We start from the raw sequence: 115,343 nt of genomic DNA, 5'->3' as shown, positions 1-115,343 counted from the left end.
GATCGACGCCGGGCCGCTCCAGGACACCGTACGGGGCTTCCTGTACGAGGCGGTGCAGTCGTTCACCACCACCGATGCCTTCCGTACCGCTTGGGACGCCGCCAACCGCACCGCCCACCAGGCGATCACCGCCGCGCTGAACGGAAACACCGGCGAGGCAGTGACCATCGATCTGGCGCCGGTGTCGGAGCAGGTCAAACACAATCTGCTGGACAGCGGGGTGCCGCTCGCCGACCGGATCCCGGTCCAGCACACCGAGATCACGCTGATCTCCGCCGACCGCGCCGACCAGCTGCGCCACACCTTCCGCCTGCTCCGCGCCGGCAGCATCTGGCCCGCCGTCGGGACCGTGTTGTTCGCTCTCGCGGCCGTGGCCGTCGCGGCGGTACGCGGCCTGCCGGGACGGCGGGGCGCCGCCCATTCCGCACTGACGGCCATGGCGCTCGTCGGGCTCGGATTCGCCCTCGGTGCGCTGGTGCTGCGCGCACTGATCGCCATCGCCCGGAACCGGGTGCTGGCCGGGGTGCCGGGCAGCGACCACGACGCGGCGGCGGCGGTCTACGACGCGCTGACGGCTTCGCTCCGCACGACGGTGTGGATCGTCCTCGGTGCGGGGCTGGCAGTGGCGCTGTGTGCGATGGTCGCGCGGGTGTGGGCGGGGCGGGGGTCCTCCGCACGGGCTTGATCCGGCCCACCCCGCCCGGGAGAGGATGCGGGCAGCCCTCTGCCCGGTCCTTGCGAAAGGCCCCCCTGTGAACAGCACCGAGCCCGCCGGTACGGGTACGCGCAGGCGACCCGCGCTCCTCGTCGGGCTCGACCTGCACGCCGACAGGCTCTGAGCGCCGGACGCCGCGCCCGGTTCGACGTGCGGCGGCGAGCGGGCCGGGCAAGAGTGGAGTCCAGGACTGCGTGACCGTCGAGGTCGACTGAGAGGTCTTCCGTATGCGAGCCATAGCCGTCAGCGCGTTCCGGGCCGATCCTTCACTGATCGAGCTTCCCAAGCCGGATCCCCGGGCCGGCGAGGTGCGGGTGAAGATCGTGTACGCCGCGCTCAACCCGTGCGACTGGCAGATCGCGGACAACGCCCCGGAAGGGGCTGCGGAGCCGGTGTTCCCGCTGGTCGTCGGCGTGGACTACGCGGGTCGGGTGGACATGATCGGCAGCGGCGAGAACCGCTTCCGGGTCGGCGACGAGGTCTTCGGCCGGGTGAGCGGATCGCCGGCCGGCGCGGGCACGTACTGCGACTACGTGTCCGTCCCGCAGGACTCCACGATCACCCTGGTCCCGGACGGTCTCCCGCTCCGGACCGCTGCGGCGCTGCCGTCCGCCGGGATGGCCGCGGCGCAGCTCCTGGAGACCGCGGTGCTCCGCGGCCACGAGAGTCTGCTCGTCATCGGGGCGGCGGGCGGCGTCGGCAGCTATCTGACCCAGCTCGCGTCCGCCCGGGACCTGCGCGTCCTCGCCGCCGTGCGCGGCGACGAGCGCGGGCGGATGAGGGCGCTCGGCGCCACGGTCACGATCGACACGACGGCCCTTCCGCTCGAAGCGGCGGTACGGGAGGCGTGCCCGGAAGGCGTCGATGCGCTCGTCGACCTGGTGTCCACCACCCCGGACGGCTTCGTGGCACATGCGGCACTGGTACGGGCCGGGGGTGTGGCCGTCTCCACGCGGGGCGTCGCCTGGCGGGCCGCCCTTCCCGCCGGTGTCAGCGGTATCGACTTCCGCCTGGAGCCGACACCCGTGCTGCTCGACGTCCTGGCGACGGGGGCCCTGGAGGGCGTACTCAAGGTGCCCATCGACATCGAACTCCCGCTGGAGAAGGCCCCGCAGGCGCTCGACCGCAACCGCACGGGCGGCGCCCGCGGCAAGACCCTGTTCGCACTCTGACCCGCGTTCAGAAATTCCGGGGGAGACGACAGGGACGAGCCTCCGGGCCGACGAGACGTCGCACCTGCGTACGGTGGAGGTCCAACTCGATCAGTGCTGGGACCTGCTGCGGCAGCGTCGCGCCCTCAGCGAGTTCGGCGACGACCCGAACGCGGTGAGGGTCCGTCCCGCCGACGAAGCAGAGGGCTACCGGAGCTGACCGCACGTCGTCGTAGGGGGAGCCCGTTGGCAGAGGCCGAGGCGGAACGGAAGCGTGCCGCACCACCGAGCTGGCTGCTGAGCGGGCTCCGTCCGCTCTCCGCTCCCATCCCGTGGGCCGCCGCCGTCCGTGCCTCCATCGCCATGGCCGGACCGCTGGCCGTCGGCTTCGCGCTCGACCGGCCGGCCTACGGCGCGCTCGTCTCCATGGGCGCGCTCTCCGGCGTCATCGGCGACACCGCCGACGCGTACCGGATGCGGGTCCTGAACATCGCCGTGCCACAGCTGTTCGGCGCGGTCGGCATCATGCTCGGCACGCTGGTGTACGGGACCGGCTGGGCGGCCGTCGCCGTGCTGACCGCCGTCGGGCTGCTCTCCGGGATGATGTCGACGATCGGCGCGGTCGCCTCCGTGTCCGGGCTGCTGCTCCTGCTCAACTCGGTCGTCGGAGCCGGACTGCCCCTGCCGGCCCCCTGGTGGGTGGCGCCGCTGCTGCTGACGCTCGGTGGACTGTTCGTGCTCGCCCTGACGCTGCTGGCCTGGCCGATGCGGCGGAAACTGCCGGAGCGGGTCGCGGTCGCGGACACGTACCTCGCCGTCGCCGATCTGCTGGCCGCCGCGGGCACCGACGGGTACGAGAAGCGGCGGCAGGCGGTCACCCAGTCGCTGAACACCTCGTACGACCTGATCCTCGCCCGCCGGGCCCGCTACCACGGGCGCAGCGCCGCGATGGTGCGGCTGCTCGCCCAGCTCAATGTGGTCATCCCGCTCGTCGAGGCGGCGCCCGCGGTGCATGTGCGGCGGTCCCGGCTGCCCGACGCGATCCCGGCGGCGGTGAGGGAACTGGCGGCGGCCGTCGAAGAGAGCCGCACCGGGGGCGCCGAACCGGAGCTGCCCGCGCCCGACTCGCCCGCCACCCGGGCCGTGGACAGCGCGCTGCGTCACGCGGCCGCCGTCGTGCACAACGCCGACGTCGATCCGTACAACGTCGACGACCGGCTCGGACGCCCCGCCGCGCTGGGGGTACGGATGCGGCGGGCGACCCGGGCCGTGCTGTTCTCCGGGACGTCCTGGCGGTACGGACTGCGACTGGCCCTCTGCATCGGCCTGGCCCAGGCGCTGACCTCGCTGGTCGCCGTGGACCGCTCCTACTGGGTGGCGCTGACCGTCACGTTCGTGCTGAAGCCGGACTTCGGCTCGGTCTTCTCGCGTGCGGTGCTGCGCGCCCTGGGCACGGCGGCCGGTCTCGTCATCGCCACGCCGATCCTCACCGCGGTGCCGATCGGGTGGTGGGACGTACTCGTGATGGTGGTGCTGGCCGCGCTGATCCCGGCGTTCACGGCCAAGGGGTACGCATTCCAGACCGCGGCCATCACGCCGGTCATCCTGCTGCTGTCCGACGTGCTGAACCACCAGGGCGTCGCCCTGGTCGAGCCGCGCCTGGTGGACAGTCTCCTCGGCTGCGCGATCGTGCTCGTGGCGGGCTATCTGCTGTGGCCGGAGAGCTGGCACACCCGGATCGGACACCGGCTCGCGAACGCGGTCGCGGACATCGCCGACTATGTGGCGTACGCCTTCGACCCGGGCAGTGACGGTCGCGGGGGCGAGCGGATCTCCCCCGTCGACCAGGCGGAACGGGTACGGGCGCGGCGCCGCATCTACCGCGATCTGTCCTCCGTACGGTCCGAGTTCCAGCGCGCCCTGACGGAACCGCCCCCGGTCGGCACCCGGGCCGCCGCCTGGTGGCCCCTGGTCGTCGCGGTCGAGCGGATCGTGGACGCGGCGACGGCGGCACGGGTCCGGGTCGATCACGGTGCACCGGAACCGGCGCCGGAGGAAGTGGCCGAGATCCAGCAGCAGCTCCGGGAATTGGCGGAGGGGCTGCGGGCGAGCGAGGACCTGGTGAGCGTACGGACCGAGCTGCCGGGCGACGAGGTGGGGGTACTTGCGCCGCTGCGCCAGGAGGTCGCGGCGGCGCGGGCGATCGCCTCACCGCAGCCGTAGACGCAGGCGGACGCGGGCTCGGACGAACGCGTCACGCCCGCCGTCCAGGGGGACGGCTCAGGCCGGCCGGTCCCCGTGGCCGCGGCTCTGCAGGCGTTCCATCTCGCGGCGGTCGCGCTTGGTCGGGCGGCCCGTGCCGCGGTCGCGGACCGGCACCTGGATGACCGCTTCGCGCGGCGGCGGGGGCGGGCTGTTGTCGACGAAGCACTCCGCCGCCACCGGCGGGCCGACCCGCTTCTTCACGATCCTGGACACGACGACGATCCGGTCGCGGCCGGCGTGCCGGAGCCGTACCTCGTCCCCCACATGCAGGGTCTGCGCCGGCTTGGCACGGTCCCCGTTGACCTTGACGTGCCCCGCGCGACAGGCGGCAGCGGCCTGCGAGCGGGTCTTGGTCAGCCGTACCGACCAGATCCAGCTGTCGACGCGGACGCTTCCCTCCGCCTGCGGTGCCTCACCCGAAACCATGTCTCCGACTGTAGGCCTTCCGCCCGAACTGTGAACCTCGTACGGGAGTCACGTAACACTCGTACCGCCCAAGCCGACACAGCTGTAACCACGGGACTACGATGCGGACGATCTTCCTGAACGGACTGACCACATCCGTTCGGAGTTTCGGAGATCTGTTTCTGACATGCCGCCATATGTCGTGCCGCTGAAGGATGTACGGGGACTCCGCCGGGCACGCCGTACCTCCGGAAGCAGTTGAGAACAGCGATGCGCAGCACGCCCGCCCGGCCCGGCCGTGGGCTCCAGCCCAATGTCCTCGGTACGTTCAACACGATCGTGATGGCGGTCGCGGGCAGCGCCCCCGCCTATTCGCTGGCCGCCACCAGTGCCGTGCTCGTCGGTACGGTCGGTCTCGGCGCGCCCGCCGCCCTGCTGTACTGCGCGATACCGATGCTCGGCATCGCCCTCGCCTACCGGCAGCTCGGCCGGATCGACGTCAACGCGGGCGCCGGCTACTCCTGGGTCGGCAGGACCCTGCACCCGTTCCTCGGCTTCCTCAGCGGCTGGGCGCTGGTCGTCGCGGCGACCCTGTTCATGGTCGCCGGATCGCTGCCCGCGGGGACGATGACGCTGACCGTCATCGACTCGCGCTTCGCCGACAACACGACACTCGCCACCCTCATCGGGGCGGGCTGGTTCCTGCTGATGCTGCTCGTCGTGCTCGGCGGTGCCCGGCTCAGTGCCCGAACGCAGCTGCTCATCTCCGGGGTCGAGCTGGTGATCCTGCTGCTCTTCGCGGTCGTCGCGCTGGTCCGAGGCTCCTCGGGCACCGGGGCCGGTGCCGCACATGCCTTCGAATGGTCCTGGCTCGGCTTCGGGCACTTCGACGGGGTCTCCGGCTTCGCCTCCGGCGCGCTGATCGCCGCGTTCTACTACTGGGGCTGGGACGTCACCGGCAACCTCAGCGAGGAGACCCGCGACAGCCGCCGCACCGCGGGGCTGGCCGGGATCATCGGCGTGCTCACCGTCTTCGCGCTCGTCGAAGTGTTCGCGATCGCGGTGAACGTGATTCTCTCCCCCGACGACATCCAGCAGCACAGCGCCAACGTACTGACCGTGCTCGGGGAGAAGGTGTGGCCCGGCGTCGGCGGAAAACTTCTGGTGGTGGCGGTGATGCTGTCCACCGTTGCGACCCTGCAGACCACGCTCATCCAGGTCACGCGCTCCCTGTTCGCGATGGGCCGCGACCGCACGATGCCCGCCGCGTTCGGCCGGGTGCACCGCAGCTGGAACACGCCGTGGGTGGCTGTCGCGGCCGTGGGCGGGGTCGCCCTCGTCCTGATCCTCGCCTCGCTCGCCCTCGGCCACGTGCAACGGATCCTGGGGGTGGCCGTGCAGGCCATCGGGCTGCAGATCGCCGTGTACTACGGGCTCGCGGGGCTGGCCGCCGTCGTCGCGTACCGCAAACTGCTCCTCCGCTCGGTCCCGGACTTCGTCCTCGGCGGGCTCTGGCCGCTGACCGGCTCGCTCTTCATGTTCTGGATCTTCTTCGAGGCGCTCGGCGACTTCAGCAGAACGGCGCTCGCGCTCGGCCTCGGCGGTCTCGCCATGGGTGTCGTCCCGATGCTCTGGTACCGGCGGCGCGGCAGCTCGTACTACCGTCCGGCGAAACTCGATGCCTCGCGGACCGTGCAGGCCGAGGATTCGTCCGGTTACACCGATTCCGCCACGATCGTCACCGACTTCTGATCCCCGGCCCCTCCCCCCCCCCACCGGCCCCGAGAGGAGACGACCCTCCGAGCATGGCTGTACGCCGACGCCGCACCCCCCCACCCGTGCGCTTCGACCCGGATTTCGGCGACCGGTCGCTCACCGCGGCCCGCCAGGACATCGTCATCGGCCGCTGGCAGGGCGTACGCGATCTGCTGCAGGCCACCGGCAACGCGTGGGCCCTGCGCACCCACCGGACCCGGCTGCTCGCCCACGCCGCCGCGGGCAGCTCCACCGTGGAGACCTGGCTCGCCGCCGAACCGAAGAACGCCGACGCGCATGTGCTGAAGGCGGCGACCGACGTCGTACGGCTCTTCGGGCGGGCCGTCATGGCGGGCCGCGGCATCGCCGTCGACCAGGACCGGGTGGACCGGGTCGTCCGGTGCTGCCTGCGGGCCGCCGAGGCCTGCCCGTCCGACCCGATGCCGTGGGCGTCACTGCTGACCGTGGCGCGGCTGTACGAGGACGGGGCCCGGTGCCGGATCACGCAGTGGTGGGACGAACTGCTGCGCCGCGACCCCCACCACATGGAGGGGCACACACAGCTGCTGCGCTACTACTCGGCGCGCTGGCACGGCACCCACGGCACCATGTACGACTTCGCGCGCGACGCGGCGGGCGCGGCGCCGCCCGGTTCGTCGCTTCCGGTGCTGGTGCAGATCGCCAGGGTCGAGGAGTACCGGTACGTCTCGGATGCCACGCACGGGCGGCCTGTCGTGGCGCCGCGCACCGGGCAGCAGCACTGGGACCACGAGCTTGCGGTGACCGAGGTGTGCCGCACCTGGGAGCGGTGGCTCGGGATGCGTGCGGCGGGGCCGGTGCCCCCGGAGGAAGTCGGCGAGCTGAACTACTTCGCGCACGCAGCCTGTTACGCGGGGCGGCCCGCGGAGGCCGCGGACGCGTTCCGGCTGCTGGACGGCCGGGCAGTGCGGGTGCCGTGGTCCTACACGGGGGACGCGGAGGCGCAGTTCACGCGGTGGCGCCGCCAGGTCGCCACCGCGTGAACGCTTGCGCGGGTGGGGCTCAGACGCCGATGTCGCGGCCGTCCTTGCGCCAGACGGCGACGACCGACGGGCGCACGATCCTGCCCGGACCGTCCGGCCAGCTGCTCGCCGGCTTCTCGACGGACGCGCCATCGATCTCGCCCGGGTGCTGGACCGCGACGAGCACCCGGCGGTCCTGGACCAGCGGACCGCAGGTCTCTGCGCCGCTCGGCACGGTCAGGAACTGCTTGAGCTCACCGCGCCGCTCGCCCTGGGTGGCGACCCCGAACAGGCCGTCGTGCGAGCCGAGCTGGTTGCCGTCCGTGGCGATCCACAGGTTGCCGTGCGGGTCGAACGCCACGTTGTCCGGGCAGGAGATGGGGCTGACCTTCTCCTTGGGGAAGCCGGAGAAGTACGTCGCCGGGTCGTTCGGGTCGCCCGCGACGAGGAACAGCCGCCAGGCGAACCCGTCGCCCGCCGGGTCGTCCCCGTACTCCGCGAGCTCCAGGATCTGGCCGTGCTTGTTCAGGTTGCGCGGGTTCGCCTCGTCGACGCCCGCCTTGCCCGGCTTGCCGCGGTCGGTGTTGTTCGTCAGCACGACATAGACCCGGCCGGTGCGCGGCGACGGCTCGACGTCCTCGGGGCGGTCCATCTTCGTGGCGCCGACCTTGTCACCGGCCAGCCGCGTGAAGACGTACACCTCCTCGGCGGTCATCCCGGGCACGTGGGAGGTGTTGCCCGTCGCCAGTGGGATCCAGACGCCACTGCCGTCGAACTCACCGTCGGAGGGAAGCTTCCCGGTGCCGTCGATCTCGGCGGCCGGGGAGTCGCCGGTCAACCTGGCGACGTACAGAGTCCCCTCGTCCAGGAGGGTGAGGTTGTGCTCGCGGGCGGCCCGCGAGTTCCCCTTCTTCATCTTCTTCGACGATACGAACTTGTAGAAGTAGTCGAAGCGTTCGTCGTCGCCCATGTAGACGACCGGCCGGCCGTCGGCGGTCAGGCGGGGCTGTGCGGCCTCGTGCTTGAAGCGGCCGAGCGCGGTGCGCTTGCGCGGCGTCGCGTCCGGGTCGTACGGGTCGAGCTCGACCACCCAGCCGAAGCGGTGCGCCTCGTTCGGCTCCTGCGCCAGGTCGAACCGCTTGTCGAAACGCTCCCACTTGCGCTCGGTGGCACCGGCCGCGATGCCGTACCGCTTGTCGGTGTCGCTGGAGCCGTTGGCGAAGTACTGGTTGAAGTTCTCCTCGCCGTGCAGCGTGGTGCCCCACGGGGTCGTGCCACCCGCGCAGTTGTTGAGCGTGCCGAGCACCTTGCGGCCGGTGCTGTCGACGGACGTACGGAGCAGGGGACTGCCCGCGGCCGGGCCGGTGACCTTGAACTCACTGGTCGCGGTGAGGCGGCGGTTCAGCGGGTGGCGGCTGACCGGCGACAGCTTGCCGGTGCGGCTCTCGTCCTGGACGACGACTACGGACAGTCCGTGCGCGGCCCAGGCGATCTCGACCTGCTCGCGGGTCGGGTTGGCCGGATCGTAGCCACGGAACATGAGGTTCTCGTCCGTGTACTCATGGTTGGCGACCAGAACCTGGCGGCCGTGCTCACCGCCGAGCGGGAGCAGGGAGAGGAAGTCGTTGTTGTAACCGAACTGGCCCGCCTGCGCCTTCGCGGACTGCTTGTCCGGGTCGAAGGCGGGCGCACCGCGCAGAATCGGCTCGCCCCAGCGGATCACGACGTTCTGGCCGTAGCCGTCCGGGACGGTGACCTTGTCGTCCTTGTTCGGCGCGACGGGTGCGAAGCGCAGGCCACGGGCGCCTGAGGCGGCGGGAGTCGTCGGCCTGTCCGGCGTGTGCCCGTGGCCCGCGAGCGCGGCGGCCTCGGCCTGCGGCGCGGCCGGGCCGGCCAGAACGGTCGTCCCGGCGGCCGCGGCAACGGTCACCACGGCTGCGGCACGCATCATCGAACGGCGCGAAAGGGCACCGGCAATGACATCGCCGACGTATTCGTTGTCGCTGGTGTTCGGAATCTCCTGGAAGCAGGCGTCGCCACAGCGGTAGCGGCAGGTCAGCGCAGAGCGCCCGCCCGGGTGCGAGCTGATGAGCGGCAGCAGGTTGCGCACGTGATTTCCCTCCATATGTGTGTCTCGCGTGACGGTAGGTGCGCTGTCACGCGGTACGAGGGACTCCGCATGAACGGGGAGTGAAGTCAGGGCCACCGCTGCCCGTTTGACACGGGCGCGGGCCGCACCAACGAACGGCCGGATCCGGCCGCTAACCTTACGTATCCGCCCTGGCCAGGGATAAATTCCCGCAGTACGGACATTCATCGCACCCAACTCATGCGAAAGGCCTCGCCCATGGGCATTCGGAGCTTGCTGCGCAAGGTGTTCGGCCGCGACCGCGCGGAGCAGGACGAACCGACGACGGCCACGGTCCCGCCCCAGACGGAGCGCACCGGGCCGACAAAGTCGGAGCCCGTCGCGGTAACGGTGACGGCGGACGAGACGGTGGCGGCATCCACCCCGCCCGCCAAGGCCTCGGTGCCCGCTCCCGCCTCGCGCCGGTCCACCTCACCCGAGAGCGGACTGGCGGCGGACCTGGTGGCGGAGGCCTTCGACAAGGCGTCGGCCCCCACCCCGAAGTCCACCCCCACAGTCCCGGCCCAGGGCTCGGCCCCGGAGCCGGCCGTGGCCTCGGTGGAGCCGGTCGCGGAGGCGAGCGCTGCGGAGCCGGAAGCGGAGCCGGTTGCTGCCGAGGCCGAAGCCGAGCCGGTCGCCGCCGAGGCCAAGCCGGAGGACGCCGCCGAGAGCGAGCCGGTCGCCGCCGAAGTCGAGCCGGAGGCTGCTGCCGAGGCTGCGGTGGAGCCGGAAGCGGAGGCGGTCACTGCGGTGCCCGAGGCCGAGCCGGTCGCTGCCAAGGCTGAGCCGGTTGTTGCCGAGGCCCAGGTTGAAGCGGAGCCTGCCGCAGTGGAGGTTGAGGCCGAGCCGGTCGCCGCCGAGATCCAGCGGGAGGCCACCGCCGAGGCCGAGGCCGAGGCCGAGCCCGAGGCTGAGCCGGTCGCGGCCAAGGGCGAGGACGAGGCCGCACAGGTCGCCGCCGAGGCCCAGCCGGAGGCCGTCGCCGAGACCGAACCGGTCGCCGCCGAAGCCCAGGTTGAGCCCGAGGCCGAGCCGGTCGCCGTGGTCGCCGTGGTCGCCGTGCCGGAGACCCCGGCCGAGCCCGAGCCGACCGCACCGGAGACCCCGGCCGAGCCGGAGACGGTCGTCGTGGCGGCCGTGGCCGAGCCCGTGGCCGAGCCGGAGACGCCGGCCGAGAGCGAGCCGACCGCCCCCGCCTCCGCACCCGAGCCCGCACCGGTTGCCGCCGCGGTCGACCCCGAGCCCGCACCGGAACCGGCCGCAGAGGCCCCCGTCACCGACGCGCCCGTCGAGGCCCCCGCACCCGCCTCCGACGGGACCACCCCTGCCCTCCCCCTCGCCCGGGTCACGTCCAGTGCGCCTGCGCTCGCCGAGCCGTACAAGGCTGCCCAGGCCGCGCTGGAGGCGCACGGGCTGACCGGCCTCCGCGCCACCGTCTATCTGGTGCTCGACCGTTCCGGCTCCATGCGGCCGTTCTACAAGGACGGCAGCGCCCAGCACCTGGGCGACCGCACGCTCGCACTCGCCGCGCACCTGGACGAGAGCGCGACCGTGCCCGTCGTCTTCTTCTCGACCGACATCGACGGCACCGGCACGGTCGATCTCACCGCTCACGAGGGCCGGATCGACGAGCTGCACGCGGGGCTCGGCCGCCTGGGCCGTACCAGCTACCACCGCGCCGTCGAGGAGGTCGTCGCGCACTACGAGAAGTCGGAGGCCACCGGCCCCGCCCTGGTGATCTTCCAGACGGACGGCCCGCCGGACACCAAGCAGCCCGCCAAGCAGGCGCTCGTCGACGCCGCGCGGCTGCCGCTGTTCTTCCAGTTCGTCGCGTTCGGCGAGGAGGACGCGAAGGGCTTCGACTTCCTGCGGAAGCTGGACGCCCCGAACGCCGCGTTCTTCCACGCGGGCCCCGCCCCGCGCGAGGTGCCGGACGCCACGCTCTACCAGGAGCTGCTTGCCGCGCTCCCCGCCTGGCTCGCCTCCCGCGAGACCGCCGCCGACAAGGGCTGACCAGGCAGTTCGACCGGCAGACGTACGGTCACGGCGAGCCCGCCCCCGGGGCGCGGCACCGCCGTGACCGTACCGTCGTGCGCCACCGCTATGGAACGCACGATCGAAAGACCGAGGCCGGAGCCCGGACCCATCCGGTCGCGGCCCTCGCCCCGCCGGAACGGCTCGAAGAACCCCGGGATGTCCGCCTCCGCCACCACCGGCCCGGTGTTGCACACCTCCAGGACCCCCTCACCGGCCCCGCCCCGCACGAGGGACACCTCCACCGTCCCGTCGGGCACGTTGTACGTCACCGCGTTGGCCAGCAGGTTGGCCACCAACTGGGCCAGCAGCAGCCGGTTCCCCCTTACCCCGCACGGCTGCGCGGAGACCCGCACACTCGGATACCGGGCCGCCTCCTCCGCCACCACCTGCGCGAGATCGACCGCGTCCCGCTCGCCCGCCGCGAGCCCCCGCTCGCTGCGCGCCAGCACCAGCAGCCCCTCGATGAGCCGCTCGCTGCGCCGGTTGTTGTCGAGGAGCGTCTCCCGCGTCCGTACAAGATCCTCAGGGGTCGGGTCGTCCAGTCCGATCTGGATCGCGGCCCGCTGGGTGGCCAGCGGTGTCCGCAGCTCGTGCGAGGCGTTGGCGATGAACCGCCGCTGGCTGTCGAAAGCCTTCTGCAGCCGGGCCAGCAGCGCGTCCAGCGTGTCGCCGAGCTCCTTCAGCTCGTCGTCGGGTCCGCTCGACGCGATCCGTTGGTGCAGCGTGTGCTCGGAGAGGCGGCGCGCCTTCGCGGTCATCGCGTGGACGGGCCGCAGCACCCGCCCCGCGGTCCACCAGCCCACCCCGACCGCGCACGCCGTCATCACGAGCAGCGCGGCCACGGACCAGATCAGCAACTGGTGGCCGGCCGCGTCGCTGACATGGTCGGTGAGGTCGTAGACGGTGGGCGGGCCGAGGCTCCGCCGGGTGATGAGCGGACCGTTCACCGCGTAACCCGGCTGGATGACGGCGGCGGTGGCGGCAATCGCGCGGGCCTGAGAGTCCGTACCGGCGCGGGAGGCAAGGTTGACGGTGGCGAGCAGCGCGGTCCCGAGAACCAGGAACACCCCGCCGTACACGAGCGCGATCCGCGTCCGGATCGTGGCGTGCCGCACGACCCACGGTCGCTTCACAGGGCGTACCCCACGCCCTGCACCGTACGGATCAGGGCGGGCTCCCCGAGCTTCCCGCGCAGCTTGCTCATGCAGACGCGGACGGCGCCGGTGAACGGGTCGGCATTGGCGTCCCAGGCGCGCTCCAGGAGCTCCTCCGCGCTGACCGTCCCGCCGTCCGCCTCCAGCAGCAGCTGCAGCACGGTGAACTCCTTCGGCGAGAGGTCCAGCTCCCGGCCGTCACGGGACGCGGTGCGCCGTACGGAGTCGAGCCGCACGCCGTGCCGCTGCAGCTGCGGCGGCACGGACCGGGCACTGCGCCGCCGCAGCGCCCGTACCCGCGACACCAGCTCCGGGAACTCGAAGGGCTTGCCCAGATAGTCGTCCGCGCCGAGGTCGAGACCCGAGACGCGGTCCTCCATGGAACCGGCAGCGGTGAGCATCAGGATCCGGGTGCGCGAGCCGGAGGCGACGAGTCCGCGCGCCACGTCGTCACCGTGCACCCGGGGCAGATCACGGTCGAGTACGACGACGTCGTAGTCGTGGAGCCCCAAGTAGGCGACGGCCGCGTCCCCGCTGTAGACGGTGTCGACGGCGAACCCCGCCCGCCGCAGACCGGTGGCGACGAGCTCCGCAAGGATCTCCTCGTCCTCGGCGACCAGTACCCGCATCGTGATGTCCCCTGCCTCGTACATGCGTGTCCACTCCCTCCCAGGATGGGACATTGCTACCGGAAGGCATGTTTCGCAAAGGTCTCCACCGACCGTGCGCCCGTTATCGGTGTGAGTGGATCACCCTCGGGCCGTTAGGATTTCGACCATGGCGGCCACTGGATCCGAGAAGCAGGGGGCGACGGCGTACTACGTCTCGACCCCCATTTACTACGTCAACGACGCTCCTCACCTGGGCCACGCCTACACGACCGTCGCAGGCGACGTGCTCTCCCGCTGGCACCGCCAGCGCGGCGAGAAGGTGTGGTACCTCACCGGCACGGACGAGCACGGTCAGAAGATCATGCGCACTGCCGAGGCGAACAACGTCACCCCGCAGGAATGGTGCGACAAGCTCGTCGAGGAGGCCTGGAAGCCCCTCTGGGAGCACCTGAACATCGCGAACGACGACTTCATCCGGACGACGGAGAAGCGGCACACCGACCGGGTGCAGGAGTTCGTGCAGGACCTGTACGACAAGAACGAGATCTACAAGGGCGGGTACGAAGGCCCGTACTGCGTGGGCTGCGAGGAGTACAAGCTCCCCGGCGACCTCATCGAGGCGGAGGACGGCACGAAACTGTGCGCGGTCCACAAGAAGCCGGTGGAGATCCTCAAGGAGGAGAACTACTTCTTCAAGCTGAGCGAGTACGGTCCGAGGCTGCTGGAGTTCTACGCGAACAACCCCGGCTTCATCCAGCCCGAGTCGGCCCGCAACGAGGTCGTGAACTTCGTCAGGCAGGGCCTGCAGGACCTGTCGATCTCGCGCTCGACCTTCGACTGGGGCGTCCCGGTGCCGTGGGACGAGAAGCACGTCATCTACGTGTGGGTCGACGCGCTGCTCAACTACGCGACGGCGGTCGGCTACGGCGCCAACCAGGAGAAGTTCGACGAGACGTTCCCGGCCGATGTGCACCTGGTCGGCAAGGACATCCTCCGCTTCCACGCCGTCATCTGGCCCGCGATGCTGATGGCGCAGGGCCTGCCGCTGCCCGGCAGGGTCGCGGCCAACGGCTGGCTGATGGTCGGCGGCGAGAAGATGTCGAAGTCGAACCTGACCGGCATCAAGCCGCAGGACCTGACCTCGCACTTCGGTGTGGACGCGTACCGCTGGTACTTCCTGCGCGCGATCGCGTTCGGCAGCGACGGCTCGTTCTCCTGGGAGGACTTCACCGCCCGCTACACCTCCGAGCTCGCCAACGACTACGGCAACCTCGCCTCGCGCGTCGCCGCCATGGTCGGCAAGTACTTCGGCGGGGCGCTGCCGGACGCCACGGCCGCCGGTGAGGCCGAGACGGCCGTCCAGGAGGGTCTCGCGAAGGCCGCCGCCACGGCCGACCGGAAGATCGGCGAAGAGCTGGACTTCCAGGCCGGCATCCTGGCGATCTTCGACTTCGTGAAGCAGGTCAACGGCTACATCACGGAGCAGGAGCCTTGGAAGGTCGCCAAGGACGAGTCCCCCGAGGGCCGGGCCCGCCTCGCGACGATCCTGTACACGGCCGCAGAAGCGCTGCGCGGTGTCGCGGTGCTGCTGAACGCGGTGATGCCGGAGACCTCGCAGAAGCTGTGGGAGTCCCTCGGCGCCGAGGCGTCTCTGGGCGCTCTGCCCGACCAGCTCGTGCAGGACGCGGGCAACTGGGGTCAGCTGCCGGCGGGCGCGACGGTGACGAAGGGTGCGGTGCTGTTCCCGCGCCTGGAGGAGAAGCCCGCGTAGGTCTCGCGACGCAGCAGAGGGGCCCGGACCGGTGACGGTGCGGGCCCCTCGCGCATGCGGGCCCCTCGGGTGCCTGAGGTCATCAGCGGGCCAGGGCCGCAGCGTCGCCCATCACGACCACCGGCACCTTGGCCGGGTCGAGGGCGCGCAGCAGTTCTCTTATCCGGTCCGCGGGGAGCGAGATGCAGCCCTGGGTCGGTCCGCCGTGGTCGACATGGAGCCAGATGCCGCCGCCCCGCTCCTCGCCGAGCGGACGGGTCGGGTCCAGCGGGGAGGCGCCGGGAATGCGGTTGTAGTCGATGGCGATGACGTAGTCGAAGGACCCCTCCAGGGAGTCCCCCTGGAACCCTTCTCCGCTGACGTTGAAGAGCGGGTTCTGCTCGTACGGGAACGCGGTGCCCGGGGCGGCGAGCAGACCGCCCGCGGCCGTCAGCCCGTAGACCCCGATGGGGGTCCGGAGGTCACCCGCCCGGTGCTCGTCGGTCCAGCCCTTCAGGGCGTTGTGGGCGGGCCACGGGCCCATGGCCGGCTGCCAGCCCGCCATGGAGTCCTCACGGGTGTAGAGGACGGCGGTGGCCCGGCTGGAGTCGGGTGAGTCCCCGGTGACGACCAGCGCCTGCAGGGAATCGGCCGGGATCGCCGCCCTGATCCCCGCCCCCAGCAACCGGATCTCGCGAGGACGCGTGGGGGCTGCCGGTCCACGGGCGGCGGCGACCGGGCCCGCCGCACCGGAGGTACCGGGGGGTGCGGGGGCGCGGGAGCCGTCGCTGGGGACGGCGGCGGGTGCGGTGCCTGAGGCACCGCACCCGGTCAACACGAGGAACAGTGCGGCGCAGACGGCGTACGGCGGACGTCTGGACCTGCGTGGATGTGACACACGTTCGGGCACGGGGGCTCTCCTAGGGGTCGGTGTCGAAGGCGGCGGAGGCGAGTCCCCGCGCCAAGTCCCCGAGCCAGTCTTTGCCGACTCCACTCCCGACTAATCAGATAAAGCGGCCATCCGGCCGCACCCGATCAGGTTCTCTCTGTTCGCCGCGGGCGTGTCCCGCTGTTCAGATGCCGCCGCACAGGCACGGAAAGGACCGGAACCGTGCCCTGTTGAGCCGGTTCCGGGCCCTTCCACTCCGCGGAGGAACGGAGAGTCAGAGGTCTGTGCCGTCGTGCGTCTCGTCCGGGTCCACACCCATCGTGATCGAGCCGACGACGCCACGCGCCATGTGGTTCTTGCGGTACGAGAGCTTCATCAGCCCGCCCGTGACACCGCTCTGGTCGTAGATCGTGTCCTCGGTGAGGGTCGTACGCGTGGTCGTGCTGGTCGAATACGGCGCGACCTTCGCCGAGTCGAGCACCGCGGACTCCGCGAAGAAGAACTGACCGGTGTGACAGGTGCGCCCGCCCTCGTACCCGGCGTCGGTCATCTTGCCGCCGACGTGGACCTTGGTGTGGATGTGCACACAGCGGCCCTGGTACCAGCCCGGGAAGATCGTCTTGAATTCCACGTACCCGTGCTTGTCGGTGAGCTGGGTGCCCCGCAGGTAGCGCTTGTCGTCGGTGGGCTCCGAGTGCCCGCCGCCACCGCCACCGGGACCTCCGGACGGGGGCGTGCCGGTCGGGGCGTCGGTGGGAACGCCGGTCGGGGCATCCGTCGGAGCACCGCTCGGCGGGGTACCGCCCCCGCCGGGGCCGCCCGAGCTCATGGACTCGTAACCGGAGTAGATGCCCAGCGCGTCACAGTGCCAGATGTCGACGGCCGCGTGCTTCAGCGGCTTGCAGGTGTCCGAGTCGATCACCTTGAGCCGGAGGGTCATCGGGATGCCCTCCTTGTCCTCGGTGATGTCCTTCCTGATCTTGTCGGCGTCGATGTAGTACGGCCCCTCGGTGGTCTCCGAGGTCAGGCGGTAGCACTCCTCGCCCTGCCCGCCGACGGACTTCTTCCCGGTGCCGCTGCTCGTGGTCTCGTCGGCCGAGGCGCTGGCGACGACGCCCGCCCCGACACCGGCGGCGATGATGGCCGCACCACCGGCGAGGACCGCCCGGCGACGCGTCATGTCCTTCTTGTGTGCAGGTCCCTGAGTCTCTGTCATGGAGAGTGAGGCTAGACAGGGGAGCTGGCAGGGGCGTGTGTGTGAGCTGTGCGTTGCCGTGCAGGACGGTCAACCAGGGGCAGAACGCGGCACAGCCCCCGGCCGACGGCCGGGGGCTGTTTCACGTGGAACGGAAGCGGACCTCGGTGGTCCGGGACCGGTCTACTTCTCGGTCTTGTCCTTCGCCGCCGCGACCGGCTTGCGCAGCTGGATGTTCAGTTCACGCAGACGACCCTCGTCCAGCTCGGTGGGCGCGCCCATCATCAGGTCCTGCGCGTTGCCGTTGAGCGGGAAGGCGATCGTCTCGCGGATGTTCGGCTCGTCGGCCAGCAACATCACGATGCGGTCGACGCCGGGTGCGATGCCACCGTGCGGCGGGGCGCCGAGACGGAACGCGCGGAGCATGCCCGCGAACTCGTGCTCGACGGTCTCGCGGTCGTAACCGGCGATCTCGAACGCCTTGAGCATCAGCTCGGGCTCGTGGTTACGGATGGCGCCGGAGGACAGCTCGATGCCGTTGCAGACGATGTCGTACTGCCAGGCGAGGATGTCCAGCGGGTCCTTCGTCTCCAGGTCCTCCAGGCCGCCCTGGGGCATGGAGAACGGGTTGTGCGAGAAGTCGATCTTGCCGGTCTCCTCGTCCTTCTCGTACATCGGGAAGTCGACGATCCAGCAGAACCGGAAGACGCCCTCCTCGAAGTGGCCGGCGCGCTTGGCGGCCTCGACACGGACGGCCGACATGATCTTGGAAACCTCGTCGAACTCACCGGCGCCGAAGAAGACGGCGTGGCCCGGAACGAGCGACAGGCGCTCGGTGAGGGTCTTGATGTCCGCCTCGGTGAGGAACTTGGCGATCGGACCGGCGAGGGTGCCGTCCTCGCCGACGCGGACCCAGGCGAGACCCTTGGCACCGTGCTCGACGGCGTACTCACCCAGACCGTCGAAGAACTTGCGGGACTGGCCCGCGGTGTCCGGCACCGGAAGGGCGCGGACGTGCTTGCCGGCGAACGCCTTGAACTCCGAGTCCGCGAAGACGTCGGAGATGTCGACGAGCTCCAGCTTGGCGCGCAGGTCCGGCTTGTCGTTGCCGTACTTCAGCATCGACTCGCGGAACGGGATCCGCGGGAACGGCGACGTGACGTGGCGGCCGTTGCCGAACTCCTCGAAGAGCTCGGTCATCAGCTTCTCGATCGGCTGGAAGACGTCCTCCTGCTCGACGAACGACATCTCGACGTCGAGCTGGTAGAACTCGCCGGGGGAGCGGTCGGCGCGGGCGTCCTCGTCTCGGAAGCACGGCGCGATCTGGAAGTAGCGGTCGAAGCCGGAGATCATCAGCAGCTGCTTGAACTGCTGCGGGGCCTGCGGCAGCGCGTAGAACTTGCCGGGGTTCAGCCGGGACGGGACGACGAAGTCACGGGCGCCCTCGGGGGAGGTCGCGGTGAGGATCGGGGTCGCCATCTCGTTGAAGCCGAGGGCCACCATCTTCGAGCGGATCGAGGCGATGACGGCGGAGCGCAGCATGATGTTGCGGTGCATGCGCTCGCGGCGCAGGTCGAGGAAGCGGTACTCCAGGCGCCGCTCCTCGTTGACCCCGTCCTCGGTGTTGATCGTGAAGGGCAGCGGGGCAGCCTCGCCGAGCACCTCGACCTCGGCGACCTCGATCTCGATGTCGCCGGTCGGGAGCTCCGGGTTGACGTTGTCGGCGCCGCGCGCGGAGACCTTGCCGTCGATCCGGACGACGGTCTCCTTGGTGAGCTTCGACAGGGCTTCGTTGCCGGGCGTGCCGGGGCGGGCGACGAGCTGCACCAGACCGTAGTGGTCGCGCAGATCGATGAAGAGGATGCCGCCCAGGTCTCGGCGATTGTGCAGCCAGCCGCTCAGCCGGACGTCGGTGCCGACGTCAGAGGCGCGGAGCTCGCCGCAGGTGTGGGACCTGTACCGATGCATCGTCGTTCATCCAGTCTTCGCGGTTGGGGTGGATTCAGCCTCCCCAGGCTACCGCCCAAGCCCGCACCACTTCATTGCCATAACCCCAGGCAAGATCATCCGGCGTGGTCGGGCGCTGCGCGGAAGCCCGCCGGCGGCCGTCCTCGGTGGCGTCAGCCGAGCACATCTTCCTAAAGTAGGGCAATGCGCACCGAGGACGTCCTGGCCGCGACGGCGACCGGCCTGTGGCGCTGGGACAGCGGAGCCGGGACCGTCACGCTCGATGCGGAGGCGGCCCGGCTGCTGGAGCTGCCCGCCGAAGCCGGTGTCTTCAGGGAGGCGGCGGTGCGCGCGCGTTTCCATCCGGTCGACTGGAACGAGATCCACGGGGTGGTGAATCTCGCGGTCCTCGAGGGCACCCTGGCCGAGGCTCGGCTGCGGATCGTGGACGACCGCGGGCGGGTGCTCCGTACCGTACGCAGCCGTTCCAAACCACTGCCGGCGGGCAGCGAGGACTACCTGCTGGTCGGCACGCTCCAGGAGGTCGCCGAGCCGCAGCCGGGCACCACCGGCGCGCACACCCCCATCACCGGGGACTGGCGCCGCTCCCGGGAGGCATTCCTCCTGGACGCGGGGCGGGCGCTGGCCGAGGCCCGGTCGACCGCCGAGGTGCTGCGGGTCGCCGCGTCGCTCTCCATGCCCGGGTTCTCGCCGGACGGGCTCGCCGTCTTCGGTGTCGCGGGCGACCGTCTGACGATCATCGGGCACCACGGGCACACCATGGGCGACGAGGACCCGTTCACCGACATGACGCTGGAGACGGACTATCCGGCCGCGGAGGTCGTACGGACGGGGCGGGCGATCTATCTCCCCTCACCGGAGGAGTACCACCGCCGCTTCCCGGCCACCTGGCCGCTCGCCAGCCGCTTCGGACGCCGCTCCTGGGCCTTTCTCCCGCTGATCGTGTCGGGCCGCACGATGGGCGCCTGGATGGCGGGGTTCCGGCACCCGGTGTCGTTCTCCCCGGACGAGCGGTCGGTGCTGACGACCGTCGCCAGGATGCTCGCCCAGGCCCTGGCGCGGGCCGGGGTGGCCGAGACCGAGCGGGAGCTCTCGCAGGGGCTCCAGCGGTCGATGATGCCGTCTCTGGGCCCCGACATCCCCGGCATGACGGTCGCCGCCCGGTACGTACCGACCGGCGGCGGGCTGCAGGTGGGCGGCGACTGGTACGACATGATCCCGCTCCCCAACGGCCGAATCGCCCTGGTCATCGGCGATGTCCAGGGCCATGACGTGCGAGCGGCCGGGCTGATGGGGCAGTTGCGGATCGCTCTGCGCGCGTACGCCTCCGAAGGGCACCGCCCGGACGCTGTGCTCTCCCGCGCCTCCCGGTTCCTCTCCGGGCTCACCGACGCGTACGACGACGGGGAGGAGACCGGGCCGCGCTTCGCGACGTGCCTGTACGCGGAGGCCGACCCCGAGACCGGCACGCTCGACATCGCCCGGGCCGGACACCCCGACCCGGTGGTGATCAGCGCCGACGGGACCGCTGTGATCCGGCAGACCGGCGGCGGGCTGCCGCTCGGCGTCGAGACGGACGCCGACTATCCGACGACGCAGATCGTCCTGGAGACCGGCGAGACGATCATGTTGTGCACGGACGGGCTGATCGAGACCGGTGGCCACGACATGGCGACCGGCTGGGTGCGGCTCCGGCCGGTCCTGGAGGAGCAGACCGGCGACCTGGAGAAGCTCGCCGACGCGCTGGTGCAGGCGGTGCACGGGCCGGGCTCGCACTACACGACCGGTCCGCTCGTCGACCGCCGCGAGGACGACATCGCGGTGCTGCTGCTGCGGCGCGAGTCGGGTGCCCCGCGGCAGGCGGCGCCACGCCGCACCGCACTGACCATCGCGCAGGCCGAACCCGAGCGGATCGCGGCGGCCCGGCAGCAGCTGCGGGAGCTGCTGCACGACTGGGTGGACCCGGAACAGGTCGATGCGGCGGTGCTGATGATCTCCGAGATGGCGACCAACGTGCTCCTCCACACGGACGGGGACGCGCTGATGGTCGCCGAGGCGACCGGAGAGCGGGGAAAGCGGCGGCTGCGCGTGGATGTGGCGGACGGCAGCGACGAGCTGCCTCACAAGCGGCGGCCCGGCGAGATGGCCTCCAGTGGGCGGGGGCTGGTGCTGATGGAGATGCTGGCCGACGCGTGGGGGGTGGATCCGCAGGGCGCCGGGAAGTCGATCTGGTTCGAGTTGTACGAGGCCGAGCCGGTGGATGCGGCCGGGGCATAGGGGTTCCGGGTGCGGCCGGGTGCCGATCCGCCCTCAGAGCCTGTCGGGCGGGTTCGGCGGGGCGGGCGGGCTCGGTGGGGTGGATGGCGGTTCGTCCGGGGCATGGCGCGTGCGGAGTTCGCCGAGGACACCGAACGCCGCCGCACACACCGGTACCGCCAGCAGCATGCCCAGCACGCCCGCCACACTCGCGCCCGCGGTCAACGCGATCATGATCATGGCCGGGTGCATCTGGACCGTACGGCTCTGGATCAACGGCTGCAGCACGTGCCCCTCCAGTACCTGGACCGCGAGCACCACCCCGAGCGCCCAGAGCGCGATCACGACCCCCCGGTCGGCGAGTGCCACCAGAACGGCGACGGCACCCGAGATGAACGCCCCGAGATACGGGATGTACGCGCCGACGAAGACCAGCGCCCCCAGCCCCACCGCCCCGGGCACCCGCAGGATCAGCAGACCCACGGTGATGCAGATGGCATCGATCAGCGCGATGAACGTCGTGCCGCGCATGAAGCCCTCGACCGCTTCGAACGCCCGCCGGCCCATCGCCTCGACCAGATCACCGGTGCCGCGCGGGGCGACGGAGTGCGCGAGGTTCGCGGCCCGGTCCGAGTCGCGCAGGAAGAAGAAGGTCAGCAGCAGGGCGAGTACGCCGGTCGCGATGAGTGAGCCGATCAGGCTGATCCCGGTGAGCACTCCGCCCGCGGCGCTCGCGCCGAATTTCTCGACGAGCTTCCGGGCATTGGCGACGAGGTCGTTCACATTGGTGTTCCGGGCGATCCCGAAGTGGTCGATGACCCACTGCCCGGCGTCCTTCAGTGAATGGATGATCTGGTCGCCGGTGTCGATGAATGCGGTGACGACGATGTACCCGGCGCCGCCGCCGATCGCGACGAGCAGCGCGCAGGTGAGCCCGGCGGCCACCGACCGGTTCACCCCTCGGGCGGCCAGCCAGCGGTGGACGGGACCGAGCAGCGCCGTACCGAGCAGTGCGAGCAGCACCGGGGTGACGGCCGTCTTGAAGATGATGCACAGCCAGATGGCGACCGCGGCAACGCCGGTGACCAGCAGAAGCACTGCGCACCAGGCAGCTGTTCGGCGGGCGGTGTCGGGCAGGAGGGGTTTCCGGGTATCCACCCTCCCACCCGATCACGGTGCGGGAGCCATGTCCCGCTTGTACGACCGAACGGGTGACGGGCCGTCAGGGCGGCCCGTCACGCAGATCACTCACCCATGCCGTGGACTGCGGGCACGGTGCCGAGGCGGCCGGCCTGGAAGTCCTCGAAGGCCTGCTTCAGTTCGGCCTGGCTGTTCATGACGAACGGTCCGTAGTGCGCCATCGGCTCCCGGATCGGGCGGCCGCCGAGCAGGACGACCTCCAGGTCCGGGGTGTGGCCGTCCTGCTTCTCGTCCGCACGGACGGTCAGCGAGGAGCCGGTGCCGAAGACGGCGGTCTGCCCCATGTGGACGGGACGGCGCTCCTGACCGACCGTGCCGCGACCGGCCAGCACGTACGCGAGTCCGTTGAAGTCCTCGCGCCACGGCAGGGTCACCTCGGCGCCGGGGCGCACGGTGGCGTGGACCATCGTGATCGGGGTGTGGGTGACGCCCGGGCCCTCGTGACCGTCGAGCTCACCGGCGATGACGCGGAGCAGCGCGCCGCCGTCCGGGGAGGCGAGGAGCTGGACCTGGCCGCCGCGGATGTCCTGGTAGCGGGGAGCCATCATCTTGTCGGCCTTGGGCAGGTTCACCCAGAGCTGCAGCCCATGGAAGAGGCCGCCCGACATGACGAGGGACTCCGGCGGGGCCTCGATGTGGAGGAGGCCGGATCCGGCCGTCATCCACTGGGTGTCACCGTTGCGGATGGTGCCGCCGCCACCGTTGCTGTCCTGGTGGATGAAGGTGCCGTCGATGATGTACGTGACGGTCTCGAAGCCGCGGTGGGGGTGCCAGGGAGTGCCCTTGGGCTCGCCCGGCGCGTACTCCACCTCGCCCATCTGGTCCATCATGATGAACGGGTCGAGGTATTTGTAGTTGATCCCGGCGAACGCGCGGCGAACCGGGAAGCCTTCGCCCTCGAATCCGCTCGGCGCCGTCGTGACGGTGAGCACGGGACGGGCCGTGGCGTCGCCCGAGACGGCGACCTTGGGCAGGGTCAGTGGGTTTTCGACGGTCACTGCGGGCATGGGAGCCACCTCCGGGATTGTCCTGATCTCAATTTAGTTGAACGGTGAACATCTTGCAAGGGCTGCGGCATTCCCGCACCACCGCAGACCCTCCCCCGGACAACGAGAAGGGGTCCGCACCCGACAGGCACGGACCCCTTCTCGAAGGTCAGGAATGAGACATATGCGAAGCAATGGCGTCTAGCCGTACATGCGGCGCATCGCAAAGTCGACCATCTGCTCCACGGCCTTGGCGTCGAAGACCATGCGGTGCTCGCCCTCCATGTCGAGGACGAAGCCGTAGCCGGTCGGCAGCAGATCGATCACCTCGGCACCGGTGATCACGAAGTACTTGGACTCCTTGCCCGCGTAAAGCCGCAGCTCCTTGAGCGTGGTGAACATGGGGATCACCGGCTGCTGGGTGTTGTGCAGGGCGAGGAAGCCGGGGTTGTCGCCGCGCGGGCAGTAGACCTTCGACGACGCGAAGATCTGCTGGAAGTCCTCGGCGGACAGAGAACCCGTGGTGAAGGCCCGTACCGCGTCACCGAGGGAGGGCGGCGAGGGCTCGGGATACAGCGGCTGCTCGCCGTAGCCGCCACCCATCTGCTGCTGTGCGCCCTGGTTCTGGTCGTAGCCGTACATGCCCCAAAGAGTAATCGGACACATCAGGCCCTTGAGGGGTTGCGTCTTATTACTGGCGGGTAGCATCATCGGGGAGGTCAGCTGCCATACGCACCGCCAGCTCGTCGCCCGCCCGGCCCTCACCCCTCCCCGGGGCGCTGTGCGCCACTGCTATTGATTACGGAGCCTTCCCATGGGGCACTACAAGTCGAATCTCCGCGACATCGAGTTCAACCTCTTCGAGGTCCTCGGGCGCGACAAGCTGTACGGCACCGGACCGTTCGCGGAGATGGACGTCGAGACCGCGAAGAGCATCCTCGACGAGGTCAACCGCCTCGCGGAGAACGAGCTCGCCGACTCGTTCGCCGACGCCGACCGCAACCCGCCGGTCTTCGACCCGGAGACCAACACCGCACCGGTCCCGGCCTCCTTCAAGAAGTCCTACCAGGCCTTCATGGACTCCGAGTACTGGCGCCTGGGCCTGCCCGAGGAGATCGGCGGCACCACCTCGCCGCGCTCCCTGATCTGGTCCTACGCGGAGCTGCTCCTCGGCTCGAACCCGGCCGTGTGGATGTACTCCTCCGGCCCGGCGTTCGCCGGAATCCTCTTCGACGAGGGCAACGAGGCGCAGAAGAAGATCGCCGAGATCGCCGTCGAGAAGCAGTGGGGCTCGACGATGGTGCTGACCGAGCCGGATGCCGGTTCGGACGTCGGCGCCGGCCGCACGAAGGCCGTCGAGCAGGAGGACGGCTCCTGGCACATCGAGGGTGTGAAGCGCTTCATCACCTCGGGCGAGCACGACATGTCCGAGAACATCATTCACTACGTGCTGGCCCGCCCCGAGGGCGCAGGCCCCGGCACGAAGGGCCTGTCGCTCTTCATGGTCCCGAAGTTCCACTTCGACTGGACCACCGGCGAGCTGGGCGAGCGCAACGGCGTGTACGCGACGAACGTCGAGCACAAGATGGGCCTCAAGGCGTCCAACACGTGCGAGATGACGTTCGGCGACCGGCACCCCGCCAAGGGCTGGCTGATCGGTGACAAGCACGACGGCATCCGCCAGATGTTCCGCATCATCGAGTTCGCCCGGATGATGGTCGGCACGAAGGCCATCGCCACCCTCTCGACGGGTTACCTGAACGCGCTGGAGTACGCCAAGGAGCGCGTCCAGGGCACCGACCTGGCGAACTTCATGGACAAGACCGCGCCCAAGGTCACCATCACGCACCACCCCGACGTGCGCCGTTCGCTGATGACGCAGAAGGCGTACGCGGAGGGCATGCGCTCCCTCGTGCTGTACACCGCCTCTGTCCAGGACGCGATCCAGGAGAAGGAGGCCGCGGGCGAGGACGCGAAGGCGCTGCACGGCCTCAATGACCTGCTGCTCCCGATCGTGAAGGGCTACGGCTCGGAGAAGTCGTACGAGCAGCTGGCGCAGTCGCTCCAGACGTTCGGCGGCTCCGGGTACCTCCAGGAGTACCCGATCGAGCAGTACATCCGGGACGCCAAGATCGACACCCTCTACGAGGGCACGACGGCCATCCAGGGCCAGGACTTCTTCTTCCGGAAGATCGTCCGTGACCAGGGTGCCTCGCTCAACGCGCTGTCCGAGGAGATCAAGAAGTTCCTCGCGGGCGCCCAGGGCAACGAGGAGCTGTCCGGCGCGCTGGACTCGCTCGCCAAGGCGGCCGTGGACCTGGAGGCGATAGTCGGCACGATGATCACCGACCTCACCGCGACCGGCGAGGACGTCAAGAACATCTACAAGGTGGGCCTCAACACCACCCGCCTGCTGCTGGCATCCGGCGATGTCGTCGTCGGCTACCTGCTGCTGAAGGGCGCGGCCGTGGCGGCCGAGAAGCTGCCGACCGCCTCCGCGAAGGACGTCGCCTTCTACCAGGGCAAGATCGCCGCCGCGAAGTTCTTCGCGGCCAACGTCCTGCCGGGCGTCTCGGCCGAGCGCGCGCTCGCCGAGGCGGTCGACGGTTCGCTGATGGAGCTGGACGAGGCCGCGTTCTAGTGCTGTGACCGGCGACGTTTGCCCCATGAGGAGCGTCGTCCGGTGCGTGCGATCGCAGGGCGGCCGGAAATCCTTGTAGCCGGGAGCTACCAGGACTTTTGGCCAACGAGGCGCCGCCACTCGAATTCGTTCGGGTGGCGGCGCTGTCGTATGAGCTGGGCACGCTGAGCGCACGGCCGAGAATGCGTCGGCAACGCACGCTTCGCCCGGCGCGGTAACAGTTCCGTCCTGGCCTGACCACCATGACGGTGATCCGCGTCGGATCGACCGTGCCTGGGAACCGGACCACGCGCAGCCGGACCGCTCCGACCGACAAGCGGCTCACCGCCCTGGCCACCATGTTCGCCCAGCGTGCGCGGCAGGCGCAGGACGGCGAGGAGCCGACCGCTGTGCGGGCGTCGGTACCGCCCGCGGGACAGCCACACGCCAGGGCGGCGGTACCCCGGATTTCTACCGCACCATCGTCGTTACAGTGAAGAACATGAGTTCTTCCCTCCGCTTCGACCGCGGTCACACCGACGACCTGATGGCCTTCCTGATGGCCAGCCCCTCCCCGTACCACGCCGTGGCCACCGCCGCGGCGCGGCTGGAGAAGGCCGGCTTCCGGCAGGTCGAGGAGACCGCGGCCTGGGACGCTTCCACCGGTGGGAAGTACGTGCTGCGCGGCGGGGCGATCGTCGCCTGGTACGTGCCGGAAGGCGCCGGGGCGCACACCCCGTTCCGGATTGCCGGGGCGCACACCGACTCGCCGAATCTGCGGGTGAAGCCACTGCCCGACACGGGCTCGTACGGCTGGCGGCAGATCGCCGTCGAGGTGTACGGCGGCACGCTGCTCAACACCTGGCTGGACCGGGACCTCGGTCTCGCGGGCCGGATCAGCCTGCGCGCCGGCACGCACCGGCTGGTCAACATCGACCGGCCGCTGCTGCGCGTGCCTCAGCTGGCCGTGCATCTGGACCGGTCGGCCAACACCGACGGCCTCAAGCTCGACCGGCAGAAGCACATGCAGCCGATCTGGGGGCTCGGGGACGTCGAGGAGGGCGACCTGATCCGGTTCGTCGCCGAGGAGGCGGGCGTCGCCGCCGACGACGTGACCGGCTGGGACCTGATGCCGCACGCGGTGGAGCCGCCGGCCTACCTGGGCCGGGACCGCGAGCTGCTGGCCGGGCCGCGGATGGACAACCTGCTCTCCGTGCACGCGGCGACGGCCGCGCTCGCCGCCGTCGCCGGACAACCGGACGACCAGATTCCGTACATCCCGGTGCTGGCCGCGTTCGACCACGAGGAGAACGGTTCGCAGTCCGACACCGGCGCCGACGGCCCGCTGCTCGGCACGGTGCTGGAGCGCTCCGTCTTCGCCCGCGGCGGTACGTACGAGGACCGCGCCCGGGCGTTCGCGGGGACCGTCTGCCTCTCCTCCGACACCGGTCACGCGATCCACCCCAACTACGGGGAGCGCCACGACCCGACGCACCACCCGGTGGCGAACGGCGGGCCGATCCTCAAGGTCAACGTCAATATGCGGTACGCGACGGACGGCAGCGGCCGGGCCGTGTTCGCGGCGGCGTGCGAGAAGGCGGGCGTGCCGTGGCAGACGTTCGTCTCCAACAACTCGATGCCGTGCGGCACGACGATCGGCCCGATCACCGCGGCCCGGCACGGCATCCAGACCGTGGACATCGGCGTCGCGATCCTGTCGATGCACAGTGCGCGTGAGCTGTGCGGCGCGGACGACCCGTATCTGCTGGCGAACGCGCTGGCATCGTTCCTGGCGGGCTGATCGGCCTTCCACACATGGTTGTTGCCGGGCCGGGTACGCGATCCGTACACCGGCCCGGAGCCTCCGGGCCACCGAGGAGGCGTGACCCATGGGACTCGGAGGATGCATCATCCTCATCGCCGTCGGGGCGGTACTCACCTTCGCCACCGACTGGAAGATGGACACCGTCAATGTCGACCTGGTCGGCTGGATCATGATGATCGTCGGCGTCATCGGCGTTTTCGTCTACGTGAGCATCGCGCGGCGCCGCCGACTGGTCGTACCGCCCAGCACCACGGTCGTGTCCGACGACGACCGCCGCGGCCTCTGAACCGATTCCGGCCTCCTTTCTGTTGCGGCGCAGCTCACGTCTGTTGCGGCGCAGCTCACGCCGGTTCCTCGTAGCCCCGGGCGGTAATCTCAGTTCTTTGCCCGGGGAGGAGTATCAGTGGAGTTCCGCCTGCTCGGTGCGGTGTCCGTAGCCACCGAAACCGGTGATCTGCCGCTCGGCCCCGCCAAGCGCCGCAGTCTGCTCGCCACGCTGCTCCTGCAACCCAACGCTCCCGTCCCCATGAGTCACTTGATGGACGCCCTGTGGGAGGACGAACCACCGGCACATGCCCGCACGGTCGTACAGGGGCATGTCTCACGGCTGCGCGCCCTGCTCACCGGCAACCCTGCGGACGAGTACGGGGTCGTCCTGGACACCCACGGGGCCTCCTACGTCCTGCGGATGCCGGAAAGTCTGCTGGACGCCCACCGGTTCGAGGAACTGCTCATGCTGGCGCGGGAGCAGCGCAGCCCCGCCGACGCCATAGTGATGCTGAAGGAGGCCCTGTCGCTGTGGCAGGGGCCCGCGCTCACCGGCGCGTTCCCCAGTCCACCGCTGCAGGCGGCCGCGCAGGCGATGGAGGAGTCGCGGCTGGCGGCGGTCGAGCACATGGCGCGCGCGTACGCCACGCTGGGCGAACACCACCGGGCCGCCGCCGTGCTGAAGGCCCAGGCCGTCATGCATCCGATGCGGGAATCGTTGGCTGCGGCCCTGATGACGGCGCTGTACCGGGCGGGACGGCAGTCGGAGGCGCTGGACTGGTTCCACCGCACACGGCGGCTGCTCGCCGACGAGTTGGGGGTCGACCCGGGGCGGGAACTGGCCGACGCGTACACGCTGATCCTGCAGGGCGAGATGCCTGCGGAGGATGTCGGGACGGATCGACCGGCCGGTCGTGACAGGCTGCCGGCAGCCGGCACGGCCGGGCGGCCGGCCCGGAACGGTGATCAGGCCCACGCCCCGGCCCGGGACCTGGACCGTGCCGCCCCCAGCTGCGGGCCCGGCCCCGTCCCTGCGGTGGGCGAGACCCTGCAGGGCACCGGCCGGACCGGCAGGCACCCCCTGACCGTGACGCACCACACGGACCTGCTGCCCCGCGCGCCCCGGGGCTTCCACGGGCGCGTCGCCGAACTGGCCGCGATCTCCCGGGCCACGGCGGGCGAGGCACCGGTCTGCCTGATCACCGGACCCGCCGGGGTGGGAAAGACCGCGCTGGCCCTGCAGTGGGCGCACCGCAGCCCCGGGGCCTTCACGGACGGACGGCTCTTCGCCGACCTGCGCGGGTTCAGCGACACCGGCGAGCCCACCCCCCTCGAAGTCCTCCGTGAGTTCCTGCTCACGCTCGGCGTCGCGCCACGCCGCATCCCCGAGTCCGTCGCGGCCGCCGCCGCGCTCTTCCGTTCCCTGACCGACCGGCGCCATCTGCTCGTCATCCTCGACAACGTCCGTGAATCCGCCCAGATCCGGCCACTGCTGCCGGGCGGCGCCGACTGCATCACGGTCGTCACCAGCCGGAACAGGCTGGAGGGCCTCATCGCCTCGGACGCGGCCCGTCCCGTCCCGCTGAACGTTCTCGGGTCCCCGGACAGCACGGCCCTGCTCGCCGGTGTTCTCGGGGAGGAGCGGGTCCTCGCGGAACCCGTGGCGGCCAAGCGGCTCGCCGAACTCTGCGGCGGGCTGCCGCTCGCCCTGCGGGTCACGGCGGCCCGGCTGGCGGGGCGCCCGCAGTGGACGCTCGCCCGGATGGCCACCGAACTGGCCGACGAGCGCAGCAGGCTGAGCCACCTCGATGTGGAGGACACCGGGGTCTCGGCGGCGCTGCGGCTGACCGTGCAGCAGCTGCCGCCCGACGCGGTCCACCAGTTCACCCGGCTCGGCCACCATCCCGGCAGCCACTTCGACCAGTACTCCGCGGCTGCTCTCGCCGGTACGGACCCGGTCACGGCCGCCGCCGCGCTGGAACGGCTCGCCGCCGCCCATCTCGTCACCGAAACGGCGCCCGGGCGCTGGGTGTTGCACGACCTGGTACGCCTCTACGCCCGCGGTCTCGGCCCCGCGTCCGGAACCGAGGCCCTCGTCGGTGTTCTCGACCACTACATCGCCACCGCCCTCGCCGCCGCCGACACGGCCGAACCCGGCGGTGAGCCCTGCTTCGTCCTGCCGGACGACTACCACCACCCCGCCGTCGTAAGGGATTTCACCGACCGGGCGGCGGCGATGCACTGGCTGGCCACCGAACGCGACGATCTGGCGCTGGCGGCCGTCGCGGCCCGGACCGCCGGGCTCGACGACCGGGCCTGGCGGATCATCCTGCTCCAGTGGCCCCAAGTGGTCTGGCGGGTCCGGGACAGCTGGACGCCGCTCCTGGAGCTCGCGCTGGACGCCGCTCGTGCACGCAGCGATCCGTACGCCGAGTCACGGGTGATCAACCTGCTGGGCTGGGTACTGACCGAGGAGGGCAGGACCGCCGAGGCACTCGCCCTGCTGGAACGCTCTCCCGGCCTCGCCCGGCAGGCAGGCAGGTGACCGGCTCGGTGAGGCGACCGCGCTGATCAACCTGGCCGTCGTCCAGGCCGAACAAGGCGGACTCGAAGCGGCGTTGGAGGACTGCGAGAGGGCCGTCGGCCTGGCCCGTGAGGAGCGCGACGCGCACACCGAGATGCTCGCCCTGCAACACCTCGCCCGGATGCAGCTCGAAGCGAACCGCCCGCAGGACGCCCTCGACTCCGCACGGACGGCGCTCGACCTGGGGCCCGAGCACGAGGAGGCCGTACGCCGGGTACTGCTGCTGACCGTCAGCGGCCGGGCGCGCCTGGCCCTCGGCGAGGAGAGCGACGGCATCCGGCTGCTCGACCGGGCGGCCGACGAGGCGGAGCGCGCCGGTTACGACGAGGGCGCGGTCCGGGCCCTCGAAGCGCTGCTGCGGGTGACGGCGGAGACGGAGTACCGCGAACGCTACGAGCGGGCGGTACAACGACTCAGCGACGACGGGTGAGCCGCGCGCCACAGGGGCAGCGCGTTCCCGAGGCGGGCGGCGCACCCCGCGCCGGGGGCCAGGCGCGGACGTCAGCGGGACGTTAGCGGCGCGGCAGCGGAACGTGAGCGCCGGGCGGAAGACTGAGGGATGTCAGCAGGTCAGGGGCGGTTCGCCGCAGGAACCCTGGCCTTCGCATCACTGTCATATTCGGGGGAATCTCCATGCGTACGTCCCACAGCCGCACCACGGTCCTCAGCGTCGCCGCCACCGCCGTGCTCGCCATGGCACTCACCGCCTGCGGCGGGGAGGACACCGGCACGAAGTCCGCCGGCCCGGCGAACAGCTCCGCAACGGCCGCGGAATCGGCGGGGTCCTCGCAGTCCACCGGCACCGCGAGGACCAGTGGTGCCGTGAAGGACACCGCCGCCGCGAAGGGAAGTGCCGCGAAGGGATCCACCGGCACGGCCTCCTCGTCCGCCGCCACCTGCACCACCAAGGACGTGACCATCAGCGCCGCCTACCAGGGCGGCCCGCCCTACACGCACATCGTCCTGACCGCGAAGAACACCTCGGGTCACAGCTGCCGGCTGAACGGCTTCCCGGAGATCCAGTTCCTGGAGAGCCACAAGGAGAACGTGCCGGCGGTCGCCAAGAGCAAGCCGGCCGCGCCTGTCGTGCTCACCTCCGGCGCCCCCGCCTATGCGCTGGTGAAGCTGTCGGACGGCGGTGTCGACGAGGACAACGAGCCCGTGACCGCGTTCTCCGTCACGCTCACGGGAGGCGGCGGCATGGCCACCGTGAAGGCGCCCGGCAGCGAGGGCATCGCCGTCGACCCGGCGAAGTCGGCGACCGGCTACTGGACGTACGAGCTGCGCAACGGCGCGGACGACTTCTGAGCCCGACAGGCTCTCAGAGCCTGTCGGGTGACCTTCGATCGGATAGCGGACGCGGTCTGGTGCGTGCGATTCCAAGGCGGCGGGATGTCCTCGGATGGGGTCTCCCCTGCTCGAACGAAGCTGAGAGCCTGGGGAAGGAGCTACTAGGACATTTCGGCAACGCGGGGAGCGTGCGTGCCAGGGCGTGGCCGCCCGATCAGAGGTCGCCCGACAGGCTCTCAGGCCTGCTCGTCCATTCCGGCGAGCACCAGCGGCAGCCGTGGCGTTCCCTGCGCACTCACGCGGACAGGGACGCCCCAGTCCTGCTGGTGGACGTGGCAGGCCGGGTACTCGTTCTCCGGGTCGTCGTCGCAGGACGCCGCCATGGCGGACACATGCAGGACACCTTCGGTGACGCCGTCGGCCAGGACCAGGTCGCGGAAGAGATCGGTGCCGGGCCCCGCACCCTCCGCCAGCAGCTCCGGCGGGGTCGACGAGACCAGCAGCCGGGTCGAGGGGCCGTACCGGGTGTCCAGCTTCTGCCCGGCGGGCGCCTGGAAGACCACGTCGAGCCGGAGCGTGCCGGGGGAGATCTCGGTGGCCGCGCGCTGGGTGCGGTGCGCCTGGTCGGCGACGCGCACGGCTTCCTCGGGAAGCCGCAGCCGGGTCAGCCGGTGCCGGGCGGATTCGACGACGACGAGATCGCCGTCGACCAGCACCGCGTCACTCGGCTCGCGCAGATCCGTGGCCAGCGTGGTGACCTCGCCACGGGCGGGGTCGTAACGGCGCAGGGCGTGGTTGTACGTGTCGCTGACGGCGACGGACCCGTCCGGCAGGGCGGTGACGCCCAGCGGGTGCTGGAAGAGCGCCTGGCCGGCGGCGCCATCGCGGTGGCCGAAGTCGAAGAGTCCGGTGCCGACGGCGGTGTGCACGGTCCCGTCCCGGTCCACGTACCGCAGCGCGGACGTCTCCGAGTCGGCGACCCAGAGCCGGTCGCCGTCCGCCGAGGCGGCAAGTCCGGACGGCTGGGCGAACCAGGCCTCGTCGGCCGGACCGTCGACCAGTCCTTCGTTGGTCGTGCCCGCGGCGACCTGCACGGCTGCGGACTCGGGGTCGTACGACCACAGCTGGTGCACGCCCGCCATGGCGATCCACAGCCGGTCCGCGAACCAGGCGACGTCCCACGGGGAGGAGAGGTCGACCTCGCGGGCCGGGCCGGTCGTCGGGGAGCCCTGCCACCACTGGCGGCCGGTGCCGGCGAGGGTCGCCGTCACCCCGGTCGTGAGGTCGAGGGCGCGGAGGGCGTGGTTGACGGTGTCGGCGACCGCGATCCGGCCGTCGGGCAGCACGGCCAGCCCCTGCGGCTCGCTGAACCGGACCTCGTCGGGCCCGCCGTCCGCGAACCCGCGGTCCCCGGTGCCGAAGTGGCGGCGCACCGTTTCGCCGTCGGGGTCGAGCTCGACGAGGCGGTGCCGGGTGGTGTCGGAGACCAGGAAGCCGCCGTCGGCCAGCAGCAGGGCCTTGCCGGGGAAGCGCAGATGGGTGGCAACGGGCTCGGGCGCCACGTACGGGCCGTCGCCGCGGCGCAGCGTGCCCGTCGCGGCGTGCTCGGCCTCCAGCTCCTCGACGAGCTTCTCGATGGCGTGCGCATGGCCCTCGCCGGCGTGCTGGGCGACGACATAGCCCTCGGGGTCGATGACGACGAGCGTCGGCCAGGCGCGTACGGCGTACTGCTTCCAGGTGGCAAGCTCGGGGTCGTCGAGGACGGGGTGGTGGACCTCGTACCGCTCGACGGCGTCGACGACGGCCCGATGCTCGGCCTCGTGGACGAACTTCGGCGAGTGGACGCCGATGATCACCACGGTGTCGCGGTGCTTCTCCTCCAGCTCGCGCAGCTCATCGAGGACATGCAGACAATTCACACAGCAGAACGTCCAAAAGTCCAGAATCACGATGCGCCCTCGCAGGTCAGCGAGGGTGTACTGCTGGTCGCCGGTATTGAGCCAGCCGCCCTTGCCGACCAGCTCGGGGGCCCTGACGCGCGCACGTGTTGCCATGTGAACAGTCAACATCACCGTGGTGCGTCCACATTCCGGAGGGTCGTGGGGGAATCTGTGAGCCATGAGATTCCTGGTGCGTGAGCGACTGTTCGCTGTCGGCGACGACTACTGGATCGAGGACCCGGACGGGCGCAAGGTCTTCCTCGTCGACGGCAAGGCGATGCGGGTGCGCGACACCTTCGAGCTGAAGGACGCGCAGGGCCGGACCCTGGTCGAGATCCGGCAGAAGCTGCTCAGCCTGCGCGACACGATGCTCATCGAGCGCGACGGCGAGCAGCTCGCCAGGGTCAAGCGGAAGCGGCTCTCGCTGCTGCGCAACCATTACCGGGTGACGCTGGTCGACGGCACCGAGCTCGATGTCAGCGGCAAGATCCTGGACCGCGAGTTCGCCATCGACTACGACGGCGAACTCCTGGCCCAGATCTCACGGCGTTGGCTGACCGTACGGGACACGTACGGCATCGATGTCGTACGGGAGGACGCCGACGCGGCACTGCTCATCGCCGTCGCGGTGTGTGTCATCGTGCTCGCGGACAAGGAGCACGACCGCTGACCGGGACGTTTCACGTGAAACCGGGCCCCGCCCGACGGTGGTGCGAGGCCCGGTGGGACGGATACGCCGGCGGACACCCGACGGTGGTGCGAAGTCCGGTCCGACCGATGCGTCAGCAGCCTCTCGACGGCGGGGCGAGACCGAGCCGCCGGTCCTTGAGCGCCGGGAACTGCTCGCGGGTGGCAAAGACCTTCGCCGGGTCGAACTCCACGGTGAGCACCTCCTCGTCCGCGCCCGCCTCGGCGAGCACCTCGCCCCACGGGTCGACGGCGATGCTGTGCCCGGCCTGCTGGACCCCGGCGTGGGTGCCGGCGGTGCCGACGGCCAGGACATACGCCTGGTTCTCCACGGCACGCGCCTGGGCGAGCAGCGTCCAGTGGGCGCGGCGCCGCTCCGGCCAGCCCGCCGGGACGACGAGCGTCTGCGCACCGGCGTCGACAAGGCCGCGGAACAGTTCGGGGAAGCGCAGGTCGTAGCAGGTGGCGAGGCCGAGCGTGGTCTGGGGCAGGGCGACCGTGACCAGGTCCTCGCCGGCGCCCATCATCACCGCCTCGCCCTTGTCGAAGCCGAAGCGGTGGATCTTGCGGTACACGGCAGCGCGCTCGCCCTCGGGCGTGAAGACCAGCGAGGTGTTGTAGAGCGTGCCGTCGTCGGCGCGCTCCACGAAGGAGCCCGCGTGCAGCCAGACCCCGGCGTCGGCCGCGGCCTTCGCCATCAGGTCGTGGGTGGGCCCCTGGAGCGGTTCCGCCTCGTCGGCGAAGGCGGTGTACGCGAACGCACCGACCGGCCAGAGCTCGGGAAGGACCACCAGATCGGCACCGCGCTGGCCCGCAACCAGGGAAGCGGCTCGATCCCTGCGGGAATTGACGGATTCGTCCGGGTCTACTGCGATCTGGATGAGGGAGGCGCGCACACTACCACCGTCCTGGCATTCGAGCCGTCAACACGGGCCTACGATCGTCACACGAAAGCACTGCCGGGGTGCCTGCTCGCAGCGTAACTTAGCGATCGAACCTCCCACGCAGCCCGCAGCCGCCGCCCGCCGACCGCGCCAGCAGTCCAGCCCATGCACCGCAGAACCGCACGAGGGGTCCCGTGACCGTCCATCCCAGCCTCCAGACCTACGCCGATGCCTGGACCCACTCCATCGAGTCGATAGCCGAGCTGGTGACGCCGCTCGCCGAGGGGGAGTGGAATCGCCGTACACCGTGCCCCGGTTGGTCGGTGCGCGACATCGTCTCGCACATCATCGGCATGGAGTGCGAGCAGCTCGGCGATCCGCGGCCGATCCACACGCTGCCGCGCGATCTCTACCACGTACAGAACGACTTCACCCGTTACATGGAGATGCAGGTCGATGTGCGGCGCCACCACACCGCACCCGAGATGACCTCCGAGCTGGAGTACACGATCATCCGCCGCTCGCGTCAGCTGCGGAACGAGTCGCGTGCCCCGGAGACCATGACCCGCGCGCCGCTCGGCGCCGAGCAGACCCTCGAACTGGCACTGCGGATGCGGGCCGTCGACGTCTGGGTGCATGAGCAGGATCTGCGTACGGCGCTGGGCAAGCCCGGCAATCTCGACTCCCCCGGCGCCACCATCACCCGGGACACACTCCTCGCCGCGCTGCCGAAGGTGGTCGCCAAGGACGCCGGCGCACCGCCGAATTCGGCGGTCGTGCTCGATGTGCACGGACCGATGGAGTTCCTGCGCACGGTCAGGGTCGACGCGGACGGCCGTGGTTCGGTGGACGGTTCGCCGTCGCTGGGGCCCGCGGTGACGCTGGCGATGGACTGGGAGACGTACGTCCGGCTGGCCTGTGGGCGGGTCCGGGCGACGGCGGTCGAGGACCGGATCAAGGTCGAGGGCGACCAGGAGCTGGCGACGGCGATCCTGCAGAACTTCGCCGTCACGCCGTAACGGCACGGTCGGCGGCGCCCGTCCTCGTGAGGCGAAGAGACGGGCGCGCCGCCGGTCCGGCCGCGGCAGGTGTCACGCGGGCACGTGCACGGCCTCCACGCGGCTGACCACATGGTGGTTCCGCTCGCGGAGCGTGGCGCGCGCATGCAGCCGCAGGATCTGTACGACCCCGATCGCCTCCAGGACGAAGACCGAGGCGAACGCGATGCGGTAGTTGTCCCCCGTCGCGTCGAGCAGCACACCGACGGCGAACAATGTCGTCATCGAGGCGATGAAACCACCCATGTTGACGATCCCCGATGCGGTGCCCTGGCGCTGCGGCGGGTTGGCCGGGCGTGCGAAGTCGAAGCCGATCATCGAAGCGGGTCCGCAGGCGCCGAGCACCGCGCAGAGCGTGATCAGCAGCCACATCGGCGCATGGTCGCCCGGGTACAGGATCGTCGACGCCCACACGACGGCCGTCACCGCGACCGTGCCGAGGGCGAGCGGGGCGCGCGCGGCGTGGTGGCGGGCGATGACCTGTCCGTAGACGAGGCCGACGGCCATGTTGGAGAGCACCACCAGGGTGAGCAGCTCCCCGGCGGTGGACCGGCTCAGTCCCTGTGCCTCCACCAGGAACGGCATTCCCCACAGCAGCAGGAACACCATCGCCGGGAACTGCGTGGTGAAGTGCACCCACATCCCGAGGCGGGTGCCGGGCTCCCGCCACGAGGCGGCGATCTGCTTGCGTACGTAGGCGGCGCCCGCGTGTTCGACGGGCGGCGGCTCGTGCCCCTCGGGGTGGTCCTTCAGGAAGAGGAGGAGCAGGACGAGGACCACCACCCCGGCGGCCGCGCTTCCCGCGAACGTGGCGGTCCAGCCGAAGCCGTGCAGGGCGCGGGCGATGAAGAGTGTGGAGACGAGGTTGCCCGCCATGCCGAAGAGCGCGGCGATCTGGCCGATCAGCGGTCCTCGCCGGGCCGGGAACCAGCGGGCGCCGAGCCGCAGCACGCTGATGAACGTCATCGCGTCGCCGCAGCCGAGCAGCGCCCGGGAGGCCAGCGCCATGCCGTACGACGGGGAGAGCGCGAAGCCGAGCTGCCCGACGGTGAACAGGACGGCCCCGAGGGTGAGGACCTTCTTGGTGCCGAGCCGGTCGACCATCAGACCGACAGGTATCTGCATGCCCGCGTAGACGAGCAGCTGAAGGATGGAGAACGTCGACAGCGCGGAGGCGTTGACGTCGAACCGGTCGGCGGCGTCGAGACCGGCGACCCCGAGGCTCGTACGGAAGATGATGGCGACGAAGTAGACGGCAACGCCGATGCCCCAGACCCAGGCGGCCCGCCGGCCGCCGGGCGGATCACCGGGCAGGGACAGGGTGGGAGCGGCAGCGGAACTCACCGGTCCTCACCCCGGACCAGCACCTTGACCCGGCTGACATGGCGTCGTACGACCTGCGCGGCGCCGTCCGCGTCCCCGGCCCTGATGGCCTCCAGCAGCTCGGTGTGCTCGGTGATGTTGGCGGCGATCCTGCCGGGATGCGCCTCCATCACGGCGACGCCCATTCGCAACTGCCGGTCGCGCAGCTGGTCGTAGAGGCGAGACAGGATCTCGTTGCCCGCGTTGCGGACGATCTCGGCGTGGAAGCAGCGGTCCGCGACCGACACGGCGGCCAGGTCCCCGGCCGCCACCTGCCGCCGCTGCTCGTCGAGCAGTTCCTCCAGGCGGGCGATCAGCTTCGCCGAGGCGGGCACTGCCTTGCGGGCGGCGAACTCCTCCACGAGCAGTCGGGTCTCCACCACGTCCGCGATCTCCTGCGCGGAGACGGCAAGCACCAGGGCCCCCTTCTTCGGATAGAGCTTGATCAGCCCTTCGACCTCCAGCCGCAGCAGCGCCTCGCGCACGGGCGTACGGGAGACGCCGACGGCCTCCGCGAGGTCGCCCTCGGTGAGGAGCGTGCCCCCCTCGTAACGGCGGTCGAGGACCGCCTGCTTGATGTGGGTGTAGACGCGTTCGGCGGCGGGCGGCTGCTTGGCGGGCGGGTGCGTCACGACAGGGGGTGCGGCAGGCATGCACACAGCATAGATACAACATGCACGCATGCGGTGGCACCGTCCGGAATCTGGACGGTAAAACCCCGGAAATTACCGCGGGATTCGGCACATCCATTCACGCGCCTCGTGAGTCTCACCACCGAGCGGCACCGTCATGCGGCCGCATTCCAGGGGCATTTGGAGCGTTCAAGTTGAAAATCGGCATTAAGGGCATACACCGCGTTTCCGCCACTGCCACCGTGGCCCTCACCGCGGGTGCCGTCATCGCGGGCAGCGCCTTCGCTTCCACGGCGCAGGCTGCCACGCTGCCCGTCCCCACAATCGCCGCCAAGGGCGGCTATGTGATGAACAACGGAACCGCGTCGACCCTCTACTCGAAGGCCGCGGACACCCGTCGCGCCACCGGCTCGACCACCAAGATCATGACGGCCAAGGTGGTACTGGCCCAGACGAACCTCAACCTGGATTCCAAGGTCACGATCCAGAAGGCGTACAGCGACTACATCGTCGCCAAGGGCGCCTCGTCGGCGCGCCTGATCGTCGGCGACAAGGTCACCGTCCGCCAGCTCCTCTACGGTCTGATGCTGCCGTCCGGCTGCGACGCCGCGTACGCGCTCGCCGACAAGTTCGGCACCGGCACCACCCGCGCGGCCCGCGTGACGTCGTTCATCGGCAAGATGAACGCCTCCGCCAAGTCCCTCGGTCTGACGAACACCCACTTCGACTCGTTCGACGGCATAAGCAATGGCTCGAACTACTCGACGCCGCGCGACCTGACGAAGATCGCCAGCAGTGCGATGAAGAACTCCACGTTCCGCTCGGTCGTGAAGACCAAGTCGACCACGCAGAAGGTCACCACGAGCAACGGTGGCTACCGCTACATGTCGTGGACCAACACCAACAAGCTGCTCGGCAGCTACACCGGTGCGATCGGCGTGAAGACCGGTTCCGGTCCGACGGCCGGGTACTGCCTGGTGTTCGCCGCGACCCGTGACGGCAAGACGGTCATCGGCACCGTCCTGGCGTCCACCTCCGAGACGACCCGGACGGCGGACGCGAAGAAGCTCATGGACTACGGCTTCTCGAAGTAGTTCCCCGCCCCACTCCCGGGGCCACGAGGAGGGGCCCGCCGCACAGCACGGCGGGCCCTTTCCTGCACCCGGCCCGCGGGCTCTCCCCCGTCATTCGGTCCGAAAGGGCAATGCACACATTGACCACCATTCCTCGTGGGCGGCTTCGCAGCGTCGCCGCGCTGTCGGTCGCCGCGACCTCCTGCAGTCTGCTCACCGCCGTGAGTGCCACGCCCGCTGCTGCGGCGACCAGTTGCACCTCGCCGGTCTTCAAGCGGCAGTTCTTCGCGAACACGTCGTTCTCCGGTACGCCGAAGAAGACCGACTGCGACTCGGTCATCGACCAGAACTGGGGCACCGGCGCACCCGCCTCCGGCCTGCCGAAGGACAACTTCGGTGTCCGCTGGACGATGACCCGGGACTTCGGCTCCGGCGGCCCCTTCGCCTTCACCGCGGCGGCCCGTGACGGCATTCGCGTGTACGTCGACGGGGTGCGCAAGGTCGACATCTGGAAGAACGTCTCCACCACCCAGAAGAAGACGGTCAACGTCACCCTCCCCGCCGGGAAGCACTCCCTGCGCATCGACTACGTCAACTGGACGGGCTCGGCCAACGTCACGTTCGGTTACGCACCGAGGACGTCGGCCACCGTCGACAAGGTCAAGCCGCTCAGCCCGGTCGGTGTGAAGGCGGTCCTCGACAACGCCACGGCGAATGCCAAGGTGACCTGGTCCGCGAACAAGGAGATGGACCTCGCCGGCTACCGCGTCTACCGCCGGCTCAAGGGATCCAGCACCTTCGCCCTCGTGAAGACGACCACCGCGACCTCGTACGCGGGTCTCCCGCCCGAGGCCGGGAAGACGTACTACTTCGAGGTACGCGCCTACGACAAGGCCGGGAACGTCTCCACCGGCAGTACCGACCAGCCGGTGACCACCATCGCCGTCACCGCTCCGGCCGGCCTCACCGCGCAGGGCACGGACGCCGCGATCGCGCTGACTTGGAAGCCGGTCCCAGGCGCGGTCCGCTACAACCTGAGGCGCGACGACCAGCACGGTCACGTGTCGGTCCGTTCCGTCACCGGCACGGCCTTCACCGACACCACGGTGAAGCGCTCCGAGAAGTGGACCTACCAGGTGGCCGCCGTGGACGGCGCCGGGCGCGCCTCCGCGTACGGCCCCGCCGTCGCGGCCTACCGTCCGGTCGCGGCGCCGCGGGACATCGTCGCGACGCCGGGGATCAGCAGTGCGACCTTCACCTGGACGACCGATCACTCCGTCGACGGCGATGTGTACGACTTCCACGTCTACCGTTCCGAGACGCTCCCCGTGGACACCTCGGCCGCGCCGATCCGCTGCAGCACCACCTGGAAGACGCTCGGCGACGGGCGGCTCCAGTACACCTGCACCGACACCTCCCCGGCCGGCGGCCTCACCTACCACTACGTGATCAAGGCCTACGACAACTCGGGCAGGGAGTCGGTACCTTCGGCCACAGTCGAGGTCACCACGCTCGCCAGGGACGTGACCCCGCCCGCGCCGGTCACCGGGCTCACCGCCAAGGCCACCGAGTACGGCATCGAGCTGCACTGGAACGCCAACACCGAGCCCGATCTCAAGCGGTACGTGGTGTACCGCGGAGAGCTGATCGACGGCGAGGACGAGCGGGTCTGCTACGGCACTTCGTCCGAGTACCTCGACGCGGCCACCACGTCCTACACCGACGAGCGGCTGCCCGACGGTGAGGAGCGGTGCTACTTCATCGACGTCGAGGACACCTCCGGCAACTCCAGCTTCCGGATGACACACAGCGCCGAGATCGCCGTCGTCACCGAACTGGACCTGACCCCGTCCGTCGAGACCCCGGCGGGCTCCCCGCTCACGCTCACCGCGACCCGGGGCACCACCGGTACCTCGGTGGACCTGTCCTGGAACACGGTCGTCGGCGCGATGGGCTACCTGGTCGAACGGTGGAACCCGGCCACGGGCGCGTACGAAACGCTGACCGCCGGCCCCGTCACGGACGTGTCGTACACGGACGCCACCGCTCCGACCGGCACCACCCACTTCTACCGGGTGACCGCCGTGTACGCCGACGACACCCGGTCGGCGCCCGCCGCGGACTGGGTGATCCTGGCCCCCGCCGAGTGACCTGACCCGACAGAAAGAAGCGGGCCTGCGCGGAAGAAATCTCCGCACAGGCCCGCTTCTTCCGTCTCACACGGCCATCAGGCCCAGGTGATCAGCCTCTTGGGCTGTTCCAGGATCGCGGCGACATCCGCCAGGACCTTGGAACCGAGCTCACCATCGACCAGACGGTGGTCGAACGACAGCGCCAGCGTGGTGACCTGACGGGGCTTCACCTTGCCCTTGTGGACCCACGGCTGCAGCTTGATCGCACCGACCGCGAGGATCGCGGACTCACCCGGGTTCAGGATCGGCGTACCCGTGTCGACGCCGAAGACGCCAACGTTGGTGATCGTCACCGTGCCGCCCGCCATGGCGGCGGGAGACGTCCTGCCGTCCCGGGCCGTGGCGACCAGCTCGCCCAGTGCGGCGGCGAGCTGCGGCAGGGTCTTGTCCTGCGCGTCCTTGATGTTCGGCACGATCAGACCGCGCGGTGTTGCGGCCGCGATGCCCAGGTTCACATAGTGCTTCTGCACGATCTCCTGGTTGGCCTCGTCCCAGGCAGCGTTGATCTCCGGGTTCCGCTTGATCGCGACCAGGAGCGCCTTGGCAATGATCAGGAGCGGGTTGACCCGGACCCCCGCCATGTCCTTGTCGTCCTTGAGCTCCGCCACGAGCTTCATCGTGCGCGTGACGTCGACCGTCACGAACTCGGTGACATGCGGTGCGGTGAACGCACTGCCGACCATGGCCTGCGCAATGGCCTTCCGCACACCCTTGACCGGGATACGGGTCTCCCGGGCACCCGGCACCGCGGCGGGCACGGTGGCGACGACCGCCGGTTCCGGGACCGTGGCCGAAACCGGGGCGGGTGCGGGCGCCTGCGCCGGTGCGGGCATGGCCGCCGCGTGCACGTCCTCGCGCGTGATGATCCCGCCCTCGCCGGTCGGGACGACCGTGGCCAGGTCGATGCCCAGGTCCTTGGCCAGCTTGCGCACCGGCGGCTTGGCGAGCGGGCGGCTCTCCGGGACGGCCGGTCCGCGGCCGTTCAGCTCGCCCTGGATCGCGGCAGCCGCGGCAGCCGGCTGCTCGGCGCCCTTACGGGCGCGGCGCTTGGTGGAGGACTCGGCCACGCCGTAGCCCACCAGCACCGGCTGGCGGCCCTTCGGCGCCTCCGGTTCCGGTTCGGCCGCGGCCGGAGCCGGAGCCGCCTGTGCAGCCGCGTCACCGCTGCCCGGAGCCACGTCCACCGCGATGATCACCTGGCCGACGTCGACGGTCGTGCCCTCGGCGAAGCGCAGCTCGTGCACCACGCCGTCGAACGGGATCGGCAGCTCCACGGCCGCCTTCGCGGTCTCGACCTCGCAGACGACCTGGCCGTCGGTGACGGTGTCGCCCGGCTGTACGTACCACTTGAGGATCTCGGCCTCGGTCAGTCCCTCGCCCACGTCGGGCATCTTGAATTCACGGAAGCGAGCAGACGCTTCGGTCATCGTCGTCACGGCCCCTCTCCTCAGTACGCCAGCGAGCGGTCGACGGCGTCGAGCACCCGGTCCAGGCCCGGCAGATACTCGTCCTCGAGACGCGCCGGCGGATACGGGACGTGGTAGCCGCCGACCCTGAGCACCGGTGCCTCCAGATGGTAGAAGCAGCGCTCGGTGATGCGGGCGGCGATCTCGGCACCGGATCCGTAGAACACCGGCGCCTCGTGGACGACGACCAGCCGGCCGGTCTTCTCGACCGAGGCCTGGACGGAGTCGAAGTCGATCGGGGACATCGACCGCAGGTCCAGGACCTCGATCGACTTGCCCTCCTCCTGGGCGGCCGCGGCGGCCTCCAGGCAGACCTTCACCATCGGGCCGTACGCGGCGAGGGTGAGGTCCGATCCCTCCCGTACCGTCGCGGCCTTGTGCAGCGGGCCGGGAATGAGGTCGGTCTCGACCTCGCCCTTGTCCCAGTAACGCCGCTTCGGCTCGAAGAAGATGATCGGGTCGTCGCTCTGGACGGCCTGCTGCATCATCCAGTAGGCGTCCGAGGCGTTGGACGGCGAGACCACCTTCAACCCAGCGACGTGCGCGAACAGCGCCTCGGGCGACTCGCTGTGGTGCTCGACGGCGCCGATGCCGCCGCCGTAAGGGATCCGGACGACGACCGGCAGCTTGATCTTGCCGAGCGCGCGGGCGTGCATCTTCGCGAGCTGCGTGACGATCTGGTCGTACGCGGGGAAGACGAAACCGTCGAACTGGATCTCCACGATCGGCCGGTAGCCGCGCAGGGCCAGACCGATCGCGGTGCCGACGATGCCGGACTCGGCGAGCGGCGTGTCGATGACCCGGTCCTCGCCGAAGTCCTTCTGGAGCCCGTCGGTGATCCGGAAGACCCCGCCCAGCTTGCCGACGTCCTCACCCATGATGAGGACCTTGGGGTCGGTGTCGAGGGCCTTGCGCAGCGACTCGTTGAGCGCCTTCGCGATGGACATCTTTTCCAGGGCCATGACTAGTTGCCCTCCTCGGCGAACGAAGCCTGGTAGGCGGCGAACTGGGCGCGCTCCTCGTCGACGAGGGGGCTCCCGTCGGCGTACGCGTGGTCGAAGATCGCCATTCGGTCCGGGTCGGGCATGGCCCGTACTGCTTCGCGGACCCGCTTGCCGAGAGCCTCGCTCTCCTCGTCGAGCGCGGAGAAGTACGCCTCGTCGGCGAGCTCCTGCTTCTCCAGGTACGTACGGAGCCGCAGGATCGGGTCCTTGGCCTCCCAGGAGGCGCGCTCCTCGTCCGCCCGGTACTTCGTCGGGTCGTCGGAGGTGGTGTGCGCGCCCATCCGGTAGGTGAACGCCTCGACGAGGGTGGGGCCCTCGCCCCGTCGGGCCCGCTCCAGCGCCGACTTGGTGACGGCGAGGCAGGCGAGTACGTCGTTGCCGTCGACCCGGACGCCTGGGAAGCCGAAGCCCTGCGCGCGCTGGTAGAGCGGGACGCGGGTCTGCCTCTCGGTGGGCTCGGAGATCGCCCACTGGTTGTTCTGGCAGAAGAAGACGACCGGGGCGTTGTAGACCGCGGAGAAGGTGAACGACTCGGCGACGTCGCCCTGGCTGGAGGCGCCGTCCCCGAAGTACGCGATCACGGCGGAGTCCGCGCCGTCCTTGGCGACGCCCATGGCGTAGCCGGTGGCGTGCAGGGTCTGCGAGCCGATGACGATCGTGTACAGGTGGAAGTTGTTGCTGTTCGGGTCCCAGCCGCCGTGATTCACACCGCGGAACATTCCGAGCAGATTGGTCGGGTCGACCCCGCGGCACCAGGCGACACCGTGCTCACGGTAGGTCGGGAAGACGTAGTCGTCGTCCCGCAGCGCCCGGCCGGAGCCGATCTGTGCGGCCTCCTGACCGAGCAGCGAGGCCCACAGACCCAGTTCGCCCTGACGCTGCAGGGCAGTCGCCTCGGCGTCGAAGCGGCGGGTCAGGACCATGTCCCGGTACAGACCGCGCAGCTCGTCCGCGGTCAGGTCGATGGTGTAGTCCGGGTGCTCCACGCGCTCGCCCTCGGGCGTCAGCAGCTGTACGAGCTCGGGCTCGGAACTCTGTGGCGTCTTCGCGGCGCTGGTCCGCTTGCTGCTGCGTCGCGGTTTGCGCGCGGCAGTGCTCTCCACGGTCACGTGCGTGCTCCTCCGTCGGTCCGGCCCCCGGGGTCTGCCGGGAGACCAGTGCGGCTCGCCTGTGTCCGTACCCGTGCACGGGGTGGGTGCCGCTCGGCCGGGAACAGGCGTGACAGGTGCCCCGGCGAGCGCCCTGTCAAAGGCACGTTACCCAGTGCATCGCGCAACTGCGAAAACCTGTCTGACCTGCGATTTTGCTTGGATATCCAAGTAAATCGAGAAATTCGGGAACTCTCGCTGGTCACAGCACTGGCAACGGCCTTGCAGGCCGCCGGAACAACGGCACGTTATCCCGCCGTTCAGCGGCAGGGAAGAGGGGAGTGTGTGAGACTGCGATTGTGCGCGAAGAAGGAAAAATCACCGTATTTCTGTTGGACGACCATGAGGTCGTGCGACGCGGGGTCCATGAACTTCTCTCGGTCGAGGACGACATCGAAGTCGTCGGCGAAGCCGGTACGGCGGCGGACGCACTGGCGCGTATCCCCGCGACCCGGCCCGATGTGGCGGTGCTCGACGTACGGCTGCCGGACGGCAGCGGGGTGGAGGTCTGCCGGGAGATCCGTTCTCTGGACGACAGCATCCACTGCCTGATGCTGACGTCGTACGCCGATGACGAAGCCCTCTTCGACGCGATCATGGCGGGCGCGTCGGGATACGTGCTGAAGGCGATCCGCGGCAATGAGCTGCTGAATGCGGTACGGGATGTGGCGGCCGGAAAATCGCTGCTGGACCCGGTCGCGACCGCGCGTGTCCTGGAGCGGCTGCGGGAGGGAAAGAAGGGCCGGGGCGACGACAAGCTCGCGAGCCTCACCGACCAGGAGCGCAAGATCCTCGACCTGATCGGCGAGGGGCTGACGAACCGGGTGATCGGCGAACGGCTCCATCTCGCCGAGAAGACGATCAAGAACTATGTCTCCAGCCTGCTCTCCAAGCTGGGCATGGAGCGCCGCTCGCAGGCCGCCGCCTATGTGGCGCGCCTCCAGGCCGAGCAGCGCTGAGCGGGACGGGGCCGCGGGCGCCTTCCCTCCTGCCCGGCGGGGCCGCGCCCCTCAGTGACTTTCGGGACTTTGGTCCCGGACCACCCGGGGCCGCGGCCTCTTTCTGTGCCCGCCGCCGTATCGCAGAGTGGAGCGCATGTCCTCTGAGGAACTGCAAGCGATCGAGCTGCTTGCCCGGGTGCCGTACGGCCGGCTGGCGACGACCCGGCGGGCGCTCCCGTATCTGGCGGTGGCCCGTCACATCGTGATCGACGGCCACGTCGTCCTGCGGATGCACAGCGGACTCGGGTACCACGCTTCGTGCGACGGCACCGTCGTCGCCTACGGGGCGGACAATTTCAACGCGGCGGCATCCGGCGACGGCGGCGACCTGTGGTCGGTCCAGTTCACCGGCCCTGCCGAGATCGTGCATCCGACCGAGGAGCAGCGCGAGCGCTTCGGTGCGGCACCTCGGGAGGTCAACGGCGAACCCTTCGAGCCGGTCTTTCTCCGCCTCGCTCCGCACTTCGTCACGGTGCACACTCTGGGCTTCCACGCAAGTCAGCCGAACCGACACGCAGCGTGATCTACCATCTGGCGAGTGCCGCGCTCATCTGTCACCCTCCCGCCTGTTCCTCCGGTCGGCGACGTGCTGCGCCGCTACCCGGACACCGGTGAGCCCCTCAGCTGCAAGCCCCTCACCAAGGGCCTCCTCAACCACGGCTACCGCGTCTCCACCACCCGCGGCTCGTACTTCCTCAAACACCACGTCGACGACTCCACCGGCGACCGCGCGACGATCGTCCGCCAGCACCGCGCCACCCAGCGGCTGCAGTCGCTGGGGGTTCCGGTCGCCCCGCCCGTCGAGGACACGGAGGGTGACACGGTCACGGAGATCGACGGCCGGTGCTACGCGCTGCACCCCTGGGTGGACGGACTGCACCGCGTCGGCGCCCAGCTGACCCTCGCGCAGTCGGAACGGCTCGGGGCGCTCCTGGGAGCCGTACACACGGGGCTCGCGCAGGTGATGGAGACGGGGGCGACCAGGGGGCGCGGGCATGCCAGCCCGGACGCCGTCGACACGTTCGCGCTGATCGACGACCTGCTGGCCGCGGCGCGGGACCGCCGCCCCCGGGACTCCTTCGACGAGCTGGCCGAGCACCGCCTCGTCGAGCGGCGTGCCCTGCTGGAACGGCACGCCGACCGCCGGCCGCCCACCCCCGACATCCCGGCGACCGGCTGGGTGCACGGCGACTTCCACCCGCTGAACGTGCTGTACCGGGACGCCGACCCGGTGGCGATCATCGACTGGGACCGGCTGGGGGTGCAGCCGCGCGCCGAGGAGGCGGTACGGGCCGCGGCGATCTTCTTCGTACAGCCCGGCGGGAAGCTGGACCTGGGGAGGGTACGGGCCTACGCGCGGGCCTACCGGTGTGCGGTCGGGGCGGGCGCCTGCGAACTGGCCGCCGCGGTGCACCGGGTGTGGTGGGAACGGCTCAACGACTTCTGGATACTGCGCTGGCGCTACCGCCTGGACGACCGAAGGGCCGACCCGCAGTTTCCTGCGGTGTCGGCCCTGGCGGTCTGGTGGACGCGGGAGTACGAGGCGGTGCGCGACGCCTTCACGGGGTGAGGGCGGTCGGCGCCACAGGGGCGCTACTGAGGCGTACCGCCGGCCGCGCTGTCACCGGTGCTGCCGCCTTCCGTACCGGCGACGGCGCCGCCGCCCGGGGTGCCCGGAGCGGTGGCCGTGTCACTCGGCGCGGGGGTCTCGCCACCGGTCGTGCCCTCGTTCGTCGTGCCGTCGGACGTGCCGGTGTCCGGCGGGGTGGCCGTGTCGGACGGGGTCTCGGACGGCTTGCTCGGCGAGGGGGACGAGGAGAAGGACGGCGGTTTGCTCGGCCGCTGCTCGCCACCGGTGGTGTCGGCCGGCGGCGGGACGATGTCCGTCTGCTCGTCGGTCGGCTCCGCCGAACTCTCCTTCGCGGCAGGGGAGCTGGAAGTAACGGGGGGCGGTTGCCGGTGGTTGTTGTCGTTGTTGCCCGCGGCGTTCACCGCGATGGCGACACCCGCCCCGATCGCGATCAGCGCGAGGACGACGAACAGCCAGAGCTTGCCGCGGCCGCCACCGCTGCGGCGTCCGCCGTCGTACCCGCCGTCGTCCGGATTCATCGGCGGCAGGATCGGGCTCTGCGAGGTGTCCCCGTGCTGCGGGTGCCCCATCGCCATCGTCCCGCCGGGCATGCCCATGGCGGGGGTGTTGCCGCGCTCGTGCGCGGTGACCGGTCCGGTGTTCCACGTGCCCGTGTGCCCGCCCTGCACCTGGAGCATCTGCAGGCCGTACTGGACCAGCCCGCGCATCTCCTCGGCGCTCTGGAACCGGTCGTCCGGGTCCTTCGCGAGCGACCGCATGACGAGCCCGTCCAGCTCGGGCGGCACCGCGTCCATGATCTCGGACGGCGGGACCGGAATGTCCTGAACGTGCTGGTACACCACGGAGAGCGGTGTCTCACCCGTGAACGGGGGCCGGAGCGCGAGGAGTTCGTAGAGCAGACAGCCGGTGGCGTACAGGTCGGAGCGGTGGTCGACGGCCTTGCCCAGCGCCTGTTCGGGGGAGAGGTACTGCGGCGTGCCCATGACCATGCCGGTCTGGGTCATCGTCGACTGCGCGCCGTGCAGCGCACGGGCGATGCCGAAGTCCATCACCTTGACCGCGCCGGAGTTCGTGATGATCACGTTGGCCGGCTTGATGTCACGGTGCACGATGCCGTGCTGGTGCGAGTACGCGAGGGCCTCCAGCACCCCCGAGACGATGATCAACGCCTGCTCGGGCGGCGGCGCCTCGGCGTTGAGCAGCAGATCGCGGATGGTGCGGCCCTCGACGAGCTCCATCACGATGTACGGGACGGTCTGGCCGCCCACGACGTCCTCACCGGAGTCGTACACGGCGACGATCGCATGGTGGTTGAGGCCCGCGACGGACTGTGCCTCACGCGTGAACCGGGCCTTGGAGACCGGGTCCTCGGCAAGATCGGAACGGAGCAGTTTCACCGCGACCGTACGTCCCAGCCGGACGTCCTCCGCGGCAAAGACCTCGGCCATGCCACCCCGGCCCAGCCGGTGCGTCATCCGGTAGCGTCCGTCACCGACCACACCTCCTATGCCCCAGGAGTCGGCCGCATCCGAAACTCCGCCGCCGTTTGCTTCGGGTTCGGGTGCCATCAGTCCTCGCCGTCGTATCTGTCCGCACGTCCGCGGGTTCTCACGGTGTCTTGCATGCCTTGCTGCATTGCCACGTCACGCTACAGGCTCTGTAGGACACCCGGTCTCGAGAGGGACGGGCCATCAAACCGGCTGCTGCCCCGCTCACGCAAATTCCATGCTTTTCCTGTAACGCTTCCGAGACGCTTCTTGTGCGTAGGGTCACGGAACGGGCACCCGGCTTGACGTGTCGTACCCCTCGGGCAGACTTGGCCCGTCATACGGATCTTCGCGTGAGACGCGCGCCGAGGGGGAAGCAAGTCATGAGCCAGGACGGCGCACACGGCGCCCAGGGTCGCTACGCGGGTGGTTCGGTCGCCGGCGGCCGCTACCAGCTTCGCGACCTGCTCGGCGAAGGCGGGATGGCGTCCGTATATCTGGCGTACGACTCCGCGCTCGACCGTCAGGTGGCGATCAAGACCTTGCACACGGAGCTGGGGCGCGAGCAGTCCTTCCGTGAGCGGTTCCGTCGCGAGGCTCAGGCCGTGGCCAAGCTGCAGCACACCAACATCGTCTCGGTCTTCGACACCGGCGAGGACGAGCTCGGCGGCGCGCTGATGCCGTACATCGTCATGGAGTACGTCGAGGGGGAGCCCCTCGGCTCCGTACTCCAGGCGGACATCCGCAGTTACGGCGCGATGCCGGCCGACAAGGCACTCAAGGTCACCGGCGACGTACTGGCCGCGCTGGACACCAGCCACGAAATGAGCCTGGTCCACCGCGACATCAAGCCCGGCAACGTGATGGTGACCAAGCGCGGCGTCGTGAAGGTCATGGACTTCGGCATCGCCCGCGCCATGCAGTCGGGCGTCACGTCGATGACGCAGACCGGCATGGTCGTCGGCACCCCGCAGTACCTCTCCCCCGAACAGGCCCTGGGCCGTGGGGTGGACGCGCGCTCCGACCTGTACTCGGTCGGCATCATGCTGTTCCAGCTGCTGACCGGACGGATCCCGTTCGACGCGGACTCGCCGCTCGCCATCGCGTACGCGCACGTCCAGGAGGAGCCGGTCGCGCCGTCCTCCATCAACCGGTCGATCACCCCGGCGATGGACGCACTGGTCGCCCGGGCACTGAAGAAGAACCCGAACGAGCGCTTCCCCAGCGCGGCGGCGATGCAGGACGAGATCACGCGCGTGCTGAACGCCGGCGGCCGGACGGGCGCCCCGGTGATCATCGGCGGCGCGGCCGGACCGGCGAACAGCGGCTCGGGCGTCGGCTCCGCGGTCTTCCCGCCGGTCGACCAGTCCACGCAGGCGCCGCAGGGCGTGCAGATGCCGTACCAGCCGCAGCAGTACCAGCAGCAGCCCGGCCCGTACGGCCCGCCGACCCCGGCGCCCACGCCGTCGCCGTCGCCGTCGCCGAGCTACGGCTACCCGCAGTCGAGCCCGGCGTACCGGACCCCGGCCCCGACGCCGTACACGATCTCGCCGCAGCCGGTGGGTGGCGGCGGTGGCACCGGTGGCGGCGGCAAGCGGAACATGCCGGTGATCGTCGGTTCGATCGTGGTCGCGCTGATCGCGATAGGCGGCCTGATCACGGTGCTGTCGCTGAAGGGCGACCCGGGCTCGGACACCGGCAAGGGCGGTGACCCGAGCAGCTCGGCGGTGGCGGGCGAGCACAAGGATCCGGAGCGGAACCGGACGATGAAGACGGAAGACTGCACCGACCCCTCCGAGGACAGCGACGACCCGAGCAAGATCGAGGCGCCGGACTTCACGTACAAGGACTACCTCTCCGCCAAGGAATGTGCCAGGGCCGCGGGCTGGACGATCAAGAAGATCAAGGTCCCGGGCAACACCTACGCCGAGGACCAGGTCTTGGAACAGTTCCCGTCCGCCGGTACCGCCATGGACGAGAAGGGCGCGCACTTCGAGCTGCGCGTCTCGACGGGCGACCCGGCCTGAGACGCACGCACAGGGAGAAGTGACGGTCCGGCACGCGTGAGGTGTGCCGGACCGTTTCGTCTTACGGGCGCCCGGGATACCGGACAGACACTTGAGATGCCGGACATATCGGCACATGTGACGCTGACCCCATGGCTTCAGCACTCCTCTCCATATGGTCGTCGAGGTGTGTGGCCTGTCTGGTGATAGCCGCGGGGGCGGCCTTGGGGCAGGCACAGGGACAGGCACACGCCGACCAGCGCACTTCCGGTGGTACGCCGGGGCTGACCCGGGCTCGGGCCGGCCAATCGGTGGCCGCTCCGCCGCCCCCCGAGCACTCCCCGCCCCCGAGTTCCGCCGCCCCGACCGGCACCGCCTCCACCGATGCGTCCGCCAGCCCGCCGGGCGGACCCTCCGTCACCCCTTCGGCCGATGGCGCGACGCTTCCGCCCTCGCCCTCCCCGGCCGGGTCGACCCGCAGGCCGGCCGCCCCCTCCGCCTCGGCGTCACGCTCGGCCTCGCCCTCCGCCTCCGCCTCGGCGTCACACTCGGCCTCGCCCTCCGCCTCCGCCTCGGCGTCACACTCGGCCTCGCCCTCCGCCTCCGCCTCGGCGTCACGCTCGGCTTCGCCCTCCCGCTCGGTCTCACCCTCCCGTTCCCCCTCGTCATCCACGAGCCCGCCCGCCAGGCCGTCGGCCCGGCCCGAGGCGCAGCCACCGCTCGCCGGGCGGCAGGCCGGGGAGGGGCGCCTGCGGCCGGGCCGGCCGTTCTCATCGTCGGAGCTCGCCCATCGCGACACCCCCCACGGCCTGCCCGAGGTGCAGCCCGTCATGACGACTCCCGTCGCGGTGCCCGCGGTCACGCCCGCAGTGAGCGGCTCCCCGCCCGAGGGCCGGCTCGCGCCACAGGCCCTCGACACTCCCGCCGCGCGACGAGTGCAGACAGTGTCGCTGGGCGCCGGAATAGCCCTGGTCGGGCTGGGTCTGGGTTTCCTGGGGCTCCGGATGCGCCGCACCGGCTGAGGGGCGCGAGCGCCCGGCAGGGACTTGCACGGATCAACATACTCGGTATACATACTGAGTATGTCGATCCGTCATGGACTCCTGGCCCTTCTGGAGCGTGGTCCCCGTTACGGCTCCCAGCTCCGCACAGAATTCGAGTCCCGCACCGGCTCCACCTGGCCCCTGAACGTCGGCCAGGTGTACACCACGCTGAGCCGGCTGGAGCGCGACGGCATGGTCGTCCAGGACGGTGAGGACGATCAGGGGCACGCCCTCTACTCGATCACCGACGGCGGACGTGCCGAACTGCGCAGCTGGTTCGAGACACCTGTCGACCGCAGCAACCCTCCCCGCGACGAGCTGGCGATCAAGCTCGCCATGGCGGTCGGTGCACCCGGCGTCGACATCCGGGCCGTCATCCAGTCGCAGCGCCACCACACCGTCAAGGCGATGCAGGACTACACCCGGCTGAAGGCGCAGGCGCTCGCTGACGTCCCGGCCAACCGTGACGAGGTGGCCTGGCTCCTCGTACTGGAACAGCTGATCTTCCAGGCGGAGGCCGAGGCCCGCTGGCTGGACCACTGTGAGTCGCGCCTGGTCCGCCTCGCCGAGGCCGCCGCCACGGATCCGGAGCCCGAGACGCGTACGACCGGCCGTGCCCCGGCACGCACCCCTGCGCGCCCGCGCCCACGGCGCTGACCGAAGAGCCGAACCCGCGGTTCGCGGCGCAGACCACAGAACCGGTCCGCGGTTCACGGCGAAGACCGCAGAACCGATCCCGAGGGGGGAACCAACCACCATGTCCTCGCACGTCCCGTCCGCATCTCCGTCACCGACACCCCGGCTCTCCGCCGCGCCCCTGCCCGTCGACGCGCCCGTGCTCGAACTCCGCCATCTCACACGCACCCACGGCACCGGTATCGCCGAAGTACATGCCCTGCGCGGCATCAACCTCTCCGTGCACACCGGTGAACTCGTCGCCGTGATGGGCCCGTCCGGCTCCGGCAAGTCCACTCTGCTGACGCTGGCCGGCGGTCTCGACACCGCGAGCAGCGGCCAGGTCGTCATCGAGGGGCAGGACATCTCCACGCTCGGCCGCAAGGGCGTCGCCACCCTGCGCCGGCGCAGCGTCGGCTATGTCTTCCAGGACTACAACCTGATCCCGGCGCTGACCACCGCCGAGAACATCGCCCTGCCGCGCGAACTCGACGGCGTCTCCGTGCGCAAGGCGCGCAAGGAGGCGCGGGCAGCGCTGGAGGAGATGGGCCTGTTGCAGATCGCAGACCGGTTCCCCGACGAGATGTCCGGGGGTCAGCAGCAGCGGGTCGCGATCGCGCGTGCGCTGGTCGGGGACCGGCGCCTGGTCCTCGCCGACGAGCCGACCGGGGCGCTCGACTCGGAGACCGGTGAGGCCGTCCTCGCCCTGCTGCGGAACCGGTGCGACCAGGGTGCGGCCGGGGTGATGGTGACGCACGAGCCGCGGTACGCCGCCTGGGCGGACCGGGTGGTGTTCCTCCGGGACGGCTCGATCGTCGACCAGACGCTGGCCACCGGCGCCGACTCGCTGCTCGCCGTCGAGGGCGCCGAGTGAGCATGTTCACGGGCTGGCGTGCCGCCCTCAGGATCGCCCGGCGCGACGCGATGCGGGCCAAGGGCCGCAGTGCCCTGGTCGTCGCGATGATCGCGCTGCCGGTACTCGGTGTGACGGCCGCAGATGTGACGTACCGCAGTGTGACGCCGACCCAGGCGGAGGAGCTGACCGCCGCGATGGGCTCCGCGGACGCGCTGTTCAGCGACCCGGGCATGGGGGCGGGTGCGATCGAGCAGATGCCCGACGGGAAGTCGTACGGCGTGGTGCCGGACGACACCTCGCAGCCGGGTGGCACATCCGTTCCGGGCATCGACACGACGACCGCGCTGCCCGAGGGCGCGCACGCGATCAGCATCGAGACCGTCCCGGCGGAGGCAACCACCGCCTACGGGATGGCCACCACCGACATCGTCGAGCTCCGGACCTCAGACCCCATGGTCCACGGCAAGGTCGACCTCGTGCGGGGCTCCCTTCCGCGGCGCGACTCCGAAATGGCCGCCACCGAGCCGTTCCTGAAGAAGTCGGGTCTGCACGTCGGCTCACGCACCACCCTGCGCGGCCCCGAGCGCACATACACCATCACCGGTGTCGTCGAGCGGCCGGACAACCTCAAGTCCACAGCGCTGTACGCCGAACCCGGGGCGGTCATCGCCCCGTGGCGGACCCTGGCCAAGCACGACAAGAAGGTGCTCCCGCCGAACACAGGCTCGAAGGAGTGGCTGGTCAAGGGCGCCCACGGGGCGGGCGTGAGCTGGGCCGACGTGCTCGCGGCCAATGAGCGGGGCGCGCTTGTCGTGTCCCGTCAGGTCGTTCTCGACCCGCCGCCGGACTCCGAGGTCCCGATGGCCCGGTCCATGAGCGGCAGCTCGTACGGCGGTTCCGAAGAACTGAGCGCGGCACTGATCACCGTGGTCGCCATGGCCGTCCTGGAGATCGTCCTGCTCGCCGGACCGGCCTTCGCGGTCGGTGCCCGCCGCTCCCGCCGCCAGCTGGGCCTAGTCGGTACGTGCGGCGGCGACCGGCGCCATGTGCGGGCCGTGGTCCTCTTCGGCGGGCTGGTGCTCGGCGGCGCCGGTGCCGTCGTCGGTGTCGTGGTCGGGTTCCTGCTCACCGTGGTGTTCCGCCCGATGATCGAGGGCTGGGCCGGACACCGCTTCGGCTCGCTCGCCGTGCACCCGTCCGAGCTGCTGACCATTGCCGTGATCGGCCTCGTCACCGGTCTGCTGGCGGCGCTCGCCCCCGCGATCGTGGCGAGCCGGCAGTCCGTACTGGAGTCGCTCAGCGGCCGTCGCGGCATCCGCCGCAGCTCCCGGGTGCTTCCGCTGATCGGTGCAGCCGCCCTGCTGGGCGGCATCGCCATCGCCGTCCACGGCGGCACCAGTGGCGACTCGACGTCGGTCGCGGGCGGCTCGGTCGTCGCCGAACTCGGGCTCCTCTGCTGCATCCCGATGATCGTCGGCCTCCTGGGGAGGCTCGGCCGCAGGTTCCCGCTCTCCCCGCGGATGGCGCTGCGCGACGCGGCCCGCAACCGGGGACGGACGGCACCGGCGGTCGCGGCCGTGATGGCGGCCGTGGCGGGGTCGGTGGCCATCGCCACCTATATGTCCAGCACGCTGGCCGAGTCGGACTTCGAGTACACGCCGTCGCTCACCCCCGGCACCGTCGCTCTCATCGCTTCCGACGGCGGGGCCACCCAGCAGCTCCCCCTGGCCCGCGCCGCCGTCGAACGGAACCTGGCCGTCAACGGCGGACACGCCGACCTCGGCCGGGTCTGGGCGGGCAGCGACTGCGCCGTCTACTACGAGGAGGAGAACGGCTGCGGCTCGATCGAGCTGATCAAGCCCACCGGCAAGGGCCACTCCTGCCCGCTCAAGGGCAAGGGCGCCAGGGAGCTCGCTGCGAGTCTCTCCGCCGAGGAGCACAAGAAGCTGATGCGGTCCCCCGCCTGTCTGGACGAGTTCATGTACACGACCTCGTTCCAGGGTGGGCCGGGCGGCATCGTCCTGGGCGACGCGAAGTTCCTCAACACCTATGTGAAGCTCCGTGACCCCGCGGCCGCCAAGGCCCTGGCGGCCGGCACACCCGTGCTGCTCAATCCGGCGTACGCGACGAACGGCGAGGTCACCCTCAAGGCCGTCCACACGTACAACGACCGCGACAAGAAGAACCGGAAGCTGCATCCGGGCAAGGCCGAGACCCGTACCGACCGGCTGAAGGTCTATCAGGCGCCCGAGCAGTACGCCACCACGCCCGGGGTCCGCATGATCATGCCGCTGCGGACGGCCCAACGGCTCGGTCTGCACACCGAGGTGTACGGCAGCGTCTACGCGGTCGCGCACGCGCCGACCGACCCCGAGGATCAGCGGGTATCGGCCGCGATCGAACTGGCCGGCGGCGGGATCCACCTCCAGTCGGAGGGCGGGCGGGACGACAGGAACCTGCAGGAAGGCACGATCCTGCTGATCCTCTCCCTGTTCGCGGGGGTGGTCACCCTGGGCGCGGCCGCGATCACGACCGGTCTCGCCAAGGCCGACGCGGAGGCCGACCTCACCACGCTCAGCGCGGTCGGTGCACCCCCGGGCGTACGACGCACCCTCTCCGGTTTCCAGTGCCTGGTGGTCGCGCTCACCGGCGTCCTGCTCGGCACGGCGGCGGGTCTCGTACCGGCGGTGGCGCTCCGGCTCGTCGACCTGCGCCAGGCAGTGCAGGACATGCGGGTGGAACCGATGAACTCCGCCTACACGCCGATCGTGTTGCCCTGGGCGACCATCGGTTTGCTGGCCCTGGTCGTCCCGCTGCTGGCCGGGCTGCTCGCCGCGGCGTTCACCCGCTCGCGGCTGGCGCTGGCCAGGCGCGCCGGATGACGGCCGAACGATTGACCGTGACGGCCGGATGATGCGCCGACCGGGCGGATAAGGTGCCCCCGAAAACGGTGGATCAACCGTATTCGGGGGCACCACCCTGTTGAGCAGGACGTGTGCGAGACAATGGGCGGCATGGAGATGCCGAGGAATGAACGGTCGCAGGAGCACCCCCAAGTCCTCGTAGTGGGACAGGACGGCATGGCGATCGGCGGCGGTGGTACTGACGACGAATCGCGTGAGGTCCCAGTGACAGAAATGGTCGAACAGCCCGCGAAGGTCATGCGCATCGGCAGCATGATCAAGCAGCTCCTGGAAGAGGTCAGGGCAGCTCCTCTCGACGAGGCGAGCCGGGTCAGGCTCAAGGAGATCCATGCAAGCTCCGTGAAGGAGCTGGAGGACGGCCTCGCCCCGGAGCTGGTGGAGGAGCTTGAGCGGCTCTCCCTGCCGTTCACCGAGGAGTCGGTGCCCTCCGAGGCGGAACTCCGAATTGCGCAGGCTCAGTTGGTCGGCTGGCTGGAAGGCCTCTTCCACGGCATCCAGACGGCGCTGTTCGCCCAGCAGATGGCGGCCCGGGCGCAACTGGAGCAGATGCGTCGCGCCCTCCCGCCGGGCAGCGGCCACGAGGACGATGACGGCGCATCGGACGCGCACGGGGCGATCCGCTCGGGGCCGTACCTGTAACGCGTACGCGTTCCCTCCACCTATCTACGCATGGACGGACAGCGGGGCCCGGCACACAGATTCGTGTGCCGGGCCCCGCTGTCCGTACGGCTCAGGCTGACGGCGTCCGCAGAAGCACCTTGCCGATGTGCGCGCTGGACTCCAGCACCCGGTGGGCCTCCGCCGCGTCGGACATCGGCAGGGTACGGTCCACGACCGGCCGGACCACACCGCTGCCGATCAGCGGCCACACGTGCTCGCGCACGGCGGCGACGATGGCGGCCTTCTCCGCAAGGGGGCGTCCGCGCAGCGACGTCGCGGTGACGGCGGCCCGCTTGTTCAGCAGGACGCCGAGATTGAGCTCGCCCTTGACACCGCCCTGAAGACCGATGATGGCGAGTCGGCCGCTGACGGCGAGCGCCTTCACATTCCGGTCCAGGTACTTCGCGCCCACGATGTCGAGGATGACGTCCGCGCCCGCCCCGTCCGTCGCTTTGAGCAACTCCTCGACGAAGTCCTGCTCCCGGTAGTCGATCAGGATGTCTGCACCGAGCTCCGCGCAGCGCGCCAACTTCTCGGGCCCGCCCGCCGTCACCGCGACCCGCGCGCCCACGGCCTTGGCGAGCTGGATCGCCATCGTGCCGATACCACTGGACCCGCCGTGCACCAACAGCGTCTCGCCGGGGCGCAGATGGGCCACCATGAAGACGTTCGACCAGACGGTCGACGTCACCTCGGGCAGCGCCGCAGCCACCGTCAGGTCGATGCCGTCCGGTACGGGGAGCAGCTGTCCGACGGGTACGGCGACCTTCTCCGCGTATCCGCCGCCCGCCAGCAGCGCACACACTTCGTCGCCGACGGACCAGCCGGTGACACCGGGGCCGATCTCCGTGATCCGGCCGGAGCACTCCAGACCGGGGTAGGGGGACGCGCCGGGCGGCGGGTGGTAGAAGCCCTGCCGCTGGAGCACATCGGCGCGGTTGACCGCGCCGGCCACGACCTCGACGAGGACCTCGCCCTCGCCGGGTACGGGATCGGGGACCTCGGCCCATACGAGCGCGTCGGGGCCACCGGGTTCGGGGATCGTGATCGCATGCATGGCGGCGAGGCTACTCCGTGACGCCGTCGCGCCGAGCGAAGAGACACCCCGGACCTTCACACCCCTTGCTGGCGAGGCGTGTTCAGCGGCGGGGTTTCCGAGACACGCACGATGGTGATCAGCCGGTCCGTCAGCTGCAACGGGCTGGCCGCCGGATCGTCGTAACCGAGCAGCCGGTGGCCACGCAGCACGCTGACGACCAGGTCCTCGGTCTCCCGGACGCTCTTTCCGACCTCGGCCTTTATCACCGGCCGTTCGACGAGGTCGAGGCCGCTGCCCTGCTGGATCAGGTCCTCCATCACCGTGCCCGCGCTCGGGCTGAGGACGGAAAGACCCAGCAGCCGGCCCGCGGCGCTGGCGCTGGTGATCACGGCGTCGGCGCCGGACTGACGCAGCAGCGGTGCGTTCTCCTCCTCGCGCACCGCCGCGACGATCTTCGCGCCACGGTTGAGCTGTCGCGCCGTCAGCGCGACCAGCACCGCCGTGTCGTCGCGCTGAGTGGCGATGATGATCTGACGCGCCTTCTGGAGCTCGGCTCGCAGCAGCACCTCGCTGCGGGTCGCATCCCCGACGACGCCCACGTAACCTTCGGCGTTCGCTGCCTCGATCACCTTGTTGGCCGGGTCGACGATCACGATCTGTTCCTTCTTCAGACCTGTGGCACAGAGCGTCTGGATCGCTGAGCGGCCCTTCGTGCCGAAGCCGACGACAACGGTGTGGTCACGCAAGTTGGTTCTCCAACGGTTCAGCCGGAAGTCCTCCCGGGTCCGCTCCGTCAGGACCTCCAGGGTGGTGCCGACCAGGATGATCAGGAAGAGCACGCGCAGTGGTGTCACGAGCACCACGTTGATCAGTCGTGCGGTGTCGCTGTACGGAGTGATGTCGCCGTACCCGGTGGTGGAGAGGGTGACCGTCGAGTAGTAGACGGCGTCGAGCAGGTCCACCGACTCATCTGCGTTGTCGTGGTAGCCGGAACGGTCGACCCACACGATCAGTACCGTGGCGGCGAGGACTATCAGCGCCATCAACAGCCGTTTGGCGACCTGTCGGAGCGGCCTGTCGACGACACGGCGCGGAAGCATGATCCGCGTGGGGACGAGATGCTCGTCGACCCGCCTGGCCATCGCATCGTGGCCGGGAAGTTTCACGTGAAACACCCTTCCGTCCACGGCGTCGCCGAGGTCCACGGTAGATCGAGGATCTCCACCTCGGTGCCGGACCGTACCCCGCCCGGCGGCACGACGGCCAGCCCGTCGGCGCCGGCGATCCCACGGAGCATGGCGGGACCGTTGTAGTGCAGCGGTACGACGTGCTCGGGGCCCGAGCCCGCACCGACCCGGTGCACGACAGGGACCAGGCGGGTGTCGTGCGGGTGCCCGTGCACCTCGTCGCGCACGACGACCCGGTACGAATCCTCCACCATCTGGCCGGCCAGCCCGCGCAGCAAGGGCTCCGCGAGCGTGAGGAGACCGGAGACGGCGGCGAGGGGGTTGCCTGGCAGCCCGACGAGATACGGGCCCCCGGAGGTCAGCCGGGTCAGCAGCATCGGGTGCCCCGGGCGCACGGCGACGCCGTCGACCAACAACTCCGCGCCGATCTCGGCGAGGACGGGATGGACGTGGTCGACGGGGCCTGCCGCGGTACCGCCGGTGGTGATGACGAGATCGGCGTCGGAGGTGGTGAGGGCATGCCGGAGGGCCTCACGGTCGTCGCCGAGGCGTCGCGGGGCGGAGACCTCGACACCCATCGCCCGGAGCCAGGGGCCGATCATGGGGCCCAGGGCGTCCCGGATCAGCCCGTCGTGCGGCAGACCGGTGGTAAGCAGTTCGTCCCCGAGAACGAGCACGTCGACGCGCGGGCGGGAAACCGTCAGCAGCTCGTCGTAACCGGCGGCGGCGGACAGCCCGAGGACGGCGGGCGTCACCACCGTTCCGGCGGGCAGAAGTTGATCGCTGGAACGACACTCCTGGCCACGCGGCCGGATGTCCTGCCCGGGAACCACCTGGCGCTGCGCGTACAACAGCCCCTTGGCCTCGTCGACGTGAGCATGTTCGCTCCGGATCACAGCGGTGCCATTGGTCGGGATGCGGGCGCCGGTGGCGATCCGTACGGCATCACCGTCGGGAAGCGGAGCGGGCGCACTGTGCCCGGCCAGAATGCCCAGCCCTTGACCTCCGTCCTCGCCTCCTCGGAGAGTCCAGGGCCCGGGTCCGGCAACGACCCAGCCGTCCATGGCGGAGGTGTCGAAGGATGGCAGATCGGTGAGCGCGGTAAGCGGTTCGGCCAGCACGCGTCCGATGGCCCGGTCGAGGGTGAGCCGCAGAGTGCGGGGTGAGGCGGACCGACCGGCCCGCGCGGCAAGAGCGCGGGCCTCGCCCCAGGCGGTGGCATGGCCGCGGTGAACGTCGGCGCATCGGTCGCGGGTGCGCGGGTCGCGGGCGGACTCGGGGTCGGATTCGGGGTCGGATTCGGGGGCGGCGGACTGGCCGGAGGAGTGGCCGGAGGAACGCCGGCCAGGGGCGCGGCCGGGGCTGTGGGCGGCACCGTGGTCAGTGCCCTGGTGAACGCTTGAGCCGGGACCGGGACCAGGGCTCTGAACGGGGTCCGGGCCGGATCCCTGCCCAGGGCCTTGGCCAGGGACGTGGTCAGGGACGTGGTCAGGGCTGTGGTCAGGACTGTGGTCAGGACTCCGGCGCGGGGCCGAGCCGGATCCCTGCCGGGGACGCTGCTCCGAGAACCCGGCCCCGGGCTGCGACTGAGCCACTGATCGGGGCTCCCGCGGGGGTTGGCGCCCGACCAGCGCGAGCGCCTGGTCGACGGCCCGGTCCTCCTCCTCGGCAGCGCGAGTCTGCTCGGCCGCGCGGGCCTCTGCGCCTGCACGGGCGTCCTCGGCAACATGAGCCTCTGCGGCGACACGGGCGCCCTCGGCGTTCGGGACCTCACCCTCCGCTCGAGCCTGACCAGCCGCCGGGGCAACCCCTGCAACAGCGGCCCCCCTGGCAGCCTGAGCTTCTCCTGCAACACCGGTACCTGCGGCAGCCCGGTCCTGATCCACTGCGGTGGCACGGCCGGCGGGCCGGTCCGGCCCCGGACCTCTGCTCCCCGGATCCGGAGGGGGCCCAGGCGTCCAGTCGTCGGCCGCGCCCCTGTCGACCTTGCGTCGGGGCGTCGTCATGGCGTCTCGGCCTCGTCCGCCCAGCGAAGGGCGAGCGCGGCCGCCTTCCGGGCGGCATCGGCCACGGCCTCGGCTCCGCCGCCGTCGCCGCTCGCCTTCGCCGCCGCGTACCCGACCAGGAAGGTCGTCAGGGGTGCGGCGGGCCGGGCCACACCGTGGGCGGCATCACGGGCGAGGTCGAGCAGGACGTCGGTGTCGACGTCGAGTTCGATGCCCAGTTCGTTCTTGACTGCGGTGATCCATTCGTCCAGCACGGTCCCATGCTCTCTGATACGGGCCCGGGCTGCGGCAATGTCTTCCCAGGTGTCGCAGTCGAAGGAGGCGAGCGGACCGGCCTCGACGCGGGCGAGGTCCAGTTCGTGCGCCAGCAGGCGCAGTGGGAGCCCGGCCAGGCTGCCGTGCTCGGCGGCCAGCAGGGCCAGCTCGCGACGGAGCGGCTCGGAACGGTAGACGGCGACCAGCGGCTGGTCCCGCCCGTCCTGATCGACGCACAGCGCCCCGTCACGCTCCCCGTGAGCAGCTGCGGCCAGCAGTTCCTTGACCGTGCTCGCCCCCAGGAACGGCAGATCGGCGGAGAGCACGAGCAGATGCCCGGCCGTCGTGAGCCGCACCCCGGCGCCGAGCGCCGCCAACGGCCCGCCGCCCTGCGGCTCTTCCCGTGCCCAGGTCACTGGGCGTACGGTGGGCCGCCGACCGCCCACCACAACGGTGGCTGCGGCGTCGGCGCAGGCGGCGAGCACCCGGTCGAGCAGCGCCCGGCCACCCACCCGCAGGGCTGGTTTGTCGGCACCCCCGAGGCGCTTGGCGGCCCCTCCGGCAAGGACGATGGCGTCATACGCGGTCATGCCCCGAGTATGCGTGCCACACGCTCCCGTTGTTCCTCCCCGATCCCTTCCTCCTCGCCCTCCTCCACTTCCTCTCTTCTTCTCCTACAACGTGCGCAACAGCAGCGCGGGCCGTTCCACGCAGTCGGCCACGTATCGCAGGAAGCCGCCTGCCGTGCCGCCGTCACAGACCCGGTGGTCGAAGGTCAGCGAGAGCTGAACGACCTGGCGCACGGCCAACTCGCCCTGGTGCACCCACGGCTTGGCCAAGATGCGACCGACCCCCAGCATGGCCGCCTCCGGATGGTTGATGATCGGCGTCGACCCGTCGACCCCGAACACCCCGTAGTTGTTCAGCGTGAACGTGCCGCCGCTCAGATCCGCCGGGGTCAGCTTCCCCGTCCGGGCAGCCTCGGTCAGCCGGCCGATCTCGGCACCGATCGACTCCGCGTTACGGTCCTGTGCATTCCGCACGACAGGGACGACCAGCCCCCGGTCCGTCTGGGCCGCGAACCCCAGATGGACGTCGCGCAGCCGCACGATCTCCCGCGCGTCCAGGTCCACCGTGGAGTTGAGCTCGGGGAACCGGGCGAGCGCCGCCGTGCAGATACGGGCCAGCAGGGCAAGCACCGACACCTTCGGCCCGGCAGAAGGACCGCCGGCGCCGTTCATCGCGGCTCTCGCGGCCATCAGCTCGGTGGCGTCCGCGTCGACCCAGCACGTGGCGTCGGGTATCTCGCGCCGGCTGCGCGCCAACTTGTCGGCGACCGCGCCGCGTACACCGCGCAACGGAATCCGCTCCCCGACGACCTCACGGCCGGCCGAAGAGGCCATCGATGTCGAAGCCGACGCCGGGACTGCGGACATGGGAGCCGACTCTGCCGTTGCGCTCGCCGCCGCCCTGATGGCGGATTCGACATCGGACCGGAGGATCAGACCGTCCCGCCCCGACCCCGTCAGCTGCCGCAGATCGAGATCATGCTGCCGCGCCAGTTTTCGCACCAAGGGCGAGATGACGGCCACCGGCCCCGGCCCCTCACCGGTAACCTCCGCTGGGACCGCCCCTGCGACAGCCCCCGGGGCCGGCTCCGCCGCAGGCACCGTCACAGACCCCGCGCCGGAGACCGCCTCGGGCCGAACCCGTCGACGGCGCGCCGCCGGTGCTCCCGTCCCGTACCCCACCAGCACATTGCCGGACGACTCGGCCTCCGCAGCCCCATCAGCGGAGAGTTCTCCCGCAATGGACCCGACCGCCACCGTCAACAACGGCGCCCCGACCGGAAGTTCCGCGCCCTCCTCGCCGAACCTGGCGGTCACCACGCCTCCGTAGGGACACGGCACCTCCACCATCGCCTTGGCCGTCTCGACCTCGACGACCGGCTGGTCGATGGCGACCACATCGCCGACCTCCACCAGCCAGCGCACGATCTCAGCCTCGGTCAGTCCTTCGCCGAGGTCGGGCAGTTTGAATTCGAGCACCTGAGGCATCAGCTCTCCGCCTCCCACTGCAGTCGCGCGACCGCGTCGAGCACCCGGTCCACGCCCGGCAGATGGTGGCGCTCCAGCATCGGCGGCGGATAGGGGATGTCGAATCCGGCGACCCGCAGCACCGGCGCCTCCAGGTGGTGGAAGCAGCGCTCGGTGATCCGGGCGGCGATCTCCCCGCCGGGGCCGCCGAACCCGGACGACTCATGGACGACGACCGCACGACCGGTGCGCCGCACCGAAGCGGCGACCGTCTCGTCGTCGAACGGGACCAGCGAGCGCAGATCGACCACTTCGAGGTCCCAGCCCTCCTCGACGGCCGCTTCCGCGGCCTCCAGGCAGACGGGCAGGGACGGCCCGTACGTGATCAGCGTCGCGCTGTGCCCGGGGCGGCGGACGACGGCCCGCCCGATCGGCTCGACGGCCGCCGGCGCCTCCGGCGACCAGGCCGCCTTCGACCAGTACAGCCGCTTCGGCTCCAGGAAGACCACCGGGTCGTCGGAGGCGATCGAGGCCCGAAGCAGCCCGTACGCGTCGTCGACCGTGGCGGGTGTGACGACATGCAGGCCGGGCGTGGCCATGTAGTACGCCTCGGACGAGTCGCTGTGGTGCTCGACCCCGCCGATCCCGCCGCCGTACGGCACCCGCACCGTGATCGGCAGCGGCATGGCACCACGGGTCCGGTTCCGCATCTTGGCGACATGGCTGATGAGTTGCTCGAACGCCGGGTAGGCGAACGCGTCGAACTGCATCTCCACCACGGGCCGCAGCCCGTACATCGCCATGCCGACAGCCGTCCCGAGGATGCCCGCCTCGGCCAGCGGCGTGTCCGTACAGCGGTCCTCGCCGAACTCCTTCGCCAGCCCGTCGGTGATCCGGAAGACCCCGCCGAGCGTGCCGACATCCTCACCGAGGACATGCACCGTCGGGTCCTCGGCCATCGAGTCGCGCAGCGCACGCCCCAGGGCCTGCGCCATGGTGGCCGGCTTGGCCCTCTCCGTCTGCTCGCCGGCCATGGCCGCCGCCGTCGTCATCGCCCTCCCTCCGCACCACGTGGGCCGCTCTGGCCGTGGTGGTCCTGCTCGGCGTCGAGCTCGACCCGCAACCGGGCCGCCTGCTCCCGCAGTTGCGTGGTCTGTTCCGCATACACATGGGTGAAGAGGTCCATCGGATCGAGCACCGGATCGGCGTTCATCCGCTCGCGGAGCCCGGCGGCCATCCGCTCAGCGGCCGCGCGCGCCTCCTCGATGCCGTCTTCGGCGAGCAGCCCGCGCCCGGTCAGCTCCCGCTCCAAAAGCTGAATCGGGTCGTGCGCCCGCCACGTCTCCACCTCGCTGTCGACGCGGTAGCGCGTGGCGTCGTCGGCGTTCGTATGGGCGTCCATCCGGTACGTCACAGCCTCGACGAGCGTCGGACCGCCTCCGGCCCTCGCTCGCGCCACTGCCTCGCCGAGCACTTGGTGCACCGCGGCCGCGTCATTGCCGTCGACCAGCCGGCCCGGCATCCCGTACCCCACCGCCTTGTGCGCCAGCGACGGCGCTGCCGTCTGCTTGGCCAGGGGCACAGAGATGGCAAAGCCGTTGTTCTGCACCAGGAAGACCACGGGGGCCCGCCAGACGGCCGCGAAATTCAGCGCCTCGTGGAAGTCACCCTCGCTGGTGCCGCCGTCGCCGACCATGGCGAGCGCGACCACGTCGTCGCCCGCCAGCCGCGCCGCGTGCGCCAGGCCCACGGCGTGCGGGAGCTGGGTGGCGAGCGGCGTGCAGAGCGGGGCGATGCGGTGCTCGCGCGGGTCGTAACCGGTGTGCCGGTCGCCGCGCAACAGGGTCAGTGCCTCGACCGGATCGAGACCGCGCGCGACCGCCGCGAGGGTGTCGCGGTAGCTGGGAAAGAGCCAGTCACGCTCTTCCAGCACCAGCGCCGCCGCTATCTCGCAGGCCTCCTGCCCGGTGCTGGAGGGGTAGACGGCAAGTCGGCCCTGCTTGGTGAGGGCAGTCGCCTGTGCGTTGTACCGCCGGCCGCGCACCAGCTCGGCGTAGAGCCGCAGGAGCAGCTCCGGGTCTGCGTCGGCCGCGGCGTCCGTACCGAGCACGCGGTACGGCTCGGGGTCCGGGAGCAGCGGCGCGGGGTCGGTGAGCGGCTTCCAGGCCGGGGGCGGCGTGGGCCGGTAAGCGGCCGCGCCGGGCAGCTCTTGGACCGTCATGACAAGCACCTCCTGGCATCGAGGGGTATCGAGCGGCATCTGGCGATATCGAGGGATCACCCGATATCGAGGGGTGGCTGAATATGTCGAAATGTCGAGCACGTGCCGAGGCGCGGTGTGGTGTGCCTCACCTACCGATTGTTCGGTCGCGAACGCATTTTGGCTACAGGCACCGTCAGCCTGTGGACAAACGGTTCTCCACAGCCTGGGATAGGGGCAGGTCGTCCAGGGCAGAGAGGCGCGGGGACATGGCAGCTGAACAAATGGCCGACGGGGTCGAGGACCCCGGCCGGGTTCCGCCCGCGCGGCCCCTCGACGCCATCGACCGCGACATCCTCCGATTGCTCCAGACAGACGGCCGCGCCTCGATACGGTCGGTGGCCGACCGCGTCCATGTCTCGCGCGCCAACGCCTACGCCCGGATCAACCGGCTCATCGACGACGGAGTGATCCGCGGCTTCAGCGCGCGGGTGGACCATGAGCGGGCGGGGCAGGGCGCCTCCGCGTACATCACGCTCAAGATCGTCCAGAACACCTGGCGAACGGTGCGCGAGCAGCTCCAGGCCCTGCCGGGGGCTACCCACATCGCACTGGTCAGCGGCGATTTCGACGTACTGCTGCTCGTGCATACACCGGACAACCGGTCGCTTCGCGAACTCGTCCTGACCAGGATCCAGGCCATCCCCGAGGTGCTCTCCACCCGCACGCTGCTGGTGTTCGAGGAGACGGACCTGGCCCCGGGCCCCGAGCGCCCCACCGAGCTGGCCTAAGGCCTCTCAGGAACCGTACTTCTTGAGGAACGCCTGTACCGCGGCCCAGTTCTCCTGGCTGTTGAGCAATGCCACTCCATGCTCGCCGCCGCCCTTGACATAGATCAGCTTGCGCTCCGCCGCCTTGGTGCTCGCCCGGTTCAGCGTCTTCGCGTCGTCCCCGAAGTAGTCGTCGTACTCGGCGGCCATGTAGAGCACCGGCGCGGTCAGCTTGGGCACGGCGCCCAGCGCGTTCATTCCGGAGTACAGCGTCGGCGCGGAGAGCGAGACCACCGCGTCCGGCTGCGGCTCCAGCTCCGGCGCCGCGGTGAGCACGGCGGTACCCCCCTTGGACGCCCCCATCAACAGCAGCTTCTTCGCGCCCTTGCCGCGCAGATACCCGGCCGCTGCGACGATCTCGGAGACGTCCTGGCCCGCCGAATTGACCGCGAGCACCCGATAGCCGGCCCGGTGCAGCTCATCGGCCTTGTCCTTCCACTGGCAGGCGGTGCCGTCGGACTGGTGGGCCAGTACGATCCCCGCGCCTTTCCCGGCGCCGCTCGCACCGCCGGGCATATAACCGCCGGTCTCGGTGGAGTCGGCGGACTTGAAGGTGACGGACGCCGCCTCGGCCTCGGCCGATTTCAGACAGCCGAAGTCGTCAGGCTGCCGGGCCTCCTCACTCGCGTCCGCCGCCTTCTCGGCACCGCCGCCACCCGTGCCGCCGCTGCCGCCCCCTCCGCAGCCGGTCAGCGACACGGCGGCAAGCAACGTGACGGCGCACAGGAACCCGGGAACACGAAGGACGGCGGCCATGCCGGAGGATGGTGGTCTTGACCTGTCCTGCCGTCAACGGTTCAGCGGTCGGCACGCATCCCCTCGAAGGCAAGCTGGACGACCGTGTCCGCCAGCTGCTCCCCCTCGGCGTCGCCGCCCGGCTGCGGCCGATACCACTCCACCAGAGAGTTGACCATTCCGAAGAGCAGCCTCGTCGCCAGCCGTATGTCCACGTCGGAGCGGAGATCGCCGTCCGCGACGGCCGCCTTCAGCAGTTCGGCCACCCGCTGGTCGAACTCACGCCGACGCTCCATGGCCCAGCGTTCGGCCTTCGTATTGCCCCGTACGCGCAGCAACAGCGTGACGTAGGGCAGTTCGGCTATCAGCACCTCGACGGTACGTCGCGTGACGTACTCAACCCGCTCGATCGCGCGCCCCCGCGTCGCGCCCGGCTCGTCGAGAATCCCGAAGAGCCCGTCCAGTGCCCGGCTGACCGCGCGCCGCAGCAGCTCTTCCTTGCCCGCGACGTGGTGATAGATGGACGATTTGGAGATGCCTGCCGCCTTGGACAGGTGCTCCATGGACGTGCCGTCGTAACCGCGCTCGTTGAAGACACGGACGGCGACGGTGAGGAGAGTCTCCGGGGTGTACGTGTCCCGCTTGGCCGTGGTCATGTCCGCGATCCTCCCCTACGAGTTGTCCACAGGTTTCGTGGGGCCCCTTGTCCCGACCGATCGTTCGGTTACTCTAACTCTGTCCGCCCGTCCCTGCCCAGCTCGATGAGGAGTTGGTCCGTCATGGCCGCCGAGCTCTCCCCGCACCTGCTGTCCGAGAAGCACCGCCCCACGCTCGACCAGACCCTCGACGCGATCCACACGCGCGCGTACTGGTCCCCGCACCCCGAGCACCCGAAGGCGTACGGCGAGGGCGGCGCATCGGGCAGTCTGAGCGCCGCCGAGGGCAAGGCCGCCTTCGACGCCGTGCTGCGCACCCGGCTCGACCTCGGCCAGCCGGGCACCGACGACTGGACGGGCGGCGAGATCTCGCCCTACGGACCGGAACTCGGCGTCGAGTACCCGCACGCCGACCTGGATGTGCTGCTTCCGGCGATGCGCGCGGGAATGGCGGCGTGGCGCGAGGCGGGGCCCGAGACCAGGGCGCTGGTCTGTCTGGAGATCCTGGCGCGGATCAGCGCCCGCACCCATGAGTTCGCGCACGCCGTGATGCACACCAGCGGTCAGGCCTTCATGATGGCGTTCCAGGCGGGCGGCCCGCACGCCCAGGACCGCGGCCTGGAGGCGGTGGCGTATGCCTACGAGGAGCAGATCCGCACCCCGCGGACGGCGGACTGGTCCAAGCCGCAGGGAAAGCGCGATCCGCTGCAGCTGCACAAGACGTACATCGCGGCCGGCCGCGGCATCGCGCTGTTGATCGGCTGCAACACCTTCCCCACGTGGAACGGCTATCCGGGACTGTTCGCCTCTCTGGCCACCGGCAATCCCGTCCTGGTGAAGCCGCACCCGCGCGCCGTGCTCCCCCTGGCGCTCACGGTGCAGGTGGCCCGCGAGGTACTGAGCGAGGCCGGCTTCGACCCCAATCTGGTCTGTCTGGCCGCCGAGCGTCCGGGAGAGGGCATCGCCAAGGCCCTGGCGGTCCGCCCCGAGATCAAGATCATCGACTACACCGGGTCCACCGCCTTCGGCGACTGGCTGGAGGCCAACGCCCGCCAGGCACAGGTCTACACGGAGAAGGCGGGGGTCAACACGATCGTTGTCGACTCCACCGACGACTACCGCGGCATGCTGTCCAACCTGGCGTTCTCCCTCTCCCTGTACAGCGGCCAGATGTGCACCACCCCGCAGAACCTGCTGATCCCCCGGGACGGCATCGCGACGGACACGGGCGACAAGACGTACGACGACGTGGTGGGCGACATCGCCGCCGCGGTCACCGGCCTGCTCGGCGACGACGCCCGGGCGAACGCGCTGCTCGGCGCGCTGGTCAACCCCGACGTGAAGGCCCGCCTTGAGGCCGCGGCAGGGCTGGGCGAAGTCGCCTTGGCCTCAAGGGAGGTGGCCAACCCGGAGTTCCCCGACGCGGTGGTCCGTACCCCGGTCGTCGTGAAGCTCGACGGCACGAAGCCGGACGACGAAGCGGCGTATCTGTCGGAGTGCTTCGGACCGGTGGCGTTCGCGGTCGCGGTCGACTCGACAGCTGACGCGGTGGAGCTGCTGCGCCGCACGATCCGTGACAAGGGCGCGATGACGGTCGGGGCGTACACGACGTCGCCGGAGGTGGAGCGCGCGGTGGAAGACGTCTGCCTGGACGAGTCGGCTCAGCTCTCGCTGAATCTGACGGGCGGGGTGTACGTCAACCAGACTGCGGCGTTCTCCGACTTCCACGGCTCGGGCGGCAACCCTGCGGCCAACGCAGCCCTGTGCGACGGAGCGTTCGTATCAAATCGCTTCCGCATGGTGGAAGTCCGCCGCCAGGCCTGACACAGCACGCCCCGCCCCGGCTCCAGCCCCTCGGCGCCTCTTCAGCTCCTCCGGCGTTCGAGGAGCGGGACCCGGGGGGGGCGGAGCCCCGATCACGGGAAGAAACGCGAGAGACCCGCCGCAGGCGCCCTGCGCCGCCCCGCCCGCACAGTCGGGTACCCCTCGGCCTCAGCCCACTCCCACACCCCCCGAAATATCCGCATACCGCTGCACCCACGCATGCATGGCGATGGCCGCCGCAGCCCCCGCATTGATCGACCGCGTGGATCCGAACTGCGCAATCGAGCACACCATCGTCGCGTGCCTACGAGCCTCCTCGGTCAGCCCCGGCCCCTCCTGCCCGAAGAGCAGCACACACCGCCGCGGCAGCTCTGTCCGCTCCAGCGGCACCGCCCCCGGCAGATTGTCGATCCCGATGATCGGCAGCCCCTCGGCCGCCGCCCAGGAGGTCAGATCCGCCGTGTCGGGGTGATGCCGCACATGCTGGTACCGGTCGGTGACCATCGCACCGCGCCGATTCCACCGCCGCCGACCCACAATGTGGATCTCCTTGGCGAGGAAGGCATTCGCAGTCCGCACCACCGACCCGATATTGAAGTCGTGGCCCCAGTTCTCCACCGCTACATGGAAGTCGTGCCGCCGAAGATCCAGATCGGCGACGATCGCCTCCCGCGTCCAGTAGCGGTACTCGTCACCGACATTGCGCCGGTCGCCCTGGGCGAGCAGCTCGGGGTCGTACCGCTCGCCCTCGGGCCAGGGCAGCGGATGCGGCCCGACGCCGATCTCCGCCCCGAATCCGTCGTCGTACTGCAACGCCTCCGCGGACTGCTCACCGACCCCGAGGCCATCGGCCGACGGACTCTCACCGCTACTGCTCCTACTACTGCCGGTATCACTGCTCACCCGACGAGCGTATGGCCACCGCTTCCGCTGTGCTGCGGGACCTCCTCCTCGCCGCCCTGCTGCTGCTCGGGCACCTGGCCCGTGCGCGAGAACAGCAGCTGCCGCCCGAGCGTCACCCGGCCGCCCAGCCAGACCAGGAAGACCGTCGGCAGGAAGACGGAGTCGGCGGCGATCATCGCCATCGAGAAGAAGGGCAGTCCCAGCAGCAGGGCGATGCCCGCGTGCTCGCACATCATGGCGACGAGCAGGACGTTCTTGACGCGCCGGTTGAAGAGAGTGAAGGGGAAGGCGACCTGCACGATGACCGTGCCGTACGTCAGCACCATGACCATCACGCCATTGGACGCGAGGAGGTCCGACAGGGCTGGCCATGGGGTGAAGTAGTCGAGATTGAGCGGGTAGTACAGCGCCGTGCCATCCTGCCAACGCGATCCCTGGATCTTGTACCAGCCCGCGGTCGCGTAGATCAGACAGACCTCGGCCATGATCACGACGAGAGTGGCGTTGTGCGCGAGGTTGGCGAGGACATCGAGCAGCGTGCGCGGTTCGCTCTGCGGCGCGTAACGGTTCACGGCCCACCAGACACCGTGCCCGATCCACAGCACCCAGAAGAGGGTCGGCAGCCACCAGGTGCCACCGAGGCCGTCCGTCGCCGTAGCCACAACAAGGACCAGGCCGAGCACAAACCACAGAATCGTCCCGGCGACATTCGAGGCCGGCCGGGCGACTCCCGCATCCTGCGACCGCGTCTCCGGCTCCTGCTCCGACGTCGACCCGGCCTGCGCCCCTGACTCCGTACGGCGTGCCCGCGCCGCACGTCGCGCATCCAGCGACCAGACCTGCCCGCAGCGCGTCAGCACAAGGTAGATCGCCATCAGATGGACGACGTTGTCCCCGCCGTCGCCCAGGAAAATGCTGCGGTTCTGCAGCGAGAGCACACCGACCATGAACAGGACGGACATCGCGCGGGTGTGCCAGCCGACCATCAGCAGTGCGGCGGAAAGCAGGACGACCGCATAGACGGTCTCGAACCAGACCGTACTGTCCGACCACATGAGCACCGAGAGGGACTCATTGCCCGATATGAGCTGCTTCGCCATGTCCCAGCGCCATGGGGCGTCGGGGCCGTACATCTCATGGCGGTGCGGCAGCTCGCGCAGCAGGAACATCAGGTACGTGGCGGAGAAACCGATCCGGATCACGGCGCTCTGATACGGGCCGAGGGCCGAGGAGGTGATGCGCTGGACGCCGCGGGCGAGCTTGCGGCCGGGGGAAGCCGTCCTCACTTGACCGCCTCCTTGGTGTTCTCGGGGAGGTCGGCGGGGGTGACGGTCCACCACGGCAGCACCCGGTAATTCGGCTTGGTGCTGATCTTCTCCGTGCTCCACGGCGGCGCGGAGACGGAACGCACCTCGGAGCGGACCTGGATGCGCTCGACGGTGCCGCCGTAGTCGTGCTCGCCGAGCCGCAACATCACGATGCGGCGGATGTAGCGCTCGGAGAGATTGCCGCGCAGGCCGTTCGGGCGGTTCTGGATGTCGTGGGAGTTGAGATAGAAGTCCCAGGCGCGGCGGAGCTGATTCTGGTGGATGTGGCTGGGGAGGAGATTGCCTCGTATCCCTCTGCCGTCCTCGACCGAGAGACTCATCCACCCAGTGGTGCGACGACCGTCGGGACCGGCTATCTCGGCCCGTACGTGCACGGCGACGTTCTGCTGGAGCGGATTGGGAGCGAAGAGCTTCCAGTTCTGCTCGAACTCGGGATAGACCCAGTCGTCGACCGCTTTGCCGTGCTGCTTGGTCAGGGTGTTGGACGGGGCGACGTGCAGAAACACCATGGCCAGATGGGTACAGGTGATCATCCCGATGACCGACAGCGCGATCGCGGCAACGATCTGGTACGGAAGGGACAGCCCGGCGATACCGGAACGCACCGGCGCGGGAACTCCAGCGAATTCAGCGGGCGGTGTCGTACGGAGGGGCTGGTCCGAACCCGGATCCACCCTCGGACCACCGCTCCCGTTCCCGTCTCCGACGCCCCTGTCGTCGTACGAATCCATCCCGCCCCGATCCCCGTCGATCCCCGGTCAGTTATCCACAGGGTTGACACCCTACGGGCCACCGACTCACCATTGAAGTCATTGAACCGAACGATCGGTCGGTAGGGAGCCCGGGATGGCGGCAGTGACTGCGGACCAGACAGCGCAGGGCCAGGCGCGAGGGACCGCGCAGGCGACAGCAGGCGGGCCCGGCGGGCCGGCGGGGGCGGACGTGGCTCAGCAGGCAGCCTTCGACGCCGCGGTGGCGGCCGACGAGCGCATCGAGCCGCGCGACTGGATGCCGGACGCGTACCGGGCCTCGCTGGTCAGGCAAATGGCCCAGCACGCCCATTCCGAAATCATCGGGATGCAGCCCGAGGCCAACTGGATCAGCCGCGCACCCTCGCTGCGCCGCAAGGCGATCCTGATGGCCAAGGTGCAGGACGAGGCGGGACACGGGCTGTACCTCTACAGCGCGGCGGAGACGCTGGGGACGAGCCGCGAGGAAATGCTCGACAAGCTCCACGCAGGCCGCCAGAGGTATTCGTCAATCTTCAATTACCCCACGCTGACCTGGGCGGATGTCGGCGCGATCGGCTGGCTGGTGGACGGCGCCGCGATCACCAACCAGGTGCCCCTCTGCCGCTGCTCGTACGGTCCGTACGCACGGGCCATGGTCCGCATCTGCAAGGAGGAGTCCTTCCACCAGCGCCAGGGGTACGAGCTGCTGCTCACCCTCGGCCGCGGCACGCCGGGGCAGCGCGCGATGGCACAGGATGCGGTGAACCGCTGGTGGTGGCCGTCCCTGATGATGTTCGGCCCGCCGGACGACGCATCGGCGCACTCGGCGCAGTCGATGACCTGGAAGATCAAGCGGCACTCCAACGACGAGCTGCGGCAACGGTTCGTCGACATCTGTGTCCCGCAGGCCGAGGCGCTGGGGCTCACCCTCCCGGACCCGGACCTCAGGTGGAATGAGGAGCGCGGACACCACGACTTCGGGGCGATCGACTGGACGGAGTTCCAGGAGGTCCTGAAGGGCAACGGCCCGTGCAACGAACAGCGCCTCACACAGAGGCGCCGGGCACACGAAGAGGGCGCCTGGGTCCGGGACGCGGCGGCTTCGTACGCGCTCAAGCACCCCGCACCGACGCGCCACGCACCGGCCCACATCACAGAAGCACCCCACACGGAAATGCCCCAGGCAGAAATGCGCACCCCACCGAACGCGGAGGCGACGGCATGAGCAGTTCGACCGACTGGCCGCTCTGGGAGGTGTTCGTGCGCTCGCGGCGCGGTCTCTCCCACACCCACGCGGGCAGCCTGCACGCCCCGGACGCCGAGATGGCCCTGCGCAACGCCCGTGACCTGTACACACGCCGTTCCGAGGGCGTCTCCATCTGGGTGGTGCCATCCACGGAGATCACGGCCTCCTCGCCGGACGAGAAGGACTCGTTCTTCGAGCCGGCGGGCGACAAGCCCTACCGGCACCCCACGTTCTACGAGATCCCGGAAGGGGTGAAGCACCTGTGACCGCGGCCCTCGCCCTCGGCGACGACGCGCTGGTGCTGTCGCACCGGCTGGGGGAGTGGGCGGGCCACGCGCCCGTGCTGGAGGAGGAGGTGGCCCTCGCCAACATCGCCCTGGACCTCCTGGGGCAAGCCCGGGTGCTGCTCTCGCTCGCCGGGGACGAGGACGAGCTGGCATTCCTACGCGAGGAGCGCGCCTTCCGCAACGTCCAGCTGGTCGAGCAGCCCAACGGCGACTTCGCCCACACCATCGCTCGACAGCTGTACTTCTCCGTCTACCAGCGGGGGCTGTACGAGCAGCTGGCGGCCGGTGCGGGCGACTTCGCCGGGCTGGCCGCGAAGGCCGTCAAGGAGGTCGCGTACCACCAGGACCACGCCACGCACTGGACGCTGCGGTTGGGCGACGGCACGGAGGAGAGCCACCGGCGGATGCAGCGCGGGGTGGATGCGCTGTGGCGGTTCACTGGTGAACTGTTCCAGCCGGTCGAGGGAGTGGAGATCGACTGGCCGTCGCTGCACACCGACTGGCTGGCCACCGTCACCGGCGTCCTGCAGCAGGCGACGCTGACGGTGCCGACCGGCCCGGGGTCCGGTGCCTGGACGGCCGGGGCAGGACGGCAGGGCATCCACACGGAACCTTTCGGGCGGATGCTCGCCGAGATGCAGCATCTGCACCGCAGCCATCCGGGGGCGTCATGGTGACCGAGACGCGGCTGGAAGAGGAGGTACGCAGGCTCGCCGGGTCCGTGCCCGATCCCGAGCTGCCTGTGCTCACCCTGGAGGAGCTGGGCGTACTCCGCGGAGTGGAGGTGCTCGCCCCGGGCAAGGTCACCGTCCGCCTCACCCCGACGTACACCGGCTGCCCGGCGATCGAAACCATGTCGGCCGATATCGAGCAGGTGCTGCACGACCACGGCATACCGGAGGTCTCCGTGGTCACTGTGCTCGCACCGGCCTGGTCGACCGACGACATCAGCGCGGAGGGGCGGCGCAAGCTCGCCGAGTTCGGCATAGCACCCCCGCGCCCGCATGATGCCGCCACCGGGTCCGGCGGACCGGTGCCGCTCACCCTCTCGGTGCGCTGCCCGCACTGCGGCTCCATGGACACGGAGCTGCTGAGCCGGTTCTCCTCCACCGCCTGCAAGGCGCTGCGCCGCTGCGCGAGCTGCCGTGAACCGTTCGACCACTTCAAGGAGTTGTAGATGTTCCATCCGCTCCGGGTCCGCGCGATCGAGCGGCTGACCGACGACTCGGTGGCCGTGACCTTCGCGGTGCCCCCCGAGCTGCGCGAGACCTTCCGCCACAAGCCCGGCCAGCACCTCAATGTGCGCTACACGGTTCACGGCGAAGAGATCCGGCGTTCGTACTCGATCTGCACCCCGGCCGCCGATGCCCCAGCCGATCCCGAGCTGCAGGTGGGCATCCGGCTGGTCGACGGCGGTGCGTTCTCCACGTACGCCCTCAAGGAACTCGCCGTCGGTGACCAGGTCGAGGCGATGCCCCCGATGGGACGCTTCGTGCTCACCCCCCGCGCCGGTCACTACGCGGCGATCGTCGGCGGCAGCGGCATCACCCCGGTGCTGTCGATCGCGTCGACTCTGCTGGCCCGTGAGCCCGAGGCCCGGTTCTGTCTGATCCGGAGCGACCGGACGGCTGCCTCGACGATGTTCCTGGACGAGGTCGCCGACCTGAAGGACCGCTATCCGGACCGCTTCCAGCTGGTGACAGTGCTCTCCCGCGAGGAGCAGCAGGCGGGTCTCCCGTCCGGCCGGCTCGACCGGGAGCGGCTGACCGGGCTGCTGCCCGCGCTCCTGTCGGTGGGAGAGGTGGACGGCTGGTATCTCTGTGGGCCGTTCGGCCTCGTGCGGGCGGCAGAGGATGCGCTGCACGGCCTTGGTATCGACCGGGCCCACATCCACCAGGAGATCTTCCACGTCGACGACGGCCCGGCCGCTCCCGCCCGCACACGGATCGAGGCGCCCGCACACAGCACGCTGACCGCGACATTGGACGGGCGCTCGGGCAACTGGCCGGTCCAGGACGGCGAATCGCTGCTGGAAACGGTCTTGCGCAGCCGCTCCGACGCTCCGTACGCATGCAAGGGCGGGGTGTGCGGGACGTGCAGGGCGTTCCTGGTCTCGGGTGAGGTCCGGATGAACCGCAACTTCGCGCTGGAGCCGGACGAGACGGGGGCGGGCTATGTGCTTGCCTGCCAGTCGCATCCGCTCACACCGGAGGTGGAACTCGACTTCGACCGCTGACCCCTCGGATCACTCGGATCCCACTGATTCGACCAACTTCGACCGGATCTCCGGGATCCCGCGGACCGCCGCGCCCCTTCCCTGTTCCCTTCTCATAGAACCTGCTCTATCTTGACGACCCGTCAGATGCGGGTACGAGCACGACGGTTCGCGGGAGGTCAGTGCAGTGGACTTCACCTTCACCGAGGAGCAGCAGGCAGCCGTCGAGGCGGCAAGGGCGGTCTTCTCGGGCGTCGAGCCCGACGGTGTGCCCAGCCCCGCGCTCACTCCGGGAGCGGTGGCCGAGGACATCGACCGGTCCGTGTGGACGGGGCTGGCCGCAGGCGACCTGCTGAGCCTGACGCTGGCACCGGAACACGGCGGGGCCGGACTCGATGTGGTCGCGCTCTGCCTGGTCCTGCGCGAATCGGCAAAAGTGCTTGCCCGGGTGCCGCTACTGGAGACCTGCGCGGTCGCGATGACGATCCAGCAGCACGGTGACCCCGGCCTGGCAGCCGAGTTGCTGCCCCGCGTCGGCCGGGGCGAGCTGGTCCTCACCGTCGGGGCCAACGGCCGCACCGGCCACGATCCGGCCGAGCTCGCCGTCACCGTCCGCCGGGACCTTGCGGGAAAGGCCGGCCAGGACCATGACCGGCCCAGCAGCGAGGACGGCGGAAGCGCGGGCTGGGTGCTCGACGGAGTGCAGTCGGGGGTGCCGTGGGCCCAGTCCGCGGACTGGATTGCGGTGCCCGCCCACACGGACGAGGGCCTGGCCGCGCTGGCGCTGGTACGCCGCACGGACGAGGGCGTCGCACTCGCCGAACAGGTCTCCACGAGCGGTGAGTTGTTCGCCGAGGTCCGGCTGGACACGGTACGGATCGAGGACAGCGCGCTGATCAGTACGCCGGGTGCCTGGGAGTGGCTGCGCACCCTGCTCACCACCGGAACCTGCGCGCTCGCACTGGGTCTCGGCGAGGCGGTGCTCGCCATGACGAGTGAATACACCGGGAAGCGCGAGCAGTTCGGGCACCCCGTCGCGACGTTTCAGTCCGTCGCCGTCCAGGCTGCGGACCGGTACATCGATCTGCGGGCCATGGAAGTGACCCTCTGGCAGGCGGCCTGGCGGATCTCCACCGGTGCGCCCGGAACGCTGCCCGTCGCGGGCGATGTCGCGGTGGCGAAGATCTGGGCGTCGGACGGGGTCCGTCGGGTCGTGCAGACCGCCCAGCATCTGCACGGCGGCTTCGGCGCGGACACCGACTACCCGCTGCACCGCTTCCATGCCTGGGCGAAGCAGATCGAGCTGTCGCTCGGCCCCGCAGCGATGCATGAGGAGGTACTGGGCGACCTGCTGGCCGCCCATCCCCTCGGCTGAGACCCCCGGCGCGCTCCGGCGCCCACCGGAGCGCGGGGGATCCCGGCAGGATCAGAGAACGAAGGCCGGGTTGCCGTTGTCCGTGACCATCGGGCGCCCGGCGCCGTCCCAGGCGAGCATCCCGCCGTCGACGTTCACGGCGTCGATGCCCTGCTGCACCAGGTACTGGGTGACCTGGGCGGACCGGCCACCGACCCGGCACATCACATGCACGCGCCTGCCGTCCTCCGACGCCTCGGTCAGCTCACCGAAGCGGCCGACGAAGTCACTCATCGGAATGTGCAGGGCACCATCGACGTGACCTGCCGCCCATTCGTCGTTCTCCCGGACGTCCAGCACAAGGCCGTCCGACGGCACCGCCGCGACATCCACCGAGGGCAGCGGGGCGAAATTCATGGGTCATGCCTTCTCTCGTACGTACGCTCCGGACTTACCAGAAACGCTACTGCACCAGGCCTGCCAGCTCCGCCTCTCGCTGCGCGACCTCACCCAGCAGCTGTTCGGCGATCTCGTCGAGCAGCCGGTCCGGGTCGTCGGGCGCCATCCGCAGCATGGCCCCGATCGCGCCCTCCTCCAGCTCCTGGGCGAGCACGGTCAGCAGTTCCTTGCGCTGGGTCAACCAGTTCAGCCGGGCGTAGAGCTCCTCGCTCTCGCTGAGCTCTGCCTGCTGTGGAACGGGCCCCGCCGCCCACTCCTGCGCCAGCTCCTTCAGCAGGGCCTCGTCCCCACGCCCGTAGGCGGCGTTGACGCGGGTGATGAACTCGTCCCGGCGCGCCCGCTCCGTCTCGTCCTGGGCGAGATCCGGGTGGGCACTGCGTGCCAGCTCGCGGTAGAGCTTGCGCGCCTCCTCGGTCGGCCGGACCCGCTTGGGCGGCCGCACCGGCTGCTCGGTCAGCATCGCCGCCGCCTCGGGGGACAGCCCGTCGGAGTCGAGCCAGTCGTGGAAAAGCTCGTCGATGCCCGGCATCGGCATCACGAGCGCCCGAGCCTCCCGAGCCCTGCGCAGATCCTCGGGGTCACCGGTCCGGGCGGCCCGGGCCTCCGCGATCTGCGCGTCGAGCTCGTCGAGGCGGGCGTACATCGGGCCGAGCTTCTGGTGGTGCAGCCGGGAGAAGTTCTCCACCTCGACCCGGAAGGTCTCCACCGCGATCTCGAACTCGATCAGCGCCTGCTCCGCCGCCCGCACGGCCTTCGCCAGCCGCGCCTCGGGGCGCGCAGCATCAGCGGCACTGCCCGCGTCGGCGTCGCCCCGAGGGGCTCGCTGCTCATGCTGTTCCTGCTGCCGGTCGTTGTCCTGCCGGTCATCGTCGTTCCGGGTGGTCGGCACCCCGGCGGCTTCGTGGGTCACCCGTCCAGCGTATGGCCCCGGCCCGCGCCCCGAGGACGCACGGTCGGCGGTGCGCCCCTCACACCCCGAGCTCAGCCGCTATTCGCCCCGAACCAACGGCCCGCACCAGCTCCGCGTGATCCGCCTCCGTACGGTCCGCATACGTCACAGCAAAGCTCGCCACCGCTTCGTCCAGCTCGTCGTTCTTGCCGCAGTAGCCCGCGATCAGCCGCGGGTCGGCGCTGTGGGCATGGGCCCTCGCCAGCAGTGCGCCCGTCATCCGCCCGTAGTCGTCCACCTGGTCGGCCGCCAGGGCCGCCGGGTCCACACTGCCCTTGCGGTTCCTGAATTGCCGCACCTGGAATGGCCGCCCCTGCACGGTCGCCCAGCCCAGCAGAATGTCGCTGACCACCTGCATCCGCTTCTGCCCGAGCACCACTCGGTGACCCTCGTGCGCCGCCTCGGGCACCTCGAAACCGACGGCGGGCAGATACGGCGCCAGCGCGGAGGGCCGCGCCTCCTTCACCTGCAGGACCAACGGCTCGCCGCGGTGATCGAGCAGCAGCACCACATACGACCGGGTTCCGACACTCCCCGTGCCGACCACGCGGAACGCCACATCATGGATCGCGTAACGGGCGAGCAGCGGCACCCGGTCCTCCGAGATCGTGCCCACATAGTCGCCGAGCGCCGCCGCGACCGCCGCGGCCTCCGCATCCGGCACCCGCCGCAGCACCGGTGGTGCGTCGACGAAGCGGCGTCCGCCACCCTCGGCCTCCTCCGTGGACTTGGCGGCGAAGCGGGCGCTGGTGTTCTTACGGGCCTTCTGCGAGACCCGTTCCAGCATGCCGACCAGATCCCGCGCGTCCGTGTGCGAGACGAGTTCCTCGTCGGCGATGGCATTCCAGGCGTCGAGCGCGGACAGTCTGGCCAGCAATCGCATCGTCCGCCGGTACGCGCCCACCGTGTCGTACGCACCCCGCCGACAGGTTTCCTCGTCCGCTCCGGCCTCACGCCCCGCGAGCACCAGCGAGGTGGCGAGCCGCTTGAGGTCCCACTCCCACGGGCCGAACACGGTCTCGTCGAAGTCGTTCAGATCGATGACCAGACTGCCTCGCGCATCGCCGTACAGCCCGAAATTGGCCGCATGCGCATCGCCGCAGAGCTGGGCGCCCACCCCGGTCACCGGTGTGCCCATCAGGTCATGGGCCATCAGCCCGGCCGAACCGCGCAGAAACGCGAACGGTGTGGCAGCCATCCGCCCCACCCGGATCGGCGCGAGGTCGGGCACTCTGCCCCGGTTCGACTCCTCGACCGCCTGCACGGCGTCGGGCCGGCCCGAGGGAAGGACCAGGGCATCGTGCGAGGTCCTGGGCACCCGGTCGCGCAGCGCCTTGCCCGTCCCCCTCGGCGACTGCGGCGCGCTTCCCGCCGCAACAGCCGCTCGCCGGGCGAACCCGGGCACGACCGGTATGCGCGGCTCATCCGTCACAACCCGCTGCCCCGGTACTGCCACTTCGAACTCACCCATGGCGCGCAGCCTCCCCCGCCCTCGACCGACGTCCTGTCCAACATCAACTGCCGACGACGGTACCGCCGTCCGCCAACAGCCGTCTGCCCCTGTGGAAAACCTGAACGAACGCCTGTGGACAGCGCCTTGCCCTGGTCAGACGCCGACAGACTCCTCCAGCTCCTCCTCCAGCTCTTCCCTCGCATCGGCCTCGGCCCGACACTCCGCCGTCCCCCTCTCCGTGCCCGTCCGGTTCTCCGACCCGGCCCGGTGCCGGGACGAACCCACACCCTGCGCCTGCACAGCAGGCTTCCGCCGCCTCCCCTCGGCCAACCCGGCCGCTCCCATCACGGCCAGCCCCACCACGAACCAGAGCGCGAGCACCAGCACGTGTCCGCCGAGTCCGTGCCCATCGAAGTACACATGGCTCCTCGCACCTTCGACGAAGCCCGCGCCGTTCCAGAACGCATGCAGCGAACCGAAGAAACCGGGCTGCAGTTCGGGCCGGAAGATGCCGCCGGAACTGGTGAAGTTCAGCATCACGAACAGCACCATCACGCCGAGCGTCGTCCACCGCTTGAGGAATGTGTGCAGCCCCACACCGATCAGGAGAATGCCCGCCGAGTAGAGCCAGGCCATCGCCCAGAGTCCGCCCAGCCCGTGGTCCACCAGCCCGAACAGGGGCCCCGCGAACACGGCCCCGATCACGCTCACCACGAGTGAGGCACCAAGGGCCAGTGCCGCCCTGATCCGCAATGCCAGCACCGCACCCGCGCCACCGATCACCGCGACCGACGCGTACGACCCGATGCTCACCGCGACCAGCAGGAAGAAGATCCCCTGGCCGGTCGGATCGCCGTCCGCGGTCGGTGCCGTGTCCGTCACCTTCAGCGGGTCGCCCTGCGCGGCCGCCACCTTCGTGAAGACCTTCTCCACCACCGTGGCGCTGGTGTCGGAGGAGGCGCTGGCCACGAGAAGCTCGGGGTGCTTCCCCGGGAGGTAGGCGCCGTAACTCGCCTGTGTCTTCAGGTGGTTCACCGCGGTGTCCCGGTCGGGGACGGTACGCACGCTGAGCGCGCCGTCACCCTTGTCCTGCAGCGTCTGCGCGAGCACCTGTGCGCTCGGCCCCGATCCGACCACGTCCACCCGCAGGTCGTGCGGTTCCGGAGCATGGAACGCCCCCAGGTAGGCGAGCCCCATCCCGATACACATCAGCAGGGGTGTGACGAGATGGCTCAGCACATGGCGCAGGGCAGCGGCGGTCGTGCCGCCGGCGGCACTCGGACCCGTGGACATCGAACTCCAATGGTTGGCATTTACAACTCTTCTATCCGTTGTACTATACAACTGAACATTCGGGAAGGTGAGACCGTGCCAGACACCGCCGGGGAACGCGAAGAATCGCTGGACGTCATCGAGCGCGAGCTGACGGCGTTCGCGCGCCGGGCGCGCGCCGCCGCGGCCCGACTCCATCCGGAGCTGCCGCTGGTCTCGTACACACTGCTGTCGCACATCGACGACCGGCAGGGCTGCCGCGCAACGGATCTGGCTGCGCACTACATGCTCGACAAGTCGACGGTCAGCCGGCAGATCGCCAGCCTGGAGAAGCTCGGCCTGGTCGAGCGCCACCCGGACGCCACGGACCACCGGATCCAGGTGCTGCACCCCACCAAGGCCGGAACCCAGGCCCTCGCCTCGACGCAGGCCAGCCGTCACGCGGCCTACCAGCAGCGTCTCGCGGAGTGGACCGCGGACGATCTCGCGCGGTTCGCCGAGTACCTGCTGCGCTACAACGCGTCGGGCGCGACGAGCACCCCGGGCACGGGCACGCCCCTGTAACTACCGAGAGCCGTCAGCAGCCGCCCTCGTCGACCACGAGGTATGTCTGCGCCCAGAGCGCCAGCTCCTTCAGGGCAGGCTCCATCGCGGCGCCGGCCCGCGTCAGCCGGTACGAGACCCGCAGCGGCGGACCCTCGTCGACCTCACGCACCACCAGCCCGGCCGCACCGAGTTCGGTCAGCCGGTCCGAGAGCATGCGCTCACTGATACCCGGAATCGCCCGCCGCAGATCCGCGAAGTGCACCGGCTGTTGCAGAAGCACGGAGACGATCGGGCCCGTCCAGCGCTTCCCGAACAGCTCGAAGACGCGCGTGATGCTCACGTCGACCCGTCGACACACCTGCTCACCGTGTTCCGCCATGCACCCAGGGTACTGCGTCGCAGTGAGGGGCTTATGATTAGTAAGCCCCTATGTTATTACTAGGTGCATACGAAAAAGATGCCCTGCATCCCCGGCCGGGCACCGCCCTCTAGATATCCGTGGAGATCCCCCATGGCCACGCTTCTGCACCTCGACTCCGCCGTCTTCCCGCAGGGCTCCGCATCGCGCGAGGTCACCGCCACCTTCGTCAAGACCTGGCTCGAGCAGCACCCGCACGGACAGGTCGTCTACCGCGACCTTGCCGCGAACCCGCTGCCCCACCTGGACGCCACAGCGGCAGCCGCCGGCGCCGAGGACCCGCTGCGCAGCGAGCTCGCCGCCGAGCTGGAAACCGCGGATGCCGTCCTGATCGGCGCCCCGATGTACAACTTCAGCATCCCGTCGACCCTGAAGGCCTGGCTCGACCAGGTGATCATCGTCGGTCGCAACGCGGGTCCCGACAGCCCGGTGGCGGGCACCCCGATCACCGTCGTCGCCAGCCGCGGCGGCTCGTACGCCCCCGGCACCCCGCGCGAGGACTCCGAGTTCGTCCAGAACTACCTGGAGAAGCTGCTGACGAGCATGTTCGGCGCCGAGGTCGACTTCATCGTCCCGGAGCTGACGCTGGCCCACTCCCAGCCCGCGATGGCCGAGCTCATCCCGCTTGCCGAGGCCTCTCGCGCCAGGGCGTTCACCGAGGCCACGGAGAAGGCCAAGGCTCTCGCCACGCGCCTCGCCGCCTGAGTCGCGGCACAACGGAAAACCGGCCGGGGCTCGCGGGGATCGGACACTCCCGCGAGCCCCGGCTCGTCGTCGCACGGAGACACACAAGCACCCCGCCACACAGAAACGCCCCGCTATACCGAACGCCCCGAATCGGACGTTTCACGTGAAACACATCCTGGCGTTCCAGAGCCTCCAAAACGCGCCCGCAGCACGCCTACAGCCCCGCATCCCTCGCCAACAGCGCAGCCTGCACCCGGTTCTCGCACCCCAGCTTCGCCAGGATCCGGCTCACATACGTCTTCACCGTTGCCTCGCTCATGTGCAGCCGCCTGCCGGCGTCCGCGTTGGACAGCCCCTCGCCGAGCAGGGCCAGTACCTCGCGCTCCCGCCCGCTGAGTTCCGCCACCTGCCGCCGCGCCCCTTCGCCCCGCTTGGCCGCCCGTCCCATGGCCAGCTGATCGACCACATGCCGAGTGGCACCGGGCGAGAGATAGGCATCACCGGCCGCTGCCGCCCGAACCGCCTGGATCAGCTCGGCCGGCGCGGTGTCCTTGAGCAGGAATCCGGCGCCCCCTTGCTCCAGCGTCCGCAGGACGTTCTCCCGCTCCCCGAACGTCGTGAGCACAATCACCCGCACCGCCGGTGCCGCCGTGCGCAGTTCCACCAGTGCCGTGAGCCCGTCCATCACAGGCATCTGGATGTCGAGCAGCACGACATCCGCCGCATGGGCGCGGACCTGATCCACGGCCTCGCGCCCATTCGCCGCCTCGGCGACAACCTCGATGGAGCGGTCCGAGGTCAGGATCATCCGTATCCCCGCCCGGATGAGGGGCTCGTCGTCAGCGATGACGACTCTGATCGGTTGCCCCGTCACACGTACCCCCGTACTCGTCCTGTCCCTCTCATCTACTGGGAACCTCATAGGACTTCTTCTCGATCAGCCTGCCGTCCCGGAAGCAGAACCGGAACACCGGCTCGGTACTGAGGCTGTCGCCCACCTCCGAGGACATCAGGACCAGGCACCGCGCCCCGGCCGGCTCCTCGGGCCCCGCGCCGTAAAGCCCGGCCGACATGAACGTATCCCCGGAGGGCAGCTGGTCCCGCACCTCGTCCTCCGCCGACCCGATCTTGATCGCCCGGTACTGGCGCGGATCGATCATCGCCTTGTCCATCTCTCTCACCAAGAAATACAGGCCGAACCCACCGATCAGCATCAACAGCACCAGGGCGCCCGCCGCTATCCCGCAGCCCAGCGCGATGCCGCTGCCCGTGCTCCTCGTCCTGCCGCTCATCGCCAACTCCCGCTCGGAAACCGTCCAGTCCATGACCGGACCACCGTTCCCCCGCGGGACTGTCTGTGACTGCTGCCGGAAGTCGTCCTCCGCATCGACCATCGGCGTACCCACGGACCCCCCGACCATGGACTCGGCGCCGTACGGCAGCACGCCGGCCACCCGGAACCCGCCGTCCTCGGTCCGCCCGGTGTGCACCATGCCGCCGACCAGCCGGGCCCGCTCGTGCAGCCCGGGCAACCCCTGCCCGCCGCTGACCGCTCCACCCACGGTCTGTGCGTGCCGCTGCGGACCACTGACGATCTCGACGACGAAGGAATCCGGCTCATAGCGCAGCTCGACCGTGATGGCCGCGCCCGGTGCGTGCTTGTACGCATTGGTCAATGCCTCCTGGACGATGCGGTACGCCGCATGGTCCGAGGCAGCCGCGAGCACCCGGCTCTCTCCCGTGCGACGGAGCTCCACAGCGCTTCCAGCGGCCCGCGCCGCCTCCGTCAGCTCCTCGATACCCGCGGTCCCGCGCGCCGCCCGCTGCCCGTCCTCGTCGCCGCGCCCGGGTCCCGCGACGTCGTCCCGCAGAATCCCGACGACTTCCCGCAGCTCGTGCATGGCACGGACCGAGGCACCACGCAGCACACCGACCGCCTCGCGCTGCCGCACCGTCAGCTCCGGGTCGACCTCCAGTGCCCCTGTATGGACAGAGATCAGCGCCAGTTGGTGACCGAGGCTGTCGTGCATGTCCTGAGCGATCCGCTGGCGCTCCATGAGCCGCGCCTGCCCCACGATCATGGCCCGCTCCCGGATCAGCTGCGCATTGCGCTCCTGGAGGGCGTGCAGCAGGGTCCGGCGCTGCGTCCAGTACCGGCTGGCGAGACCGGGCACGAGCGTCGTCGCCAAAAAGTAGAGGGTGGTGAGCAACACCTGGGTCAGCGGCCGCAGCCCGGACCAGGTCATCGCGACGGTCACACCCACGTAAAGAACGTACGAGGCGGTGAACGCCCCCAGCGCCCGTCCTGCTCCGGCGATCCGGCGCCCGGAACTCCACGCCACCACCATCAGCAGCAACGCGAATCCGCCGGAGAACCCGGCCAGGGCGGACGTCACCACCAGCACGCTCACGGGCAGCCGGCGCCTGAGCAGCGACAGCACCACGACCATGGACGGCACAACCCACAACCGCAGTTCCCCGCCGCGCAGCAGCTCTTCCGTCCCCGCGGCCAGCAGCCCGAGCACCACGGCCAGCACGGCCTCCCCGGCCGTCCTGCGGCGGGACCACAGCTCCGGCGCCGCACACCACTGCCACCCGGCCCGGAGTTTCGATATCGCGTACACGCCCCGCACCCTAGGCAGCCCTTCGCACACGCGACGCCTTTCTTTCGTTGCGCCCGCGCACGACGAAAGTCGCCCCACCGCCGATCACCTCGCCAGGGAACGAAGAAGCCCCACAGACCGTTGGCCTGTGGGGCTTCTCTCTTGTGCGCGAGGGGGGATTTGAACCCCCACGTCCCGAAGGACACTGGCACCTGAAGCCAGCGCGTCTGCCGTTCCGCCACTCGCGCATGAGTGGTGTTTTCAGACTCTCTCACCTGTTGGTGCGAGCGCCTGGCGACATCCGGAAGATTAGCACGCTGGACAGGGTGGATTCACATCCGTTGTTTCGCTGGGCGGATGACGGGAAGCGGGAACGCGGTGCGGTCACCCCCACTCCTCCTCAGCACACCGCAGGTGCGGGACACTGTGAGGAGCGGTCACCTCTACGATCCGTGTGAGGGGTGACACTCATCCACTGGGCAGACAAGGGGAACCAGCCGATTTCCCGACGCGTGGATACGATCAGTAAGCAGTACAGGGACGAGAACACCGGAGGAGGTGCCCCATGGGAGTCATGAAGCGTTTCGAGCAGCGTCTCGAAGGTCTGGTCAACGGCACCTTCGCCAAAGTGTTCAAGTCCGAGGTCCAGCCGGTCGAGATCGCGGGTGCCCTCCAGCGTGAGTGCGACAACAACGCAACCATCTGGAACCGCGAGCGGACCGTCGTCCCCAACGACTTCATCGTCGAGCTCAGCGCCCCGGACTACGAGCGCCTGAGCCCGTACTCCGGCCAGCTCGGCGACGAGCTCTCCGGTCTGGTCCGGGACTACGCCAAGCAGCAGCGCTACACCTTCATGGGACCGATCAAGGTTCATCTGGAGAAGGCGGAGGACCTCGACACCGGGCTCTACCGCGTGCGCAGCCGCACCCTTGCTTCGAGCTCCTCGCAGCAAGGCCAGCAGGCTCCTCAGGGCCACCCCGGACAGCCCGGCCACCCAGGCCACGGGCGCTCCGCCGCCCCGCAGCCCACCGGCGGCTACGGCTATCCGCCCAGCTCCGTTCCGCCCATGCCCGCGGCCCCGCCGCCGGGCAGCGGGCGTCCCGGAGCACCCACTGCCGACCGGCGCCCGCCGGCCGCGCCCGGCCCCATGCCGAGCGCGCAGGTACGGCGCTGGATCGAGATCAACGGCACCCGCCATCAGATCTCCCGCCCGACGCTGGTGCTGGGACGCAGCACCGACGCCGACGTGCGGATCGACGACCCCGGCGTATCGCGCCGGCACTGTGAGATCCGGACCGGAACGCCCTCGACGATCCAGGATCTCGGGTCTACCAACGGCATCGTGGTAGACGGGCAGCACACCACCCGCGCTACGCTCCGCGACGGCTCGCGGATCGTCGTGGGCAGCACCACCATCGTTTACCGGCAAGCCGAAGGGTGAAGCGGGGGCAATGTCAGAGCTGACCCTGACGGTCATGCGGCTAGGTTTCCTGGCTGTTCTGTGGCTGTTCGTCATCGTGGCCGTTCAGGTCATCCGCAGCGACCTGTTCGGAACGCGCGTCACGCAGCGCGGCTCACGCCGCAACGCGGGCGACACGCGACCGCAACAGGCACGCCAGACCGCCGCGGCACCGCCGCAGCAACGCCAGCAGCCCGGCCGCCAGCGCCGTGGGGCACCCACAAAGCTGGTCGTCTCCGAGGGCACCCTCACCGGCACCACGGTGGCGCTCCAGGGACAGACCATCACGCTGGGCCGGGCCCACGATTCAACGATCGTGCTGGACGACGACTACGCGTCCAGCAGGCATGCCAGGATCTACCCCGACCGTGACGGCCAGTGGATCGTCGAGGATCTCGGGTCCACCAATGGCACGTATCTCGACCGGACCCGCCTCACCACCCCGACGCCTGTTCCGCTGGGCGCGCCGATCCGGATCGGCAAGACCGTCATCGAGCTGCGGAAGTAGTACGACAATGAGCGAGCGGAGCGAGCGGGCCGTAGCGGTCCGGGCAACGGACCCGGCCCTGCTCCCGACCGGAGGGTGGGCAGTGTGGCGCGAGACCGGCTGTACCCCGAGCCGACGGGCGAGGTGCGCATGAGTCTGTCCCTGCGCTTCGCCGCCGGATCGCACAAGGGCATGATCCGGGAGGGAAACGAGGACTCCGGCTACGCCGGTCCGCGCCTTCTCGCCATCGCCGACGGCATGGGCGGCCAGGCGGCCGGTGAGGTCGCCAGCTCCGAGGTGATCTCGACGCTCGTTCAGCTCGACGACGACGTGCCCGGCTCGGACATCCTCACCTCGCTCGGCACGGCGGTCCAGCGGGCCAACGACCAACTGCGCATGATGGTCGAGGAGGACCCCCAGCTGGAGGGCATGGGCACCACGCTCACCGCTCTGCTCTGGACCGGTCAGCGCCTCGGCCTGGTCCACGTCGGCGACTCACGCGCGTACCTGCTGCGCGACGGCGTGCTGACCCAGATCACGCAGGACCACACCTGGGTCCAGCGGCTGGTCGACGAGGGCCGCATCACCGAAGAAGAGGCCACTACCCACCCGCAGCGCTCTCTGCTGATGCGCGCGCTGGGCAGCGGCGACCACGTCGAACCCGACCTCTCCATCCGTGAGGTCCGGGCCGGCGACCGCTATCTGATCTGCTCCGACGGGCTCTCCGGCGTCGTCTCGCACCAGACGATGGAGGAGACCCTCGCCAGCTACCAGGGCCCGCAGGAGACGATCCAGGAACTCATCCAGCTCGCCCTGCGCGGCGGCGGCCCGGACAACATCACCTGCATCGTCGCCGACGTCCTCGACGTGGACAGCAACGACACCCTGGCCGGGCAGCTCAACGACACCCCGGTCATCGTCGGCGCGGTCGCCGAGAACCAGTCCGCCCAGCTGAACGACAGCGACTCCATGACCACCCCGGCCGGCCGGGCGGCCGGTCTCGGCCGCCCCGTACCGCCGCCCGCGGGCGGCTTCGGCCCGCCCGGCAGCGGCGACGGCGTCGGCTACGGCGGAATGCCGGACGGCTCCTTCGACGCGTACACCGACGACGAATTCGTCAAGTCCGGCGGCGGCCGCAAGTGGCTGAAGCGGTCGTTCTACATCGTGCTCGCGCTGGCCGTCATCGGCGGTGGTGTGTACGGCGGTTACCGCTGGACCCAGAACCAGTTCTTCGTGGGCGCGAAGAACGACCATGTTGCGCTGTACCGCGGCATCAGCCAGGACCTCGCATGGGTCTCGCTCTCGAAGGTCGAGAAGGACCACCCCGAGATCGAACTCAAGTACCTCCCGTCCTACCAGCGCAAGCAGGTCGAGGCGACCATCGCCGAGGGCAACCTGGCCGACGCCCGCGAGAAGATCAGCGAGCTCTCGACCCAGGCGTCCGCCTGCAAGAAGGACGCGCAGCGCCGCGCGGCCGAGGCGGCGAGCAAGCCCCGCACCGGCGAGGGTGAAGCCGGAGGCACGGGCTCGGACCTCTCGAAGACGTCCACCGAGTCCGGCTCCACGTCCACCACCAGCAAGACAAAGCCGACCACAGCGACTCCCACTCCCGGCCCCAGCCTCTCGGAGGAAGAGACGAAGCTGGTCCCGCAGTGCGGTAAGCAGTAAAGCCGTAGGGGGCCTTCAGCACATGAGCGTTGTCACCAATACGACCACGATCGGCGCGATCGACGCACCGAGCCGTCGCAACACCGAGCTCGCCCTGATGGTCTTCGCCATCGCCATCTCGGTGTTCGCGTACGCCAATGTGGGCCTTGCCATGGACGGCACACTGCCTTCCGGCATGCTCGGATACGGGTTCGGCCTGATCCTGCTCGGCGGCGTCGCCCACCTCGTGGTGCGCAAGTTCGCTCCGTACGCGGATCCGCTGCTGCTGCCACTGGCGACTCTACTCAACGGGCTGGGGCTGGTGCTGATCTGGCGCTTGGACCAGTCGCCGAGGCTGATCGCGACAGCCAAGTACCAGTACGGCGTCTTCACCCCCTCCGCCCCCAGACAGTTGCTGTACTCGGCGGTCGGCATCGCTCTGTTCGTCGCCGTTCTGTTCCTGCTCAAGGACCACCGCATCCTGCAGCGCTACACCTACATCTCTATGGTGGGGGCGCTGGTCCTGCTGATCCTGCCGATGTTCTTCCCGGGCAAGTTCGGCGCCAAGATCTGGATCACGATCGCCGGCTTCTCCATCCAGCCCGGCGAGTTCGCAAAGATCATCATCGCGATCTTCTTCGCCGGCTATCTGATGGTCAAACGCGATGCGCTGGCCCTCGCCAGCCGCCGCTTCATGGGCCTCTATCTGCCCCGTGGCCGTGACCTCGGACCGATCCTCGTCATCTGGGCGATGTCGATCCTGATCCTGGTCTTCGAGACCGACCTCGGTACGTCGCTGCTGTTCTTCGGCCTCTTCGTGATCATGCTGTACGTCGCGACGGAGCGGACCAGCTGGATCGTCTTCGGTCTGCTGATGTCGGCGGTCGGCGCAGTCGGCGTCGCCACGTTCGAGCCGCATGTCCAGCAGCGGGTCGACGCCTGGCTGGACCCCTTCGGGGAAAAGACCATGGCCCATTCCGACCAGATCGCCCAGGCCCTGATGTCCTTCGGCTCCGGCGGCACCCTCGGCACCGGACTCGGTCAGGGCCACTCCGACCTGATCGGCTTCGCCGCCAACGCCGACTTCATCCTCTCCACCGTCGGTGAGGAGCTCGGTCTCGCCGGAATGATGGCTGTCCTGCTGATCTACGGTCTGATCGTCGAGCGCGGTGTCCGCACCGCGCTCGCGGCCCGCGACCCGTTCGGCAAGCTCCTCGCGATCGGTCTCTCCGGCGCCTTCGCGATCCAGGTCTTCGTCGTCGCCGGCGGTGTCATGGGTCTCATCCCGCTGACCGGTATGACGATGCCGTTCCTCGCGGCCGGTGGTTCGTCCGTGATCGCCAACTGGGCCCTGATCGGCATCCTGATCCGGATCAGCGACACCGCACGCCGCCCCGCGCCGGCCCCCGCCCCGTCCTCCGACGCCGAGATGACCCAGGTGGTCCGACCGTGAACAAGCCCCTGCGCCGGATCGCGATCTTCTGCGGCGTCCTCATCCTCGCCCTGCTCGTGCGGACCAACTACCTCCAGTACGTCCGCGCCGACGAGCTGAACACCCGCGACGAGAACCGCCGTGTCCGCATCGAGCGGTACGCGCACGAGCGCGGCAACATCATCGTCGACGGCAACCCCGTGACCACCTCGGTCGAGACCAAGGGCAGCGACTTCAAGTACAAGCGGTCCTGGAAGAACGGCCCCATGTGGGCACCCGTGACCGGCTACTCCTCGCAGGCCTTCGACGCCTCTCAGCTCGAAAAGCTCGAGGACGGCATCCTCACCGGCAACGACGACCAGCTCTTCTTCAACCGCACCCTGTCGATGTTCACGGGCGAGAAGAAGCAGGGCGGCAACATCGTCACCACCCTCGACGCCGCCGCCCAGAAGGCCGCCTTCCAGGGGCTCGGCGACAAGAAGGGCGCCGTTGCCGCGCTCGACCCGCAGACCGGCGCCATCCTGGCCCTCGCCAGCACCCCCTCGTACGACCCCTCGACCTTCGCGGGCAACTCCGACGCGGACACCAAGGCCTGGAACAACCTCCTGAAGGACAAGGACAAGCCGATGCTCAACCGGGCATTGCGCGAGACCTACCCGCCCGGCTCGACGTTCAAGGTCGTCACCGCCGCCGCGGCCCTGGAGAACGGCCTCTACACCGACATCGACGGCAAGACGGACTCCCCGCTGCCGTACAAGCTCCCGCAGGTGAGCACCGTCCTGCAGAACGAGGGCAACATCCCGTGCGAGAACGCCTCGCTCCGGGAAGCGCTGCGGATGTCCTGCAACACCGTCTTCGGCAAGATCAGCGACGACCTGGGCAACCAGAAGATGATGGACGAGGCCGCCAAGTTCGGCTTCAACAAGGAGATCTTCACCCCGGTCCGCGCCGACGCGAGCGTCTACCCGAAGGACAACCGGCCGCAGAACGCCATGGCGGGCATCGGCCAGGCCTCCAACCGCGCCACCCCGCTCCAGATGGCCATGGTCGCCGCCGCGGTCGCCAACGACGGCAAGCTCATGCAGCCGTACATGGTCGCCGAGCGGAAGGCACCCAACCTCGACGTGATCTACACCCACGAGAAGGAGGAGCTCAGCCGGCCCCTCTCGGGTGAGAACGCGCAGAAGCTCCAGCAGATGATGGAGACCGTCGTCAAGAGCGGCACGGGAACCAGGGCCCTCATCAACGGCGTCACAGTCGGCGGCAAGACCGGTACCGCCCAGCACGGTCTGAACAACAGCGAGAAGCCGTACGCCTGGTTCATCTCGTACGCGAAGACCAGCAGCGGCTCGCCCGTCGCCGTGGCGGTCGTGGTCGAGGACAGCAGCGCCAACCGGGACGATGTCTCCGGCGGTGGTCTGGCCGCTCCGATCGCCAAGGCCGTGATGGAGGCGGTCATCAACAAGAGGTGACGCCCATCACATCGGGCGCCATACCTGCACACTGGGATACCGGTCAGATATCAGCTCACGGCTGTGGGCCGATCAGGTAGTGCGTGGCCGGTAGCGTATGCGCGAGCAGCACACCGCCGGACCACACACCGGTGCGGTCGGGACAGACGGAGAGGGCTGGAACAGTTATGGAAGAGCCGCGTCGCCTCGGCGGCCGGTACGAGCTGGGCTCGGTGCTCGGCCGTGGTGGCATGGCCGAGGTCTACCTCGCGCACGACACCCGGCTCGGCCGCACCGTCGCTGTGAAGACGCTGCGGACCGATCTCGCCCGCGACCCGTCCTTCCAGGCCCGGTTCCGCCGTGAAGCCCAATCCGCCGCCTCGCTCAATCACCCGGCGATCGTCGCCGTCTACGACACCGGCGAGGACTACGTCGACGGTGTCTCCATCCCGTACATCGTGATGGAGTACGTCGACGGGTCGACGCTCAGAGAACTTCTGCACTCCGGCCGCAAACTGCTGCCCGAGCGCACCCTCGAAATGACGGTCGGGATCCTCCAGGCGCTGGAGTACTCGCACCGCGCAGGCATCGTCCACCGCGACATCAAGCCGGCGAACGTCATGCTGACGCGCACCGGCCAGGTCAAAGTCATGGACTTCGGTATCGCCCGCGCCATGGGCGACTCCGGCATGACGATGACCCAGACCTCGGCCGTCATCGGCACCGCCCAGTACCTCTCCCCGGAGCAGGCCAAGGGCGAGCAGGTCGATGCGCGCTCCGACCTGTACTCGACCGGCTGTCTGCTCTACGAGCTGCTGACCGTCCGGCCGCCGTTCATCGGTGACTCGCCCGTCGCGGTCGCCTACCAGCACGTGCGGGAAGAGCCACAGACCCCCAGCACCTTCGACCCCGAGATCACGCCCGAAATGGACGCGATCGTGTTGAAGGCCCTGGTCAAGGACCCCGACTACCGCTACCAGTCGGCCGACGAGATGCGTGCCGACATCGAGGCCTGCCTCGACGGCCAGCCGGTCGCCGCCACCGCGGCGATGGGCGTGGCCGGTTACGGGGCATACGACGGGTACGGCAACGACCAGCCCACCACCGCGCTGCGCGCCGCCGACCCGAACGGCGCCCAGACCTCCATGCTGCCCCCGGTCAATCCGGACGACGGCGGCTACGGAAACGACGAGCGCCCGGACCGCCGCCGCCAGAAGAAGAACAACACCTCCACGATCCTGCTGATCGTCGCGGGCATCCTCGTGCTGATCGGCGCGATCCTGATCGGCAAGTCCGTCTTCGGCGGCGACAACAGCGGCAACAGCAGGGTCGACGTGCCGAACATGGTCGGTTCGACCGTGGCAGAGGCGCAGGATCTCGCGAAGAACGCCGGTGTCCTCCTCAAGGTCGGCGCGCGCGAACCGTGCGAGACCCAGGAGAAGAACAAGATCTGCAGCCAGTCGCCCAAGGACGGCAAGATGGCGGAGAACGAGACCGTCACGGTCGTCGTCTCCACCGGTGCGCCGAAGGTCGAGGTCCCGGACGTCACGGAGAAGTCCGAGGAGAACGCCCGCAAGATCCTGGAGGAAAAGGACTTCTCGGTGAAGGTCGTCACGACCGAGTCCTCCACCGCGGAGCCCGGCACCGTGCTCGACCAGAACCCCAAGGGCAACACGAAGGCCGAGCGGGAGTCCGAGGTCAAGATCACGGTCGCCAAGCAGGAGATGAGGCAGGTCCCAGATGTGGTGACTCAGCAGATCGCCAACGCGAGGGACCAGCTGACGAAGCTCGACTTCGTAGTCGCCGAACAGCAAGTCGACTCCGAGAAGCCCGCAGGCGAGGTCGTCTCACAGGACCAACCGGCCAACTCCATGAAGCCGAAGGGCACCACGATCACCCTGCAGGTCTCCAAGGGCCCGACGCAGCCGGCGACGGTCCCGGTCCCCCAAGTCAGGGGCAGCACGGTCGCCCAGGCCAAGCAGGCCCTGGCCGCGCAGGGCTTCACTCAAATCCAGTTCGCGCAGGGCAGCTCGGACAACGACAACGCCATCGTCGCCAACATCGATCCACAGCCGGGCACCCAAGCCGACCCCGCGACCACCGTCATCACCCTCACCACGGTGGGCGGCAAGGGCAACGGGGACGGCAATATCTTCGGCGGCCCATCGGGCTCACAGAACTGAGCCCCACCGCACACACGCGAAGGGCCCCGATCACCGAAACGGTGACCGGGGCCCTTCGCTGTACTTGCCGCGATGCCTCCGCCTGACATACCGCACATGCAGCCGTAAACCGATCGTGTCTTCATATGTGCTGATTCGTTGATCGGGTGGGGCGGGGCATCGGACTCCGGCCGCACAGACGGTTACGCGAAGGGGCAAGAGCATGATCAACGAGGTTGCTCTGGTGGAATCACAGGCATTGCGTCAGAGCTTCACCGAGCGGACGGAGGCACTCGACCGAGTCAAAACGCTGTGCTTGCTGCCGGACGGTATGCACGTGACCACCGCCATGGTCGCTGCCTACTTCGAGGTGGCGGAAACTGTCATCAACAACCTCCTCAGCCGTCATCGAGAAGAGCTCGAATCGCATGGCCTGAAGGTGATCCGGGGCGCTGAGCTGCAGAAATTTAAGGAACTCACCCTGAGTTCCTATCCGGAGAGTTATCCACAGCCCCGTTCGAGCATGGCCCTCTGGCCCCGGCGGTCCGTCCTGAACGTCGCCATGCTGCTCCGGGACAGCGAGATCGCACGCCGCGTCCGTACGTACCTGCTCGACGTCGAACACACTTCCCGGACGCACCCGTTGATCGTGGATAACCCGCGGCGTGACAGCGACGTCGAATCACTCGACGCCCACATCACGCGACTCAGCGAGGAGAGCTTCACTCGTCTCCTCGGCACCACCGTCGTCCCCATACTCAATGCCCTCATCGAGACTTCCGGCGAGCAGCAACGAGAGCTCATTGGCCTCCGCGAGAGCGTCCAGCAGATCGAACGGAAGCTCGTCCGCCACGACATTCAGCTGCGTCGTCTTCAGCGGGCGCAGGAGCAGCGTCCCCTCACCGGAGTCATGGCCTCCATCGACGCCATGAACTGGCGAGAGTTCGAGCAGCACATCGCAAGCCTGCTGCGCCGCGACGACTGCACCGGCGTCGAGGTCCACGGCGGCAGCGGCGACCGCGGGGCCGACATCACCGCGTACACCGCCGACGGGCGCCGGCTGGTCGTCCAGTGCAAGAACTTCGCTCCGTACCGCTCGGTGTGGAGCGGCGAGATGCAGAAGTTCGTCGGCACCAAGACGCTGCACCAGGCGGACGTGGCCGTGTACGTGGCGACCTGCCCGTTCTCGCGCGAGGCCCTCGACATCGCGATGCAGGTGGGCGTCACCGCCGTGCACCGCGGCCTGCTGGAGGCCTGGAGCTCGGGCGCGAAGCTGCAGGTACTCAAGTAGGCCAGGACAGCAGAAAGCCCGAAGTCGCAAGGATTGGTTGCGACTTCGGGCCCTGCTCATCGTATCGGCTAACGCAGCTCCGCCGGCTTCGTACGGTCCTTGTCCACCTTCTCCGTACGCACCAGCTCGCCCCAGACGATGTAGCGGTACTTCGATGTGTAGACCGGCGTGCAGGTCGTCAGGGTGATGTAGCGGCCGGGCTTCTTCACGCCCGACTCCTTGGGGACCGGCTGAAGCACCTTGACGTTGTACTTCGACGTCTCGGGAAGCTCCTTGAAGACCTTGTAGACGTACCAGGTGTCCTTGGTCTCGAAGACGACGGCGTCGCCCGTCTTCACCTTGTCGATGTTGTGGAACTTCGCCCCGTGCCCGTCGCGGTGCGCCGCCAGCGTGAAGTTGCCCTGCTTGTCCCAGGGGAGAGCCGACTTCACCGGGTCCGTGTAGTAGCCGGCGATGCCGTCGTTGAGGTTCTTGGTGTCGGTGCCCTTCTTGACGAGCACCTCGCCGTTCTTCATCGCGGGTACGTGCAGGAAGCCGATGCCGTCCTTGGTGTCGAGGGCCCCGGGTCCCTCGGCCCAGCGGTCGCGGACGGTGTGGCCCTGCTTCTCGGCCTCGCGGTCGGCGAGCACATTCGTCCACCACAGGGAGTAGACGACGAAGAGGCCCAGCACCAGGCCCGCGGTGATCAGCAGCTCGCCGAAGAGACTGACCGCGGTCGCGACGGGATGGCGGTCCCCGCTCCGCACCGGGGGCGCGGACTCGTCGGTCTGTTCTTCCTGCTGGGTCCTCGCTGCCACCGCACCCGTCCCTGTCGTGATGAAGTTCAGCCGACGAGCGCGTCGGGCTTCCCCTTGCTGCGCGGCCGTTCGTCGACCATCTTGCCCCAGACGATCAGCCGGTACGTACTCGTGAATTCAGGCGTACAGGTCGTCAGAGTGATGTAGCGGCCGGGCTTCGTGAAGCCCGAACCGGGCGGCACCGGGGTGATCACCGAGACATTGGACGGCGACGTCTGAGGAAGGACGCTGGTCATCTCGTACGTGTAGTACGCGTCCTGCGTCTCGACCACGATCGGGTCACCCTTGCGCAGCCGGTTGATGTAACGGAACGGTTCGCCGTGGGTGTTCCGGTGGCCGGCCAGCGCGAAGTTGCCCTGCGCGGCCGACGGCATCGCCGTCTTGAGCGCACCCTGGCCGTAGTGACCGACCATGCCGCGGTCCAGGACCTTCTCCTTGCTGATGCCCTCGGCGATCGGGGCGACCACATCCAGCTTCGGGATGTGGATGATGGCGAAGCCCTGCCCCGGCTCGAACGCCCCGGGCTTACGGCCCTTCGCCCAGCCGTCCTGAATCTTGTGCGTCTCGCTCCCGGCGATCTGGTCGGCACGCACATTCGTCCACCACAACTGGTACGTGACGAACAGCAGCATCAGCACGCCGAGCGAGATGAACAGCTCGCCGACGACCCGGCTGGCGACGACGGCCGGGCTGTCCTTGGCCGCGCGGGCGGCCCGCCGCGCCTCGACGCGAGAGAGCGGACGCCCCTCCGGCGTAGCCGCCGACCGGCTCTGCGGCTCGGCGCGACGGCCGCGCCCCTTGGCGGCGCGCCGTCGCTCGGCCCGGCCCCCCGTGGGCGGTTCCACGCGCGGTTCGAGTTCTGTGGTCTCCGGACCGGGATCCGGAGCCGCGGCAGGCTCCGTTTCGTACTCCGGCTCCGCTTGCGGTATCGGAGCTGTCATCGCCCGGTCGGCCAGGCGCCGGGGGTCCGCCGTCCGCAGACCGATCGTCTCGTCGTTGCGGGGGAGCGGCGGCGGGGGCGGAGGCGCCACGACGGGCTCCTGCTGCCCGTACCAGTCCCGCTCGTACCCTTCGGGGTCGTACCACTCGCGCGGCGTCCCCTGGGGCCCCTGAGCCCCGTGTGACGCCTGCGCCTGGCCTTCCGACCGCCGGTCCTGCGCCGCCCCGGTCTCCGCCGTCTCCGCCGGAATGCTCTCCGCCCTGAACCACGGCGAGGCGTGCTGCCCCGGCAGCGGATCGTTCAGCGGGTCCGCCAGCTGGTCGACTGCCGCCTCGAACGCGCCCGTGGCCTCGTACGCTCGTTGCTCGTACGGGCCTTCCTCACCGGTGTCGTGCTCGGGGCGGAGTGCGGTCACGCGACAGCCTTGCCCACCACCGGCGCGAGCCCCTCCGACCTCGCGACGGCTCCCGTATCACCGCACCGCACCAGCCAGTTGGCCAGCATCAGATGGCCGTACTCGGTCAGAACCGACTCCGGATGGAACTGCACACCCTCCACCGGCAGTTCGCGGTGGCGCAGCCCCATGATGATGCCGTCGGCTGTGCGCGCCGTGACCTCCAACTCCTGCGGGATCGTCTCCGGTTCGGCGGCGAGCGAGTGGTAGCGGGTCGCGGTGAACGGGGACGGCAGCCCGGCGAAAACACCCTTGCCCTCGTGCGTCACCGGCGACGTCTTGCCGTGCAGCAGCTCAGGGGCGCGGTCCACCACACCGCCGTACGCCACGGCCATCGACTGCATGCCGAGGCAGACACCGAAGACCGGAACGCCGGTCGCCGCGCAGTGGCGCACCATCTCGACACAGACGCCCGCCTGCTCCGGGGTACCGGGGCCAGGCGAGAGCAGAACGCCGTCGAAGCCGTCCTGGGCGTGTGCCGTGGTCACCTCGTCGTTGCGCAGGACCTCGCACTCGGCGCCGAGCTGGTAGAGGTACTGGACGAGGTTGAAGACGAAGCTGTCGTAGTTGTCGACGACAAGGATGCGGGCGCTCACTGGCCGGCCCCCGTTCCGCTCGTGCCGTCGACCGTCACGTCGCCGAACGGAAGCAGCGGCTCGGCCCACGGGAAGACGTACTGGAAAAGCACATAGACGACGGCGAGTGCCAGCACGAGCGAGATGAGCCCGCGCACCCACGCATTGCCCGGCAGATGCCGCCAGATCCAGCCGTACATGCTGTCCCCATTCATTCGGTACGGGACCAGACTAAAGGGCCGGGGCAGGGGCGTGGGTCAGCTGTGGAAAGCTGCCGGCTTGCCGTCGGTCACAGGCTGTGTCGCGTCGAGATGTGCCCAGGCGATGAGCCGGTGGCTGCTGCCCCATTCGGGATCGCAGGTGGTCAGCGTCAGATAGCGGCCGGGTCCGTCGAAGCCGGACTTGCGGGGGACGGCGTCGATGACACCGGTGTCGCTCGGCACGGTGCGGTACGGCTTCTTCTCGATGCGGTACGTGAACCACGTCGTCCCGTCCGTCAGCACCACCGCGTCGCCGCGTCGCAGCGTCGGGAAGTCCTTGAAGGGATCCCCGTAGGTGCGACGGTGTCCGGCCACCGCGAAATTGCCGACGCCGCCGAGGGGGGCGGTTCCGCGGTAGTGGCCGAGCCCTTTCTGCAAGGTTCCGACCTCGGTGTTCTCCAGGACGGGCCACTCCCAGCTCCTGCCGAAGCGGGGGATGTACAGCATCGCGAACGGCTTCCCGTCGCGGTAGGCGGCGGGGGCGCGCGACGGCGTGGGTGCGGACGTCGGCGAGGGTGCGGACGACGGCGAGGTCGAGGGCGCCGGCGTGCCTGCCGCGTTCGGCCCGGGTACGGACACTGCCCCCCGCGCCCACTGGTTCTGCAGGGTGTCGATCTGCCCCTCGGTGGCACCGGCGGCCTTCACCCCGGTCCAGAACAGCACGTACACCACAAAGAGGATGATCAAGGCGCCCGCGGTGATGCACAGTTCGCTGAAGGTCCTGACGATCAGTCGCACCGACACCGGTCGGCCTCCCCGGAACTGCTCGCTACTTCACCGGCTTCGCATAGTGGAGATCCACTGTGCCCGAGTAGCCCGGAAGAGTCACCGCCTCGTGCTCGTCCACTTTCCAGCCGAGCCCGTACGCCTTCACGTACAGCAGGTAGTTCCGGATCGAGGAGGAGTTGTCGAGGGCCTTCTTGAGCCGGTCGGGGTCGCCGACCGCGGTGATCTTGTACGGCGGCGAGTAGACCCGGCCCTGGAGAATCAGCGTGTTGCCGACGCAGCGCACCGCACTGGTGGAGATCAGCCGCTGGTCCATGACCTGGATGCCACGGGCACCGCCCTGCCAGAGAGCGTTGACGACCGCCTGCAGGTCCTGCTGGTGGATGACCAGGTCGTTCGGTTGCGGGTCGGGGTAGCCGGGGTTCGCGGTGGCGTTCGGCGGGGCGTCGTCGAGCGTGACGGCGACGGACCGGCCGGAGAGCTTCTTGGTGCCCGCGGCCCGCTCCAGCGCCTTGAGCTTGACGTCCTCCGCCTTGGTGCTGCCGTCGTCGCGCTGGGCCAGGGCGTCGATGTCCTCGCGTACGGACGCGTTGGAGTCGTCGAGCCCCGCGTTCTTCTCGCTGCGCTGCTGAATGAGGTCGGAGAGCTTCAGCAGCGACGAGTCGGTGCGGATGTTGGTGCCCTTGGCCGTGTTGGCGCTGGTGACGAAGATCAACCCGGCAAGGGCGAAAACGGCAGCGGTGAGCACGCGGACCGGGTGCCGGAAGGTGCGCCGGACCGGCCCTTGGGGAGAGTCGGCAGAATTGCTCAACGTACCCTTATCTCCTTCGGAGCCACGGAAGCACTACGCTAACGGACGCCCGGGGGAGGCAGCATTCCCCCCTCGCGCCCCGCCCCGGCGCCAGCCACAGTTCCCTGCGCGGTCACGCAGCGCATCGACAGGAGAGTTCCTCGTGCCGAAGTCACGTATCCGCAAGAAGGCCGACTTCACGCCGCCTCCGGCGAAGCAGACGACCAACATAAAGCTGACCAACCGCAGTTGGGTGGCGCCGGTGATGCTGGCGTTCTTCCTGATCGGTCTGGCCTGGATCGTCGTGTTCTACGTGACCGACGGCGATCTGCCCATCAAGACGCTGGGAAACTGGAACATCGTCGTGGGCTTCGGCTTCATCGCCGGTGGCTTCGGCGTCTCCACGCAGTGGAAGTAGCCGGACAGCACCCGTAGAACCACAGCCGGTCCCGGTACCGCAACCCTTGCCCTGAGTTACCCACAGCGTTATCCACAGGCGGGGGAAAAGGTCAGACGACCTGTGGATAACTCCCCGGCTGTTGACGCCGGTGTGACTGCAGTCTCCCCCGTCGAGGGGTGGCACGCCCCTTGTCTCCGCTGGAAAAACCCAGCTCAGTGACAAGGGGCACAGTTGTACCCACAGAATGCACAAGATCGTGCACCCGCTGTGGACAACTGCCGGGAGAAGCCCCCCTGACGCCTGTGATCAGGTCAGTGCGGCAGTTCTGGCAACCACGATGAGGACCACCGCCACCAGGACCAGCGCACAGGTGCCGTACTGCACCAGCGTCCGCCGTTCACGCGGTGCGTGCACCATCGCGATGGCGATCAGCGTGCCCGCGATCAGACCGCCGACATGCGCCTGCCAGGCGATTCCGCCCCAGGGATTGAACGTGAAGAGCAGGTTCAGCGCGAGGAGCACGAGAACCGGCCGCATGTCGTAGTTCAGCCGACGCATGAGCACGGCAGTGGCGCCCAGCAGACCGAAGATGGCGCCTGAGGCGCCGAGCGAGCCCTGGTTCGGCGCGGCGAGCCAATAGGTGAGCGCGCTGCCCGCCAAGCCGGAGAGCAGGTAGAGCGCGAGGTAGCGGGCGCGGCCGAGCGCCGCCTCCAGGGGACCGCCGAGCCACCACAGTCCCAGCATGTTGAACGCGATGTGCCACACCTCCTGGTGCAGGAACATCGACGTCACCAGCCGGTACCACTGGCCCTCCGCGACCCCTTCCAGTGGACCGCCCTCGTAGTAGGTGGCCCGTCCCAGCAGTGTCAGGTCGTCGAGCAGCGACACCTTCACATGTACCGCGATGAACAGGACGACATTGAGGGCGAGCAGGATCTTCGTGACCAGCCGCGGGTCGGCGGCGACGGTGCCGCCGGCCAGGGTGCGCGGCTGATTGGCAGCCGGGCCGTGCCCCGTACCCGAACCCTGGCGGACGCAGTCCGGGCACTGGAAGCCGACCGAGGCGCTGACCATGCACTCGGTGCAGATCGGACGGTCGCAGCGCGTGCAGCGGATCCCCGTCTCGCGGCCCGGGTGGCGATAGCAGCTGAATGGGCCGCGGGCATCGGCGGACTGGTTCCGGGCGCCGGGCGGCTGCTCGTCCATCGGTCCCATCACTTGCTGGCCCCCTCGGGTCACGTCGTGGACACAGCGCGCATGATGCCGCCCTGCTCGTCCGCTATGTAACCAAGTACGGACAAGCAGGGCGGTTGGTTCCCGAGACGGCCGATCAGAGAGTGATCACACCGTGACCACAGGCGATCATCGGGTCTCGACGACGACCGACTCGATCACCACGTCCTGCACCGGACGATCGGTGCGTGCGTTGGTCTGGGTGCTCGCGATGGCGTCCACGACCTTCTTGCTGGCCTCGTCCGTCACCTCACCGAAGATGGTGTGCTTGCCGGTCAGCCACGCGGTGGGCGAGACGGTCACGAAGAACTGCGAGCCGTTGGTGCCCGGGCCGGCGTTGGCCATGGCCAGGAGGTACGGCTTGTTGAAGCTGAGGTCCGGGTGGAACTCGTCGCCGAACTCGTAGCCCGGGCCGCCGGTGCCGTTGCCCAGCGGGTCCCCGCCCTGGATCATGAAGCCGCTGATGACCCGGTGGAAGACGGTCCCGTCGTACAGCCTGTCCGTGGACTTCTTGCCGGTCGCGGGGTGGGTCCACTCCCGCTCGCCCGTGGCGAGCTCGACGAAGTTCTTGACCGTCTTGGGCGCGTGGTTCGGCAGAAGCCGGATCTCGATGTCGCCTTGGTTGGTCTTCAAGGTGGCGTAAAGCTGCTCGGCCACGATCTGCCTTCCGTAAGTCTTCGCTGACGTCCACCGATCCTCGCACGGACCATCCGTCGCACGGCCTTCCTGCGGCTCCCCGCAGGAACAAAAGAGGCCAAGTGCGTGACGAACCGGCGCGTGCTGAACCGAACCGTGGCATTGTCATCGGCAAGCTCCCCTTGCACCATATTGCCCACAAACATCTCTTATGGCTGTTTTGTACAACCGTCTCTCATGCCCCGGATGCCCGCCCCACATGCCGCACACGCCATCGCGGGGCATGATTTCGAAATGGGTGGAAAGGCGGAGTACCTACCCGCCACCAAGGAGGAGGATCCCGTGACCCGCATCGACAGCGTGCGCGCCGCAACCGACTCGGCGAAGGAAAGCGTGCAGCACGCCGCGGAAGTGGTGGCGCCCTACGCCGACTCGGCCAAGGACCAGGCGGCACACTATGCGCACGAGGCCCGTACGCGGCTCGCGCCGAGGGTGTCGAAGGCAGCCCAGCAGGCCCGCGTCCAGTACGACGCGCATCTCGCACCACGTATCGAACTGGCTCGCGCGCATGTACCCCCCAAGGTCGACGAGGCCGCCCAGCGCGCCGCGCTCCGCACCCGTCAGGCGGCCAGGAGCGCCGCGGAGTACACCGTGCCCCGCGTCGAGCAGGCGATGGCCGCCGCCCAGCCCGTCGCCGAGGAAGCCACGGCCCGCAGCGCCGCGGCACTGGCCGCACTGCGCGGGCAGGTCACGGCGAAGGAGATCAGGAAGCTGGCCAGAAAGCACGAGCGGCGGGCCAAGGCCGGACGCGTGCTCAAGGTGGTGGCCGTGGTCTCCGTCCTGGCGGGCGGCGCCTACGTCGCGTGGCGGTGGTGGGACAAGCAGGCCAATCCGGACTGGCTGGTCGAGCCCCCCGCCCCCACGGAGGTCGCCGACCGTACGCCGCTGACCTCGGTCGACGGCAGCGGACCGACAGCTGTGGACCCCGAGGTCCGCGCCAAGCAGGCCGAGTCGGACAGGACGGACGAGGTGGACGGCACCGACCTCGACGACGGCCGCTGAGCCGCCACAGCCGCCCGGCCCACGGCAGACACACAAGAGAGCCCCTCTGACCTGCGTTTCCACAGGTCAGAGGGGCTCTCGACGTGGAGCCTAGGAGATTCGAACTCCTGACATCTGCCTTGCAAAGGCAGCGCTCTACCAACTGAGCTAAGGCCCCGAAAAAGAGGACAGCACCAGACGCATCAGCGTCTTGGTCACCGCCGCAGACCAGACTACCGGGTGACCCCCTGAATCTTCCAAAAAGATTGGGACTCCCGGTCGGCAACCACTCTCCGTAAGATGCTGGACGAGGTTCGCAGCAGCGAAGCCTCAGCGAAGGGGAGACGCCATGGATGCAGTTCAGCAGGAAGCAACGGCAAGAGCCAGAGAACTTCAGCGCAGCTGGTACGGGGAACCGCTGGGCGCGCTGTTCCGCCGGCTCATCGACGATCTCGGTCTGAACCAGGCCCGGCTCGCCGCCGTACTCGGGCTGTCCGCACCCATGCTGTCCCAGCTGATGAGCGGTCAGCGGGCGAAGATCGGCAACCCCGCGGTCGTCCAGCGCGTCCAGGCTCTGCAGGAGCTGGCCAGCCAGGTCGCCGACGGCAGCGTCAGCGCGGGCGAGGCCACCGACCGCATGGAGGAGATCAAGAAGTCCCAGGGCGGTTCCGTCCTCACCGGCACCGGTCAGACCACGACCAGCGGTGGGGCACCCACCGTCCGCCGCGTGGTCCGTGAGATCCAGTCGCTGCTGCGGTCGGTCGCGGCCGCCGGTGACATCATCGATGCCGCCGACTCCCTCGCCCCGACCCACCCGGAACTGGCAGAGTTCCTCAGGGTGTACGGCGCCGGCCGCACCGCGGACGCGGTCGCGCACTACGAAGGACACCAGAGCTAGGACCTTTCTTTCGGTTCGGGCCGGATTCACAGGGCGGAAGCTGGTACGTGCGGCTGCCAGGCGGAGGAGGGAAACAGCGCCGGGCGTTGTGGACCGATGCCAACGCGGCGGATGCGCGTACCGGACCCCACGGGCTCAGCCGAATGAAAGATCCTGGTGCACTACCCCCGAGAGCCGAGCACGAGCCGAAACAGGAACTGGGAGCGGGCACAGCGCAATGGGTGAGGTCTTCGCTGGTCGGTACGAGCTGATCGATCCGATCGGACGTGGTGGCGTCGGCGCCGTCTGGCGAGCCTGGGACCACCGGCGCCGCCGGTACGTGGCGGCCAAGGTGCTTCAGCAGAGCGACGCACACACGCTGCTGCGCTTCGTCCGCGAGCAGGCCCTGCGGATCGAGCATCCTCATGTGCTCGCCCCGGCCAGTTGGGCCGCGGACGACGACAAGGTCCTGTTCACCATGGATCTGGTGAGCGGCGGCTCGCTTGCGCATGTCATCGGCGACTACGGACCGCTGCCCCCGCTTTTCGTCTGCACGCTGCTCGACCAGCTGCTGTCCGGACTGTCGACGGTGCATGCGGAAGGCGTCGTGCACCGCGACATCAAGCCCGCCAACATCCTGATGGAGGCCACCGGCACCGGTCGGCCGCACCTGCGGCTCTCCGACTTCGGCATCTCCATGCGCAAGGGCGAGCCCCGCCTGACCGAGACCAACTATGTGGTGGGAACGCCGGGTTACTTCGCGCCCGAGCAGATGATGGGGGCGGAGCCCGACTACCCCGCGGACCTCTTCGCCGTGGGGCTTGTCGCGCTCTATCTGCTGCAGGGGAAGAAGCCGGACGCCCGGGCACTCGTCGAACACTTCGCCTCGCACGGCACCCCCAGCGCCCCGCAAGGCATCCCGGAACCGCTGTGGCAGGTCCTCGCCGGTCTTCTGCAGCCTGATCCGCAGGCCCGGTTCCGCACGGCCACCGGCGCGCGCAAGGCACTGACGGCCGCGGTCGAGATGCTGCCGGAGCCAGGTGTCGACGACGAACCGGTTGAGGTCTTCGACCAACTCGGCCCGCTGCCCGCCGGTTTCGGCCCCGAAGGCCCGATCGCCACCCCCGGGCCGCCCTCCCCGGCCGACCACCCCGCACACGCGGGCCAAGCCGCACAGCAGCCACACACCCCGCCGCCCTCCCCGATGTCGGAGACGGGCAGCTTCCATCTCGCCCCGCCTCCGCAGCAGCCGCCCACGCCGCTGCCCCAGACGGCCCAGCCTGCCCCTGCCCCCACTCCGCTCCCGGCGCATACGGGTTCCCCCTTCCCTGCCGCCCCACCGGATCTCTCCCAGGCCCCGACATCCGCAGTGCGGCACGAACCGGCTCCTACTCGTGCATACACCGCCGAGCGGCAGCAGGTTCCGCATCCCGGGGCGGGAATGTCCCCGAACTTCGCTCCGGCAGCACCTCCGGCCCACCCCATGGCCGCCGCTCCCGCACAGGCATCGCAGAAGCGTCCGGGACCGCCCCCGAAGGTGGCGATCCCGGTCCTGCTGGTGGCGCTGATCTGTTTCGCTGTCGGAATCTGGGCACTCACCCAGGCCTGAGGCCCGGTGGCTGCAGCCGCTGTCACCAGGCCTGCGGCGGCCCTCCGTACGGCTGCTGCCCGGCCGCGCCACCGGCAGGACCGCCCGCGGCGGCGGCCGTGCGGCGACGCGCAAGCAGCGTCCACGCCCCGAGGCCGAGCACCAGCACGGCGCCTGCGCCGATCCCGGCCGCGCCCACCATCTTCATCGTGGTGCTCTTGTCGGCCTGGGGTGCGCTCTGGCCGCTCCTGGCCATGTCCTTGTCGTCCTGCGTCACACCGAAGATTCCGGCGGAACCCCCGTACGGCGACGTTTGCGCCGCGTTCTCGACCTGCACCTTGAGAGTCATCGGGATCGTCTTGTTCCCGTAGGCCTTCGCGACCTCCGGGCTGAGCGACACCGACAGGTAGTACCAGCCCGCGAACCGCATGGCGCTCTCGCCGGCGCTGAACGTGAACCGGTTCTCGTACGCCACCGGGGGCAGCGGATCGAGCGACACCGAGGCGGGCTTGCCGGAGTACGACAGCGGCGAGGCGTCGTCGACATGGCCGTGCGCCGGATTGTCCAGGGACAGTGCGAGCGCGTTGCCGACGTACTCGTCCGAGCCGCCGACACTGTTGCCGAGGTCGACGGTGGCGAAGATCTGCTGTCCCCAGTCCACCGGCACGCGGTAGAAGAGGGTCTGCCCCGGCTCGATGCCGTCCCTCCACGTGCCGGTCTCCAGGCTGGTGGCGTCGTAATAGCTCGTGCCGCCGGGCCGTTCCTCCTTCTTGGCCTGCGTGGGCGGTGTCGGCGACGCCGAGGGCCAGTCCTCCGGCGCCTCGGTCGGTGCCGTACCGCCCTTCTTCAGCTTCGGCTCCGACTCGTAACGGAGCTCCAGGTCCCAGGCGTCGGGCGTCGAGGTGGCTTTGCTCTCCCGCTCGATCAGGACGTTGTACGTGCCGGCGTCCTGGCAGGTGTTGCTGTCCTTGTCCGTGACCCGGTAGGCGTACGCGGCGATCGGATGCGGGAACTCCGCCGCCCGGAAGCGGGCGTCCTCGGAACTGCACTGCAGGTCCGTACTGTCCCTGACGCTGACCGTGATGCCGTCCCCGTACGCGACCTTGCCACCGGCCTTGGGTACGACCACCGCCGAGACGTACGCGTTCGTGGCGGCGTCGAGTTCGAGACGGTAGTAGAGCTTCTCGCCCGGCTTGATCGAGCTCCTGTAGACGGACCCGGGCTTCAGGGCCGACGCGTCGGTGCTGACCTCCGCGCCCCGGACCGTCTTCGCCCCGGGGTCGAAGGTGTACGCAGCAGGCTCACCGGCCGCGTACGCATGCCCCGGCAGTGCCGCCACCGCGCACATCGCCGTGGCCGCGGCCAGCGTCGCCCGGCCCCTGTTGCGCTGCCTCATCACGCGCTTCCCCTCGTCGTCTGTGTGGCCGACCTGCGGCGGCTGCGTACGAACACGAGCCCGGCGATCGCCACCACGGCGCCCGCCCCGGCAGCGGCCGCAACGCCGGTCCATCCTGCCCCGCCCGTACCTCCGCTGTCTCCGGACGCAGCCGAATTGCCCTTCTTGTCGGTCCTCTTGCCCTCTCCCCTGTCCGGCTTCCCGGCGAGGACGACGGCATGGTGCTCGGGGCCGGCCCGCTCGTCCCCGAGCACCGACACCCGCAGGACCACACCGATCTGCGCGTTCTCGGCAATCTCGGCAGCCTGCGCGCCCAGCGTCACCGAGATGGAGAACTCGCCCCCGGCATGAACCGGCTGGACCGCCCGGCGGTACTCGTAGCGGTTGGTCCAGGCGACCGGCACCGAACCCATCCTGATCGCGGCCGGACGGCCGCTGTACGGGGCCGACGAGGTGAACTCGCCACCGCCGCCGACCGGGAAGCGGGCCGGTGTGAACAGCTGCGTCGCACCGTACGAGTACGTCGAGGCGCCCTCCGCGACCGTGGGTTCGTTGGCGAACTCCACGTCGTAGCGCACCTGCTGGCCCCAGCCCGCCGGAACCTTGTAACAGAGCGTCTGCGCCGGCAGGATCCGGTCGCGCCACACGCCCCGGCCGAGCTCCTCGGCGTCGTTGAATCCCGTGCCTCCCCGCACATCACGGGGGTTGCCGGAGGGCAGCACCGCGCTCTTGCCGCCCGCCCCGTACTCCGGCTCGGACGCGGCGGGCGTGACACCCTTCTTCAGCGGTACCTCCACCCCGTACACGAGCTCCAGCGGCCAACGCGCTGCATCGGAGCCCTTCTTGCTCGCCCGTTCCACCACCAGCCGGTAGTGGCCCGCCCGGTCGCAGCTGCGGGTCCCCTCGACGGAGGGGATACGGGCGACCGCCGAGATCAGCGGGGCCGCACCCTCCTTCTGGTAGAAGCGCGCGGTGTCCGTGGCGCAGGAACTGTCAGTGTCGTACGCAATGCTGGTACGCAGCGCGTCGAAGGGGTCGACGGCGGCCCCGGGCTGCGGCACCGCCGTCGCCGAGAAGTCCGCCGTGGACACGGCGTCCAGACCGACCGCGTAGTACCGCTTCTCGCCCGGACCGATGGTGTCCAGATACTGCCCGGGTACGAGCGTGGGTGCCCGGCCGCCGGTCGCGGCGCCCTCGACCCGCTTGCCACGGAACCGGTAGCCGTCCGCGGAGAGTTGTGCCGCCCGCTGCAACTGTCTGGCCAGCGACTTGGCGTCCGGTGCGTCGTAGTAGCGGCCGTTGCCCGCCTCCGCGATGCATTCGAGCTGCTCGCGGGCTCGGCCCTTCACCTGGAAACCCACGGTGTCGATGCGCAGCCCGATCCCGTCCTTGCCGAGTCGCTCGGCCACCTCGCAGGGCTGCGGCGTACCGCAGTTGTCCTCGTCGTCGGAGATCAGCAGGATCGTGCGCGTCCCGATGGCACCGTCCACGGGCTCGGGAAGGTCGTTCGCGGCCTTCTGCAGGGAGAGCCCGACAGGAGTGTCGCCCCTGGGCCGCAGGTCCGCCACGGCCTGCTTCACTGCGGCCCGGTCGAGTGCCTGCACCGGGCGGACGAGACGGGTGTCCGTGCAGCCCCGGGGCCGGTCGGCGCCGTGCACCCGCAGACCGGTCGGGTGGCCGTCGGGAAGACCGTCCACGACGGTGCCCACAGCGGTACGGGCGGACTCCATCCGGGTCCGGCCCGTTCCGTCGTCGTCCGCCATGGAGCCGGAGGAGTCCAGCACCATGACCAGGCTGCTGTTGCCGTCCGGAGAGGTCGTGGCGGGGGCTGCAGATGCGCCGTCGGCAGCCGTGCCGGCTGCCGTGGCGGGCATCGCACCCACGACCAGGACGAGCAGCGCTGCGCCGATCCATGTCCCCGATGCTGAAGTACGGCGACAGCTCCGTGCTCCCACGCGTGCCCCCTCGACCGACCCACCGACCCCTTTGCTCTCGCAACTTATTGAATTGCGTAGGCGAATTCAAGAGCACAGGTGTCACGGTCCCGCAACAGCACGAAGCCCCGGTCGCTCAGCGACCGGGGCCCGCACAAGGCTGTTCTGTCTCAGACACCCGAACCTGCGGGCACGGAGTCAGTCGCCTCCGTCCACAGATCCTGCTCGGCGCGATCCGCCTGGATCTGGCGGTACACGAGGAGCCCGCCGATGGCGGCCAGTGCGACCAGGAGAAGCTTCTTCACCGCGCGACCTCGTCTTTCCTTGACGTAGGGGACTTCTGCCGCCCGACTATACACACCGACCGATACCGATCGGTGACCTACCTGCGGCCTGGCTGATTCCCGGACAAAAGCGGCCATCCATCCCCGCTCCGCACCGGTCCGTCCAGCCCGGTTGCACCATACGAGTGGTGTTCATCTGAAGATCGGCGGATCCACGGCGTCGGTCACCGAAATCGCGAGCCACATCCACATCATCAGAAAGGTAAGCAAACCGGACCACCCGAAAGCGAGGGGCCATGAGCACCTTCAAGGCCAAGAGCATCTGGACCGCCTTCATCACCGCCTTCTTCGCGCTTCTCGCGTCGATGGGGCTCATCAGCACCCCCGCCACGGCCACGCAGCCGAAGGCCACGAATCAGGAGCACACGGGTGCGACCGCCGCAACCGCGACCACCCCGTCGGTGCGATGGACCCTTCCGCGTGACAGGTCGCTCCCACCCACGATGAAGCAGCGCATCCGCGCCGAGGCACACGGCTCCTCACCGGCCACCAGGCACCTGTCGACGGACATGAGGGACGCCATGGGCGCCACAGACACCACCGGCGCCGCCCGCACCGCCCACGGGGCCCCGGCGGGGGACGCATCCCTCCTGCCACCGTGAGAGCGGCGCCACTGACGCACGGGGCCCCTGATCCGGTTCACACCGGACGGGGGCCCGTTCGTGCGCCGGGCAACCAGGGGCCGGCTTCGTGCCCACCATGGCAGTGGCGGACGGACTCGCGGTTCGCGAAGCCCTGCTCCACGGTTCCCGATCGCGCGATCGCCTGCGCCGACAGGGCCGCTCCCGCGCACAGCGCCCCGCGCTCCGACACCCGAGACCGTGCAACCCTCGCCGCGGAACCCTGCACACCCCTGCCGCGCGCGCATCCCCGTACAACCACGCACAACCTCGGAGCAGGGCGGCATGATCGACCCTGTCGGCTTCTCCCGGAGCTTCGAGCGTCACGTGACCAGATCGGCATGACCAGGACGCCTACATGCACGTGGTCGGCTCCGACGATCGGGAAACCTTCGCGATGCTCGCCGACCTTCTGGAAGATCCGCTCATCGGCTGATGTCGACCGACAATCACAAGCGCCCAACCATGATCCGCGAGAGGGCTAGGAGTTCCGCTGAGCGAAGGCCCAGGTGAACCACGCCACGCCGATCACGCAGATCACGAACCCCGCAAAAAGGATCCAACGCACAAAGGCCCAATCCAGCTTCCCGCGTTCGAAGGGGTCTTCGTCGTCGCTGCTGTCGGACCAACCGTGATCAGTCATGGCACCCCCGCTGGCCCTAAGGTGTGAGCCTCGGCACAGCGGCCGAAGCCACTGCACTCGGGGCTGCTGGCAGATCTACTCATTGGCTGATGTCAGCCATAGATGCCAAAGACCCCCAACCATGATCGGTTGGGGGTCTTTGTACTGGTGGGGCTAACAGGATTTGAACCTGTGGCCTCATCCTTATCAGGGATGCGCTCTAACCAACTGAGCTATAGCCCCGCCGCGCCTGCGCGCTGACTTCTGAAGATTAGCGCACGTCGGGGCCAGTCCCAAAATCGATACCCGCGGCCCTACTCGTCCTCGGCCAGCGTGAGCTCGACACCGCCCACGAAACCGGCCGACAAGTTGTAGATGAAGGCGCCCAGCGTCGCCAGCGCGGTCGCCAGCACGACGTCGATCACCGCGATGACCGACGTGAAGATGAGGACGCGCGGAAGCGACAGGAACGACTGCACATCGAAGCCGTTGCTGTCGTTGGAACCGGTCGCCTCGCTGATGGTGCCGCCCACGGTGGAGAAGACGCCCATGGCGTCCATCACCATCCACAGGACCGCGGCCGCCACGACCGTGCAGATGCCGAGCGCGATGGAGAGCAGGAAGCTGACCTTCATCACCGACCACGGATCGGCTTTCGCCACCCGCAGTCGCGCCTTGCGGGTACGCGGAGTGGTCCGCGCCCCCGTCCGCGGGCGACGGGCCGCCTGCGCGGCACCGACGCCCTGCTGCCCGCCCTGCGTCCCGCCCGTGGGCGAGGGGTACGCCTGCGGCGGGTGGTAAGGCCCACCTGCCTGCCCCGGCGCGGGCTCACGCTCACCGGGCAGCGGCCCGGTCGCGTATCCCTCGTACTGGGGCTGAGGCCCCCGGGTGTCCGTCACAGTGCCCCCTTGGGAGTCCGTGGCAGGGCCACGGGCACCGCTCGCTCCAGCTCCGGAAGCGGCCGAACCGGCGCCCGTGGCTCCACTCACGCTCTACTCCTCGTGCTCCCCGGTCGAAGGCGACGTGCCTTCGACAGTGCCCTCGACAGTGTTCTCTGCGGTCGCCTCGGCAGTCGCCTCGGCATCCGCATCTCCGTCGACCTCTTCGGCCTCGCGGCCGGCCTCGGCGTTACGTGCGATGCCGACGACCGCGTCACGCTTGCCCAGATTGATCAGTTGGACGCCCATGGTGTCACGGCCCGTCTCCCTGACTTCATTGACTCGCGTACGAATCACACCGCCGCCGAGCGTGATGGCGAGGATTTCGTCCGTCTCCTCGACCACCAGCGCGCCGACCAGCGAGCCCCGGTCCTCCACGATCTTGGCAGCCTTGATACCCAGGCCGCCACGACCCTGAACGCGGTACTCGTCGACGGGGGTCCGCTTCGCGTACCCACCATCGGTGGCAGTGAACACGAACGTACCGGGCCTGACGACATTCATCGAGAGCAGTTCGTCGCCTTCGCGGAAACTCATGCCCTTGACGCCCGAGGTCGCACGGCCCATCGGGCGCAGCGCATCGTCCGTCGCAGTGAACCTGATGGACTGGGCCTTCTTGCTGATGAGCAGCAGATCATCCTCGGCCGAGACCAGCTCCGCACCGATCAGCTCGTCGTCGCTGCCGTCCTCCGTCTCGCGGAGGTTGATCGCGATGACACCGCCGGAACGCGGGGAGTCGTAGTCCTTCAGCGCGGTCTTCTTCACCAGGCCGCCCTTGGTGGCGAGGATCAGATAGGGCGCGGCCTCGTAGTCCCGGATCGCCAGAATCTCGGCGATCTGCTCGTCCGGCTGGAAGGCCAGCAGGTTGGCGACGTGCTGGCCGCGTGCGTCCCGGCCGGCGTCCGGAAGCTCGTACGCCTTGGCCCGGTAGACGCGACCCTTGTTGGTGAAGAACAGCAGCCAGTGGTGGGTCGTCGACACGAAGAAGTGGTCGACGATGTCGTCTTCCTTGAGCTTCGTGCCGCGGACGCCCTTGCCGCCGCGCTTCTGCGAGCGGTAGTCGTCCGTCTTCGTACGCTTCACATAGCCGCCGCGCGAGATGGTGACGACGATGTCCTCCTCGGCGATCAGGTCCTCGATGGACATGTCACCGTCGAAGGGCACCAGCTTGGAGCGCCGGTCGTCGCCGAACTTCTCGACGATCGCCGCCAGCTCCTCGCTGACGATCTGCCGCTGCCGTACCGGCGACGCCAGGATCTCGTTGTACTCGTTGATCTTCGCCTGGAGCTCGTCGTGCTCGGCCGTGATCTTCTGGTGCTCCAGCGCGGCCAGTCGGCGCAGCTGCATCTCCAGAATCGCGTTCGCCTGGATCTCGTCGATCTCCAGCAGGCCCATCAGGCCCTCACGCGCGATCTCGACCGTCTGGCTGCGCCGGATGAGGGCGATGACCTCGTCGATCGCGTCGAGTGCCTTGAGCAGACCGCGCAGGATGTGCGCCCGCTCCTCCGCCTTGCGCAGGCGGAACTTCGTACGCCGGACGATGACCTCGATCTGGTGCGTCACCCAGTGGCGGATGAACGCGTCGATCGACAGCGTGCGCGGCACCCCGTCGACCAGCGCCAGCATGTTCGCGCCGAAGTTCGTCTGGAGATCGGTGTGCTTGTACAGGTTGTTGAGTACGACCTTGGCGACCGCGTCCCGCTTCAGCACGACCACGAGACGCTGACCGGTGCGCGAGGACGTCTCGTCGCGGACGTCCGCGATGCCACCGACCTTGCCGTCCTTGACCAGGTCGGCGATCTTCTGCGCGAGGTTGTCGGGGTTGGTCTGGTACGGAAGCTCCGTGACGACCAGGCACTGCCGGTTCTGGATCTCCTCGACCGCGACGACCGCGCGCATCGTGATGGAGCCACGGCCCGTGCGGTACGCCTCCTCGATGCCCTTGCGGCCGACGACGAGCGCTCCGGTCGGGAAGTCCGGGCCCTTGATCCGCTCGATCAGGGCCTCCAGCAGCTCCTCGTGCGAGGCCTCCGGGTGCTCCAGGTACCACTGGGCACCGGCCGCGACCTCGCGCAGGTTGTGCGGCGGGATGTTGGTCGCCATGCCGACCGCGATGCCCGCGGAGCCGTTGACCAGCAGGTTCGGGAAGCGCGCCGGCAGAACCGTCGGCTCCTGGTTGCGGCCGTCGTAGTTGTCCTGGAAGTCGACGGTCTCCTCGTCGATGTCCCGGACCATCTCCATGGACAGCGGCATCATCTTGCACTCGGTGTACCGCATGGCTGC

Annotated in this window: 99 protein-coding genes, 3 tRNA genes and 1 pseudogene (2 of these 103 running past the window's edge); 49 read left to right on the top strand and 54 right to left on the bottom strand. The window is 69.7% G+C overall.

Features of this window, described 5'->3' with window-relative positions; translation table 11 throughout:
- The 4 genes from OG395_RS28630 to OG395_RS28615 all read left to right on the top strand — a co-directional run.
- On the top strand, positions 1 to 685 hold the 3' portion of the coding sequence (locus OG395_RS28630) for a hypothetical protein (RefSeq protein WP_327245490.1). It extends 203 nt beyond the left edge of the window; the window shows 685 of its 888 coding nt (coding positions 204-888); its start codon lies beyond the left edge, outside the window; it ends in the stop codon at positions 683 to 685.
- A gap of 257 nt (positions 686 to 942) precedes the next feature.
- Positions 943 to 1,887, top strand: a complete 945-nt coding sequence (locus OG395_RS28625) for an NADP-dependent oxidoreductase (protein WP_327245489.1) — start codon at positions 943 to 945, stop codon at positions 1,885 to 1,887.
- A 73-nt stretch (positions 1,888 to 1,960) separates the two neighbouring features.
- On the top strand, positions 1,961 to 2,086 hold the full coding sequence (locus OG395_RS28620; protein WP_442818608.1) for a DUF2630 family protein: 126 nt from the start codon (positions 1,961 to 1,963) through the stop codon (positions 2,084 to 2,086).
- A 26-nt stretch (positions 2,087 to 2,112) separates the two neighbouring features.
- Positions 2,113 to 4,089 (top strand): FUSC family protein, encoded by a 1,977-nt coding sequence (locus OG395_RS28615; protein WP_327245488.1) that lies wholly within the window; start codon positions 2,113 to 2,115, stop codon positions 4,087 to 4,089.
- A 57-nt stretch (positions 4,090 to 4,146) separates the two neighbouring features.
- Here the strand turns inward: OG395_RS28615 and OG395_RS28610 are convergent, their stop codons facing one another.
- Entirely contained in the window at positions 4,147 to 4,557 is a 411-nt protein-coding gene (locus OG395_RS28610) for an RNA-binding S4 domain-containing protein (RefSeq protein WP_037701878.1), read from the bottom strand.
- Positions 4,558 to 4,806: 249 nt separating this feature from the next.
- Between OG395_RS28610 and OG395_RS28605 the strand changes: the two genes are divergently transcribed.
- The gene (locus tag OG395_RS28605; protein WP_327245487.1) at positions 4,807 to 6,288 is read left to right on the top strand and encodes an APC family permease; all 1,482 of its coding nucleotides are present in this window, start codon (positions 4,807 to 4,809) and stop codon (positions 6,286 to 6,288) included.
- Positions 6,289 to 6,341: 53 nt separating this feature from the next.
- Positions 6,342 to 7,313: a hypothetical protein gene (locus tag OG395_RS28600; protein WP_327245486.1), complete on the top strand. Its 972-nt coding sequence runs from the start codon at positions 6,342 to 6,344 to the stop codon at positions 7,311 to 7,313.
- 19 nt (positions 7,314 to 7,332) lie between these two features.
- Here OG395_RS28600 and OG395_RS28595 read toward each other — a convergent pair whose 3' ends face one another.
- Positions 7,333 to 9,402, bottom strand: coding sequence for a PhoX family protein (locus tag OG395_RS28595; protein WP_327245485.1), 2,070 nt, complete (start codon positions 9,400 to 9,402; stop codon positions 7,333 to 7,335).
- Between the two features lie 237 nt (positions 9,403 to 9,639).
- Between OG395_RS28595 and OG395_RS28590 the strand changes: the two genes are divergently transcribed.
- Positions 9,640 to 11,433 (top strand): VWA domain-containing protein, encoded by a 1,794-nt coding sequence (locus tag OG395_RS28590; RefSeq protein ID WP_327245484.1) that lies wholly within the window; start codon positions 9,640 to 9,642, stop codon positions 11,431 to 11,433.
- Here OG395_RS28590 and OG395_RS28585 read toward each other — a convergent pair.
- Positions 11,364 to 12,590 carry a sensor histidine kinase gene (locus tag OG395_RS28585; RefSeq protein WP_327245483.1) on the bottom strand — a complete coding sequence of 409 codons (1,227 nt, stop codon included), beginning with the start codon at positions 12,588 to 12,590 and terminating at the stop codon, positions 11,364 to 11,366. The genes OG395_RS28590 and OG395_RS28585 overlap by 70 nt on opposite strands.
- Positions 12,587 to 13,240 carry a response regulator transcription factor gene (locus OG395_RS28580; RefSeq protein ID WP_327249489.1) on the bottom strand — a complete coding sequence of 218 codons (654 nt, stop codon included), beginning with the start codon at positions 13,238 to 13,240 and terminating at the stop codon, positions 12,587 to 12,589. Before OG395_RS28580 ends, OG395_RS28585 begins: the two co-directional genes overlap by 4 nt.
- A 148-nt stretch (positions 13,241 to 13,388) precedes the next feature.
- Between OG395_RS28580 and metG the strand changes: the two genes are divergently transcribed.
- On the top strand, positions 13,389 to 14,993 hold the full coding sequence (metG, locus tag OG395_RS28575) for a methionine--tRNA ligase (protein ID WP_327245482.1): 1,605 nt from the start codon (positions 13,389 to 13,391) through the stop codon (positions 14,991 to 14,993).
- An 82-nt stretch (positions 14,994 to 15,075) separates the two neighbouring features.
- Here the strand turns inward: metG and OG395_RS28570 are convergent, their stop codons facing one another.
- The 3 genes from OG395_RS28570 to aspS form a co-directional block, all read right to left on the bottom strand.
- Positions 15,076 to 15,882: a L,D-transpeptidase family protein gene (locus OG395_RS28570; RefSeq protein ID WP_327245481.1), complete on the bottom strand. Its 807-nt coding sequence runs from the start codon at positions 15,880 to 15,882 to the stop codon at positions 15,076 to 15,078.
- A 253-nt stretch (positions 15,883 to 16,135) separates the two neighbouring features.
- Positions 16,136 to 17,077, bottom strand: coding sequence for an intradiol ring-cleavage dioxygenase (locus OG395_RS28565; protein ID WP_327245480.1), 942 nt, complete (start codon positions 17,075 to 17,077; stop codon positions 16,136 to 16,138).
- A gap of 162 nt (positions 17,078 to 17,239) precedes the next feature.
- Complete coding sequence (gene aspS, locus OG395_RS28560) at positions 17,240 to 19,024, bottom strand: aspartate--tRNA ligase (RefSeq protein WP_327245479.1); 1,785 nt, start codon at positions 19,022 to 19,024, stop codon at positions 17,240 to 17,242.
- A gap of 183 nt (positions 19,025 to 19,207) precedes the next feature.
- On the opposite strand from aspS, the gene OG395_RS28555 reads away from it, so the two are divergent.
- Positions 19,208 to 21,301, top strand: a complete 2,094-nt coding sequence (locus OG395_RS28555; RefSeq protein WP_327245478.1) for an ATP-binding SpoIIE family protein phosphatase — start codon at positions 19,208 to 19,210, stop codon at positions 21,299 to 21,301.
- A gap of 33 nt (positions 21,302 to 21,334) precedes the next feature.
- On the opposite strand, the gene OG395_RS28550 is transcribed toward OG395_RS28555, so the two are convergent.
- From OG395_RS28550 to OG395_RS28540, 3 genes are all read right to left on the bottom strand, one after another.
- On the bottom strand, positions 21,335 to 22,438 hold the full coding sequence (locus tag OG395_RS28550) for an AI-2E family transporter (RefSeq protein WP_327245477.1): 1,104 nt from the start codon (positions 22,436 to 22,438) through the stop codon (positions 21,335 to 21,337).
- An 86-nt stretch (positions 22,439 to 22,524) separates the two neighbouring features.
- Entirely contained in the window at positions 22,525 to 23,487 is a 963-nt protein-coding gene (locus OG395_RS28545) for a pirin family protein (protein ID WP_327245476.1), read from the bottom strand.
- A gap of 180 nt (positions 23,488 to 23,667) precedes the next feature.
- Positions 23,668 to 24,108, bottom strand: a complete 441-nt coding sequence (locus OG395_RS28540; RefSeq protein WP_037701899.1) for an SseB family protein — start codon at positions 24,106 to 24,108, stop codon at positions 23,668 to 23,670.
- A gap of 172 nt (positions 24,109 to 24,280) precedes the next feature.
- On the opposite strand from OG395_RS28540, the gene OG395_RS28535 reads away from it, so the two are divergent.
- From OG395_RS28535 to OG395_RS28515, 5 genes and pseudogenes are all read left to right on the top strand, one after another.
- Positions 24,281 to 26,107 carry an acyl-CoA dehydrogenase gene (locus OG395_RS28535; protein WP_327245475.1) on the top strand — a complete coding sequence of 609 codons (1,827 nt, stop codon included), beginning with the start codon at positions 24,281 to 24,283 and terminating at the stop codon, positions 26,105 to 26,107.
- A gap of 481 nt (positions 26,108 to 26,588) precedes the next feature.
- On the top strand, positions 26,589 to 27,887 hold the full coding sequence (locus OG395_RS28530) for a M18 family aminopeptidase (RefSeq protein WP_327245474.1): 1,299 nt from the start codon (positions 26,589 to 26,591) through the stop codon (positions 27,885 to 27,887).
- Between the two features lie 88 nt (positions 27,888 to 27,975).
- Entirely contained in the window at positions 27,976 to 28,197 is a 222-nt protein-coding gene (locus OG395_RS28525) for a DUF6458 family protein (protein WP_327245473.1), read from the top strand.
- A 117-nt stretch (positions 28,198 to 28,314) separates the two neighbouring features.
- Positions 28,315 to 31,192: pseudogene (locus OG395_RS28520) on the top strand (BTAD domain-containing putative transcriptional regulator).
- A gap of 203 nt (positions 31,193 to 31,395) precedes the next feature.
- Positions 31,396 to 32,070, top strand: a complete 675-nt coding sequence (locus OG395_RS28515; protein WP_327245472.1) for a DUF4232 domain-containing protein — start codon at positions 31,396 to 31,398, stop codon at positions 32,068 to 32,070.
- A gap of 218 nt (positions 32,071 to 32,288) precedes the next feature.
- Here the strand turns inward: OG395_RS28515 and OG395_RS28510 are convergent, their stop codons facing one another.
- Positions 32,289 to 34,106 carry an NHL domain-containing thioredoxin family protein gene (locus tag OG395_RS28510; protein ID WP_327245471.1) on the bottom strand — a complete coding sequence of 606 codons (1,818 nt, stop codon included), beginning with the start codon at positions 34,104 to 34,106 and terminating at the stop codon, positions 32,289 to 32,291.
- A gap of 64 nt (positions 34,107 to 34,170) precedes the next feature.
- On the opposite strand from OG395_RS28510, the gene OG395_RS28505 reads away from it, so the two are divergent.
- Positions 34,171 to 34,662, top strand: a complete 492-nt coding sequence (locus tag OG395_RS28505) for an LURP-one-related/scramblase family protein (protein WP_327245470.1) — start codon at positions 34,171 to 34,173, stop codon at positions 34,660 to 34,662.
- Between the two features lie 112 nt (positions 34,663 to 34,774).
- On the opposite strand, the gene OG395_RS28500 is transcribed toward OG395_RS28505, so the two are convergent.
- Positions 34,775 to 35,575 (bottom strand): carbon-nitrogen family hydrolase, encoded by an 801-nt coding sequence (locus OG395_RS28500; RefSeq protein WP_327245469.1) that lies wholly within the window; start codon positions 35,573 to 35,575, stop codon positions 34,775 to 34,777.
- Positions 35,576 to 35,757: 182 nt separating this feature from the next.
- Here OG395_RS28500 and OG395_RS28495 point away from each other — a divergent pair, with 182 nt between their 5' ends.
- Positions 35,758 to 36,582, top strand: coding sequence for a maleylpyruvate isomerase family mycothiol-dependent enzyme (locus OG395_RS28495; protein WP_327245468.1), 825 nt, complete (start codon positions 35,758 to 35,760; stop codon positions 36,580 to 36,582).
- A 72-nt stretch (positions 36,583 to 36,654) separates the two neighbouring features.
- On the opposite strand, the gene OG395_RS28490 is transcribed toward OG395_RS28495, so the two are convergent.
- Both OG395_RS28490 and OG395_RS28485 read right to left on the bottom strand, forming a co-directional pair.
- Positions 36,655 to 37,965 (bottom strand): MFS transporter, encoded by a 1,311-nt coding sequence (locus OG395_RS28490; protein WP_327245467.1) that lies wholly within the window; start codon positions 37,963 to 37,965, stop codon positions 36,655 to 36,657.
- Positions 37,962 to 38,636: a GntR family transcriptional regulator gene (locus OG395_RS28485; RefSeq protein WP_266983868.1), complete on the bottom strand. Its 675-nt coding sequence runs from the start codon at positions 38,634 to 38,636 to the stop codon at positions 37,962 to 37,964. Before OG395_RS28485 ends, OG395_RS28490 begins: the two co-directional genes overlap by 4 nt.
- A 173-nt stretch (positions 38,637 to 38,809) precedes the next feature.
- Between OG395_RS28485 and OG395_RS28480 the strand changes: the two genes are divergently transcribed.
- Positions 38,810 to 39,709: a D-alanyl-D-alanine carboxypeptidase family protein gene (locus OG395_RS28480; protein WP_327245466.1), complete on the top strand. Its 900-nt coding sequence runs from the start codon at positions 38,810 to 38,812 to the stop codon at positions 39,707 to 39,709.
- Positions 39,710 to 39,828: 119 nt separating this feature from the next.
- Entirely contained in the window at positions 39,829 to 41,838 is a 2,010-nt protein-coding gene (locus OG395_RS28475) for a PA14 domain-containing protein (protein ID WP_327245465.1), read from the top strand.
- 77 nt (positions 41,839 to 41,915) lie between these two features.
- Here the strand turns inward: OG395_RS28475 and OG395_RS28470 are convergent, their stop codons facing one another.
- Genes OG395_RS28470 through pdhA (OG395_RS28460) form a run of 3 tightly spaced genes read right to left on the bottom strand, consistent with a single transcriptional unit; the run spans position 41,916 to position 45,459 of the window.
- Positions 41,916 to 43,316 (bottom strand): dihydrolipoamide acetyltransferase family protein, encoded by a 1,401-nt coding sequence (locus OG395_RS28470; protein WP_327245464.1) that lies wholly within the window; start codon positions 43,314 to 43,316, stop codon positions 41,916 to 41,918.
- A gap of 11 nt (positions 43,317 to 43,327) precedes the next feature.
- Positions 43,328 to 44,308 carry an alpha-ketoacid dehydrogenase subunit beta gene (locus OG395_RS28465; RefSeq protein ID WP_266983862.1) on the bottom strand — a complete coding sequence of 327 codons (981 nt, stop codon included), beginning with the start codon at positions 44,306 to 44,308 and terminating at the stop codon, positions 43,328 to 43,330.
- A gap of 2 nt (positions 44,309 to 44,310) precedes the next feature.
- Positions 44,311 to 45,459: a pyruvate dehydrogenase (acetyl-transferring) E1 component subunit alpha gene (pdhA, locus tag OG395_RS28460; protein WP_266983861.1), complete on the bottom strand. Its 1,149-nt coding sequence runs from the start codon at positions 45,457 to 45,459 to the stop codon at positions 44,311 to 44,313.
- 338 nt (positions 45,460 to 45,797) lie between these two features.
- Between pdhA (OG395_RS28460) and OG395_RS28455 the strand changes: the two genes are divergently transcribed.
- The 3 genes from OG395_RS28455 to OG395_RS28445 all read left to right on the top strand — a co-directional run bounded on the left by OG395_RS28455 (position 45,798) and on the right by OG395_RS28445 (position 48,069).
- Positions 45,798 to 46,457, top strand: a complete 660-nt coding sequence (locus OG395_RS28455; protein WP_327249488.1) for a response regulator transcription factor — start codon at positions 45,798 to 45,800, stop codon at positions 46,455 to 46,457.
- Between the two features lie 136 nt (positions 46,458 to 46,593).
- Positions 46,594 to 47,022, top strand: a complete 429-nt coding sequence (locus OG395_RS28450) for a pyridoxamine 5'-phosphate oxidase family protein (RefSeq protein WP_327245463.1) — start codon at positions 46,594 to 46,596, stop codon at positions 47,020 to 47,022.
- 63 nt (positions 47,023 to 47,085) lie between these two features.
- Positions 47,086 to 48,069, top strand: a complete 984-nt coding sequence (locus OG395_RS28445; RefSeq protein WP_327249487.1) for a phosphotransferase — start codon at positions 47,086 to 47,088, stop codon at positions 48,067 to 48,069.
- A 23-nt stretch (positions 48,070 to 48,092) separates the two neighbouring features.
- Here OG395_RS28445 and OG395_RS28440 read toward each other — a convergent pair whose 3' ends face one another.
- Positions 48,093 to 49,658 carry a protein kinase domain-containing protein gene (locus OG395_RS28440; protein WP_327245462.1) on the bottom strand — a complete coding sequence of 522 codons (1,566 nt, stop codon included), beginning with the start codon at positions 49,656 to 49,658 and terminating at the stop codon, positions 48,093 to 48,095.
- Positions 49,659 to 49,960: 302 nt separating this feature from the next.
- Between OG395_RS28440 and OG395_RS28435 the strand changes: the two genes are divergently transcribed.
- Positions 49,961 to 51,604, top strand: coding sequence for a protein kinase domain-containing protein (locus OG395_RS28435; protein ID WP_327245461.1), 1,644 nt, complete (start codon positions 49,961 to 49,963; stop codon positions 51,602 to 51,604).
- 61 nt (positions 51,605 to 51,665) lie between these two features.
- Here the strand turns inward: OG395_RS28435 and OG395_RS28430 are convergent, their stop codons facing one another.
- Positions 51,666 to 52,415, bottom strand: coding sequence for a hypothetical protein (locus OG395_RS28430; RefSeq protein WP_327245460.1), 750 nt, complete (start codon positions 52,413 to 52,415; stop codon positions 51,666 to 51,668).
- On the opposite strand from OG395_RS28430, the gene OG395_RS28425 reads away from it, so the two are divergent.
- The 5 genes from OG395_RS28425 to OG395_RS28405 all read left to right on the top strand — a co-directional run bounded on the left by OG395_RS28425 (position 52,414) and on the right by OG395_RS28405 (position 57,720).
- A complete protein-coding gene (locus tag OG395_RS28425) occupies positions 52,414 to 52,605 on the top strand; it encodes a hypothetical protein (RefSeq protein ID WP_327245459.1) in 192 nt (63 codons plus the stop codon). The two genes, OG395_RS28430 and OG395_RS28425, sit on opposite strands and share 2 nt — an antisense overlap.
- 60 nt (positions 52,606 to 52,665) lie before the next feature.
- On the top strand, positions 52,666 to 53,283 hold the full coding sequence (locus OG395_RS28420; RefSeq protein ID WP_327245458.1) for a PadR family transcriptional regulator: 618 nt from the start codon (positions 52,666 to 52,668) through the stop codon (positions 53,281 to 53,283).
- A gap of 100 nt (positions 53,284 to 53,383) precedes the next feature.
- On the top strand, positions 53,384 to 54,175 hold the full coding sequence (locus OG395_RS28415) for an ABC transporter ATP-binding protein (protein ID WP_327245457.1): 792 nt from the start codon (positions 53,384 to 53,386) through the stop codon (positions 54,173 to 54,175).
- A complete protein-coding gene (locus OG395_RS28410) occupies positions 54,172 to 57,039 on the top strand; it encodes an FtsX-like permease family protein (protein ID WP_327245456.1) in 2,868 nt (955 codons plus the stop codon). Before OG395_RS28415 ends, OG395_RS28410 begins: the two co-directional genes overlap by 4 nt.
- Before the next feature lie 132 nt (positions 57,040 to 57,171).
- The gene (locus tag OG395_RS28405; RefSeq protein WP_327245455.1) at positions 57,172 to 57,720 is read left to right on the top strand and encodes a bacterial proteasome activator family protein; all 549 of its coding nucleotides are present in this window, start codon (positions 57,172 to 57,174) and stop codon (positions 57,718 to 57,720) included.
- Between the two features lie 91 nt (positions 57,721 to 57,811).
- Here the strand turns inward: OG395_RS28405 and OG395_RS28400 are convergent, their stop codons facing one another.
- The 7 genes from OG395_RS28400 to pdhA (OG395_RS28370) all read right to left on the bottom strand — a co-directional run bounded on the left by OG395_RS28400 (position 57,812) and on the right by pdhA (OG395_RS28370) (position 66,485).
- Positions 57,812 to 58,798, bottom strand: coding sequence for an NAD(P)H-quinone oxidoreductase (locus OG395_RS28400; RefSeq protein WP_327245454.1), 987 nt, complete (start codon positions 58,796 to 58,798; stop codon positions 57,812 to 57,814).
- Between the two features lie 56 nt (positions 58,799 to 58,854).
- Positions 58,855 to 59,985: a potassium channel family protein gene (locus OG395_RS28395; protein WP_327245453.1), complete on the bottom strand. Its 1,131-nt coding sequence runs from the start codon at positions 59,983 to 59,985 to the stop codon at positions 58,855 to 58,857.
- On the bottom strand, positions 59,943 to 61,598 hold the full coding sequence (locus tag OG395_RS28390; protein WP_327249486.1) for a molybdopterin molybdotransferase MoeA: 1,656 nt from the start codon (positions 61,596 to 61,598) through the stop codon (positions 59,943 to 59,945). The genes OG395_RS28395 and OG395_RS28390 overlap by 43 nt, the downstream gene beginning before the upstream one ends.
- A 371-nt stretch (positions 61,599 to 61,969) precedes the next feature.
- Positions 61,970 to 62,818 carry an NTP transferase domain-containing protein gene (locus OG395_RS28385; protein WP_327245452.1) on the bottom strand — a complete coding sequence of 283 codons (849 nt, stop codon included), beginning with the start codon at positions 62,816 to 62,818 and terminating at the stop codon, positions 61,970 to 61,972.
- 84 nt (positions 62,819 to 62,902) lie between these two features.
- Positions 62,903 to 64,285 carry a dihydrolipoamide acetyltransferase family protein gene (locus OG395_RS28380; protein WP_327245451.1) on the bottom strand — a complete coding sequence of 461 codons (1,383 nt, stop codon included), beginning with the start codon at positions 64,283 to 64,285 and terminating at the stop codon, positions 62,903 to 62,905.
- Entirely contained in the window at positions 64,285 to 65,316 is a 1,032-nt protein-coding gene (locus OG395_RS28375) for an alpha-ketoacid dehydrogenase subunit beta (RefSeq protein WP_327245450.1), read from the bottom strand. The genes OG395_RS28380 and OG395_RS28375 overlap by 1 nt, the downstream gene beginning before the upstream one ends.
- Positions 65,313 to 66,485 (bottom strand): pyruvate dehydrogenase (acetyl-transferring) E1 component subunit alpha, encoded by a 1,173-nt coding sequence (gene pdhA / locus OG395_RS28370; protein ID WP_327245449.1) that lies wholly within the window; start codon positions 66,483 to 66,485, stop codon positions 65,313 to 65,315. The genes OG395_RS28375 and pdhA (OG395_RS28370) overlap by 4 nt, the downstream gene beginning before the upstream one ends.
- A 263-nt stretch (positions 66,486 to 66,748) precedes the next feature.
- Here pdhA (OG395_RS28370) and OG395_RS28365 point away from each other — a divergent pair, with 263 nt between their 5' ends.
- Entirely contained in the window at positions 66,749 to 67,255 is a 507-nt protein-coding gene (locus tag OG395_RS28365) for an Lrp/AsnC family transcriptional regulator (protein ID WP_376336917.1), read from the top strand.
- A gap of 6 nt (positions 67,256 to 67,261) precedes the next feature.
- On the opposite strand, the gene OG395_RS28360 is transcribed toward OG395_RS28365, so the two are convergent.
- On the bottom strand, positions 67,262 to 68,050 hold the full coding sequence (locus tag OG395_RS28360) for an alpha/beta hydrolase family protein (RefSeq protein ID WP_327245447.1): 789 nt from the start codon (positions 68,048 to 68,050) through the stop codon (positions 67,262 to 67,264).
- Positions 68,051 to 68,091: 41 nt separating this feature from the next.
- Positions 68,092 to 68,685: a TetR/AcrR family transcriptional regulator gene (locus OG395_RS28355; protein ID WP_327245446.1), complete on the bottom strand. Its 594-nt coding sequence runs from the start codon at positions 68,683 to 68,685 to the stop codon at positions 68,092 to 68,094.
- A gap of 123 nt (positions 68,686 to 68,808) precedes the next feature.
- On the opposite strand from OG395_RS28355, the gene paaN reads away from it, so the two are divergent.
- A complete protein-coding gene (gene paaN, locus OG395_RS28350; protein WP_327245445.1) occupies positions 68,809 to 70,509 on the top strand; it encodes a phenylacetic acid degradation protein PaaN in 1,701 nt (566 codons plus the stop codon).
- Between the two features lie 168 nt (positions 70,510 to 70,677).
- Here paaN and OG395_RS28345 read toward each other — a convergent pair whose 3' ends face one another.
- Genes OG395_RS28345 through OG395_RS28335 form a run of 3 tightly spaced genes read right to left on the bottom strand, consistent with a single transcriptional unit; the run spans position 70,678 to position 73,471 of the window.
- Positions 70,678 to 71,412: a TrmH family RNA methyltransferase gene (locus OG395_RS28345; protein WP_327245444.1), complete on the bottom strand. Its 735-nt coding sequence runs from the start codon at positions 71,410 to 71,412 to the stop codon at positions 70,678 to 70,680.
- The gene (locus OG395_RS28340; protein WP_327245443.1) at positions 71,409 to 72,698 is read right to left on the bottom strand and encodes an HTTM domain-containing protein; all 1,290 of its coding nucleotides are present in this window, start codon (positions 72,696 to 72,698) and stop codon (positions 71,409 to 71,411) included. The genes OG395_RS28345 and OG395_RS28340 overlap by 4 nt, the downstream gene beginning before the upstream one ends.
- Positions 72,695 to 73,471: a DUF5819 family protein gene (locus OG395_RS28335; protein WP_327245442.1), complete on the bottom strand. Its 777-nt coding sequence runs from the start codon at positions 73,469 to 73,471 to the stop codon at positions 72,695 to 72,697. The genes OG395_RS28340 and OG395_RS28335 overlap by 4 nt, the downstream gene beginning before the upstream one ends.
- Before the next feature lie 115 nt (positions 73,472 to 73,586).
- Between OG395_RS28335 and paaA the strand changes: the two genes are divergently transcribed.
- The 6 genes from paaA (at position 73,587) to OG395_RS28305 (ending at position 78,594) form a co-directional block, all read left to right on the top strand.
- The gene (paaA, locus tag OG395_RS28330; protein WP_327245441.1) at positions 73,587 to 74,696 is read left to right on the top strand and encodes a 1,2-phenylacetyl-CoA epoxidase subunit PaaA; all 1,110 of its coding nucleotides are present in this window, start codon (positions 73,587 to 73,589) and stop codon (positions 74,694 to 74,696) included.
- Positions 74,693 to 74,983 carry a 1,2-phenylacetyl-CoA epoxidase subunit PaaB gene (gene paaB / locus OG395_RS28325; RefSeq protein ID WP_030972485.1) on the top strand — a complete coding sequence of 97 codons (291 nt, stop codon included), beginning with the start codon at positions 74,693 to 74,695 and terminating at the stop codon, positions 74,981 to 74,983. Before paaA ends, paaB begins: the two co-directional genes overlap by 4 nt.
- The gene (gene paaC / locus OG395_RS28320; protein ID WP_327245440.1) at positions 74,980 to 75,681 is read left to right on the top strand and encodes a 1,2-phenylacetyl-CoA epoxidase subunit PaaC; all 702 of its coding nucleotides are present in this window, start codon (positions 74,980 to 74,982) and stop codon (positions 75,679 to 75,681) included. Before paaB ends, paaC begins: the two co-directional genes overlap by 4 nt.
- Complete coding sequence (paaD, locus tag OG395_RS28315; protein ID WP_327245439.1) at positions 75,675 to 76,181, top strand: 1,2-phenylacetyl-CoA epoxidase subunit PaaD; 507 nt, start codon at positions 75,675 to 75,677, stop codon at positions 76,179 to 76,181. Before paaC ends, paaD begins: the two co-directional genes overlap by 7 nt.
- Complete coding sequence (locus OG395_RS28310) at positions 76,182 to 77,240, top strand: 2Fe-2S iron-sulfur cluster-binding protein (protein WP_327245438.1); 1,059 nt, start codon at positions 76,182 to 76,184, stop codon at positions 77,238 to 77,240.
- Between the two features lie 166 nt (positions 77,241 to 77,406).
- Positions 77,407 to 78,594: an acyl-CoA dehydrogenase family protein gene (locus tag OG395_RS28305; protein ID WP_327245437.1), complete on the top strand. Its 1,188-nt coding sequence runs from the start codon at positions 77,407 to 77,409 to the stop codon at positions 78,592 to 78,594.
- 51 nt (positions 78,595 to 78,645) lie between these two features.
- On the opposite strand, the gene OG395_RS28300 is transcribed toward OG395_RS28305, so the two are convergent.
- The 4 genes from OG395_RS28300 to OG395_RS28285 all read right to left on the bottom strand — a co-directional run bounded on the left by OG395_RS28300 (position 78,646) and on the right by OG395_RS28285 (position 82,727).
- On the bottom strand, positions 78,646 to 78,990 hold the full coding sequence (locus OG395_RS28300; RefSeq protein ID WP_327245436.1) for a rhodanese-like domain-containing protein: 345 nt from the start codon (positions 78,988 to 78,990) through the stop codon (positions 78,646 to 78,648).
- A 46-nt stretch (positions 78,991 to 79,036) separates the two neighbouring features.
- Complete coding sequence (locus OG395_RS28295) at positions 79,037 to 79,942, bottom strand: hypothetical protein (protein WP_327245435.1); 906 nt, start codon at positions 79,940 to 79,942, stop codon at positions 79,037 to 79,039.
- A gap of 58 nt (positions 79,943 to 80,000) precedes the next feature.
- Entirely contained in the window at positions 80,001 to 81,452 is a 1,452-nt protein-coding gene (locus OG395_RS28290) for a DUF2252 domain-containing protein (protein WP_327245434.1), read from the bottom strand.
- A 135-nt stretch (positions 81,453 to 81,587) separates the two neighbouring features.
- Positions 81,588 to 82,727: a hypothetical protein gene (locus OG395_RS28285; protein ID WP_327245433.1), complete on the bottom strand. Its 1,140-nt coding sequence runs from the start codon at positions 82,725 to 82,727 to the stop codon at positions 81,588 to 81,590.
- A 75-nt stretch (positions 82,728 to 82,802) separates the two neighbouring features.
- Here OG395_RS28285 and OG395_RS28280 point away from each other — a divergent pair, with 75 nt between their 5' ends.
- Complete coding sequence (locus OG395_RS28280; protein ID WP_327245432.1) at positions 82,803 to 83,270, top strand: MarR family winged helix-turn-helix transcriptional regulator; 468 nt, start codon at positions 82,803 to 82,805, stop codon at positions 83,268 to 83,270.
- A gap of 13 nt (positions 83,271 to 83,283) precedes the next feature.
- On the opposite strand, the gene OG395_RS28275 is transcribed toward OG395_RS28280, so the two are convergent.
- On the bottom strand, positions 83,284 to 83,631 hold the full coding sequence (locus tag OG395_RS28275; protein WP_327245431.1) for a winged helix-turn-helix transcriptional regulator: 348 nt from the start codon (positions 83,629 to 83,631) through the stop codon (positions 83,284 to 83,286).
- 132 nt (positions 83,632 to 83,763) lie between these two features.
- Here OG395_RS28275 and OG395_RS28270 point away from each other — a divergent pair, with 132 nt between their 5' ends.
- Positions 83,764 to 84,375, top strand: coding sequence for an FMN-dependent NADH-azoreductase (locus tag OG395_RS28270; RefSeq protein ID WP_327245430.1), 612 nt, complete (start codon positions 83,764 to 83,766; stop codon positions 84,373 to 84,375).
- Between the two features lie 196 nt (positions 84,376 to 84,571).
- Here the strand turns inward: OG395_RS28270 and OG395_RS28265 are convergent, their stop codons facing one another.
- The 3 genes from OG395_RS28265 to OG395_RS28255 form a co-directional block, all read right to left on the bottom strand.
- Positions 84,572 to 85,231, bottom strand: coding sequence for a response regulator transcription factor (locus OG395_RS28265; protein WP_327245429.1), 660 nt, complete (start codon positions 85,229 to 85,231; stop codon positions 84,572 to 84,574).
- A 28-nt stretch (positions 85,232 to 85,259) separates the two neighbouring features.
- On the bottom strand, positions 85,260 to 86,981 hold the full coding sequence (locus tag OG395_RS28260) for a sensor histidine kinase (protein ID WP_327245428.1): 1,722 nt from the start codon (positions 86,979 to 86,981) through the stop codon (positions 85,260 to 85,262).
- A gap of 144 nt (positions 86,982 to 87,125) precedes the next feature.
- A tRNA-Leu gene (locus tag OG395_RS28255) sits at positions 87,126 to 87,208 on the bottom strand.
- Positions 87,209 to 87,525: 317 nt separating this feature from the next.
- Here OG395_RS28255 and OG395_RS28250 point away from each other — a divergent pair.
- From OG395_RS28250 to OG395_RS28220, 7 genes are all read left to right on the top strand, one after another.
- On the top strand, positions 87,526 to 88,401 hold the full coding sequence (locus tag OG395_RS28250; RefSeq protein WP_327245427.1) for an FhaA domain-containing protein: 876 nt from the start codon (positions 87,526 to 87,528) through the stop codon (positions 88,399 to 88,401).
- Between the two features lie 10 nt (positions 88,402 to 88,411).
- The gene (locus OG395_RS28245; RefSeq protein ID WP_037702017.1) at positions 88,412 to 88,927 is read left to right on the top strand and encodes an FHA domain-containing protein FhaB/FipA; all 516 of its coding nucleotides are present in this window, start codon (positions 88,412 to 88,414) and stop codon (positions 88,925 to 88,927) included.
- A gap of 129 nt (positions 88,928 to 89,056) precedes the next feature.
- Positions 89,057 to 90,574 carry a Stp1/IreP family PP2C-type Ser/Thr phosphatase gene (locus OG395_RS28240; RefSeq protein WP_327245426.1) on the top strand — a complete coding sequence of 506 codons (1,518 nt, stop codon included), beginning with the start codon at positions 89,057 to 89,059 and terminating at the stop codon, positions 90,572 to 90,574.
- Positions 90,575 to 90,596: 22 nt separating this feature from the next.
- The gene (locus OG395_RS28235) at positions 90,597 to 92,006 is read left to right on the top strand and encodes an FtsW/RodA/SpoVE family cell cycle protein (RefSeq protein ID WP_327245425.1); all 1,410 of its coding nucleotides are present in this window, start codon (positions 90,597 to 90,599) and stop codon (positions 92,004 to 92,006) included.
- A complete protein-coding gene (locus tag OG395_RS28230) occupies positions 92,003 to 93,457 on the top strand; it encodes a peptidoglycan D,D-transpeptidase FtsI family protein (RefSeq protein ID WP_327245424.1) in 1,455 nt (484 codons plus the stop codon). Before OG395_RS28235 ends, OG395_RS28230 begins: the two co-directional genes overlap by 4 nt.
- Positions 93,458 to 93,624: 167 nt before the next feature.
- Positions 93,625 to 95,619: a Stk1 family PASTA domain-containing Ser/Thr kinase gene (gene pknB, locus OG395_RS28225; protein WP_327245423.1), complete on the top strand. Its 1,995-nt coding sequence runs from the start codon at positions 93,625 to 93,627 to the stop codon at positions 95,617 to 95,619.
- Between the two features lie 202 nt (positions 95,620 to 95,821).
- Entirely contained in the window at positions 95,822 to 96,889 is a 1,068-nt protein-coding gene (locus tag OG395_RS28220) for a restriction endonuclease (RefSeq protein ID WP_327245422.1), read from the top strand.
- A 68-nt stretch (positions 96,890 to 96,957) separates the two neighbouring features.
- Here the strand turns inward: OG395_RS28220 and OG395_RS28215 are convergent, their stop codons facing one another.
- The 6 genes from OG395_RS28215 to OG395_RS28190 are packed head-to-tail and all read right to left on the bottom strand — an operon-like array spanning position 96,958 to position 101,452.
- Positions 96,958 to 97,686 (bottom strand): class E sortase, encoded by a 729-nt coding sequence (locus tag OG395_RS28215; protein WP_327245421.1) that lies wholly within the window; start codon positions 97,684 to 97,686, stop codon positions 96,958 to 96,960.
- Positions 97,687 to 97,712: 26 nt separating this feature from the next.
- Positions 97,713 to 99,041, bottom strand: a complete 1,329-nt coding sequence (locus OG395_RS28210; protein WP_327245420.1) for a class E sortase — start codon at positions 99,039 to 99,041, stop codon at positions 97,713 to 97,715.
- Entirely contained in the window at positions 99,038 to 99,676 is a 639-nt protein-coding gene (locus tag OG395_RS28205; RefSeq protein WP_266983765.1) for an aminodeoxychorismate/anthranilate synthase component II, read from the bottom strand. Before OG395_RS28205 ends, OG395_RS28210 begins: the two co-directional genes overlap by 4 nt.
- Complete coding sequence (locus tag OG395_RS28200; protein ID WP_037702041.1) at positions 99,673 to 99,855, bottom strand: hypothetical protein; 183 nt, start codon at positions 99,853 to 99,855, stop codon at positions 99,673 to 99,675. The genes OG395_RS28205 and OG395_RS28200 overlap by 4 nt, the downstream gene beginning before the upstream one ends.
- A 57-nt stretch (positions 99,856 to 99,912) precedes the next feature.
- Complete coding sequence (locus OG395_RS28195) at positions 99,913 to 100,659, bottom strand: class E sortase (protein ID WP_327245419.1); 747 nt, start codon at positions 100,657 to 100,659, stop codon at positions 99,913 to 99,915.
- Positions 100,660 to 100,684: 25 nt separating this feature from the next.
- Positions 100,685 to 101,452, bottom strand: coding sequence for a DUF881 domain-containing protein (locus OG395_RS28190; RefSeq protein WP_266983759.1), 768 nt, complete (start codon positions 101,450 to 101,452; stop codon positions 100,685 to 100,687).
- 142 nt (positions 101,453 to 101,594) lie between these two features.
- Between OG395_RS28190 and crgA the strand changes: the two genes are divergently transcribed.
- Entirely contained in the window at positions 101,595 to 101,849 is a 255-nt protein-coding gene (gene crgA / locus OG395_RS28185) for a cell division protein CrgA (protein ID WP_266983757.1), read from the top strand.
- Positions 101,850 to 102,137: 288 nt separating this feature from the next.
- Here the strand turns inward: crgA and OG395_RS28180 are convergent, their stop codons facing one another.
- Both OG395_RS28180 and OG395_RS28175 read right to left on the bottom strand, forming a co-directional pair.
- Positions 102,138 to 103,037: a rhomboid family intramembrane serine protease gene (locus OG395_RS28180; protein ID WP_327245418.1), complete on the bottom strand. Its 900-nt coding sequence runs from the start codon at positions 103,035 to 103,037 to the stop codon at positions 102,138 to 102,140.
- A gap of 156 nt (positions 103,038 to 103,193) precedes the next feature.
- On the bottom strand, positions 103,194 to 103,721 hold the full coding sequence (locus OG395_RS28175; protein WP_266983755.1) for a peptidylprolyl isomerase: 528 nt from the start codon (positions 103,719 to 103,721) through the stop codon (positions 103,194 to 103,196).
- Between the two features lie 321 nt (positions 103,722 to 104,042).
- Between OG395_RS28175 and OG395_RS28170 the strand changes: the two genes are divergently transcribed.
- Entirely contained in the window at positions 104,043 to 104,762 is a 720-nt protein-coding gene (locus OG395_RS28170; protein WP_327249485.1) for a DUF5324 family protein, read from the top strand.
- An 84-nt stretch (positions 104,763 to 104,846) separates the two neighbouring features.
- On the opposite strand, the gene OG395_RS28165 is transcribed toward OG395_RS28170, so the two are convergent.
- Positions 104,847 to 104,919 (bottom strand) — tRNA-Ala (locus OG395_RS28165).
- 171 nt (positions 104,920 to 105,090) lie between these two features.
- Here OG395_RS28165 and OG395_RS28160 point away from each other — a divergent pair.
- Both OG395_RS28160 and OG395_RS28155 read left to right on the top strand, forming a co-directional pair.
- Complete coding sequence (locus tag OG395_RS28160) at positions 105,091 to 105,639, top strand: helix-turn-helix domain-containing protein (RefSeq protein ID WP_266983753.1); 549 nt, start codon at positions 105,091 to 105,093, stop codon at positions 105,637 to 105,639.
- Positions 105,640 to 105,856: 217 nt separating this feature from the next.
- Complete coding sequence (locus OG395_RS28155) at positions 105,857 to 107,227, top strand: serine/threonine protein kinase (RefSeq protein ID WP_327245417.1); 1,371 nt, start codon at positions 105,857 to 105,859, stop codon at positions 107,225 to 107,227.
- A gap of 22 nt (positions 107,228 to 107,249) precedes the next feature.
- Here the strand turns inward: OG395_RS28155 and OG395_RS28150 are convergent, their stop codons facing one another.
- From OG395_RS28150 to OG395_RS28140, 3 genes are all read right to left on the bottom strand, one after another.
- Complete coding sequence (locus tag OG395_RS28150; RefSeq protein ID WP_327245416.1) at positions 107,250 to 108,602, bottom strand: hypothetical protein; 1,353 nt, start codon at positions 108,600 to 108,602, stop codon at positions 107,250 to 107,252.
- The gene (locus OG395_RS28145) at positions 108,602 to 110,476 is read right to left on the bottom strand and encodes a vWA domain-containing protein (RefSeq protein WP_327249484.1); all 1,875 of its coding nucleotides are present in this window, start codon (positions 110,474 to 110,476) and stop codon (positions 108,602 to 108,604) included. The genes OG395_RS28150 and OG395_RS28145 overlap by 1 nt, the downstream gene beginning before the upstream one ends.
- A gap of 230 nt (positions 110,477 to 110,706) precedes the next feature.
- Positions 110,707 to 110,841: a DLW-39 family protein gene (locus OG395_RS28140; RefSeq protein WP_003958712.1), complete on the bottom strand. Its 135-nt coding sequence runs from the start codon at positions 110,839 to 110,841 to the stop codon at positions 110,707 to 110,709.
- A 275-nt stretch (positions 110,842 to 111,116) separates the two neighbouring features.
- On the opposite strand from OG395_RS28140, the gene OG395_RS28135 reads away from it, so the two are divergent.
- Positions 111,117 to 111,482: a DUF6344 domain-containing protein gene (locus OG395_RS28135; protein WP_327245415.1), complete on the top strand. Its 366-nt coding sequence runs from the start codon at positions 111,117 to 111,119 to the stop codon at positions 111,480 to 111,482.
- A gap of 806 nt (positions 111,483 to 112,288) precedes the next feature.
- On the opposite strand, the gene OG395_RS28130 is transcribed toward OG395_RS28135, so the two are convergent.
- The 3 genes from OG395_RS28130 to gyrA all read right to left on the bottom strand — a co-directional run.
- Positions 112,289 to 112,365 (bottom strand) — tRNA-Ile (locus tag OG395_RS28130).
- A 71-nt stretch (positions 112,366 to 112,436) separates the two neighbouring features.
- Positions 112,437 to 113,021: a DUF3566 domain-containing protein gene (locus tag OG395_RS28125; protein WP_327245414.1), complete on the bottom strand. Its 585-nt coding sequence runs from the start codon at positions 113,019 to 113,021 to the stop codon at positions 112,437 to 112,439.
- A 93-nt stretch (positions 113,022 to 113,114) separates the two neighbouring features.
- Positions 113,115 to 115,343, bottom strand: the 3' portion of a protein-coding gene (gyrA, locus tag OG395_RS28120) for a DNA gyrase subunit A (protein ID WP_327245413.1). 396 nt of this gene lie beyond the right edge of the window; 2,229 of the gene's 2,625 nt are visible here — the last part of the coding sequence; its start codon lies beyond the right edge, outside the window — the gene reads right to left on this strand; its stop codon occupies positions 113,115 to 113,117.

Source organism: Streptomyces sp. NBC_01320 (genome assembly GCF_035974375.1).
Classification (GTDB): domain Bacteria; phylum Actinomycetota; class Actinomycetes; order Streptomycetales; family Streptomycetaceae; genus Streptomyces; species Streptomyces yanii.
Note: the sequence above shows the minus strand (reverse complement) of the source record. Positions and strands in the feature narration are given on the sequence as shown.

What these genes read in the sequence shown, in the direction of transcription:
- OG395_RS28515 (WP_327245472.1), top strand. Translation starts at nt 31,396, where the DNA reads ATGCGTACGTCCCACAGCCGCACCACGGTCCTCAGCGTCGCCGCCACC.
- OG395_RS28285 (WP_327245433.1), bottom strand. Translation starts at nt 82,727, where the DNA reads ATGTCCACGGGTCCGAGTGCCGCCGGCGGCACGACCGCCGCTGCCCTG.
- OG395_RS28200 (WP_037702041.1), bottom strand. Translation starts at nt 99,855, where the DNA reads ATGTACGGCTGGATCTGGCGGCATCTGCCGGGCAATGCGTGGGTGCGC.
- OG395_RS28220 (WP_327245422.1), top strand. Translation starts at nt 95,822, where the DNA reads ATGATCAACGAGGTTGCTCTGGTGGAATCACAGGCATTGCGTCAGAGC.
- OG395_RS28555 (WP_327245478.1), top strand. Translation starts at nt 19,208, where the DNA reads ATGCGCACCGAGGACGTCCTGGCCGCGACGGCGACCGGCCTGTGGCGC.
- OG395_RS28450 (WP_327245463.1), top strand. Translation starts at nt 46,594, where the DNA reads ATGTCCTCTGAGGAACTGCAAGCGATCGAGCTGCTTGCCCGGGTGCCG.
- OG395_RS28600 (WP_327245486.1), top strand. Translation starts at nt 6,342, where the DNA reads ATGGCTGTACGCCGACGCCGCACCCCCCCACCCGTGCGCTTCGACCCG.
- OG395_RS28375 (WP_327245450.1), bottom strand. Translation starts at nt 65,316, where the DNA reads ATGACGACGGCGGCGGCCATGGCCGGCGAGCAGACGGAGAGGGCCAAG.
- OG395_RS28240 (WP_327245426.1), top strand. Translation starts at nt 89,057, where the DNA reads ATGAGTCTGTCCCTGCGCTTCGCCGCCGGATCGCACAAGGGCATGATC.
- OG395_RS28505 (WP_327245470.1), top strand. Translation starts at nt 34,171, where the DNA reads ATGAGATTCCTGGTGCGTGAGCGACTGTTCGCTGTCGGCGACGACTAC.
- paaN (WP_327245445.1), top strand. Translation starts at nt 68,809, where the DNA reads ATGGCCGCCGAGCTCTCCCCGCACCTGCTGTCCGAGAAGCACCGCCCC.
- OG395_RS28180 (WP_327245418.1), bottom strand. Translation starts at nt 103,037, where the DNA reads ATGGACGAGCAGCCGCCCGGCGCCCGGAACCAGTCCGCCGATGCCCGC.
- OG395_RS28145 (WP_327249484.1), bottom strand. Translation starts at nt 110,476, where the DNA reads ATGCCCGCCACGGCAGCCGGCACGGCTGCCGACGGCGCATCTGCAGCC.
- OG395_RS28580 (WP_327249489.1), bottom strand. Translation starts at nt 13,240, where the DNA reads ATGCGGGTACTGGTCGCCGAGGACGAGGAGATCCTTGCGGAGCTCGTC.
- OG395_RS28270 (WP_327245430.1), top strand. Translation starts at nt 83,764, where the DNA reads ATGGCCACGCTTCTGCACCTCGACTCCGCCGTCTTCCCGCAGGGCTCC.
- OG395_RS28360 (WP_327245447.1), bottom strand. Translation starts at nt 68,050, where the DNA reads ATGGCCGCCGTCCTTCGTGTTCCCGGGTTCCTGTGCGCCGTCACGTTG.
- OG395_RS28275 (WP_327245431.1), bottom strand. Translation starts at nt 83,631, where the DNA reads ATGGCGGAACACGGTGAGCAGGTGTGTCGACGGGTCGACGTGAGCATC.
- OG395_RS28545 (WP_327245476.1), bottom strand. Translation starts at nt 23,487, where the DNA reads ATGCCCGCAGTGACCGTCGAAAACCCACTGACCCTGCCCAAGGTCGCC.
- OG395_RS28535 (WP_327245475.1), top strand. Translation starts at nt 24,281, where the DNA reads ATGGGGCACTACAAGTCGAATCTCCGCGACATCGAGTTCAACCTCTTC.
- OG395_RS28335 (WP_327245442.1), bottom strand. Translation starts at nt 73,471, where the DNA reads ATGGATTCGTACGACGACAGGGGCGTCGGAGACGGGAACGGGAGCGGT.
- OG395_RS28235 (WP_327245425.1), top strand. Translation starts at nt 90,597, where the DNA reads ATGAGCGTTGTCACCAATACGACCACGATCGGCGCGATCGACGCACCG.
- paaD (WP_327245439.1), top strand. Translation starts at nt 75,675, where the DNA reads ATGGTGACCGAGACGCGGCTGGAAGAGGAGGTACGCAGGCTCGCCGGG.
- OG395_RS28525 (WP_327245473.1), top strand. Translation starts at nt 27,976, where the DNA reads ATGGGACTCGGAGGATGCATCATCCTCATCGCCGTCGGGGCGGTACTC.
- OG395_RS28150 (WP_327245416.1), bottom strand. Translation starts at nt 108,602, where the DNA reads ATGAGGCAGCGCAACAGGGGCCGGGCGACGCTGGCCGCGGCCACGGCG.
- OG395_RS28540 (WP_037701899.1), bottom strand. Translation starts at nt 24,108, where the DNA reads ATGTACGGCTACGACCAGAACCAGGGCGCACAGCAGCAGATGGGTGGC.
- OG395_RS28160 (WP_266983753.1), top strand. Translation starts at nt 105,091, where the DNA reads ATGGATGCAGTTCAGCAGGAAGCAACGGCAAGAGCCAGAGAACTTCAG.
- OG395_RS28405 (WP_327245455.1), top strand. Translation starts at nt 57,172, where the DNA reads ATGGAGATGCCGAGGAATGAACGGTCGCAGGAGCACCCCCAAGTCCTC.
- OG395_RS28245 (WP_037702017.1), top strand. Translation starts at nt 88,412, where the DNA reads ATGTCAGAGCTGACCCTGACGGTCATGCGGCTAGGTTTCCTGGCTGTT.
- OG395_RS28425 (WP_327245459.1), top strand. Translation starts at nt 52,414, where the DNA reads ATGACGACTCCCGTCGCGGTGCCCGCGGTCACGCCCGCAGTGAGCGGC.
- OG395_RS28400 (WP_327245454.1), bottom strand. Translation starts at nt 58,798, where the DNA reads ATGCATGCGATCACGATCCCCGAACCCGGTGGCCCCGACGCGCTCGTA.
- OG395_RS28430 (WP_327245460.1), bottom strand. Translation starts at nt 52,415, where the DNA reads ATGACGGGCTGCACCTCGGGCAGGCCGTGGGGGGTGTCGCGATGGGCG.
- OG395_RS28465 (WP_266983862.1), bottom strand. Translation starts at nt 44,308, where the DNA reads ATGGCCCTGGAAAAGATGTCCATCGCGAAGGCGCTCAACGAGTCGCTG.
- OG395_RS28435 (WP_327245461.1), top strand. Translation starts at nt 49,961, where the DNA reads ATGAGCCAGGACGGCGCACACGGCGCCCAGGGTCGCTACGCGGGTGGT.
- pknB (WP_327245423.1), top strand. Translation starts at nt 93,625, where the DNA reads ATGGAAGAGCCGCGTCGCCTCGGCGGCCGGTACGAGCTGGGCTCGGTG.
- OG395_RS28605 (WP_327245487.1), top strand. Translation starts at nt 4,807, where the DNA reads ATGCGCAGCACGCCCGCCCGGCCCGGCCGTGGGCTCCAGCCCAATGTC.
- OG395_RS28380 (WP_327245451.1), bottom strand. Translation starts at nt 64,285, where the DNA reads ATGCCTCAGGTGCTCGAATTCAAACTGCCCGACCTCGGCGAAGGACTG.
- OG395_RS28300 (WP_327245436.1), bottom strand. Translation starts at nt 78,990, where the DNA reads ATGAATTTCGCCCCGCTGCCCTCGGTGGATGTCGCGGCGGTGCCGTCG.
- OG395_RS28135 (WP_327245415.1), top strand. Translation starts at nt 111,117, where the DNA reads ATGAGCACCTTCAAGGCCAAGAGCATCTGGACCGCCTTCATCACCGCC.
- OG395_RS28290 (WP_327245434.1), bottom strand. Translation starts at nt 81,452, where the DNA reads ATGGGTGAGTTCGAAGTGGCAGTACCGGGGCAGCGGGTTGTGACGGAT.
- aspS (WP_327245479.1), bottom strand. Translation starts at nt 19,024, where the DNA reads ATGCATCGGTACAGGTCCCACACCTGCGGCGAGCTCCGCGCCTCTGAC.
- paaB (WP_030972485.1), top strand. Translation starts at nt 74,693, where the DNA reads ATGAGCAGTTCGACCGACTGGCCGCTCTGGGAGGTGTTCGTGCGCTCG.
- metG (WP_327245482.1), top strand. Translation starts at nt 13,389, where the DNA reads ATGGCGGCCACTGGATCCGAGAAGCAGGGGGCGACGGCGTACTACGTC.
- OG395_RS28610 (WP_037701878.1), bottom strand. Translation starts at nt 4,557, where the DNA reads ATGGTTTCGGGTGAGGCACCGCAGGCGGAGGGAAGCGTCCGCGTCGAC.
- OG395_RS28355 (WP_327245446.1), bottom strand. Translation starts at nt 68,685, where the DNA reads ATGACCACGGCCAAGCGGGACACGTACACCCCGGAGACTCTCCTCACC.
- OG395_RS28415 (WP_327245457.1), top strand. Translation starts at nt 53,384, where the DNA reads ATGTCCTCGCACGTCCCGTCCGCATCTCCGTCACCGACACCCCGGCTC.
- OG395_RS28530 (WP_327245474.1), top strand. Translation starts at nt 26,589, where the DNA reads ATGAGTTCTTCCCTCCGCTTCGACCGCGGTCACACCGACGACCTGATG.
- OG395_RS28485 (WP_266983868.1), bottom strand. Translation starts at nt 38,636, where the DNA reads ATGCCTGCCGCACCCCCTGTCGTGACGCACCCGCCCGCCAAGCAGCCG.
- OG395_RS28385 (WP_327245452.1), bottom strand. Translation starts at nt 62,818, where the DNA reads ATGACCGCGTATGACGCCATCGTCCTTGCCGGAGGGGCCGCCAAGCGC.
- OG395_RS28250 (WP_327245427.1), top strand. Translation starts at nt 87,526, where the DNA reads ATGGGAGTCATGAAGCGTTTCGAGCAGCGTCTCGAAGGTCTGGTCAAC.
- OG395_RS28155 (WP_327245417.1), top strand. Translation starts at nt 105,857, where the DNA reads ATGGGTGAGGTCTTCGCTGGTCGGTACGAGCTGATCGATCCGATCGGA.
- OG395_RS28565 (WP_327245480.1), bottom strand. Translation starts at nt 17,077, where the DNA reads ATGACAGAGACTCAGGGACCTGCACACAAGAAGGACATGACGCGTCGC.
- OG395_RS28310 (WP_327245438.1), top strand. Translation starts at nt 76,182, where the DNA reads ATGTTCCATCCGCTCCGGGTCCGCGCGATCGAGCGGCTGACCGACGAC.
- OG395_RS28420 (WP_327245458.1), top strand. Translation starts at nt 52,666, where the DNA reads ATGTCGATCCGTCATGGACTCCTGGCCCTTCTGGAGCGTGGTCCCCGT.
- OG395_RS28510 (WP_327245471.1), bottom strand. Translation starts at nt 34,106, where the DNA reads ATGGCAACACGTGCGCGCGTCAGGGCCCCCGAGCTGGTCGGCAAGGGC.
- paaA (WP_327245441.1), top strand. Translation starts at nt 73,587, where the DNA reads ATGGCGGCAGTGACTGCGGACCAGACAGCGCAGGGCCAGGCGCGAGGG.
- OG395_RS28625 (WP_327245489.1), top strand. Translation starts at nt 943, where the DNA reads ATGCGAGCCATAGCCGTCAGCGCGTTCCGGGCCGATCCTTCACTGATC.
- OG395_RS28590 (WP_327245484.1), top strand. Translation starts at nt 9,640, where the DNA reads ATGGGCATTCGGAGCTTGCTGCGCAAGGTGTTCGGCCGCGACCGCGCG.
- pdhA (WP_327245449.1), bottom strand. Translation starts at nt 66,485, where the DNA reads ATGACGGTCCAAGAGCTGCCCGGCGCGGCCGCTTACCGGCCCACGCCG.
- OG395_RS28440 (WP_327245462.1), bottom strand. Translation starts at nt 49,658, where the DNA reads ATGGCACCCGAACCCGAAGCAAACGGCGGCGGAGTTTCGGATGCGGCC.
- OG395_RS28365 (WP_376336917.1), top strand. Translation starts at nt 66,749, where the DNA reads ATGGCCGACGGGGTCGAGGACCCCGGCCGGGTTCCGCCCGCGCGGCCC.